General features: G+C 58.9%; 83 protein-coding genes and 3 pseudogenes. 38 read left to right on the top strand and 48 right to left on the bottom strand.

Annotation, left to right across the window (positions count from 1 at the left end):
• Nucleotides 1-674, top strand: a 674-nt coding sequence (locus tag HA46_RS13115) for a methyl-accepting chemotaxis protein (RefSeq protein ID WP_244277523.1), incomplete at its 5' end; no start/stop codon positions are given.
• 185 nt (nucleotides 675-859) lie between these two features.
• Nucleotides 860-1,396: a DUF2058 domain-containing protein gene (locus HA46_RS13110; protein ID WP_033790155.1), complete on the top strand. Its 537-nt coding sequence runs from the start codon at nucleotides 860-862 to the stop codon at nucleotides 1,394-1,396.
• 48 nt (nucleotides 1,397-1,444) lie between these two features.
• Here HA46_RS13110 and HA46_RS13105 read toward each other — a convergent pair whose 3' ends face one another.
• Nucleotides 1,445-2,143 (bottom strand): RluA family pseudouridine synthase, encoded by a 699-nt coding sequence (locus HA46_RS13105; protein WP_084884740.1) that lies wholly within the window; start codon nucleotides 2,141-2,143, stop codon nucleotides 1,445-1,447.
• 152 nt (nucleotides 2,144-2,295) lie between these two features.
• Nucleotides 2,296-3,627, bottom strand: a complete 1,332-nt coding sequence (locus HA46_RS13100) for an MFS transporter (protein WP_084884738.1) — start codon at nucleotides 3,625-3,627, stop codon at nucleotides 2,296-2,298.
• 387 nt (nucleotides 3,628-4,014) lie between these two features.
• Between HA46_RS13100 and gcvA the strand changes: the two genes are divergently transcribed.
• The 3 genes from gcvA to HA46_RS13085 all read left to right on the top strand — a co-directional run bounded on the left by gcvA (nucleotide 4,015) and on the right by HA46_RS13085 (nucleotide 6,733).
• Entirely contained in the window at nucleotides 4,015-4,920 is a 906-nt protein-coding gene (gene gcvA, locus HA46_RS13095) for a transcriptional regulator GcvA (protein WP_033790162.1), read from the top strand.
• 74 nt (nucleotides 4,921-4,994) lie between these two features.
• Nucleotides 4,995-5,822 carry an EamA family transporter gene (locus tag HA46_RS13090; protein WP_084884735.1) on the top strand — a complete coding sequence of 276 codons (828 nt, stop codon included), beginning with the start codon at nucleotides 4,995-4,997 and terminating at the stop codon, nucleotides 5,820-5,822.
• Between the two features lie 20 nt (nucleotides 5,823-5,842).
• Nucleotides 5,843-6,733 (top strand): oxidoreductase, encoded by an 891-nt coding sequence (locus HA46_RS13085; protein WP_084884733.1) that lies wholly within the window; start codon nucleotides 5,843-5,845, stop codon nucleotides 6,731-6,733.
• 863 nt (nucleotides 6,734-7,596) lie between these two features.
• Here the strand turns inward: HA46_RS13085 and HA46_RS13080 are convergent.
• From HA46_RS13080 to HA46_RS13070, 3 genes are all read right to left on the bottom strand, one after another.
• Nucleotides 7,597-8,577 carry a LacI family DNA-binding transcriptional regulator gene (locus tag HA46_RS13080; protein ID WP_084884731.1) on the bottom strand — a complete coding sequence of 327 codons (981 nt, stop codon included), beginning with the start codon at nucleotides 8,575-8,577 and terminating at the stop codon, nucleotides 7,597-7,599.
• 158 nt (nucleotides 8,578-8,735) lie between these two features.
• Nucleotides 8,736-9,791 (bottom strand): sugar phosphate isomerase/epimerase family protein, encoded by a 1,056-nt coding sequence (locus tag HA46_RS13075; RefSeq protein WP_033790168.1) that lies wholly within the window; start codon nucleotides 9,789-9,791, stop codon nucleotides 8,736-8,738.
• 21 nt (nucleotides 9,792-9,812) lie between these two features.
• Entirely contained in the window at nucleotides 9,813-11,042 is a 1,230-nt protein-coding gene (locus HA46_RS13070) for an MFS transporter (RefSeq protein WP_084884729.1), read from the bottom strand.
• Between the two features lie 289 nt (nucleotides 11,043-11,331).
• Between HA46_RS13070 and dgoR the strand changes: the two genes are divergently transcribed.
• From dgoR to HA46_RS13045, 5 genes and pseudogenes are all read left to right on the top strand, one after another.
• Entirely contained in the window at nucleotides 11,332-12,021 is a 690-nt protein-coding gene (gene dgoR, locus HA46_RS13065) for a D-galactonate utilization transcriptional regulator DgoR (RefSeq protein WP_033790172.1), read from the top strand.
• Nucleotides 12,018-12,893: a 2-dehydro-3-deoxygalactonokinase gene (locus HA46_RS13060; protein ID WP_084884726.1), complete on the top strand. Its 876-nt coding sequence runs from the start codon at nucleotides 12,018-12,020 to the stop codon at nucleotides 12,891-12,893. The genes dgoR and HA46_RS13060 overlap by 4 nt, the downstream gene beginning before the upstream one ends.
• On the top strand, nucleotides 12,877-13,494 hold the full coding sequence (locus HA46_RS13055; RefSeq protein ID WP_033790176.1) for a 2-dehydro-3-deoxy-6-phosphogalactonate aldolase: 618 nt from the start codon (nucleotides 12,877-12,879) through the stop codon (nucleotides 13,492-13,494). The genes HA46_RS13060 and HA46_RS13055 overlap by 17 nt, the downstream gene beginning before the upstream one ends.
• A complete protein-coding gene (gene dgoD / locus HA46_RS13050; protein ID WP_033790177.1) occupies nucleotides 13,491-14,639 on the top strand; it encodes a galactonate dehydratase in 1,149 nt (382 codons plus the stop codon). The genes HA46_RS13055 and dgoD overlap by 4 nt, the downstream gene beginning before the upstream one ends.
• Before the next feature lie 85 nt (nucleotides 14,640-14,724).
• Nucleotides 14,725-16,115, top strand: a pseudogene (locus HA46_RS13045) (MFS transporter).
• Here the strand turns inward: HA46_RS13045 and HA46_RS13040 are convergent.
• Nucleotides 16,103-16,273, bottom strand: a pseudogene (locus HA46_RS13040) (LysR family transcriptional regulator); the annotation flags it as partial. The pseudogenes HA46_RS13045 and HA46_RS13040 overlap by 13 nt on opposite strands.
• Between HA46_RS13040 and HA46_RS13035 the strand changes: the two are divergent.
• A complete protein-coding gene (locus HA46_RS13035; protein ID WP_033790181.1) occupies nucleotides 16,272-16,565 on the top strand; it encodes a DUF1330 domain-containing protein in 294 nt (97 codons plus the stop codon). The pseudogene HA46_RS13040 and the gene HA46_RS13035 sit on opposite strands and share 2 nt — an antisense overlap.
• A 13-nt stretch (nucleotides 16,566-16,578) precedes the next feature.
• Here HA46_RS13035 and HA46_RS13030 read toward each other — a convergent pair whose 3' ends face one another.
• The 3 genes from HA46_RS13030 to HA46_RS13020 all read right to left on the bottom strand — a co-directional run bounded on the left by HA46_RS13030 (nucleotide 16,579) and on the right by HA46_RS13020 (nucleotide 19,166).
• A complete protein-coding gene (locus tag HA46_RS13030) occupies nucleotides 16,579-18,003 on the bottom strand; it encodes an alpha,alpha-trehalose-phosphate synthase (UDP-forming) (RefSeq protein ID WP_084884721.1) in 1,425 nt (474 codons plus the stop codon).
• Nucleotides 18,004-18,115: 112 nt separating this feature from the next.
• On the bottom strand, nucleotides 18,116-18,658 hold the full coding sequence (locus HA46_RS13025; RefSeq protein WP_084884718.1) for a GNAT family N-acetyltransferase: 543 nt from the start codon (nucleotides 18,656-18,658) through the stop codon (nucleotides 18,116-18,118).
• Between the two features lie 112 nt (nucleotides 18,659-18,770).
• Entirely contained in the window at nucleotides 18,771-19,166 is a 396-nt protein-coding gene (locus HA46_RS13020) for a RidA family protein (RefSeq protein WP_033790185.1), read from the bottom strand.
• A 139-nt stretch (nucleotides 19,167-19,305) separates the two neighbouring features.
• Here HA46_RS13020 and HA46_RS13015 point away from each other — a divergent pair, with 139 nt between their 5' ends.
• Nucleotides 19,306-19,899 carry a TetR/AcrR family transcriptional regulator gene (locus HA46_RS13015; protein ID WP_084884716.1) on the top strand — a complete coding sequence of 198 codons (594 nt, stop codon included), beginning with the start codon at nucleotides 19,306-19,308 and terminating at the stop codon, nucleotides 19,897-19,899.
• Here HA46_RS13015 and HA46_RS13010 read toward each other — a convergent pair.
• The 4 genes from HA46_RS13010 to HA46_RS12995 form a co-directional block, all read right to left on the bottom strand.
• Nucleotides 19,896-20,816, bottom strand: a complete 921-nt coding sequence (locus tag HA46_RS13010) for a nickel/cobalt transporter (protein ID WP_084884753.1) — start codon at nucleotides 20,814-20,816, stop codon at nucleotides 19,896-19,898. The genes HA46_RS13015 and HA46_RS13010 overlap by 4 nt on opposite strands.
• A 105-nt stretch (nucleotides 20,817-20,921) precedes the next feature.
• Nucleotides 20,922-21,101, bottom strand: a complete 180-nt coding sequence (locus HA46_RS13005; protein WP_084884713.1) for a hypothetical protein — start codon at nucleotides 21,099-21,101, stop codon at nucleotides 20,922-20,924.
• A gap of 115 nt (nucleotides 21,102-21,216) precedes the next feature.
• Nucleotides 21,217-21,498 carry a hypothetical protein gene (locus tag HA46_RS13000; RefSeq protein ID WP_033790253.1) on the bottom strand — a complete coding sequence of 94 codons (282 nt, stop codon included), beginning with the start codon at nucleotides 21,496-21,498 and terminating at the stop codon, nucleotides 21,217-21,219.
• A gap of 157 nt (nucleotides 21,499-21,655) precedes the next feature.
• Entirely contained in the window at nucleotides 21,656-22,603 is a 948-nt protein-coding gene (locus tag HA46_RS12995) for a zinc-dependent alcohol dehydrogenase family protein (RefSeq protein ID WP_084884711.1), read from the bottom strand.
• A gap of 262 nt (nucleotides 22,604-22,865) precedes the next feature.
• On the opposite strand from HA46_RS12995, the gene HA46_RS12990 reads away from it, so the two are divergent.
• The 3 genes from HA46_RS12990 to HA46_RS12980 all read left to right on the top strand — a co-directional run bounded on the left by HA46_RS12990 (nucleotide 22,866) and on the right by HA46_RS12980 (nucleotide 25,494).
• Entirely contained in the window at nucleotides 22,866-23,639 is a 774-nt protein-coding gene (locus HA46_RS12990; protein ID WP_084884709.1) for a COG4705 family protein, read from the top strand.
• 171 nt (nucleotides 23,640-23,810) lie between these two features.
• A complete protein-coding gene (locus HA46_RS12985) occupies nucleotides 23,811-24,002 on the top strand; it encodes a hypothetical protein (protein WP_033790197.1) in 192 nt (63 codons plus the stop codon).
• 283 nt (nucleotides 24,003-24,285) lie between these two features.
• The gene (locus tag HA46_RS12980) at nucleotides 24,286-25,494 is read left to right on the top strand and encodes an MFS transporter (protein WP_208857415.1); all 1,209 of its coding nucleotides are present in this window, start codon (nucleotides 24,286-24,288) and stop codon (nucleotides 25,492-25,494) included.
• Nucleotides 25,495-26,039: 545 nt separating this feature from the next.
• Here the strand turns inward: HA46_RS12980 and HA46_RS12975 are convergent.
• Nucleotides 26,040-26,222, bottom strand: a complete 183-nt coding sequence (locus tag HA46_RS12975) for a con-10 family general stress protein (protein ID WP_071997398.1) — start codon at nucleotides 26,220-26,222, stop codon at nucleotides 26,040-26,042.
• 754 nt (nucleotides 26,223-26,976) lie between these two features.
• On the opposite strand from HA46_RS12975, the gene HA46_RS21210 reads away from it, so the two are divergent.
• Nucleotides 26,977-27,318, top strand: coding sequence for a hypothetical protein (locus HA46_RS21210; protein ID WP_208857414.1), 342 nt, complete (start codon nucleotides 26,977-26,979; stop codon nucleotides 27,316-27,318).
• Between the two features lie 719 nt (nucleotides 27,319-28,037).
• On the opposite strand, the gene HA46_RS12960 is transcribed toward HA46_RS21210, so the two are convergent.
• A complete protein-coding gene (locus HA46_RS12960; RefSeq protein ID WP_071997399.1) occupies nucleotides 28,038-28,217 on the bottom strand; it encodes a con-10 family general stress protein in 180 nt (59 codons plus the stop codon).
• Between the two features lie 461 nt (nucleotides 28,218-28,678).
• On the opposite strand from HA46_RS12960, the pseudogene HA46_RS21560 reads away from it, so the two are divergent.
• Together HA46_RS21560 and ttcA are read left to right on the top strand one after the other, a co-directional pair.
• Nucleotides 28,679-28,759, top strand: a pseudogene (locus HA46_RS21560) (site-specific integrase); the annotation flags it as partial.
• A gap of 73 nt (nucleotides 28,760-28,832) precedes the next feature.
• Nucleotides 28,833-29,762, top strand: coding sequence for a tRNA 2-thiocytidine(32) synthetase TtcA (gene ttcA / locus HA46_RS12955; RefSeq protein ID WP_084884702.1), 930 nt, complete (start codon nucleotides 28,833-28,835; stop codon nucleotides 29,760-29,762).
• A 48-nt stretch (nucleotides 29,763-29,810) separates the two neighbouring features.
• On the opposite strand, the gene HA46_RS21155 is transcribed toward ttcA, so the two are convergent.
• The 3 genes from HA46_RS21155 to HA46_RS12945 all read right to left on the bottom strand — a co-directional run bounded on the left by HA46_RS21155 (nucleotide 29,811) and on the right by HA46_RS12945 (nucleotide 32,987).
• Complete coding sequence (locus HA46_RS21155; RefSeq protein WP_167626706.1) at nucleotides 29,811-29,957, bottom strand: hypothetical protein; 147 nt, start codon at nucleotides 29,955-29,957, stop codon at nucleotides 29,811-29,813.
• Between the two features lie 307 nt (nucleotides 29,958-30,264).
• Complete coding sequence (gene zntB / locus HA46_RS12950) at nucleotides 30,265-31,248, bottom strand: zinc transporter ZntB (RefSeq protein WP_033790202.1); 984 nt, start codon at nucleotides 31,246-31,248, stop codon at nucleotides 30,265-30,267.
• A gap of 119 nt (nucleotides 31,249-31,367) precedes the next feature.
• On the bottom strand, nucleotides 31,368-32,987 hold the full coding sequence (locus HA46_RS12945) for a peptide ABC transporter substrate-binding protein (protein ID WP_084884700.1): 1,620 nt from the start codon (nucleotides 32,985-32,987) through the stop codon (nucleotides 31,368-31,370).
• 156 nt (nucleotides 32,988-33,143) lie between these two features.
• Between HA46_RS12945 and mpaA the strand changes: the two genes are divergently transcribed.
• Nucleotides 33,144-33,851: a murein tripeptide amidase MpaA gene (mpaA, locus tag HA46_RS12940; RefSeq protein ID WP_033790206.1), complete on the top strand. Its 708-nt coding sequence runs from the start codon at nucleotides 33,144-33,146 to the stop codon at nucleotides 33,849-33,851.
• On the opposite strand, the gene ycjG is transcribed toward mpaA, so the two are convergent.
• Entirely contained in the window at nucleotides 33,826-34,809 is a 984-nt protein-coding gene (gene ycjG / locus HA46_RS12935) for an L-Ala-D/L-Glu epimerase (RefSeq protein WP_033790208.1), read from the bottom strand. The two genes, mpaA and ycjG, sit on opposite strands and share 26 nt — an antisense overlap.
• Before the next feature lie 151 nt (nucleotides 34,810-34,960).
• On the opposite strand from ycjG, the gene tpx reads away from it, so the two are divergent.
• Nucleotides 34,961-35,464, top strand: a complete 504-nt coding sequence (gene tpx, locus HA46_RS12930) for a thiol peroxidase (RefSeq protein ID WP_033790209.1) — start codon at nucleotides 34,961-34,963, stop codon at nucleotides 35,462-35,464.
• 18 nt (nucleotides 35,465-35,482) lie between these two features.
• On the opposite strand, the gene tyrR is transcribed toward tpx, so the two are convergent.
• From tyrR to pspA, 7 genes are all read right to left on the bottom strand, one after another.
• On the bottom strand, nucleotides 35,483-37,063 hold the full coding sequence (gene tyrR / locus HA46_RS12925) for a transcriptional regulator TyrR (protein ID WP_033790210.1): 1,581 nt from the start codon (nucleotides 37,061-37,063) through the stop codon (nucleotides 35,483-35,485).
• A 146-nt stretch (nucleotides 37,064-37,209) separates the two neighbouring features.
• Entirely contained in the window at nucleotides 37,210-38,277 is a 1,068-nt protein-coding gene (locus HA46_RS12920) for a TIGR01620 family protein (RefSeq protein ID WP_084884698.1), read from the bottom strand.
• Nucleotides 38,274-39,668 carry a YcjX family GTP-binding protein gene (locus HA46_RS12915; RefSeq protein WP_084884696.1) on the bottom strand — a complete coding sequence of 465 codons (1,395 nt, stop codon included), beginning with the start codon at nucleotides 39,666-39,668 and terminating at the stop codon, nucleotides 38,274-38,276. The genes HA46_RS12920 and HA46_RS12915 overlap by 4 nt, the downstream gene beginning before the upstream one ends.
• Nucleotides 39,652-39,897 (bottom strand): phage shock protein PspD, encoded by a 246-nt coding sequence (gene pspD, locus HA46_RS12910; protein WP_048786259.1) that lies wholly within the window; start codon nucleotides 39,895-39,897, stop codon nucleotides 39,652-39,654. The genes HA46_RS12915 and pspD overlap by 17 nt, the downstream gene beginning before the upstream one ends.
• 55 nt (nucleotides 39,898-39,952) lie before the next feature.
• Entirely contained in the window at nucleotides 39,953-40,300 is a 348-nt protein-coding gene (pspC, locus tag HA46_RS12905; protein ID WP_084884693.1) for an envelope stress response membrane protein PspC, read from the bottom strand.
• Complete coding sequence (gene pspB, locus HA46_RS12900) at nucleotides 40,297-40,521, bottom strand: envelope stress response membrane protein PspB (RefSeq protein WP_033790214.1); 225 nt, start codon at nucleotides 40,519-40,521, stop codon at nucleotides 40,297-40,299. The genes pspC and pspB overlap by 4 nt, the downstream gene beginning before the upstream one ends.
• A 36-nt stretch (nucleotides 40,522-40,557) precedes the next feature.
• On the bottom strand, nucleotides 40,558-41,223 hold the full coding sequence (gene pspA, locus HA46_RS12895) for a phage shock protein PspA (RefSeq protein WP_033790216.1): 666 nt from the start codon (nucleotides 41,221-41,223) through the stop codon (nucleotides 40,558-40,560).
• A 162-nt stretch (nucleotides 41,224-41,385) separates the two neighbouring features.
• On the opposite strand from pspA, the gene pspF reads away from it, so the two are divergent.
• From pspF to sapB, 4 genes are all read left to right on the top strand, one after another.
• Complete coding sequence (gene pspF, locus HA46_RS12890) at nucleotides 41,386-42,375, top strand: phage shock protein operon transcriptional activator (RefSeq protein ID WP_084884751.1); 990 nt, start codon at nucleotides 41,386-41,388, stop codon at nucleotides 42,373-42,375.
• A gap of 134 nt (nucleotides 42,376-42,509) precedes the next feature.
• Nucleotides 42,510-42,743, top strand: coding sequence for a putative hemolysin (locus tag HA46_RS12885; protein ID WP_033790218.1), 234 nt, complete (start codon nucleotides 42,510-42,512; stop codon nucleotides 42,741-42,743).
• Between the two features lie 300 nt (nucleotides 42,744-43,043).
• Nucleotides 43,044-44,666 (top strand): ABC transporter substrate-binding protein SapA, encoded by a 1,623-nt coding sequence (gene sapA, locus HA46_RS12880; protein ID WP_084884690.1) that lies wholly within the window; start codon nucleotides 43,044-43,046, stop codon nucleotides 44,664-44,666.
• Nucleotides 44,667-45,632 carry a putrescine export ABC transporter permease SapB gene (gene sapB, locus HA46_RS12875; RefSeq protein WP_033746932.1) on the top strand — a complete coding sequence of 322 codons (966 nt, stop codon included), beginning with the start codon at nucleotides 44,667-44,669 and terminating at the stop codon, nucleotides 45,630-45,632.
• A gap of 58 nt (nucleotides 45,633-45,690) precedes the next feature.
• On the opposite strand, the gene HA46_RS12870 is transcribed toward sapB, so the two are convergent.
• Entirely contained in the window at nucleotides 45,691-46,578 is an 888-nt protein-coding gene (locus HA46_RS12870) for a LysR family transcriptional regulator (RefSeq protein ID WP_084884688.1), read from the bottom strand.
• Between the two features lie 105 nt (nucleotides 46,579-46,683).
• Here HA46_RS12870 and HA46_RS12865 point away from each other — a divergent pair, with 105 nt between their 5' ends.
• Complete coding sequence (locus tag HA46_RS12865; protein WP_033790268.1) at nucleotides 46,684-47,772, top strand: oxidoreductase; 1,089 nt, start codon at nucleotides 46,684-46,686, stop codon at nucleotides 47,770-47,772.
• Nucleotides 47,773-47,851: 79 nt separating this feature from the next.
• Here HA46_RS12865 and HA46_RS12860 read toward each other — a convergent pair whose 3' ends face one another.
• Both HA46_RS12860 and HA46_RS12855 read right to left on the bottom strand, forming a co-directional pair.
• Nucleotides 47,852-48,322, bottom strand: coding sequence for a GNAT family N-acetyltransferase (locus tag HA46_RS12860; RefSeq protein WP_033790270.1), 471 nt, complete (start codon nucleotides 48,320-48,322; stop codon nucleotides 47,852-47,854).
• 51 nt (nucleotides 48,323-48,373) lie between these two features.
• Nucleotides 48,374-48,769 (bottom strand): VOC family protein, encoded by a 396-nt coding sequence (locus tag HA46_RS12855; protein WP_084884686.1) that lies wholly within the window; start codon nucleotides 48,767-48,769, stop codon nucleotides 48,374-48,376.
• Between the two features lie 81 nt (nucleotides 48,770-48,850).
• On the opposite strand from HA46_RS12855, the gene HA46_RS12850 reads away from it, so the two are divergent.
• From HA46_RS12850 to HA46_RS12815, 7 genes are all read left to right on the top strand, one after another.
• Complete coding sequence (locus tag HA46_RS12850) at nucleotides 48,851-49,705, top strand: alpha/beta fold hydrolase (RefSeq protein WP_084884684.1); 855 nt, start codon at nucleotides 48,851-48,853, stop codon at nucleotides 49,703-49,705.
• An 802-nt stretch (nucleotides 49,706-50,507) separates the two neighbouring features.
• The gene (locus HA46_RS12840; RefSeq protein WP_084884682.1) at nucleotides 50,508-51,359 is read left to right on the top strand and encodes a transporter substrate-binding domain-containing protein; all 852 of its coding nucleotides are present in this window, start codon (nucleotides 50,508-50,510) and stop codon (nucleotides 51,357-51,359) included.
• A gap of 12 nt (nucleotides 51,360-51,371) precedes the next feature.
• On the top strand, nucleotides 51,372-52,091 hold the full coding sequence (locus HA46_RS12835) for an ABC transporter permease (protein WP_084884679.1): 720 nt from the start codon (nucleotides 51,372-51,374) through the stop codon (nucleotides 52,089-52,091).
• An 11-nt stretch (nucleotides 52,092-52,102) separates the two neighbouring features.
• Nucleotides 52,103-52,831: an ABC transporter permease gene (locus HA46_RS12830; protein WP_084884677.1), complete on the top strand. Its 729-nt coding sequence runs from the start codon at nucleotides 52,103-52,105 to the stop codon at nucleotides 52,829-52,831.
• Between the two features lies 1 nt (nucleotide 52,832).
• Nucleotides 52,833-53,627, top strand: a complete 795-nt coding sequence (locus HA46_RS12825) for an ABC transporter ATP-binding protein (protein ID WP_033790279.1) — start codon at nucleotides 52,833-52,835, stop codon at nucleotides 53,625-53,627.
• Nucleotides 53,624-55,120 carry an HAL/PAL/TAL family ammonia-lyase gene (locus HA46_RS12820; RefSeq protein ID WP_084884674.1) on the top strand — a complete coding sequence of 499 codons (1,497 nt, stop codon included), beginning with the start codon at nucleotides 53,624-53,626 and terminating at the stop codon, nucleotides 55,118-55,120. Before HA46_RS12825 ends, HA46_RS12820 begins: the two co-directional genes overlap by 4 nt.
• Nucleotides 55,121-55,310: 190 nt before the next feature.
• Nucleotides 55,311-56,798 (top strand): sensor domain-containing diguanylate cyclase, encoded by a 1,488-nt coding sequence (locus HA46_RS12815; RefSeq protein WP_084884672.1) that lies wholly within the window; start codon nucleotides 55,311-55,313, stop codon nucleotides 56,796-56,798.
• Here the strand turns inward: HA46_RS12815 and arnF are convergent.
• The 9 genes from arnF to HA46_RS12770 all read right to left on the bottom strand — a co-directional run bounded on the left by arnF (nucleotide 56,793) and on the right by HA46_RS12770 (nucleotide 65,673).
• On the bottom strand, nucleotides 56,793-57,176 hold the full coding sequence (gene arnF / locus HA46_RS12810) for a 4-amino-4-deoxy-L-arabinose-phosphoundecaprenol flippase subunit ArnF (RefSeq protein WP_084884669.1): 384 nt from the start codon (nucleotides 57,174-57,176) through the stop codon (nucleotides 56,793-56,795). The genes HA46_RS12815 and arnF overlap by 6 nt on opposite strands.
• Complete coding sequence (gene arnE / locus HA46_RS12805; protein WP_084884666.1) at nucleotides 57,173-57,505, bottom strand: 4-amino-4-deoxy-L-arabinose-phosphoundecaprenol flippase subunit ArnE; 333 nt, start codon at nucleotides 57,503-57,505, stop codon at nucleotides 57,173-57,175. The genes arnF and arnE overlap by 4 nt, the downstream gene beginning before the upstream one ends.
• Nucleotides 57,502-59,163 carry a lipid IV(A) 4-amino-4-deoxy-L-arabinosyltransferase gene (arnT, locus tag HA46_RS12800; RefSeq protein ID WP_084884664.1) on the bottom strand — a complete coding sequence of 554 codons (1,662 nt, stop codon included), beginning with the start codon at nucleotides 59,161-59,163 and terminating at the stop codon, nucleotides 57,502-57,504. Before arnT ends, arnE begins: the two co-directional genes overlap by 4 nt.
• A 33-nt stretch (nucleotides 59,164-59,196) precedes the next feature.
• Entirely contained in the window at nucleotides 59,197-60,081 is an 885-nt protein-coding gene (gene arnD, locus HA46_RS12795; protein WP_084884661.1) for a 4-deoxy-4-formamido-L-arabinose-phosphoundecaprenol deformylase, read from the bottom strand.
• Nucleotides 60,078-62,057 carry a bifunctional UDP-4-amino-4-deoxy-L-arabinose formyltransferase/UDP-glucuronic acid oxidase ArnA gene (gene arnA, locus HA46_RS12790; protein WP_084884659.1) on the bottom strand — a complete coding sequence of 660 codons (1,980 nt, stop codon included), beginning with the start codon at nucleotides 62,055-62,057 and terminating at the stop codon, nucleotides 60,078-60,080. The genes arnD and arnA overlap by 4 nt, the downstream gene beginning before the upstream one ends.
• A complete protein-coding gene (arnC, locus tag HA46_RS12785) occupies nucleotides 62,054-63,040 on the bottom strand; it encodes an undecaprenyl-phosphate 4-deoxy-4-formamido-L-arabinose transferase (protein ID WP_084884656.1) in 987 nt (328 codons plus the stop codon). The genes arnA and arnC overlap by 4 nt, the downstream gene beginning before the upstream one ends.
• A gap of 1 nt (nucleotide 63,041) precedes the next feature.
• Entirely contained in the window at nucleotides 63,042-64,181 is a 1,140-nt protein-coding gene (arnB, locus tag HA46_RS12780; RefSeq protein WP_143807636.1) for a UDP-4-amino-4-deoxy-L-arabinose aminotransferase, read from the bottom strand.
• 774 nt (nucleotides 64,182-64,955) lie between these two features.
• Nucleotides 64,956-65,357, bottom strand: a complete 402-nt coding sequence (locus HA46_RS12775) for a cupin domain-containing protein (RefSeq protein ID WP_084884748.1) — start codon at nucleotides 65,355-65,357, stop codon at nucleotides 64,956-64,958.
• 106 nt (nucleotides 65,358-65,463) lie between these two features.
• On the bottom strand, nucleotides 65,464-65,673 hold the full coding sequence (locus HA46_RS12770) for a DUF1471 domain-containing protein (protein WP_084884650.1): 210 nt from the start codon (nucleotides 65,671-65,673) through the stop codon (nucleotides 65,464-65,466).
• A gap of 397 nt (nucleotides 65,674-66,070) precedes the next feature.
• Between HA46_RS12770 and sapC the strand changes: the two genes are divergently transcribed.
• The 5 genes from sapC to HA46_RS12745 all read left to right on the top strand — a co-directional run bounded on the left by sapC (nucleotide 66,071) and on the right by HA46_RS12745 (nucleotide 70,990).
• A complete protein-coding gene (sapC, locus tag HA46_RS12765) occupies nucleotides 66,071-66,961 on the top strand; it encodes a putrescine export ABC transporter permease SapC (protein WP_033790299.1) in 891 nt (296 codons plus the stop codon).
• The gene (gene sapD, locus HA46_RS12760) at nucleotides 66,961-67,956 is read left to right on the top strand and encodes a putrescine export ABC transporter ATP-binding protein SapD (protein ID WP_033790300.1); all 996 of its coding nucleotides are present in this window, start codon (nucleotides 66,961-66,963) and stop codon (nucleotides 67,954-67,956) included. Before sapC ends, sapD begins: the two co-directional genes overlap by 1 nt.
• A complete protein-coding gene (gene sapF / locus HA46_RS12755; RefSeq protein ID WP_033790301.1) occupies nucleotides 67,957-68,760 on the top strand; it encodes a putrescine export ABC transporter ATP-binding protein SapF in 804 nt (267 codons plus the stop codon).
• 118 nt (nucleotides 68,761-68,878) lie between these two features.
• On the top strand, nucleotides 68,879-69,667 hold the full coding sequence (fabI, locus tag HA46_RS12750; protein WP_033746867.1) for an enoyl-ACP reductase FabI: 789 nt from the start codon (nucleotides 68,879-68,881) through the stop codon (nucleotides 69,665-69,667).
• Nucleotides 69,668-69,862: 195 nt separating this feature from the next.
• Nucleotides 69,863-70,990, top strand: a complete 1,128-nt coding sequence (locus HA46_RS12745; protein ID WP_084884647.1) for a CMD domain-containing protein — start codon at nucleotides 69,863-69,865, stop codon at nucleotides 70,988-70,990.
• Here HA46_RS12745 and HA46_RS12740 read toward each other — a convergent pair.
• Nucleotides 70,966-71,883 (bottom strand): LysR family transcriptional regulator, encoded by a 918-nt coding sequence (locus tag HA46_RS12740; RefSeq protein ID WP_084884645.1) that lies wholly within the window; start codon nucleotides 71,881-71,883, stop codon nucleotides 70,966-70,968. The genes HA46_RS12745 and HA46_RS12740 overlap by 25 nt on opposite strands.
• Nucleotides 71,884-72,049: 166 nt before the next feature.
• Complete coding sequence (locus HA46_RS12735; protein WP_143807635.1) at nucleotides 72,050-72,319, bottom strand: phage repressor protein; 270 nt, start codon at nucleotides 72,317-72,319, stop codon at nucleotides 72,050-72,052.
• A 226-nt stretch (nucleotides 72,320-72,545) separates the two neighbouring features.
• Here HA46_RS12735 and HA46_RS12730 point away from each other — a divergent pair, with 226 nt between their 5' ends.
• Nucleotides 72,546-73,247 carry a BRO-N domain-containing protein gene (locus tag HA46_RS12730; RefSeq protein WP_084884641.1) on the top strand — a complete coding sequence of 234 codons (702 nt, stop codon included), beginning with the start codon at nucleotides 72,546-72,548 and terminating at the stop codon, nucleotides 73,245-73,247.
• Nucleotides 73,248-73,390: 143 nt separating this feature from the next.
• Here the strand turns inward: HA46_RS12730 and HA46_RS12725 are convergent, their stop codons facing one another.
• From HA46_RS12725 to HA46_RS12695, 8 genes are all read right to left on the bottom strand, one after another.
• Nucleotides 73,391-74,608 carry a tail fiber domain-containing protein gene (locus HA46_RS12725; RefSeq protein WP_084884639.1) on the bottom strand — a complete coding sequence of 406 codons (1,218 nt, stop codon included), beginning with the start codon at nucleotides 74,606-74,608 and terminating at the stop codon, nucleotides 73,391-73,393.
• A gap of 60 nt (nucleotides 74,609-74,668) precedes the next feature.
• Entirely contained in the window at nucleotides 74,669-74,953 is a 285-nt protein-coding gene (locus HA46_RS12720) for a TonB family protein (protein ID WP_084884636.1), read from the bottom strand.
• 81 nt (nucleotides 74,954-75,034) lie between these two features.
• Nucleotides 75,035-75,685, bottom strand: a complete 651-nt coding sequence (locus HA46_RS12715; RefSeq protein ID WP_084884746.1) for a hypothetical protein — start codon at nucleotides 75,683-75,685, stop codon at nucleotides 75,035-75,037.
• On the bottom strand, nucleotides 75,682-75,981 hold the full coding sequence (locus tag HA46_RS20875) for a hypothetical protein (RefSeq protein WP_143807634.1): 300 nt from the start codon (nucleotides 75,979-75,981) through the stop codon (nucleotides 75,682-75,684). Before HA46_RS20875 ends, HA46_RS12715 begins: the two co-directional genes overlap by 4 nt.
• A 9-nt stretch (nucleotides 75,982-75,990) precedes the next feature.
• Nucleotides 75,991-79,179, bottom strand: coding sequence for a TipJ family phage tail tip protein (locus HA46_RS12710; protein ID WP_084884634.1), 3,189 nt, complete (start codon nucleotides 79,177-79,179; stop codon nucleotides 75,991-75,993).
• Nucleotides 79,180-79,226: 47 nt separating this feature from the next.
• Nucleotides 79,227-79,841 (bottom strand): tail assembly protein, encoded by a 615-nt coding sequence (locus HA46_RS12705; RefSeq protein WP_084884632.1) that lies wholly within the window; start codon nucleotides 79,839-79,841, stop codon nucleotides 79,227-79,229.
• On the bottom strand, nucleotides 79,834-80,553 hold the full coding sequence (locus HA46_RS12700; protein ID WP_084884629.1) for a C40 family peptidase: 720 nt from the start codon (nucleotides 80,551-80,553) through the stop codon (nucleotides 79,834-79,836). The genes HA46_RS12705 and HA46_RS12700 overlap by 8 nt, the downstream gene beginning before the upstream one ends.
• A 2-nt stretch (nucleotides 80,554-80,555) precedes the next feature.
• Entirely contained in the window at nucleotides 80,556-81,293 is a 738-nt protein-coding gene (locus tag HA46_RS12695) for a phage minor tail protein L (RefSeq protein WP_084884743.1), read from the bottom strand.
• Between the last annotated feature and the right edge of the window lie 15 nt (nucleotides 81,294-81,308).

Genomic DNA, 81,308 nt, shown 5'->3' with positions numbered 1-81,308 from the left:
CTGAGCAGCAGGCCGCCTCGCTGGAAGAGACCTCAGCGAGCATGGAGCAGCTGACCGCCACCGTCCGACAAAACGCCTCTAACGCGCAAAACGCCAGCAGCCTGGCGTCCGACGCTTCACAGGTCGCGCAGCAGGGCGGCGAAGTGGTGGATAAAGTCGTTACGACCATGGCCGCTATTTTCGATAGCTCGAAGAGCGTGGTCGATATTATCGGCACCATTGAAAGCATCGCCTTCCAGACCAATATCCTGGCGCTCAACGCCGCGGTGGAAGCGGCTCGCGCCGGTGAACAGGGTCGCGGTTTCGCCGTGGTGGCCAGCGAAGTGCGCGCCCTCGCCCAGCGCAGCGCGACGGCGGCGAAAGAGATTAAATCGCTGATCGAAGCCTCGAATCATCGCATATCGGAAGGCACCGACCTGGCGGCGCAGGCGGGCAAAACCATGACCGGCATCGTGACGGCGATCGGCGACGTCTCGACGCTGATGTCGGAAATTTACACCGCCTCCGGCGAGCAGGTTAACGGCATCGAGCATGTCGGCATCGCCATCACGCAAATGGATGAGGTGACCCAGCAAAACGCCGCGCTGGTGGAACAGGCCGCCGCCGCCGCCGCGTCGCTGGAAGATCAGGCGGCACAGCTCAGCCGCTCGACCGCGATTTTCAAACTCGCCTGATAAAACGGCATCTCCTCAAAAACCTCGCGATGGCGAGGTTTTTTTATGCGCGGCGAAGCGCAAGGTAACCTGGGCATGCTCTTGCCGAAGCGATCCAGGAAGGCCGGGATCGGGCAGGCGGCCTCGGCGTCTACCCGATTTACAGGTATAATCAGAAAAATTTTTCAACGGGCTTAGAAACAACGATGACGAAACTTACCTTACAAGAGCAGATGCTCAAAGCTGGCCTGGTCAGCAGCAAGAAAATGGACAAGGTGCAGAGAACCGCCAAAAAATCGCGCGTTCAGGCGCGCGAGGCAAGACAGGCGGTGGAAGAGAATAAAAAGGCGCAGCTGGAGCGCGATAAGCTGCTTAACGAACAGCAAAAACAGGCGGCGTTGTCGCGCGAGTATAAGGCGCAGATCAAGCAGTTGATTGAGATGAACCGCATCGACATTTCACGCGGCAATATTGGCTTCAACTTCACCGATAATAATTTGATCAAAAAGATCGAGGTAGACAAGGCGACCCAGGCGCAGCTGATTAGCGGCCGGCTCGCCATTGCGCGCCTGGCGGCGGAGAACGGCGAAAGCGAGTACGCCATTATCCCCGCCAGCGTCGCCGATAAGATCGCGCAGCGCGACGCCAACAGCATCGTATTACACAGCGCGCTCAGTCAGGAAGAGCAGGATGAAGACGATCCCTACGCCGACTTTAAGGTGCCTGACGATCTGATGTGGTGATGCCGGCCCCAACGCGCGCTGTGGAGGCCTACGCCCACTGAAACGCGGTTAAAACGGGCTGGCATGGCGCGCCTCAATCCGCTCGCCGCTCACCGGATGGGTAAAATGCAGCTCGCTGGCGTGCAGCATCAGCCGCGGCGCGCGGTCTGCGCCCGGCAGCAGACGCCCGCCATAAAGATCGCAGCCTAAAATAGCATGACCCAGCAGCTGGCAGTGAATGCGCAGCTGATGGGTGCGTCCGGTTTCCGGCGTCAGCGCGACGCGCGTCAACGGCAGCGCCACGCCGCCTTCCCCCGCCTGGTACAAGCGCTCAACGACACGATAGCGAGATCGCGCGGGCTTGCCGCTCGCGGCGCATATCGCCATTAGCGGGAAGCGCGCCGGATCTTTGGCGATCGCCGCCTCGATCATCCCCTCATCCTCCGTCACGTGTCCGCACAGCAGCGCGCTATAGCCTTTGCTCACCGTGCGCTGGCTGAACTGCTGGCAGAGCGCGGCGTTAACAGCTTTGTTGCGCGCTATCACCATGAGCCCCGAGGTACCGAAATCCAGTCGATGCACCAGGGTGCAGCCGGGGAAACGCGCCGCCAGCCGGTAGTGCACCGAATCCAGGTTGAGCGGATTTTTTCCAGAGAGGCTAAGCAGGCCGGCGGGTTTGTTGATCAGCACCAGATGGTCATCCTGATAGAGCGTCTCTATCTGTTCCAGGCACGGCGGGGCGATAAAGGTATCGACAATAGGTGACATCAGGCGGTCCGTTGAAAGATGAGCGCGGATAGTAGCGAATTTTGTCCGCGCTGGCGACGCTGTCGCGCCTGAAAGCGCCGTTCGCGATCGACGGCCCGTCTCCTGACGGGCGGTCGGGACGTCAATCATCCAGCTGGCGCGCCGTGGTGGGTTCAGTGCTTCTGCGCCTGAACCTGCGCCGGGTTAAGAGCTGCCGTCTCGCGCTTAACCCGGCTGGCGCAGAAAATCGCCACCAGAGAAATAGCGACGGTTACCATCAAATAACAGGCAACCGGCATCCAGTCGCCGTCATATTTCGCCAGCAGCCCGGTGGCGATAAGCGGCGCCGTACCGCCTGCCAGCGCTGCGCCCAGCTGATAGCCCAGCGTAATGCCGGTATAGCGCACGTTGGCGCTGAAAATTTCAGAACAAAGCGTGCCGAGCACGGCGGTAATCGGCGCCCAGAGAATGCCAAAGGCGATCAGCGTGGCCAGTACGATGCCCCATGTCGCGCCGGTATCGAGCAGCCAAAACCAGGGCAAAATAAACAGGCCCAGCGCGACAACGCCGATCGCATAGATTCGCTGGCGACCAATCTTGTCGGAGAGCAGCCCCATCAGGGGGATCATAATAGTGGCAACCAGCGCCGCCAGCGTGACCGCTTCCAGCGCCTGCGATTTTTGATAGCTAAGCGTGGTAGTGGCATAGCTGACGACAAAAGTAGAGAAAATATAAAACGGCGCGGTTTCTACCACTTTCAACCCGGCCGCGATCAAGACTTCCCGCCAGTGGTGCGTCAGGGTGTCGCGCAGCGGCGTTTTAGCCAACTGCCCTGCCTGTTTAACCTTATTAAACTCTGGCGTTTCATCGATACCCTTACGTATCCATAATCCCAGCAGCACCAGCACGGCGCTCAGCAGAAACGGAATACGCCAGCCCCAGGAGAGAAACGCCTCATCGCTCAGCATCGTCATCAGCGACACGGTAAAGGTCGCCATCAGCATGCCGATGGTTACGCCCGCCTGAGGAATGCTGCCGAAAAAGCCTTTGCGCTTTTCTGGCGCATATTCATAGGCGAGCAGCAGCGCCCCGCCCCATTCGCCGCCGATGCCGATACCCTGGATCACGCGCATCAGGATCAGCAGCGCCGGCGCCCAGAGGCCGATCATTTCATAGGTAGGCAACAGCCCGATAAGCACCGTTGCGCCGCCCATTAGCGACAGAGTCAGCACCAGCGTTTTCTTGCGTCCAATACGGTCGCCGATTTGGGCGAAGATAACGCCTCCAATGGGACGAATGAAAAAGGTCAGCGAGAAAGAGAGATAGGCGAGTATCAGGCCGATAACCGGATCGACCATCGGAAAGAAGACTTTGTTAAACACCAGCGCGGCGGCGGTGCCGTAAAGAAAATAGTCGAACCATTCGATGGCGCTACCCGTCAGACTTGCAATGAGCACCCGCTTATTCTTTCGTAATACCGCCATGCTGCTGTCTTGTTGCGTCATAACCTTTAACCTCGTCGGATGGATGATAGCGCAGGTGTAACCCGGCCAGACCCAGGCGCAACCCGCATGTTAAAAAGGTTGTTAATATGTAAAGGAACTTATGTTATAGCGTTAATCAAGACAAGGCTGAGCCAGCGGCAACTGGTCAGATCTCGCCGATTTTATCAACATATATTGCTTATTAAACGGCACGCTGCGGAGAAAAATAGCGCTAACATCGCTTTCGATGGTGTGAGCCAGAGGTGCAACCCGGGGATTTCTGGATGTTTCTGGTTATTTCAGTTTAATGACGAAAAGCCGTTTACTGCGACAGGGCCGTCACGCTGTCTTTTGAGCAGCATTCGCCTTAATGTGTCATGAGTCATAGCTCATAAACAGGAACAGATGATGCGTGATTTGCCCCCTACCGCGACGCTTCGCGCGTTTGAAGTCGCGACGCGCCACGCCACTTTTACCTCGGCCGCCGCAGAGCTGTGCGTAACGCAAAGCGCGGTCAGCCACCAGCTGAAGCACCTGGAAGCCGTCTGGGGCGTGCAGCTCTTTCAGCGTGGTAAAACGCTGAGCCTGACGCCCGAAGGCGCCGCCCTCGCCCCTCTGGTGCGCGAGTTCTTCAGCAAGCTGGATACCACGCTTGCCGATCTGCGCGAGCAAAAGGGGCGCGTGCGGCTGCGCGTCAGCACCACCTACTCATTCGCCCTTAAGTGGCTGCTGCCGCGCCTGCCCGATTTAGCGCGCCTGCACCCGGAGATTCTGGTGACGCTGGAAAGCACCGACAGCGCCATCAACTTCGCCAGCACCGACCCAGACGTGGCCATCCGATTCGGCCAGGGAAACTACCCGGCGCTGCACACGGAGTTTATGTTCCGCGAGCAGCTCTTTCCGGTCGCCAGCCCGGCGCTGCTGCAGCGCTTCGGCGTCCCGGAAGAGCCGGCCGAGCTGCTGCGCTACCCGCTGCTGACGCGCGACGGCGCCGGTCTGGTGCCGAAATGGGACGTCTGGTTCAGACTGAACGGCATTCCGATCGATGTGCTGCACGAGAGCGTGCGCTTCGCCGACACCAATATGACACTTGAGGCCGCGCTGCTGGGCCAGGGCATCGCGCTGGCGCGCAGCGGACACGTTGAAAAAGAGCTGGCGGAAGGCTCGCTGGTGCGGCTGTTCGCCATTCCTTCTCCCTCACCGGCCGCCTATTACTTCGTCTGCCCGAAGGGGATTGAAGCCGAGCCGCCTGTCCTGACCTTTCGCCGCTGGCTGCTGGAGCAATCTCGCAAGGCGCAACGCAGCTATGCCTGACGTATGAGCCATTGCTCATACGGCAATGACGAGACTTCGCTTTTCATTGGGGCACGGGCTGATAGCATCACCCCATGTCCAGCTATCTTATTTTACTGACCTTATTTGCCGCCCTGCTGCATGCGGGCTGGAATGCCCTGTTGCGCGGCGGCGGCGATCGGCTCTGGTCGATGAGCATCATGTGCCTGACCATCGCCGCGGTTTGCGCCCTTATCGCGCCCTTCATGCCGATGCCGGCGCGCGCCAGCTGGCCCTGGGCGCTGCTATCGGCGCTGCTGCATGTCGGCTACAACCTCTGCCTGGTGCGCAGTTACCGCAGCGGCGATCTGGGGCAGAGCTATCCGATTGCGCGCGGTTCGTCGCCGCTGATGGTGACCTGCGCAGCGGCGATCGTCGCCGGAGAGAAGATAGAATTGCACTCTCTGTTCGGCATTGCGCTGATTTCCGGCGGCATCCTGCTGCTGGCGATAAGCGGCGGCAAAGCGCGAATGCCTGATCTGCGCTATCCGCTGGCGACCGGCGCGTTTATCGCCGCCTACAGCGTGGTGGACGGTATCGGAGCGCGCCTCTCCGGCAGCGCGCTCTCCTATACGCTGTGGATGAGCGCGTGCTGGGGCGTGCTGATGCCGGCTCTCTATATCGCGCTGCGCGATGCGAAAAGCCTGCTGCGCTGGCGCCCGGGCCTGCCGGCCGCGGCCGCGGGCGGGCTGGTCTCGCTGTTGGCCTACGGCATTATTATTGAGGTAATGGCCTCTGCGCCGATGGGCGCGGTTTCCGCGCTGCGCGAGACCAGCGTGCTGTTTGCCGCCGTGCTGGGCTATCTGTTCCTCGGCGAAACCTTAACGATCGGGAAAACGCTGGCGTGCGCGGTGATTGCCGCGGGCGCCTTTATGATGAGTTAATCCAGTCAGGAGAGCTTACCATGTCAGATCGCTTCACCACTGCGCTGCTGGGTCCGGGCGCGATTGGCACCACCATCGCCGCCGCGCTGCATGAAGCGGGCCGCACGCCGCTTTTGTGCGGGCGCACCGCGCACCCGCAGCTTTTACTGCGCCACGATCGGGGTGAAACCGTGGTGCCCGGTCCCGTCGTGACCGATCCGGCCGCTATCGAGCGCCCTTTCGATCTGGTCTTCGTGGCGGTGAAAACGACCCAGATCGCCGACTGCGCCGACTGGCTGGCGAGGCTGTGCGGCAAAAACAGCGTGGTGTGCGCGCTGCAAAACGGCGTCGAGCAGCAGGCTCTGCTGCAACCCTGGGTGAATGGCGCCGTCGTGCTCCCTGCGGTGGTGTGGTTTCCGGCGCAGCGCGAGCCGGATGCCTCGGTCTGGCTGCGCGCTGTGCCGCGCCTGACCCTGCCGGATCGGCCGCAGGCCCAGCCAGTGGTGGAGGCGCTGAGCGGCACGCGCTGCGCGGTGGCGCTCTCATCGGACTTTGTCTCGATCGCCTGGCGCAAACTGTTGCAGAACGCGGTGGCGGGCCTGATGGTGCTGGCTAATCGCCGCGCCGGCATGTTTGCGCGCGCCGATATCACCGCGCTGGCGCTGGACTATCTGCGCGAGTGCCTGAGCGTCGCGCGGGCGCAGGGCGCGGCCCTGAGCGATAAGGTGCCGCAGGAGATCCTTGACGTTTTTCATCAGGCGCCAGCGGATTTAGGCACCTCGATACTCGCCGACCGGCAGGCGAATCGCCCGCTGGAGTGGGAGATCCGCAATGGCGTGATACAGCGTTACGGCCGCGCGCACGGTATCGCGACGCCCATCAGCGATGTGCTGGTGCCGCTGCTGGCGGCGGGCAGCGAGGGGCCGGGCTAAGCAGAAAGCAACGGCCCGCGCGAGCGGGCCCGGATGTTGAGAAGCGCTGTCCGGCGCGGGCGGCACCCCATAGGGTATGAAGCGCCGGATGCGCGATGATGATGCGCGTTCGAGGATGGCGCATAGCGGTGAAGCCCTCCTCCCTCAGCCATTACGCAGCCCGACGCTGCGGTAGATCCCAGCAATATTGTGGGAGCCGCGATCAATTGCTTAAACATTTTATTTTCTCTGGCTTTTGATCATAAGCGACATTTTAATATAGGTCCGTCTGATCGAACGGGCGATAATATTGACAACCGGACGTGAAAAATAAGTAGCACCTTAAATAAACAGCATTACTTGTGGAAACCACCCGGGTTAGGATTTGATTTAGATCAACGCCAATAGTTATCGCAACGTAATTATTTAGCGGAATAAAATTATTGGATTAAAATAGCAGGCGTATGGGTTATGCATTTCCCTGGTGTCAGCCATTATGGCTATCCCGCTTCAGCCTACCGGTCGCCAACGACTCACGAAGCGGGATTTTTTTTGCCCGGAACTTGCCGGCCTGACAGGCTTTTAGCACCTGCCCGTCAGCATTTCGCTGCCGCGGCCAGGCACCTTTCACCAGGCCCCTTTACAGAGCGAAAGCCGCTCCAGCTGAATACCTTTGCACATTAGCTGATGTTCGTGGCCATCAAACAGAAACAGGCGAAATTTATAATTAAACCCATTATGAAAAACGCGCGCTGATATTTTCACATCCGACTTATGGCTGACTTTTATTAATGAAAAAGTTCACTTGGGGAATTTCGCCCGATTAATGTATAAGGCATGAATACGCCATTAATAAGTTAACCTGACCGGCGCAGGGTTTTTCCTCAGGCGCTGGCGCGCAAAATCAGCCGCCACGCCATCATCACCCGTTCCGTGGGGGCCAGCGGATCGGCGATTTTTTTCAGCAGCAGGTCAAAGGCGGTGCGGCCAATCTCGCGCGACGGCTGAGCAACGGTGGTGAGCGCCGGCGTAACGATTTCAGCGAGTTCGCTGCCGTCAAAACCGGCCACGGCGATATCCTGCGGAATGCGCAGACCCGCGGACTCAATGGCGGACATCGCGCCAGCCGCCAGCGTATCCGATACGGCAAATACCGCGTCGGGCCGGGTGTCGCGCCTCAGTAGCGCCTGCATCGCCTGTTTACCGGCGCTAAAGCTCAGATCGCTGGCGTAGCCGATCGCCTGCCAGCGCAAATCACGGCTCTCCAGCTCCTGCTGATAGCCCTGCTGGCGCAGCTGGGCATACTTGTAGCTGAGATCGTGGTTGATCAGGGCGATATGACGACGGCCGCCGTCGGCCAGATGGGCCACCAGCTGGCGCGCCGCGTCGGTATCGTTGATCCCCACGCAGGAGATATCGCCGGCATCAGCATATTCCGCGCACTGCACCCAGGGCATATCGCCGATAAGCTGCGTCAGCTCCGGCAGTCGGGTGAAGGCGTCCATGGTAATCACGCCCTCCACCATTTTCCCCGCCAGCAGCTGTAGGCTGGAGCGTGAACGATTGATATCGGCGCCGGAGTTGCACAGCAGAATGCGATAGCCGTTCTGCTCCGCCTGCTCCTCGATCCCCTTGACGATTTCCGCGCAAAACGGGTTGGAGATATCGGAAACCAGCACCAGCACCATCGAGCTGCGCGCGGTGCGAAGCTGCCGCGCCAGCAGATTAGGTTGATAGTTGCTGGCTTCTATCGCCTTCAGCACCTTATCCCGGTTGACTTCCTTGACGCTGTCGCTGTTGTTGATGACGCGAGAGACCGTGGCAACGGAGACGCCGGCCAGCTTCGCGATTTTTTGAATGGACATGGTGGGATGACTTCCTGGGTCAGTTTCTGGTCTGCAGGGTATCATAATCCTCTGCGAGACAAGACGTTAGTCCAAATCGGCCGCTGTCGCGCAGCGACAAGGCGCGCCTGGGCACGCCCGGATGGCAGAGCGCCACCTCGCTGCCGGTCAGGCCAGCATCACTCCGGTAGCCCAAGCGCGGCGCGCACGCTGGCGCTGCTCTGCCGGGCGGCGAAGTCGTCGAAGGCGTGATCCGCCACCGGAATAATATGGCGGCGAATAAACGCCGCGCCTTCGCGCGCGCCGGTCTCCGCCTCTTTCAGGCAGCACTCCCACTCCAGCACCGCCCAGCCATCATAGTCGTACTGCGCCAGCCTGCTGAAGATGCCCTTGAAGTCGATCTGGCCGTCGCCCGGCGAGCGAAAGCGTCCGGCGCGGTCGATCCATTTCTGGTAGCCGCCGTAGACGCCGCTGCGGCCGTTCGGCAAATACTCGGCATCTTTAACGTGAAAGGCCTTGATGCGCGCGTGGTAGATATCAATAAACTGCAGGTAATCGATGTGCTGGAGGTGCAGATGGCTGGGGTCAAAGAGAATATTGCAGCGCGGATGATGATGAACTTTCTCCAGGAAACGCTCGAAGGTCACGCCGTCATGCAGATCTTCGCCGGGATGCAGCTCATAGCAGAGGTCGACGCCGTGGCGATCGTAGACGTCGAGCAGCGGCTGCCAGCGGCGCGCCAGCTCGGCGAACGCCTCCTCGAACAGCTGCGGATTGTGCGGCGGCCAGGGATAAAGATAGGGCCAGGCGAGCGAACCGGAAAAGGTCGCATGGGCGCGCAGCCCGAGGTTTTGCGAAGCGGCGGCCGCCAGCGTTACCTGCTCTGTCGCCCAGGCGGTGCGCGCCTCGCGCTTGCCGCGCACGCTTGCCGGCGCGAAGTTGTCGAAGGCGGCATCGTGCGCCGGATGCACCGCTACCAGCTGTCCCTCCAGGTGGGTGGAGAGTTCGCTGATGCATAGCCCGTTCTCCTGCAGCAATCCGCGCACCTCGTCGCAGTAGGTCTGGCTGCTGGCGGCCCGCTGCAGATCGAATATCGCAGGATGGTTGCAGGGGATCTGCAGGGCTTTATAGCCGAGCGACGCCGCCCACTGCGCCAGCCCCTCCAGCGAATCAAACGGCGCCTGCCGCCCGATAAACTGCGAAAGAAAAATGCCCGGACCTTTCAACGTCTTCAAAAACCACCTCCCGTAAACCGCTTAGTCGCGATACTTAAACGTGAACAGAAACAGCACGGCGATCGCCGCGGCGGCAATCGCCGGGATCCACCAGAACAGCGCCCAGCTGGCGGCGGAAACCTGACCGGCTACCAGATGGTTATAGAGCGCGCCGGAGATTTGCGACCCCAGCAGCATGCCGATGCCGTAGGTAAACATCACGATCATGCTCTGCGCCTGACCCTTTACTTTCTCGCCCGCGATGCGATCGGTATAGATAAAGCCGACCACAAAGAAAAAGTCGTAGCAGACGCCGTGCAGCAAGATGCCCAGCCAGATCAGGGTGCGCCCCTCTTCGCCCATGCCCATGGCGAACAGCGCATAGCGTACAAACCAGGCGGCCATGCCCACCAGCAGCATGATTTTCACGCCGAGGCGGCGGAACAGCAGCGGGATCACCAGCATAAAAAAGATTTCCGACATCTGGCCAAACGACATCAGCGTACTGACGTTGTTCACGCCGGCGTCGGCCAGCCAGGAGGCGGTAAAGGCATAATAGGTGCCGAGCGGGATAGAGATCAGGGTGGCGCAGAGCGAAAAGATAAAGAAGTGCCGAATTTTCAGCAGCGCGAAGGCGTCGGCGCAGAAGAGATCGCGCAGGTGGAAAGGCGCGCCTTTCGCCGGCGCGGGCGTGTGCGGCAGCGTCAGGCTATAGATCGCCAGCGCGACCGAGCTGATTGCCGCCAGCGTAAAGATGGCGACGCTGGAGGCGATGCCGACAACGCCGATAAAAATCCCCGCCACGATCCAGCCGAGGGTACCGAATACCCGCACCACCGGGAAACTCTTCTCGCTGCTCGCCAGGCTGTGAAAGGCGATATTGTTGGTAAGCGCCAGCGTAGGCATGTAGCACAGGGTGTAGCCGAACAGTAAGGCGATCAGCAGGCCGCCGTTTTCCGCCACCACCGCCTGCGGCACAAACCACAGAATCACCGCGCCGGCCAGATGCATCACCGCCAGCACCTTCTGCGACGGGAAGAAGCGATCCACCAGCATGCCCAGCACGAAGGGCGACACGATTGACGCAATCGGCCCGGCGGAGAAGGCGTCGCCAATCAGCAGCGACATATTGTGCTGCGTCATCACCAGCCCGAGCGTTACCGACCAGCTGCCCCAGATAAAGAACTGCAGAAACATCATCAGCGACAGCCGCGGCACTAGCATGCGCTGCGCCGCTACGGCGTGATCGTTACCTTGCGTATAAGAAACCATAGCCGCCTCGCAGAATGAAGTAATCGATTACAGTTAATGTCCGCTAAAAAAGTAATCGATTACAAAATATCTTTCTCTTCTGCTGATCACATTTTGCACACTTCGCTGATGACAAACCACGCCATCAATTTGGCGGTTTTGTGATCCACATTGTAGTACAACTATAAATTATCGTACTACAATACCGCCATACTGATAGCGGCTTACCTCTGCTTTGTACTTCAAACATGAGGCGAAACTGAGCGCTCAGGGTAAAGTAGAAGCAAACAAGCAGGCACAAGGAGCTTCTATGACCCTCAACAAAACCGACCGTATCGTTATTACGCTGGGCCAGCAGATCGTCAGCGGCAAATATCTGCCCGGCGCCCCGCTGCCGGCCGAGACGGAGCTATGCGACGAGTTCGCCACCTCGCGCAATATCATCCGCGAGGTGTTCCGTTCGCTGACGGCGAAGCGGCTTATTGAAATAAAGCGTTATTACGGCGCCTTCGTTACGCCGCGCAACCAGTGGAACTACCTGGACTCGGACGTACTGCAGTGGGTGCTGGAAAACGACGACGATCCGCGCCTGATCGCGGCCATGAGCGAAGTGCGCAATCTGGTAGAGCCAGCTATCGCTCGCTGGGCGGCAGAGCGCGCGACGTCGCAGGATCTGGCGCAGATCGAATCCGCGCTCAACGACATGATCGCCAACAACCAGGACCGGGACGCCTTTAACGAAGCGGACATTCGCTATCACGAAGCGGTGCTGCGCGCGGTACACAACCCGGTGCTGGAACAGCTTAGCGTAGCGATCAGCTCTCTCCAGCGCGCCGTCTTCGAGCGCACCTGGCAGGGCGACGAGGCCAATATGCCGAAAACGCTAAGCGAACATAAAGCGCTGTTCGACGCCATACGGTTGCAGAACGGCGATGCGGCAGAGCAGGCGGCGTACACCATGATCGCCAGCTCGACACACAGGTTAAAGGACATCACATGAGATCTCGCTATATCGCCGTTGACTGGGGCTCCACCAATTTGCGCGCCTGGCTTTTCGACAACGAACGCTGTCAGGAAAGCAGAGAGTCAGAAGCGGGCGTCACCCGGCTGAACGGAAAGCGCCCGCAGGCGGTATTAGACGAGGTCACGCAGGGATGGCGCGACGGCGAGACGCCGGTAGTGATGGCCGGAATGGTGGGCAGTAACGTGGGCTGGAAAAGCGTGCCCTATCTGCCGCTGCCTGCCCGCTTATCAGCGATCGGCGAGCAGCTGACGCCGGTCGACCACAACGTCTGGATCGTGCCCGGCTTGTGCGTCAGCCGCGAGGCTCACCATAACGTGATGCGCGGCGAAGAGACGCAGCTGCTCGGCGCGCACGCGCTGGCGCCCTCGCCCGTTTACGTGATGCCGGGCACCCACTGCAAATGGGTGCAGATCGACAACGAACGCATCTGCGACTTTCACACCGTTATGACCGGCGAACTTCACGCGCTGCTGCTGCGTCACTCGCTAATCGGCGCCGGTTTGCCTGAGCAGCAGCCGTCGCAGGCGGCATTTGACGCCGGGCTGGCGCGCGGCCTTGCGACGCCGGCGCTGCTGGCGCAGCTCTTCGAGATCCGCGCCGCGCATATCCTCGGCAGCCTGGCCCCTGAAGAGGTCAGCGAGTTTTTATCCGGTCTGCTGATTGGTGCGGAGGTCGCCACTATGCGCGAACGCTTTGGCCATCAGCCGATCGCCCTCGTCGGCGGAGAGTCGCTGACACGCCGTTACCACCAGGCGCTGGCCGCCGCTGGCCAGCAGGCCAGCGTAATAGCCGGCGATACCGCCTTTCAGGCAGGCATAAGGAGCATCGTTAATGCAATGGCAAACTGAACTTCCCCTTATCGCGATTCTGCGCGGGGTTACGCCCGACGAGGCCGTCGCACACGTCGGCGCGGTTATCGACGCTGGTTTCGATGCGGTGGAAATTCCGCTCAATTCGCCGCAGTGGGAGCTTAGCATCCCGCTGATCCTCGAGGCTTACGGTGACAGGGCGTTGATAGGCGCCGGAACGGTGTTGAAAACCGAGCAGGTGGACAGGCTGGCGGAGATGGGCAGCAAGCTTATCGTGACGCCGAATATTCAGCCGGCACTGATCCGCCACGCCGTGAGCCTCGGCATGCTCGTCTGTCCCGGCTGCGCGACGGCCAGCGAAGCCTTTAGCGCGCTGGATGCCGGCGCGCAGGCGTTGAAAATATTCCCCTCCTCCGCGTTCGGCCCGGGCTACATCAAGGCGCTAAAAGCGGTGCTGCCCGACGACGTGCCGGTGCTGGCCGTAGGCGGCGTTACGCCGGAAAACCTGGCGCAGTGGCTTGAAGCGGGCTGCGCAGGCGCCGGGCTCGGCAGCGATCTCTATCGCGCCGGTCAGCCCGTAGAGCGAACCGCGCAGCAGGCGGCCGCATTTGTTCAGGCATACAGAGAGGCAGTGAAATGAAAATAACCCGGCTCACCACATACCGTTTACCCCCGCGCTGGATGTTTCTTAAAATCGAAACCGACGAAGGCGTCGTCGGCTGGGGAGAACCCGTTATCGAGGGGCGCGCGCGCACCGTCGAAGCCGCCGTGCATGAACTGAGCGACTACCTGATAGGTCAGGATCCCGCGCGCATCAACGATCTGTGGCAGGTGATGTACCGCGCCGGCTTTTACCGCGGCGGCCCGATCATGATGAGCGCCATCGCCGGTATCGATCAGGCGCTGTGGGATATCAAGGGCAAGGTGCTGGGCGCGCCGGTATGGCAGCTGATGGGCGGACTGGTGCGGGATAAAATCAAAGCCTATAGCTGGGTGGGCGGCGATCGGCCGGCGGATGTTATCGCCGGCATCCATACGCTACGCGAAATCGGCTTCGACACCTTCAAACTTAACGGCTGCGAAGAGCTGGGCATTATCGACGACTCGCGCAAAGTCGACGCCGCGGTGAATACCGTCGCGCAAATTCGCGATGCGTTCGGCGATAAGATTGAGTTCGGCCTCGACTTTCACGGCCGCGTGAGCGCGCCGATGGCGAAAGTGTTGATCAAAGAGCTTGAGCCCTACCGCCCGCTGTTTATCGAGGAGCCGGTACTGGCGGAGCAGGCGGAATATTACCCCAGGCTGGCGGCGCAAACCGCTATCCCTATCGCGGCGGGCGAACGCATGTTCTCGCGCTTTGAGTTCAAACGCGTGCTCGAGGCGGGCGGACTGGCGATACTGCAGCCCGATCTCTCCCACGCCGGCGGCATCACCGAGTGCGTTAAAATCGCCGCCATGGCGGAAGCCTACGACGTCGCCCTCGCGCCGCACTGCCCGCTCGGTCCGATCGCCCTCGCCGCCTGTCTGCACGTCGATTTCGTCTCGCGCAACGCGGTTTTCCAGGAGCAGAGCATGGGCATTCATTACAACCAGGGCGCGGAGCTGCTCGACTTTGTGAAAAACAAAGCGGACTTCAGCATGGAGGGCGGCTTCTTTAAACCGTTGATGAAACCAGGACTCGGCGTGGAAATTGACGAGGAGCAGGTGATCGAGCGCAGCAAAAACGCGCCAGACTGGCGCAATCCGCTGTGGCGCCATGCGGACGGGTCCGTCGCGGAGTGGTAAAGCGGATTATTTAGCCCGGCTCCGCTCGTCGCGGATTATCTGACAATAAATAAATAGAAAACACACCCTCTGTAAATAACAGGGCATGGTGAATGGCTTCGCCATGCCCAAATCTGGAGACAGATTGCGATGGATATTTCCGTAAATAATGCAAAACCAGGGCGACGTCGTTATCTCACGCTGTTGATGATCTTTATTACCGTGGTGATCTGTTACGTCGACCGGGCTAATCTGGCCGTGGCTTCCGCGCATATTCAGCAGGAGTTCGGCATCACTAAAGCGGAGATGGGCTATGTCTTTTCCGCGTTCGCCTGGCTTTATACGCTGTGCCAGATCCCCGGCGGCTGGTTTCTCGATCGCATCGGTTCGCGGCTGACCTATTTTATCGCCATCCTGGGCTGGTCGGTGGCGACCCTGCTGCAGGGCTTCGCCGCCGGGCTGATATCGCTGATCGCCCTGCGCGCCGTGACCGGCATCTTCGAAGCCCCCGCCTTTCCCACCAACAACCGCATGGTCACCAGCTGGTTCCCGGAGCAGGAGCGCGCCTCCGCAGTGGGTTTCTTCACCTCCGGGCAGTTTGTCGGCCTCGCTTTTCTGACGCCGCTGTTGATCTGGATTCAGGAGCTGCTGAGCTGGCACTGGGTCTTTATCGTCACCGGCGGCATCGGCATTATCTGGTCGCTGGTCTGGTTCAGGGTTTACCAGCCGCCGCGTCTTACCAAAGGCATCGGCAAAGCGGAGCTCGATTATATTCAGCGCGGCGGCGGCCTGGTTGACGGCGATGCGCCCGCCACCCGCGAAGCGCGTCAGCCGCTGAGTAAAGCTGACTGGAAGCTGGTGTTTCATCGCAAGCTGCTGGGCGTCTATCTGGGGCAGTTCGCCGTGACCTCGACGCTGTGGTTTTTCCTGACCTGGTTCCCAAATTACCTGACGCAGGAAAAAGGCATCGCCGCGCTGAAAGCGGGCTTTATGACCACGGTGCCCTTTCTCGCCGCTTTTGTTGGCGTGCTGCTCTCCGGCTGGCTGGCAGACAGACTGGTGAAGAAAGGCTATTCGCTCGGCGCGGCGCGTAAAACGCCGATTATCTGCGGGCTGCTGATCTCCACCTGTATTATGGGCGCTAACTACACCGACGATCCCGTCTGGATCATGGCGCTGATGGCGGTGGCCTTTTTCGGCAACGGCTTCGCGTCGATCACCTGGTCGCTGGTGTCGTCGCTGGCGCCGATGCGTCTGATTGGCCTGACCGGCGGCGTGTTTAATTTCGTCGGCGGGCTGGGCGGCATTACCGTTCCGCTGGTGATCGGCTATCTGGCGCAGGATTACGGCTTTGGCCCGGCCCTGATCTATATCGCGGCGGTAGCCTTGATCGGCGCGCTCTCCTATATCCTGCTGGTGGGCGAGGTAAAACGCATCGCCGAGCCTGAAGAAAGCCGGAGCGGCCTGCGTCCGCTGGAGACCCCTCAGTCGAAATAGGGTTTGAGCAGCGCCTCCGTCCAGTGCATAAAGGCCCTGACGCGTTGCGACAGGCTCCGGCGGTGCGCCACCACGAAAAAGGCGTTAAGCGGCGCAGGGCGCAGATCGGGCAGTATCTCCACCAGCGTGCCGGCGGCGAGATGCGGCGCCAGCGCGGTGACGGCAAAAGGTTATTTAATCGCTCACGTCACCGTATCAGACGCCGCGGCCTACGCGGAATACGCCAGCGCGGCCGGCGAGGCGATGCGGGAATTTGGCCCGGAGATCGTCGCCTGGTCCGGGCAATATGAAAATCTGGAAGGCGAGGCGCATCAGCGGCACGTGATTTTCGCGTTCGCCTCTTTTGCCGAGGCGAAGCGCTTCTACGAGAGTCCGGCCTATCAGGCCGCACGAAAGCTGCGCGCGGGCGCCGCCGCCGGCACCTTTGTGCTGGTCGAAGGCTGCGCCTGACGCCTTTACATGGCTAGTAGCGGAGACGTCCGTAGCGCCCGGCGAACAACAGGCTGCGCGCTTGCGGCTCAGGGTTTCCGTCTTCCGCCTCGCTCAGGCTGGCGAGCAGGCTGTCGGCCCACCAGTGGCAGTCGAGGCGCCGGATGCCTTTCATCAGTCTGGCGTGCCGGTTCTGACGCTCTTTTAGCGGCAGCCGCAGCGCGGTATGGATAGCGTCGGCAATGGCGTCGGGATCGTAGGGATTGACGACAATGGCGCCGTCCATGTGCTCCGAGGCGCCCGCGAACTGCGACAGAATCAGCACGCCGGGATTGGCCCGGTCCTGCAGCGCCACATACATTTTCGCCATCAGGCTCATGCCGGCCATCAGCGGCGTCACCAGCGCGACGCGCGACGCGCGGTAGATGCCCGCCTGCTCTTCCCGGCTGTAGGCGTGCGTCAGGCAGCTCACCGGATACCAGCCCAGCATGCCGTGCGCGCCGTTCATTTCGCCGCACAGGCTTTCCAGATCCTGCGCGACCTCACTGGCGTGGGGAAGATGCCCGGCGGCCTTTGAGGCGAGCTGCAGCAGGCGAATCGATCCTTCATGTTCAGGATGGGCGCGCAGCAGCACCTCCATGGCGCTGAGACGATACGGCAGCCCGGCGCTGCTATCCAGATGGCCGCCGCTAAGCACGGTATGTTCCGGCAGCGTCTCGCGGCACTGCTGCTCCATCAGGCGACAGCTGTTGCTCTCTTTCAGGTACTCCACATCCTCCAGGTCGATCCCCATCGGAAAGACGCCGGTGGTAATGAGGTGTCCATGGACGCGGACGCTGGTGGCGCTGAGACGCTCGGTGCGGTATTCGCTTTCGATCCACAGCAGGAAGTTATTCATGTCCTGAAGAGTCTGAAAGCCGATCAGATCGCTGCACAGCAGCGACTCGGCCAGCCACTGCCAGTCTGGAATCGCCTCGAACCCCTGCCCCGAAGGAAAAGGCTGGTGAAAGAAAAATGCGGTGCGGTTGAGCAGCCCCGCCTCGCGCAGCAGTTTTATGCAGGGAATAAGATGGTAGTCCTGGATCAGGAGCCGATCGTCCGGCATCGCATACTCCGCGATCGCCCGGGCGTAGGCCTCGTTGATTTTCTGATAGTGGCGGCGGCTGTGGCTGGTAAAGCGCGCCAGATCGGGACGCTGATGAAAAACGGGCCACAGCCCCTGATGCACATAGCCGTGATAGCCCGCCTCCGACTCTTCCTGCGTCAGCGGAAACGTCAGGGTGTCGAACTTATTTCCGTGGCGGAATGAGAGCGTGCGCAGCGTGTCGGGCGCGATCGCTTCGCATTTCCCGTTCCAGCTCACCCATAGTCCGCCGCGGCGCGACAGGATAGCGTCGTACAGCGCCGAGAGCGTGGCGTGCTGAGAGTAGTTATGTGAAACCAGAATTAAGCCTGACATGGAAGGATCCTGTAGTGCCCCCGGCTTATTGCCGGACGGGGAGCGTGAATCGGGCAGATTAAAGGGCTGACGCAGTAACAGCTGGATAAGGCCGCTCATGATCCTGCGGCCGCTAGTGCAGCGCGCAGGGTTCGGCGTGCGCCTCGCCGACTGCGTTCAGGAGGCGAAAAATATGCAGCCCTGGAACGGTCGGCACGGCGCTAAAGCCGTTCTTGATCAGGAACGGAGACGCCTCGCTGCTCCAGCAGAGAACGGCGCAGCAGCTTTGCGTGGCGGGATGGCTCAGAGTGCAGCTCAGCATCCAGGAGCCCAGTCCGATAAAGCGATACTCCGGCGCGACGATCAGGTCGCGCAGCACCACCGTGCCGGCCAGGTCGGTGACCATGCGCGCGAAGCCAATCTGCCTCGCTTTGCGATAGAGGCCGAAGCAGAGGCTGCCGTGCAGCGCCAGCGCCAGATGTCGCCGTCCGGCGGGATGATGCAGCGAGCGGCAGATAAAACCGGCGTCCAGCGCGGCATTATCGGTGCTGAGGTAAAAGTCGTTTTTATACCATTTGCGGGGCGAGAGGATTTTACGCCGCTGCTGCGCGGCCAGATCCGCCGCCGCCGTCTCGCTGCTGAAAACGCGAGGAAAGGTTTCATTGAGGCATTTCATCAGGTTGATTCTCCTTAGGCAGGTGCTGCAGAAGATTCAACCACGGGCCGTATAAAAATTTTGTATTAATGAAATGCGCGCAAATAAAAATTGAGTAAAGGCGTCGCCCTGTTTACTGCGCGGGGATCCTGGCAATCACCTTGATTTCAAAATCGAAGCCAGCCAGCCAGTTGACGCCAACGGCCGTCCAGTTCGGGTAAGGCGGCTGGGGGAATACGGCGTGTTTGACCTGCATAATGGTCGGGAACTGCTTTTCCGGATCGGTATGAAAGGTCGTGACGTCAATCAGATCGTTAAAAGTACATCCGGCGGCGGCCAGCGTCGCCCGGAGGTTGTCGAAAGCAAGCTGCACCTGCGCGGCGAAATCGGGCTCCGGCGTGCCGTCGGCGCGGCTGCCGACCTGGCCTGAGACAAACAGCAAATCGCCGGAGCGGATGGCGGCGGAATAGCCATGCTCTTCATAGAGCGCGTGGCGGTTAGCCGGGAAAACGGGTTGAGGCTGGTTCATGGTATTTCCTTCTGTCAGGTCATGAAGCGGGATGCGCAGCCGGTATAAATCATTTAATATACGCCGCGTATGTAAAATTAATCACACATACGCCCCGTATGTCAATTCAGATACGCTGCGTATGTGACAAGGAGTGCTTATGGCTGTGAAACGCCGCGCCGAAACCATGGAGGCAAACCGCGCCAGGCTGATTGCCGCCGCGCGAAAAGCCTTTGCCGAGAAAGGCTTTGCCGCCGCCTCGATGGATGAGCTGACCGCCAGCGTCAATCTGACGCGCGGCGCGCTGTACCATAACTTCGGCGATAAAAAGGGGCTGCTTGCCGCCGTCGTCACCCAGATAGATGGCGAGATGGCGCAGCGCGCCAGGGAAGCCGCCGCTGATGCTGGCGATGAGTGGGAAAAGCTGCTGGCGGAAGGGATCGCCTATATCAGGATGGCGCTGGATGAGGAAGTGCGGCGCATCGTGCTGCTGGATGGCCCCGCTTTCCTGGGCAATCCGGCCCAGTGGCCAAGCCAGAACAGCTGCCTTGAATCCACCCGCCAGCGCATTGCCGAAATGCTTGAACGCGGCGTCATCAAAACGGTAGACCCGGACGCGACCGCCTGCCTGCTGAATAGCGCCGCGCTCAATGCCGCCCAGTGGATTGCCGCCAGCGACGATCCGCAGCGGGCGCTGCCGAAAGTCGTTCAGGTGTTCACGCTGCTGGTGAAGGGTTTGCGCCAGACGGCCTAGCAGCCTGCGGTGATGAAATCGCCGTTCGCACTGACCGGTATCACGGTGGAAAACAGCACCGCCGCAAAAAGGATAAGCGCTATTCCGCCCGCGGCTATCGCCACTCTGCCCAGCGTGGCGGCGTAGCGCATTAACACGGGCCGGTTTGAGGCAAACATCCACTCTCTGAGGTGATGCACCCAGGTAGCCAGCATCATAATGGAGGCCGCCGTGCCCAGCGACATCGCCATTACCGCCGCGACGCCCCAGCTGAACATGCCTACAGCGTTGGCAAAGACCAGGATCATCAGCGCCCCGCTACAGGGACGGATGCCGATGCCGGCAATAACCCAGGCCGCATTACGCCAGCCGCCGGTCAGATCTGCGGCGTTCGGCTGATGCTTATGTCCGCAGCCGCAGGCCGCATCATGCTGATGGCGTGACGCGCTGGCGCCGAACAGTCGCAGGCGATCGCGGCCGATCGCCCGTCCGATAAGCGCGATACCAAAGCCCGCGATAAGCAATGCGCTCGCTTTTTCCATCCAGAAGCGGCTTACGCTGAGATCGCCCATCGAGAGATTCAGCGAGATGGCGAGAATAAGGACAAACAGAACCGCGACGACGCCCTGCATCAGGCTGCCTGCCAGCGTAATCAGGCGGCTGGCGTTGAGTTTTTCCCGGTGCGTGGCCAGCCAGGCGGTAATGACAAACTTGCCGTGGCCGGGACCGACTGAATGCAGAAATCCGTAGGTGAAGCTGCCTGCTATCAGCATCAGTCCGCCTTTGATGTGATGGTCGCGCTGCAGAAGCAGGTACTGCACCAGATAGCGATGCAGTGAAATTTGCAGGGTAAGACAGTACTGCACAAACTCGCCCCAGTGCCGGGCGAAAAGAGAGAGCAGCGCCACGCCCACTACCGCGCTAAAGCTCAGTAGCATTATCAGTGAGGCGGCGCTGCGGCGATCGTTTTTCAATAGACTATCCTGCCAGATTTATCGCACGGCGCAGCGCCGGGTACCTGCTCCCTGCGAGTGCAGGTTCGGTCAGGCACTATGACTGTGGCGCCACTCATCGACCCTTTCCTGGGTTACTGCTTTTGAACCTTTGATCATCAGCTGACGGACCTGATCGTCGGTGTGCTGCGGCGGCTGCGCCGCTGAAGCCCGGATCCAGAGCAAACTGATGGCCATAACAAGCGAAACAGCAATGGTGCGTGTATCCATAATTTCCCCCTTGAGATAAGAGGGACAGACTACGCCAGCACGGCAGCGGGCAATGGTGCGAAAAAAACCCAGTTTATGCGCTTTTTTTACGCTGAGAGAGAGGGCGCTATGCCGGTCAGCTTTTACTCAGCGTGTAATTGAACACGCGGCCATTTTTGGTTTGCACGGTGAGCGTTTTGCCTGCCGTCGTGTCGAGCGTTCTCGCTTCGCTGTAGTTCCACATCAGCAGCTGCTGCCCGTTGGGATAAGGCGTTTCCGTATCCGGCGGGCCGAACATCGCGATAAGCTCGGCGCGGGTGGTCGCTCCCGCGCGTATTTTCTGAATGCTCGCCGTATCAAAATTTCGCCCCGTGGAGCTGGAGCAGGCTGTCAGCGTCAGCATTAAAACGGCGGCCATGAAAGCTTTCACTTTTTTTTCCTGCTGTTAAAGGAAACAGTATTGTAGCGGAACGCGCTGGCCTCGGGTTGCTTTATGTTCAAAGACGCTGTCTGGCCCCTGGCGTGCAGGTTGCGTTATGGCTGACGCAGAGCGCAACCTGCGGGAGAAATCCCGTTTAAGGGGCCAGCTTAATAAGCGGTTTAGCCGATCTTCCGGCTTTGCGGTAAGCCCCTATGGCGGCTTTCCACTCCTCCAGAGCGAATATCTGCACGTCGCGAGTATGACTTTCAGCGAGCAGCGGCCACAGCTCTCTGAACATCTGCTGCCAGCCCTCTGTGCCCGCCGCCGCAAGATAATGCCGCACATGAAACCAGTGGATCTTCGGCAGGTGATGTTGAGCGCGGAACGCCTCGCCGGAGAGAAGACCATAGCTGACGAACAGCGCGGTCAGCGGCATCAGCTCAAGGAGCGTTTCTGCCAGCCTGCCGCCGGTGGCATCGTAAACGACACCGGCGCGTGCAGCATAATAGCTGATGGCTTCGCTCTCCTGCTCCTGAACCGGCGTAATGCCGCACTGTTCAAGCTTCAGCGCATGCACTGGCGAGCGATGTATGCCCGTCACGGAGCGCGCGCCGGCGCGGAGCGCCCACTGGCCCAGCAGCATGGCGCACTCGCTCCCGGCGCCCGTGAGCAGGATATCTTTACCTGCCGGCGAAAAGTGCTTAAGCATCAGCGTCGCGGCAACAGGGTTGATATACCCTCGCGCAGCCAGCCTGTCGTCAATATTATCGGGGACGGGAATGGCAAGCGCGGCGGGAATATCGACCTGACTCTGCCAGGTGCCTTCGCCGCGCAGAGCAAGCACCCGTTGACCCGTTAAGTGACGGTATGGCGCCGGCGCGTCTGTGACAACGCCCATACCCTCGTAGCCGGCAACCTGCGGTAGCGCGATACGGTGCTGATAGGCGCCCGTAATCGGGATGAGGTCAGAAGCGTTAACCGGTGAGTAGCGCATCGTTACCCTGATCGCGTCGGCAGCAAGCTCGCCTTTCTCTCCCGTCTCCAGATGCAATACCTCTTCCGGCTGGCCGAAACGTCGGTAAGCCAGGGCCCGGTTTGCCATCTTTCCCCCTTGTCGTTCAGAACGTCCATTTGCACACACAGGAGAGGCATAGTGATGCTGAGCGACTACGTTATCAACCCCTGGACGCATCGAGGCTCGTGGAAAGTGCAGCCGTTAAGGGTTCGCTGCCCGCCCTTAAAACAATTTCTGCATGCCTCATCATTTCGCTCAAACATTCATAGCGCTTAATCTTCGCTTAAGAATAATCCTATAGACTGGGTGCTGTATTAGCCCAATTCGGGCTTTTCCGGAGCCTACCCTCATGCAAAATAAGATCGCAGATTCTCAATCCCTCAGCAAAGTACCTGCCGTTACTCTGGCGTTCTGGTTAACTAAAATCGCTGCAACCACGCTGGGTGAAACCGGCGGCGATGCGGTGACCATGTCGATGAATCTGGGCTACCTTACCGGTACGCTGATTTTCGCCATTATCTTTTTAGTTGCTGTCGTGGTGCAGATTAAACGCCACAGCTTTAATAAGTGGATCTACTGGTTTACCGTGGTTGCCACCACCACCGTCGGCACCACGCTGGCGGACTTTGCCGATCGCTCGCTGGGGATAGGCTATCTGGGCGGCACGCTGCTGCTGAGCACCCTGCTGGTTCTCTCGCTGTTTATCTGGCGCATTACCTGCGGCACTATCGCCGTGCATTCCGTCAACAACGGCGTGTCCGAGTGTTTTTACTGGGTCACCATTATGTTCTCGCAAACCCTGGGCACGGCGTTAGGCGACTGGACCGCTGACAGCGAAGGACTGGGGTACGACGGCGGGATCCTGCTGTTTGTCGGCGCGCTGGCCATTATCTGGGCTGCCAGCCGCTTTACCTCGCTTTCACGCACCGCGCTGTTTTGGGCGGCCTTTATCCTGACCCGACCGCTGGGCGCTGTGGTGGGCGATTTCCTGGATAAGCCTGTCGCATCGGGCGGTCTTGCGCTGAGCCGCTATAGCGCCTCGCTGACGCTGGCGCTGATTATCGTCGCGTTTCTCTGGCTGTTGCCGCAGCGTGCGGCGATGAAGACCGTGACGGCGAATTAACAGAGCAGCATCAAGGGCAGCCTGACTGTGGGCGCTTATCACGATGAAACTATTTTGAAGCCGCCAGCGATGGCGGCTTTAGTATTATCTGGCGGGATGAAAACGTCGCGCGGCTCAAGAGTGACGCTTTCCTGCCGATATTCTGCCCTGAACATTTAAGGAGCATACTCAATGGAAAAGCCTAATCCTCTCGCGTCACTGTCACTGGTAATTTGGTTACTGACGTTCATTCCATGCTATCGGATGGCGCAAAAAGCGGGCTTCGGCTGGAAGATGGCGCTTATTCTCTCGATGCCTGGCCTGCACTTCATCATGCTTTACGTCTTCGCTTATATTAAGTGGCCTAACGCGCCCTATCGCTGATGATTTATCTACACTAACCTACAGCCTTAAAATCCCTGCCTGACTTCTTTGCGGCCCGATAACGCTGGCAACGAGGTCAGGCGCGTATGCTTGAATATGCCCCAGGAGAGATTGGAACCAACGTTATCCGTCCGGACGCGACTCTTACACCTGTGGTGCAGCAGGCTATTATTGATCCTCCGGAACACGGGGATAACGCCACAGCGTGCATCACCTGGAGTACCAACAGCATTTGAGCCATAAGCGGTGGGAATCAGCCCGTAACGGATGAAGTGGAGGTTGAGTGAAGATCAATAGCCCTGAGAATATAGACGCGTCAGAAAAGCCAGCTTTAAACCGCATGCTCATCCGGCTGTTTGCCATCACTGGCGGGGTGGCGGTCGGTAATCTCTACACGGCACAGCCGCTGCTGAATGATATCGCCCTGTCGTTCGGCGCTCCGCCAGACTCAGCAAGTATGCTCATCACCTTCACCCAGCTGGGTTATGCAACCGGCATTCTGCTGCTGGTGCCGCTGGGTGACATCCGGAATCGCCGCAGGCTTATTCCTGCCATCCTCTTTCTCTCAGCGCTTTCTCTTTGCCTGACAGCGGTCGCCCCCTCCATGCCGTTACTGATGGCGGCAATGGCGCTGACAGGGCTGACAACCGTCGCTGGCCAACTTTTGACGCCGTTTGCCGGCGATCTGGCGAGCCCGTCCCAGTTAGGGAAAGTGTTGGGCACTATCATTTCAGGAATGCTTATCGGCATTCTCTTGTCCAGAACCGTCAGCGGAGTGATTGCCGATTTTCTCGGCTGGCGTGCGGTCTATTTTATCGCAGCGGGCGGCGCTTTGATTCTGGCTTTCCTGATGCTGCGTATGCTTCCGGCCGATGTTCCTCGCCAGCATCTCAGCTACAGAGAATTAATGCGCTCGCTGCTGTCGACGATCGCAGAAAGCGCAGCGGTGCGTATTACCCTGCTTATCGCTGCCTGCGGCTTTCTTGTTTTCACCCTGTTCTGGACCAGCCTGACGTTCCTGTTAAGTTCGGCGCCCTACTCTTATACAGTCAGCCAGATCGGCCTGACGGGGCTGGCAGGACTGGCCGGCGCGCTGATGGCCAGACGGGCAGGCATTCTGCATGACCGGGGTCACTCGGTGATGGCCACAGGCCTGGCGCTGTTACTGGCGCTGGTGGCTATCGGCGTGGCCGCCTGGGGCCGCAACAGTCTCTATTTGATCATCCTGGCGATTATCCTGATCGATATCGCGGTACAGACGTTAAACGTTTTGCATCAGACACGCATCATTTCAATCAATCCGGCGATGCGCAGTCGCCTGAGCACCATCTTTGTCGTCTCTAACTTTATCGGCGCGGCGGTTGGCTCGGCGCTGGCGGGCATACTGTGGCACGCTGGAGGCTGGAGCGCGGTCATGACCGGCGCGGCGGGGTTTCTGGCGCTGGCGCTGGCGATCTGGTTCATGAATCGAGATGCCCTTAAGCTCAAATAACGGCTATCAGGTCTGGTCCCGGTAATAACAAAAAAAAGCCCGTTCCTGACGGGCTAAATGCGAGTTACTGCAAACGGGTTTCAATCACAGACAATTTCCATCACGCCTTCTTTCCACAGAAGAACTCAACCTGAATTTATCTTGCCGCCAGCTTAATGGCGACCAAAAAGCGATCGAATCATACGGAAATATAAATGCTCCTCCTCCGGGCTTTCACAGTGTTCCAGTCTTGCCAGCAATTTACAGCAGACAGATTTTCGGCTTATCACTTTACCTGAATCTATCAGCTCATAAACAACAGTACCCATAATGAAAGCACGAGCTTCATCCTCATCGCTGATATAATGATTTCTGAAACGGATTGCCGGTTTTCTGTTGCCACTATTATGCATGATCACCCCGGCTTAATAAGCAGCTGCCATTTAAAACTGGTTAGCACCCGGACAAAAATAAGAATGCTCGCTAATCTCATGGCACCAACAGAGTAAATGCAGGGAAGAGTAAATACAGAATGTAACCCAGCCGATGATATCAATCAGAAAAATTTACTCAGCACTATTCCTTGACGTTCTCTTGCTTAATTTTCCGCCGATCCGCCCAGCTTCGACAGCACGCTCTCTGTCATATTTGAAATTACCGCGGCTAATTTGACCGCCTTTACGACCCGCATCACGGGCTCGCTCAGGGTTTTCTGCAAAATTACCTGCACCACCACGTCGCTTTTCCATATCATCACCTCAGGTTTAAAAATTTATTTACTCAGGATGAGTGAAATATGGTTTTGATACGTAAAAAATTCAACCAAAAAAAAATACAGTGCCTAAGCCGGTTAGCCGCTACGCTAATAACAGGACTTTCTTTTTCTTTTAATATAAACAACTCATGCAACACAATATTTTCTGTCTTTTTGTACAACTTAATTTTAGTTGTACAATTTTGCAAAATGTGACGAAACGTGATCTTGATCACGATTAAAATCGTTATAAAAAAGAGTTTATCGCACACTTTTTTTCCAGATCGTTACTGAAATTTAACCCAATCAATTGATTTTAATATAAAAATATTAAGAAACATTTTTCATGTATATTTTGTAGCCATGAAACCTGAAAGATAAACATACATTCATTTGCGCATTTATAACCAGATGTACCATTTATTATTATGATACTGGATGTATGGCTGTAATTTAACAGGGAGAAATGCCGATTTCACTCCAGTTACGATGGCTCTGACTTCCTGTCGGATCAGCCACAGAAATACGAATCAGACCCTTTGATACAAGCTGGATAAGGGTTTATATTCTGTTCATTTCAAACGGCGTTAAGCTGCTCGCAAAAAGAGTGAGCTAATACAGGGATGGCCTGATTAACAGGAGGCATCAAATTACTGGCATGTCAGAACAGGCTATTAACCTGCAAAACGGGCGAACTCAAACAGACTGGCAGCGTTATGTTCAGAAATCTAAACTCACAGGATACCTGTATGAACCCTCTGGATCCGCAAATGTTTCTGTTACTCTATTTTGTCTTACCCGTATGGCTTATCGCCGGGTTTGCTGACTGGATTTGTCACAGAGCAACAGATATTGAAACGACAACAGGCTTAAAGGAAACTTATATTCATATCCTTATGTTTCTGGAAATGAGTATTCCGTTGCTTTCGGCACTTTTCCTGGATGTTAATGCGCTGGTTATATTAAGTATGATTGTCTTTTTTTCTGCCATGAGGCTACAGCTCTGTGGGATGTCAGTTATGCGGTTACAGCCAGGAAAGTCTCTCCTGTCGAGCAACACATACACAGCTTCCTTGAAATGGTTCCGCTAATGGCTCTGTTGCTGGTCATTTCAAGGCACTGGGGGCAGTTTCAGGCATTGTTTGGATTGGGTAACGAGCCCGCAAGGTATGAGCTAACGCTAAGATCGGATCCGCTACCAACGGGCTATATTGTGTTTGTTTTTATATCGATTTTTTTTCTGGAGATGCTCCCCTACTTCGAAGAATACAGACGGGGCAAAAAAGCCCAGGAGAAAAAAACGTGAATATGCTGCTATCTGCGCTGGAAAACTTTCTTTCGGCAGATTGAACGGTTTCAGGTTCAGGTGACGAGCCAGCGTTTTGGGGCAAGTATTAAAAGTGCGCTATCTTTTTGCTGAGGGCTGCTGGTATGAGGAATGTACCGGCAAAGAGAGCCATTTCCCTGCTGCCCGAAACGGCTGGAAAAGCGGACAGATCGGCTGAGTTTTCTTAAGCAGCTTAACCCATAGCGCCACATCGCTTTGCCCTGAAAATAATTCTGACGCTCATATTAGGCGGTCGGCCATGAACTTAAATAACCCGAGGCAGAGGAATAGCCCTATTCATTTTCCGTTAACAGCCTGTAGAATAACGGCTCGCTTGCTAAAGCTATTAATATTTTTAGCCGCAATGCTATCCAGCACGAATATAACCCCTGGCAATCTATGGAGTAAGTTCAAATCAAAGAAAAATCAAAGCCCCGGCACGAATGCCGGGGCCTGCGGTTTAATCAGTTCTTATCTTTCTGATTAATCAGACTTACGCCCGCCGCCGTGGCTGTTTTGGCCACCTTTTTTACCCGCTTCGGAAGCTTTCTCACGGTCATTAGCGAAATTACCCCCGCTGTTCTGCCCGCCTTTTTTGCCTGCTTCTGATGCTTTTTCAGGATTTTCTGCAAAGTTACCTGAACCACCACGATGTTCGGCCATATTATCCTCCTGGATATATAGTGCTATTAAAAATGGCAACCAGCATAAATCAGTTATGCCAGCCGTTTTCGTGTTACGATTTTTATTCTAGAAGAGACGCCGCCATTTTCAAGCGAGACCAGACACCCTGGTGAATAAATTTAAATAAGCGAGTCGGATAAGGGGGAATATTAAGCCAGACGCCAAGCCGGTAAATTTAAATGGAAAACAGTCTTTTATAGCGCGCGCGAAAAAAATCCGTCTGCAGGCCAGATTAATAAAATTTTACGCTTGTTAAAAATTTATCAAAAAAAGCCAGGCTGATATCCCGCTATATGCCTTCGCCTTTCCTTCAATGTCACGCAGGCGGTGCTTCCTGTAGTCTCGCTCCTGCAGTTGGCTCAATCGCGGCGTCTGGAGATCGACCTCTGCCCCTTCTACTCGCTTTCCAGTATCTGTCCACGCTGGCACGCATCGATTCACGCTGGGACGCCGCGATAAAACGTGCTGGCATTCGCCGCCGTAATCCGTACCATACGCGGCATACTTTTGCCTGCTGGCTATGCTGAATAGCAGGATGGCGCGCCGAAGCGCTGCGCGTTATCTGCCCTCTTTTGATTGCTGAGATATAACTTAATGCAAGAAAATCAAACGGTTGACAAGAAAGAACAGTACAACCTTAACAAACTCCAGAAGCGCCTGCGTCGCAACGTCGGCGCCGCTATCGCCGATTACAACATGATTGAAGAGGGCGACCGCATTATGGTCTGCCTGTCAGGCGGCAAAGACAGCTATACGCTGCTGGAAATCCTGCGCAATCTGCAGCAGAGCGCGCCGGTTAACTTCTCGCTGGTGGCGGTCAACCTCGACCAGAAACAGCCGGGCTTTCCGGGGCATATCCTGCCGGAATATCTGGAGACGCTGGGCGTCGAGTACAAGATTGTCGAGGAAGACACCTACTCCATCGTTAAAGAGAAGATCCCGGAAGGCAAAACGACCTGCTCGCTCTGTTCGCGCCTGCGCCGCGGCATTCTCTATCGTACCGCCACCGAGCTGGGCTGCACGAAAATCGCGCTGGGCCACCATCGCGACGACATTATGCAGACGCTGTTTTTGAACATGTTCTATGGCGGCAAAATGAAAGGCATGCCGCCGAAGCTGATGAGCGACGACGGCAGGCATATCGTGATCCGTCCGCTGGCCTACTGCCGCGAAAAAGATATCGTACGCTTCTCTGAGGCGCGCAAGTTCCCGATCATTCCCTGCAACCTTTGCGGTTCGCAGCCGAACCTGCAGCGTCAGGTGATCGGCGATATGCTGCGCGACTGGGATAAGCGCTATCCGGGACGGCTCGAGACGATGTTCAGCGCGATGCAAAACGTTGTGCCATCGCACCTGGCGGATACCGCGCTGTTCGATTTCAAAGGCATCCAGCACGGCGATGCGGTCGTGGACGGCGGCGATCTCGCCTTTGACCGCGAAACGCTGCCCGTGCAGCCTGTCGGCTGGCAGGAAGAGGACGATGCCGTGCCGGCGGTGCGCCTCGACGTGCTGCAGCTGCCCTAATCCGCAGCTGATGCAAAAAGGGCGCGCTGTGCAAGCGCGCCCTTTTTTTTACCTGTGCGGCAGCGGATCGAGGATCGGCGGATAACCCGGTTCTGGCGGCGGATCCGGTTGCGGATTCGGCGGCGGTTGCGGTATTGGATCGGGGATCGGGACGGGATCGGTCGGAATCGGATCGCTGGCGAAAATAGATGTCATACCCTGCTCCTCTCTGGTCGTTGTCCTTCAAGCATAGGTATAACTCAGCCGCAGGGGCAAAAAAAAAGCCGGCGGATAAGGCCGGCGTATCGAATTAATATGTGCTATGCAGTAATTCTAAAAAAAGGAAGTAAGACAATATGGAGCGCAACGCCCATCGCTTGACGTTGCATTCACCTGCGGAACTGAGTTTGCCGCTATTGTCCTGGAGGGGTATTGACCTCGATCAGCTTTTTTCCCTTTTTTCCGTGTTGCCGCGCATTATTGTCCTGATGTGAACCTTAGGAACACGTTGATTACATTATTGTCACAGCCAGCGCCGCCGTTTCAGCCACCAGGCGACGCCGATAATCATGATCAGCAGCAGCAGGCAGAACATGCTGAAGCCAAGATGCCAGTTGGCGCCCGGAATGCCGCCGAGGTTAACGCCAAACAGCCCGGTCAGAAAAGTGGTCGGCAGAAAGATCATCGCCAGCAGCGACATGGTATAGGTGCGGCGGTTCATCGCCTCCGCCATCTGCGAGGCGACCTCATCGGCCAGCACCGCGGTACGCGCCACGCCGGCGTCGAGATCGTCCAGCCCGCGCCCTAGCCTGTCAGAGACCTCCTGCATACGGCGGCGGTCGCTGTCATCCATCCAGGGCAGTTTCTCGCTGGCGAGACGCGAATAGACGTCGCGCTGCGGCGTCATATAGCGCCGCATCACGATCAGCTGCTTGCGCAACAGCGACAGCTCGCCGCGCGCCGGCACGCGCTGGTCCAGCAACGCATCCTCCAGCACGATAATTTTGTCATGCAGTTCTTCGATAAATTCGCTGGCGTGATCGGTCAGCGCGTCGCAGATGTCCACCAGCCAGCTGCCGCCATCTTCCGGACCGTTACCGTTCTGCAGATCGGTCAGCACCGCGTCCACCGCATACACCTTGCGACGGCGCGTCGAAACGATCAGCTTGTCGTTGATAAAAACCCGCATCGCCACCAGCTGTTCCGGCCGGGAGTCGGCGTTGTGGTTGACGCTGCGCAGCACGATCATAAAGCCGTCGCCAAGGCGGCTGACGCGCGGCCGCATGCTGTCTCCCGCCAGCGCGTCGCGCACCGTGTCGGGGATAAGCGGCGTAGACTGCAGCCAGTCGGCACTCTGTCGATGGGTATAGTTAAGATGCAGCCAGCAGGGACGCTCGCAGTGGATGACGTCCTTATCTTCGATGGGGATCAGGCCGCCCTTGCCATCAAGCTGGCAGGCGATTATGGCGTCCGATACCTGCAGCGCTTTGCCTTCAATGACGTTCACTCACTTGCCTCGCTACCAAAATCAATACGATACAGTCTAGCGCGACGCGGTTGAGTTGCAATCCTCAGGCTGTGAGCAAAGGTGTCTGGGGGCGGCCTGCCAGGCAGGCCGCGCAGGGCTTAATGTTTTTCGATCCACAGCTCGCGGCTGTAGGCGACATCTTCGGGGTTGTTGATGGGGTAGCCTTTCACCCACGGCTTGATCAGGCGGCCGTTGGTGTACTGATAGATCGGCGCGATCGGCGCCTGGTCCGCCAGAATCTGCTCCGCCTTGTTGTAGTCGCTGTTGCGCGCCTCGGCCTGGGTTTCGCCCCTCGCTCTGGCGAGCACCGCATCGTAGTCGGCGTTGCTGAAGCGCGCGATATTGCTGCTGTTGCCGCTGGTCAGCAGGCTGAGGAAGGTAGAGGGTTCATTGTAGTCGCCGACCCAGGAGGCGCGGATCACGTCGAAATTGCCGCTGTTGCGACTGTCGATATAGGTCTTCCACTCCTGATTCTGCAGCGTGACCTGAACGCCGAGGTTCTTCTTCCACATCGACGCGACGGCGATAGCGATTTTCTGATGGCTTTCCGAGGTGTTGTAGAGCAGCGTCAGGTGCAGCGGCCGCCCAGGGCCGTAACCCGCGGAGGCCAGCAGCGCCTTCGCCTGAGCGTTAAGCTCCCGCTGGCTGTGCTGCTCGATATAGGACTGCGCCGGTTTAAAGCCTGCGGTCACGTCGGGCGTAAAGCGCCAGGCAGGTTTCTCGCCGGTACCCAGCACTTTTTCCGCGATAATGCGGCGGTCAATGCTCCACGACAGCGCCTTGCGCACGCGCGCATCCGCCGTGGCGCCCTTTTGGGTGTTGAAGGCGTAGTAGTAGGTGCCGAGCTGGTCAGGCGTATACACCTCGCCCGGCAGCGTTTTTTTCAGCTGCGCGTAAAGGTTTTTCGGGAACGATTCGGTGATATCGATATCGCCCGCGCGGTAGCGCCTGGTGGCGCTGGACTCTTCGTTGATGGGAATAAAGGTCACTTTGGTCAGCACCGAATGCGCGTCGTCCCAGTAGGCTGGATTGCGCGTCAGCACAATTTTCTCATTCACCACGCGCGATTCCAGCTGATAGGCGCCGTTGCCCACCAGCTTGCCCGGCGCGGTCCAGACGTCGCCCGCGCTGGCGATAACGCGCTGCGGCACCGGGAAAAGCGCCACGTTGGCCGCCAGCGCCGGAAACCAGGGCACCGGACGGTCGAGCGTCACTTTGAGGTGCTGCGCGTCGACGGCGCTGACGCCGAGCCGATCCGCCGGCATCTCACCTTTGGTTATCGCGCCCGCGTTGCTGATGCCCGCCAGCCCGGCGAACAAGGCAAAAGGCGAACTGTTTTTCGGCTCAACCAGACGCTGCCAGCTGTAGACGAAATCCTGCGCCGTCACCGGCTCGCCGTTGGACCATTTCGCATTGCCGCGCAGCGTAAAGATCCAGGTTTTATTGTCGCTGCTGCTCCAGCTTTCAGCCACGCCCGGCACGATGTTGCCCTGCGCATCCTGGTTGGTCAGTCCTTCGAAGAGATCGCGGATCACCTGAATTTCCGGCAGGCCGACCGCTTTCATCGGATCGAGCGAGGCGGGCTCGTCTTTGATATGGCGGACAATCTCCTGCTGGGCGGCCAGCTGCGCGCCAGCCGGCGGCTGCGCCGCCAGCGTCGGCGTCGCGATGGCGGCGAGGATCAGCGCCGTCAGCGTCTTGCGAAATGTGCTTTTCATCTTCACTCCCTTACCCTAATGAAGCGCTGCGCAACGCACTGCAGGGCGCAGCATGACCCGGGCACTGTAGCGTAAATGCCTGAAGGATAAATAGCGATTTTCCACGCGCGGCTTTTCCGCTACTTTGTCTGAAGAGGGCAATAAAGGAGAAAGCCGATGACGGTGTTACACCCGCGTCCACGACGCGGCAAACTTGAGATTCCGTATCAGCGCTACGGCGACAGCGTGCTGGGCGCGCCCCTGCTCTGGTTTCCCGCGCCGGCTGCCGATAGCGACAGCGGGCTGATACTGGCAGGCACTCATGGAGATGAAAACGCCGCCGTCGCTACCCTGTCCGCCGCGATGCGCACGCTGCCGGACCGGCTGCGCCGTCATCACGTGGTGCTAGCGGTCAATCCGGATGGCTGTCAGCTGGGCCTGCGCGCCAACGCGCACGGCGTCGATCTCAACCGCAACTTTCCGGCGGCCAACTGGCAGAGCGGCGAGACGGTCTATCGCTGGAACAGCGCCGCCGAGGCGCGCGACGTGCTGCTCTCGACCGGGGAGCGGCCCGGCTCCGAGCCGGAAACCCAGGCGCTGTGCGAGCTGATCCACGGGCTGAAGCCGCGCTGGGTGGTCTCCTGGCATGAGCCGCTCGCCTGCATCGACGATCCGCGCGGCAGCGAACTCGGCCACTGGCTGGCGCAGCAGACCGCGCTGCCGCTGGTGAGCAGCGTCGGTTACGACACGCCCGGCTCGTTCGGAAGCTGGTGCAACGACCTCGGCCTGCCCTGCATCACCGCCGAGATGCCGGCGATTTCAGTGGATGAAGCGACGGAGCGCTATCTGGCGCCGATGATCAGCCTGCTTCGCTGGCAGCGATAACCACTTTACCCGCGCTGACCTGAATGGCGGGCTCGACATCCACCGCCAGCCAGGTCGGCCCATCGAGATCGGCGAAGCGCGCCGTCGGCGCCAGCGGCAGCGCGGCATGAATCGCGCGCGAGGTGCAGATCATGCAGCCGAGCATCACCTCCAGCCCGAGCCTCTTCGCCTCTGCGGCCAGCGCCAGCGCTTCGGTCAGCCCGCCCGCTTTATCCAGCTTGATATTGACCATCTCATAGCGTCCCCGCAGCGCGGGCAGACTGTCGCGGGTATGGCAGCTTTCGTCAGCGCAGATCGGCAGCGGATGGATAAAGTTCGCCAGCGCCGCATCCTGTCCGGCGGGCAGCGGCTGCTCCAGCATCGCCACCTCCAGATCCGCCAGCAGCTGGCAACGCGCAGCCAGCCCTTCGGCCTGCCAGGACTCATTGGCGTCGACAATCAGCGTCGCCTGCGGCACCGCCGTGCGGATCGCCACCAGCCGCTCGGTGATAAAGGAGTCGTCCAGCTTGATTTTCAGCAGCCTCGCGCCGTGCTGCCAGAGCGCCCGGGCGCTGCTCGCCATCGCTTCGGGGGTATCAATGCTGACGGTCTGCGCCGTCACCACCTCTGCGGGCGCCGCAACGCCGTTCAGCGCCCAGAGATCCTGGCGCTGCTGGCGGCTCTGCAGATCCCACAGCGCGCTGTCGATAGCGTTGCGCGCCGCGCCGGCCGGCATCGCCCGCTGGAGAGCGTCGCGCGTCATGCCCTGCTGCAGTGCCGGCAGAATCTCCGCGATCTGCGCCAGCACCGAGGCTTCCGTTTCGCCATAGCGCGCATAGGGGGTCGCCTCGCCTGTGCCTTTGACGCCGTTCTCTTCAATCTCCACCACCACCACTTTCGCTTCGGTGCGGCTACCGCGGGCGATGACGAAAGGGGTATGCAGCGGCCAGGACTCGGGATAGCTTTTTACCGTTCTCATACTCTCTCCATGTCATTCGATAACTGCGCGTCGTCCTGGATAATCTGCGTTTTCCGCTCGTAAGTGTTTTATAGATATGTCATAAACCTTTTTTCAAACCATACTTACCTGTATTACCTGTATCCAGTTATCTGACGTTTAAGGAATCGCTATGTCTCACACTGTTCATTTTCAGGGCAACCCGGTTGAGGTTGCTGGTCACTTTCCCCAGGCGGGCGAGCAGGCTAAAGCCTTTTCGCTGGTGGCGAAAAATCTCTCCGACGTGTCGCTCTCTGAGTATGCAGGAAAACGCAAAGTTCTGAATATTTTTCCCAGCGTCGACACCGGCGTCTGCGCCGCCTCGGTACGCCGCTTTAACCAGCTGGCCAGCGAGCTGACCAACACGGTGGTGCTCTGCGTCTCCGCCGATCTGCCGTTTGCGCAGTCGCGTTTTTGCGGCGCCGATAACCTGAATAACGTCGTGACGCTCTCGACGCTGCGCGGCGCGGAATTCAAGCAGGATTATGGCGTGGCGATTTCTGCTGGCGCGCTGGCGGGCCTGACGGCGCGCGCGGTGGTGGTGCTGGATGAGCATGACAAGGTGCTGTACAGCCAGCTGGTCGACGAGATCACCACGGAACCCGATTACGACGCGGCGCTGGCCGTACTAAAGTAGTTTTAACCCCGGCGGCTGTTAGCCGCCGTTTTTCTCTTCCTGCTCGCCGCGCCTCTGTCCTAATCCATACTCACGCAGCTTGTTGGCGATAGCCGTATGCGAGACGCCAAGGCGTTTCGCCAGCTTCCGGGTGCTGGGATAGGAGAGATAAAGGCGGGTGAGCACGGAACGCTCGAAGCGGCTGGTGATTTCGTCGAGCGTGCCCTCCATCGCCTCTTCCCCCAGCGAGGCGTCCAGCGCCTGTTCAGGCAGCACGATATCCTGGGGACGCAGCTCATGCCCCTCCAGCTGCGTCAGCGCGCGATAGAGCGCGTTCTTCAGCTGGCGCACGTTGCCCGGCCAGTTGTAGCGCGTCAGCAGGCCGTTAAGCTGCGGCGAGAGGCGTGGACGCGGAATGCCCTGTTCGTCGGCAAAGCGCGCCACAAACATCTCGGTAAGCGGCAGAATATCGAGCGGGCGCTCGCGCAGCGGCGGCAGATGCAGCGTCAGCACGTTCAGACGATAAAAGAGATCTTCGCGGAACTCCCCGCGCTGCACCAGCTCGATCAGGTTTTTCTGCGTGGCGCAGATGACGCGCACGTCGACATGCACTTCATGCTCTTCCCCGACGCGGCGGAAAGTGCCGTCGTTGAGAAAGCGCAGCAGCTTGGTCTGCATGCGCGGCGACATTTCGCCGATCTCATCGAGCAGCACCGAGCCGCCGTTGGCCTGCTCGAAGAATCCCTTTTTCCCCTCTAAAGCGTTGGGATAGGCGCCGGCGGCATGGCCGAAAAGTTCGCTCTCCGCCACGTCGTCCGGCAGCGAGGCGCAGTTAAGCGCCAGGAACGGCTTCTTGCCGCGCGCGCTGCGCAGGTGGCAGGCGCGCGCCAGCATATCTTTGCCGGTGCCGGTATCGCCGACGATCAGCAGCGGCGCATCGTGCATCGCCAGCTTGCGCGCCTGATCGATTACCTGACGCATTTTTGGCGTGACGGCGATGATATGGTCGAACTCCGACTCGTCGGTCACCACCAGGTTTTGCAGCTGGCGCCCCATGCGAGCGGTGGATTTCAGCATCACCATCGCGCCGACCGGCTGGTCGCCTGCGCCTTCGTCGGCGGTCAGGTAAATGGGGCGCGCCTCCATCAGAAAGTCGCGGCCGTCGATCACCACATGCTGCGCCTGCGCCTCGACGCGGTCGCTCTCCAGCCAGCGCTGGAAGTTAAAGCCGCTAATCAGGTTGCCCGCGCTGTGGTTGCGGATTTTTTGCTCGTCGAGGTCGAACAGATTTTGCGCCGCCGGGTTGGCCAGCTCGACCTTGCTTTTGAGATCGATGGAAAAAACCGGCTCCGGCATCGCGACCAGCAGCGCGCTCAGGGCGCGGTGCTCCCGCTCCGACGGCATATAGGCGACTGTGCGCACGTCGGTCACGCCCGGCGTGCGGCGAATCTCCGCCATCAGGCTGCTGAACTGGTCGAATTCAAGCGCAGAGAAGTTGAGGTAAATACGGCCGAGCGCCGCGATTTCAATGCCGCGTAAATCGATGTTACGGGCGACTAACAGATCGAGCAGCTCGCGCGCCAGACCGATACGGTCCTGGCAGAAGACTTCAAGACGCATTGCGATGGCCTTAGTCAGGTGAAGAATCTGGAGATAATACGCTAACTTGCGGCAGGTCTGAAGAGGCGTGGAAGCAAAAGTTGACAGCACTGTTCAGTCTGCGGTGCGCGCCGCGCGAGCAGCGGCGCACCGGCAGAGGAAAGCGCCTAGCCTTCGCGCTTCGCGCCGCTTTTCGGCAGCGTCTCTTTAAGCTGGCTGATTAGATCGCGGCGGAAATCGCCCAGCCGCGGCTTATCGTCCTCCAGCCAGGGCAGCGGGCGGCACAGCTCCATCGCCTTGATGCCGAGCCGCGCGGTGAGCAGACCGGCGCCGATGCCCTGCGCGGCGCGCGCGGAGAGCCGGGCGGCGATATCCTGCGACATCCAGTCCATGCCGACTTCGCGCACCAGCTCCGACGCGCCGGCGAACGCCATATTCAGCAGCACCAGCCGGAACAGCCGCAGCCGGCTGAAATAGCCCAGCTCTATGCCGTAAATAGCGGCGATGCGGTTCACCAGCCGCAGGTTGCGCCAGGCGATAAACGCCATATCCACCAGCGCCAGCGGGCTGACGGCGATCATCAGCGTCGACTCCGCGGCGTGGCGGCCAATTTCACGTCGCGCCTGGCGATCCTGCACCGGCTGCACCAGCTGCGCATAGAGCGTGACGGTTTCACGGTCGTTCTGCGTTTCATGCAGCGAAGCGTGCCAGCGCTGCAGCGCCGGATGCGCCTGATCGAGACCCGCCTGCTGCGCCAGTTTTTCGCAGAAGGCGCGCCCTTTGCCGACGCTATGGCTGTGCAGCAGCTCGCGTCCGACGTCGCGCGTTTCGGCCCTTGCACGCAGCTTGTAGAGGCGGCGCCACTCGCTGGTCAGCGCGCCGACGCCGGCAACCACGATCAAGGCGCCCGCCGCGCCGCTGCCGAGGGCAAACCAGTCGCGCGTCAGCCAGGCGTCATGCATCCACTGCACGCTCTGCGCCGCGACGCTGGCGGCGAACAGCGCCACGCCCGCGCCGACCAGCCGGCGCCACAGGCTGCGCTTCGGCCGCAGCGCCTGATCCACCGCCCGCTCTCCCGCACCCTCTTCCACCACCTCGTCGGCCTGCTCGTCGACGGCGAGAAACGCCTGGCGCGCCTCGCCGTCGAACGCCTGCGCCGGGCGCAGCGCAGGCTCGCGCGGGGCGTCCAGCGGACGGGCGAAATCGATACGCGGCTTGAGTTGTTCATCGTTCATCGCAGCTTGTCTCCTAATAAAAATTCCAGCGCGGCGTCCATGCGGATATGGGGCAGCGGTCGATCGATGTCGAGCGGCTGCGGCCGGAACTGTTCAAACTGAAATCCCTGCTGCTGCCAGAAGGCGTGGCCCGGCAGGCGCGGCGGCACTTCGCCTGGATAGAAGGTCAGGGCCTCGCCGTCCGCCAGCCGCTCGCCGCGCAGCGCCGGGATCTTTTCCCCGCGGTGATCCACCAGCCCGCTCTGGGTGGCCTGCACCGACGCCAGGCCGACACAGTCCATGCTGATGCCCTCGAAGGCGGCGTTTTGCCACGCGTCCTGCACCAGCTGCTGCAGCAGCGACACCATATTGCCGTGCTGATCGGCGGTGATATGGTCCGCTTTGGTGGCGGCGAACAGCAGCTTGTCGATCACCGGCGAAAACAGCCGGCGGAACAGGGTACGCTGCCCGTAGTGGAAACTCTGCATCAGCTGAGTCAGCGCCAGCCGCATATCGTTAAACGCCTGCGGGCCGCTGTTTAGCGGCTGAAGGCAGTCTACCAGCACGATCTGGCGGTCGAAGCGCAGGAAGTGATTGCGGTAAAAATCCTTTACCACATGCTGACAGTAGTAGCGAAAGCGCTGCTGCAGCATGGCGAAATTGCTGCCTTTGTCAGCCTGCGCCAGTTTGCCGCGCGCCGCTTCGTCCATCAGCGGCCAGGGAAAGAACTGCAGCGCGGGCGCGCCCGCCATCTCGCCCGGCAGCACAAAGCGCCCCGGCTGGATAAAGTGCAGCCCTTCGGCCTTGCAGCGGTGCAGATAATCGGTCCAGGCGGCGGCGATGGCGGCCAGCCGGTTTTCGTCGGCGGGCGCAAAGGGATCGAGCGAGGCGCACAGCTCGCGCCACGGCTGCGCCCACCGGGCGCGATCGCCCTGCAACAGCCCGACCATCTGCCGCGACCAGTCGAAATAGTCCTGTGCCAGCATCGGCAGATCGAGCAGCCATTCGCCGGGATAGTCGACGATTTCCAGATAGAGCGTGGCGCTCTCTTTGAAGTGGCGCAGCAGCGAATCCTGCGAGCGGTAGCGCAGCGCCAGCCGCATTTCGCTGACGCCGCGCGTCGGGGTCGGCCAGGCGGGCGGCGTGCCGTAGAGCTGCGCCAGCCCTTCGTCGTAGGTGAAGCGCGCCGTGCCCATATCGCGCTGCGGAATGCGCTTGACGCCCAGCAGGCGTTCGTCGCGAACCACGGAAAAGAGCGGCAGCCGCGCGCCGCTGTGCACGTTAAGCAGCTGGTTAACGAGTGAGGTGATAAAGGCGGTTTTACCGCTGCGGCTCAGGCCGGTTACCGCCAGGCGCAGATGACGATCCGCGCCGCGGTTGAGGAGTGACAGTATTTCAGACTTGTTTATCATCTTTTTCCCTGATGAAGCGCGCCGCCGCCCGCTTCATGACGCGCTGCAGCAACGGCTCCAGCGCCAGGGAAAGCAGCATGCGCAGCGGGCGACGCGCAACCGATTTTACCGCCCAGCCGGTCAGCCCGGCCGGTCCATAGCTCACGGCATTGATAATGATGAATTTCCCGACCGACTTCAACGCGGGGGTCGCGCGGCGGCGAAATGAGGACGTGCGTGAATATAACAAAGTATACCTCCGGTTGACGGTATAACGGGGCCGAAGCGGCCCCGTTCAGGGAAAGTCAGAGCTGGCGAAAGCGGCTACGCACGCTGAAGGTTTCAGAGGTGACGTAGCGTTCGATCTCGCGCACGCTGTGCTCATCGCGCCGCAGCGCGCTTTCCAGTCGGTCGAGCAGTTCGCCGGCGTTGGGCTTGGTCGCGCCCTCTTCGGCATCCGCCGGTTTCACGTCCAGCACGAACCCCAGAATGAAGTAGGCGCAGATAGTAATCGCGAACAGGCCGAAGAACAGCGACAGCACCACGATAACGCGCAGCAGCCGCACCGGAATATCCAGGTACTCCGCCACGCCGGCGCAGACGCCCATCAGCTTCCCTTCGTCCGGCTTGCGCCACAGCTTGCGTTTAATCATGGCTGCCTCCAGTTAGGATGCTCGGCGTCCAGAATAGACTCCAGCGCCTGGATGCGGTCGCGCATACGTTCCGCATCCTGCGTCAGCTGCTGCAGGCGCTGAAGATCGCCTGCCGACAGTTCGTTGCCGCTGCGGCGATTGCTGTAGTGCAGCCATAACCAGATCGGCGCGACAAACAGCACGAAAATGGTCAGCGGTATAGCGAGAAAAAGTGCGCTCATTGACTCTCCTTAATCACTCTCGCAGATCAAATAGCGTTATTCGCTACGGTTCATTTTGGCTTTCAGCGCTTCCAGCTGCTGGCTGATTTCGTCATCGGCCTGCAGATCGGCGAACTGCGCGTCCAGCGATTTCGACTTGCCGAAACGCTGGCTTTCCGCTTCCGCTTCCATATGGTCGATGCGGCGCTCGAAAGATTCAAAGCGCGCCATGGCTTCATCCAGCTTGCCGCTGTCGAGCTGACGACGGGCGTCGCGCGAGGTAGAGGCGGCCTGATGACGCAGCGTCAGCGCCTGCTGACGGGCGCGGGTTTCGCTCAGCTTTTTCTCCAGCTCGCCGATTTCGCCTTTCATGCGTTCCAGCGTCTCTTCAACGTGAGCCACTTCCTGCTGCAGCGAGGCGATCAGGTCGGTCAGCTTCTGTTTTTCGATCAGCGCCGCACGCGCCAGGTCATCTTTGTCTTTGCGCAGCGCCAGCTCCGCTTTTTCCTGCCATTCGGCCTGCTGGACTTCCGCCTGTTCGATGCGGCGGTTCAGCTGTTTTTTCTCCGCCAGCGCGCGCGCCGAGGTGGAACGTACTTCAATCAGCGTGTCTTCCATTTCCTGAATCATCAGGCGTACCAGTTTCTGCGGATCTTCCGCACGCTCCAGCAGCGAATTGATGTTGGCGTTAACGATGTCGGCGAAACGAGAAAAAATACCCATAATGATGTTCCTCTTGATTATGTTGGTGCGCCATGCGCTGATTGTTATATTCAAAAGGCGTGCCAGTTTTTACATGCTTGATTTGTATTAATATTTTTATTTTACAGCGTCGCACTGGTCGCGTAAGGTAGTTAAATTGATTAAAAGGTGGTGAATTTCATCATGGCTGACGGCAACGATAACCTGTTAGGCGAATCCAACAACTTTCTCGAAGTCCTTGAGCAGGTATCCATGCTGGCGCCGCTGGAGAAGCCGGTGCTGGTGGTCGGCGAGCGCGGCACCGGCAAAGAGCTGATCGCCAGCCGCCTGCACTACCTCTCGGACCGCTGGCAGGGCCCCTTTATTTCGCTTAACTGCGCCGCGCTGAACGAAAATCTGCTCGACTCCGAGCTGTTCGGCCATGAGGCGGGCGCCTTTACCGGCGCGCAGAAGCGTCATCTGGGCCGCTTCGAGCGGGCGGACGGCGGCACGCTGTTTCTCGACGAGCTGGCGACGGCGCCGATGCTGGTGCAGGAGAAGCTGCTGCGCGTTATCGAGTATGGACAGCTGGAGCGCGTCGGCGGCAATCACGCGTTGCAGGTTAACGTGCGGCTGGTGTGCGCCACTAACGAAGATCTGCCCGCGCTGGCGGCGGCGGGGAAATTCCGCGCCGACCTGCTTGACCGCCTCGCCTTCGACGTGGTGCAGCTGCCCCCTTTGCGCGAGCGGCGCAGCGACATTCTGGTGATGGCGGAGCATTTCGCTATTCAGATGTGCCGCGAGCTGGGCCTGCCGCTGTTTCCGGGCTTTACCCCCGAGGCGCAGGAGACGCTGCTGGGGTATCAGTGGCCTGGCAACGTGCGCGAGCTAAAAAACGTGGTGGAGCGTTCGGTGTACCGTCATCACAGCAGCGACGAGCCGCTGGACCGGATTATTATCAATCCCTTTGCGCCGCGCGAACTGCCGACGGCCGCCGCGCCGGATGACTCTTCAGGCTCCCTGCCCGCTTTGCCGCTTGATCTGCGCCTGTGGCAGAACCAGCAGGAGCGCGCGCTGGTGGAGGCCGGCCTGCAGCAGGCGAAATATAACCAGCGCCGCGCCGCGGAGCTACTGGGGGTGACCTATCATCAGCTACGGGCAATGATGAAAAAGCACGGGATTGAAAGAGACTGAGTTGACTGCCCCTTTTAATACGGCATCCCATCCTGATCGCGATCAGCCCTGAACGCGCCTTAACCGGGTAGGATCCTACCTGAACCGGTCAAGGCTACACGCTATCTCCCAAGCGCTTTTAGCTAAGGATAATGATGAAAAAGATGGTATTAGTCGCAGCAACGACACTCCTGGCAGCATGCTCTACTCACGTTGAGCGTCCGCGTGAGACAGGCATGGCAAATCCTGCCTCCGTTTACTGTAAAAAAATCGGCGGCAAGCTCGATATTGTTAAAGAGCCCGGTGGCGAGGTGGGATACTGCACGCTACCAGAGGGTGAGCGCATTGAAGAATGGACGTTATTCAAGAGAGATAACGCTAAACAGTAGGCATGTTTCAGCTAAGCGCAGCAGAAAAAAAAAAGCCCGCTTGCGCGGGCAACAATACTGGAAGCAATGTGAGCAATGTCGTGCTCTTCACCGGTAGAGCCACCGCTGAAGCGCAATGAAATAATAATCATTCTTGTTCTCACTTGTAAAGCTCTAATTGAGAATTTTTCTCATTACCACAGCAAGGGTGTGTCTATTTTCTGCTCTCTGGCGAAAATCCCCCCAGCCGCGTCACCATATTTTGGGACATCGCCGCCTTTGCGATACACTCGGCCTATTGCCCGAACACCGTTGAGTTCTATGTCAAAACTAATCTCGTCGCTGATGCTTATTCTCAGCGTATTCAGCGCGTCTGCCTGGTCGGCAGAGAGCCGCGATATTCGCCACAGCGGCTTCGTCTACTGCGTCAACGGCACGCTGAATACCTTCAATCCGCAGATGGCGAGCAGCGGCCTTGCTGTCGATACCCTCGCCGCGCAGCTTTACGATCGTTTGCTGGATGTCGATCCCTACACCTATCGTCTGGTGCCCGATCTCGCCTCTTCCTGGGAAGTGCGCGATAACGGCGCGACCTACCGCTTCCACCTGCGCAGCAAGGTTTCTTTTCAGCGCACGTCCTGGTTTACGCCGACGCGCGCAATGAACGCCGACGACGTGGTATTCAGCTTTGCCCGCATGTTCGATCGCCACCATCCGTGGCACAACGTTAATGGCGGCAACTACCCCTACTTCGACAGCCTGCAGTTCGCCGATTCGGTGCAGAGCGTTAAAAAGATAGACGGCAATACGGTGGAGATCCGGCTCAACAGCCCGGACGCCTCGTTTCTCTGGCATCTGGCGACCCACTACGCGCCGGTGCTGTCGGCGGAATATGCCGACCAGCTGACCCGCAGCGGCCGCCAGGAAGAGCTTGATCGCCAGCCGGTGGGTACCGGTCCTTACCAGCTCAGCGAATATCGAGCCGGACAGTATATTCGCCTGGCGCGCAATCCCGCCTACTGGAAAGGCGTGCCGCGCCTGCAGCAGGCGGTGATCGATATGGGCGCAGGCGGAACGGGCCGCCTTTCTAAGCTGCTGACGGGAGAGTGCGACGTGCTCGCCTATCCCGCCGCCAGTCAGATTTCTATCCTGCGCGACGATCCCCGCCTGCGCATGACGCTGCGCCCCGGCATGAATATCGCCTATCTGGCGTTCAATACCCGCAAAGCGCCGCTGGACCGTCCGGAAGTGCGCCACGCGCTGGCGCTGGCGATCAATAACGAACGGCTGATGGAGTCGATCTACTACGGTACGGCGGAAACCGCCGCGTCGGTGCTGCCGCGCGCCTCCTGGGCCTACGATAGCGAAGCGCGCGTCACCGAGTATGACCCGAAAAAAGCGCGCGCGATGCTGGAGGCGCTGGGCATTACCGATCTCCATCTGCGCCTGGTGGTGCCGTCCGCCTCGCAGGCATGGAACCCCAGCCCGCTGAAAACGGCGGAGCTGCTGCAGGCCGATCTGGCGCAGGTTGGCGTTAAGGTGAGCATCGCGCCGGTAGAGGGCCGCTTTCAGGAAGCGCAGCTGATGGCGATGAACCACGACCTCACCCTCACCGGCTGGGCGACCGATAGTAACGATCCCGACAGTTTTTTCCGTCCGCTGCTGAGCTGCGCGGCGATTCGCTCGCAGACCAACTATGCGCACTGGTGCTCGCCCGGCTTCGATGAAGCTCTGCAGAAGGCGCTGCTGTCGCAGCAGCTGGCGGGCCGCATTGAGAACTATCACCTGGCGCAGCAGATGCTAGCACGCGATCTGCCGGTGTTGCCGCTCGCCTCTTCGCTGCGGTTGCAGGCCTACCGCCACGATATTAAAGGCCTGGTGTTAAGTCCGTTCGGCAACGCCTCTTTTGCCGGAGTCTACCGTGATGAGCGCGAGGAGCCGTAAGTGATCATCTATATGTTGCGTCGCCTGTTATTGCTGGTGATTACCCTGTTTCTGCTGTCGCTGGTGGGCTTTAGCCTGAGCTACTTCACCCCCAACGCGCCGCTGGAAGGCGCTTCGCTGTTCGACGCCTGGTGGTTCTGGTTCAGCGGCATGCTGCAGTTTGATTTCGGCGTCTCCAGCACCAACGGTCAGGAGATCGGCCTGCAGCTGCGCGAGGTGTTCCCCGCCACGCTGGAGCTGTGCGTGCTGGCGTTCGTGCTGGCGCTGCTGACCGGGATTCCGCTCGGCATCTGCGCCGGCGTGACGCGGAATAAGTGGCAGGATAAGGTGATTAGCGCGCTGGCTCTGCTCGGCTTTTCGATGCCGGTATTCTGGCTGGCGCTGCTGTTTACGCTGTTTTTCTCGCTGACGCTCGGCTGGCTGCCGGTGTCCGGCCGGTTTGATCTGCTCTATCCGGTGCAAAATATTACCGGTCTTGCGCTGGTTGACGCCTGGCTGAGCCCGTCACCGTGGCGTCATGAGATGCTGGTCAGCGTAATGACGCATATGATCCTGCCGGTGATTGTGCTGGCGGTCGCCCCCGCTACCGAAGTGATCCGCCTGCTGCGCGCCAGCACCAGCGAGGTGATGGATAAGAACTACGTGAAAGCGGCCGCCACGCGCGGGCTGTCGCGTTTTACCGTAATCCGCCGCCACGTGCTGCATAATGCGCTGCCGCCGGTGATCCCGCGTCTGGGCCTGCAGTTTTCGACGATGCTGACGCTGGCGATGATCACCGAGATGGTGTTCAACTGGCCGGGTCTGGGCCGGTGGCTCATTAACGCGATTCGTCAGCAGGATTATGCGGCGATTTCCGCCGGCGTGATGGTGGTTGGCGGTCTGGTGATTCTGGTGAACGTGGTTTCCGATATTATTGGCGCGGCGATGAATCCGTTGAAGCACAAAGAGTGGTATGCGTTGCGGTAGGGGGAAGATTAAGCGATAGACTTGTGCATAAATTCACTGGTGTTTATTGAGAATGTTTTCAGCATGTTTCAACGTCCTGCAGGGCCGCCTTCAGCGCCTTCAGCAGCAGCGTCGTGCGATAAGGCATGTACTGTCGGGTCGGCAGCAGCGCCCAGACCGCCAGCGCGTGTCGACTGGCGTCCGACAGCGCAATCTCCACCAGCTCTCCCCGGCGCAGCTCGTCGCGAATATCGAGAAAGGTCAGCTGCGCGATGCCGATCCCCGCTACGCACATCTCCCGTACGCCCTCGACGCTGCTGCAGCTGAAGCGCGCGGCAATCGGGCAGTTCACCACCTGTCCGTGCTGCTCGAACATCCAGTGCGCCACCCCGGAAATTTTCAGGCAGCGATGCTGCTGCAGATCGCTGAGGCTGGTCGGCTGGCCATAGCGCGCCAGATAGCCGGGCGCGGCGCAGAGTATGCGCGGATTATCGGCGAGCCGATGGGCGACCAGCGTCGAATCTTTCAGGGGCGCCAGCCGCAGCGCCATGTCATAGCCCTGCCCGACGATATCGACCACGCTGTCGCTCAGGTTGAGATCGACCCGCAGCGCAGGGTTCGCCTCCATCAGCGCAGGCAGCAGCGGCAGCAGATGGCGCTTGCCGAATTCCGACGCCGCCGTCACGCGCAGCAGCCCGCTGGCGCCCTGCGATGCTGAATTAAACAGGCTTTTGGCGGTTTCCCCTGCCTCCAGCATCAGGCGCGCATAGGGCAGAAATTCTTCGCCTTCGCTGGTTAACGATACCGCGCGCGTTGTGCGCTGAAACAGACGCACGCCCAGTTCGCTCTCCAGCTGCGCTAACCGTCGCGAAATGGTCATGGCCGTTGCGTTAACCCGTCTGGCCGTCTCGGTAAGGTTGCCGGTGTCGGCGATGCTGCAGAAAATCTCAACGTTTTTTAAATCCATTGTAACGCTTTCCGTTATACAGCTTGTCGGTTTTGGCGATTATTCGCCGCCTGCCGCGGCATTACAATAGCTTCAGTAGATAATCACTCAGGAGATTCTGCCGATATGGCTAAAAAACTTTTTACGGCCGGCGTTATCAACGCCACGCCCTTTAACAACCGCGCCATGGTGGCGCCGATGACCCGCATCTCCGCTTCGGAAACCGGCGTGCCGGGCGAGATCGTGCAGCGCTACTACGCCAGCTTTGCGCGCGGCGGTTTCGGCGGCGTGATTTCAGAGGGGCTTTATGTCGACCAGGCCTGGTCGCAGACCTACGCTTTCCAGCCCGGGATTGTAACCGACGAGCAGGTTGAGGGCTGGCGCAAGGTAGTTGACGCCGTGAAAAGCCAGGGCGCCGTCTTTATCGCGCAGCTTATCCATGGCGGCGCGCTTTCGCAGGCCAATATCTATCGCCGCTCTACCGTTGGCCCTTCGGCTGTGCAGCCGGTCGGCCAGCAGCTCGGCTTTTACCACGGTCAGGGCGACTATGCGCTGCCGGAGGCGATGAGCGAGGAGCAGATCCAGCAGGCGATTAGCGCCTTTGCCGCCAGCGCGGCGCGCGCGGTCAACGCGGCGGGTTTTGACGGCGTCGAGATCCACTCCGCCAATGGCTATCTGCTCGATCAGTTCCTGACCGACTACACCAATCAGCGCACCGACCGCTGGGGCGGCGACATCGAAGCGCGCCTGGGCCTGACGCTGGCGGTAATCAAGGCGGTGCGGGCGCAAATCGGGCCTGATGCTATCCTGGGCGTGCGCATCTCGCAGGGCAAGGTCAACGATTTCCATCACAAATGGAAAGAAGGCAAAGCGGGCGCCGCGAAAGTGTTCGCACTGCTGCAGGCCGCGGGCGTGGATTATATCCACGTGACGGAATATCAGGCGTGGAAACCCGCCTTTAGCGACGGCGAACAGACTTTTGCCGCTATCGCCCGCGAGGCGGCGCCGGATACCGTTCTTGTCGTTAACGGCGGCCTGGATACCGGCGACCTGGCAGAAGAGCAGCTTGAACAAGGCGCCGACTTTGTGGCGATCGGCAAGGCGGCGCTGGCTAACCACGACTGGCCGACGCGCGTGGCGGAAAAGGCGCCGCTGCGCGCCCTGCCGGAAAACGTGCTGTCGCCGGTGGCGAATATCAAACCAGACGAAGTTTAATTTTCGCCAGCATGCCGGGCCGTTGTCATGAAGCGAGCCCGGCGGTGAAGCGCGGCTTGCCAGTGCGACGCGATCGAGCTTAAAGCGCGATAGCCATATCAATGCAGCGCAGTTCAGCCTGGGCGAGTCTGGAAGGATAGACATTTTCCTGCACAAAGCTAAAGCCGTGCCGCTCATAGAAGGTTTGCGCATTAGGGGTCGAGGCGAGAGTGAGTCGGGTAAACCCCCGCTGGCGCGCCTCGCCTTTTATCGCCTTGATAATCTTGCCAGCTAACCCTTTTCCAGCGTGTTCGGGCAGGGTAAAAATTGCCTCGACACTGCCGGAAGAGAGGTCGAGAAAACCCGTTGCCACCGGGCGGCTATCCGGCCCTTCAATCACGAAGAAGGGGTTCGCTCTGATTACCTCGCGATAACTTTCAGGCATCCCATCTGGCGTCCAGGCCTGAAGGATCTCGGGCTTATAGCTGTTGCGGCACCCGTCGCGGATAGCCAAATTTCTGACAAGCCAGCATTGTTCCGCTTCGTCAGGTCGCGCGCGTCTCACCCTCATCGCTTTTCCTTATTCTTTTCTCTGTCGGTTGATTATCTCGCCAGTGGCGCATCAGCGCTCGCCCCAGCGCATCTGCTGAATCACAACGCGATAGCCATCGACATCCTGGAATGTCGCGCCCCTTCTCTCCCAGTAGGGATTGAACGATTTCACCCTGACAAAGCCAGCCTGATCCATCTTCGCGCAGCGTGTCGCCCAGCCGTCCTGGTCAGGCACATAGAGAACCAGCAGATCTTCGGCGGACGGAGATGGCGTGACCGGATGAAAATAGCATTGCGTAAATTCAAGATGCCAGGGCAAATCGTCGCGGCCTAACATACAGCCGCTAAAACCCTCATGATCGCGAAATTCGCCGATGATCTGCAGATCCAGCCCGCTGGCGTACATCTCACCGCTTTTGCTCAGCAGGCTCACCGGCCTGGCGATACGCATATGCTGAAATTCCATTGCCGCCTCTCTTTATGCTCCAGATGGATAGCGGCCGACCGTGACTATAATCTGTACAATCCGCCTGCCAGGAAAATAACTATGTTTGAAGGATTTATTCATACAGAAATAGCGCTTTCCGACGCGACAATCAGCGTACGCTATGGCGGAAGCGGTCCGCCGCTTATGCTGCTGCATGGCCATCCCCGCACCCACGTCACCTGGTCAAAAGTCGCGCCGCGGCTGGCTAAGTTCTTTACCGTGGTCTGCCCAGACCTGCGCGGCTTCGGCAGCTCGTCAAAACCTGCCGATTTACCGGATCACGCAGGCTCTGCCAAACGAGCGAAAGCGAAAGACTGCATTGAGCTGATGCGCCATCTTGGCTTTGCGCGCTTTGCGCTGGTCGGCCATGACAGAGGGAGTTATACGGCCTATCGCGCCGCGCTCGATTATCCCGACAGCATCACTCGCCTTGCGGTTCTTGATTCTGTTCCAATCCTGGAAGCCCTGGAACGCTGTAACGAGAGGTTTGCGCGTCAGTGGTATCACTGGTTTTTCTTTGCCCAGCCTGAAAAGCCTGAACGGGCGATTCTGGCCGATCCGGACCAATGGTACGGTCCGCAGCCGAAAACGATGGGAGATGAGGAGTATCAGGCGTTCAGGCAAGCCATTCACGATCCCGCCACCGTGCACGGGATGCTTGAGGATTATCGCGCAGGCCTGTCGATAGACAGAGAGCATGAGGCGCAGGATCGCCAGGCCGGACGTCTTATCACCTGCCCAACCTTATGTTTATGGTCGAAGCAGGACGATCTGGAAGATTTGTACGGCGATATCCTCGCTATCTGGCGGCGCTGGGCGCCGGATGTGCGCGGCCACGCGATTAACAGCGGCCATCATATGGCGGAAGAGGCGCCTGAAGAGCTGAGCGCCGCGCTGCTGCGCTTTTTTCAGTAGCGACGCGGCGGCTCTGATCAGGTTGAGGCCAGCGCCGCCTTTAGCGACAAATATCCTTCAGGCATTCGCGGCAGGGTTTTGTATTCACCTTTCTGTTTTTTGCGGTCAGCAGCGCGTCGCGTGGATGATAAAACGTGCCGATAAACACCCTTAGCGCCGCGTCGGGAAGCCGGGTACAGGCTTTCGTATGCAGAACAAAACAGCCAGAGGGATCGCATTCCTGGGTAAGGTAGTAAAAGCTGCTCATCATGGTAACTGATTAAAAGTTGTATCGTGAATAAACTATTAAATATCCTGAAATAAATTGATACATCAGTAAAAACTATCGCTGGGAAAGGTTTTAAGTATTAAAAAAAGTTAGCGTTTCCTGCTGCAAGTCTGGCTTAAATCGACATAACACCGTCAGCGCGCTCGCCAAAACGCCTGAAATCTCCAGATTCATCCCTATGATTAACCTGACCTTAAGATGAAAATAAATAAGCGGCTCGTATTAACTACCGACTTACCTCTTTTGCACCTTTGTCATGCAGCAGCGCGCCTTTTTCGTGCAGAAACGCGGCGCGCCCCTCGATTTAGCGCCTGTTTTACCGGTTTCGCCTGCTCTTTTGCTGGCACAACTTTTGCAGCTTGTATGTACAAGTTAATTCTGTTCGGCATTTAACAAAATTTTATCAAGTGATGCTCACAAAGTGGACACATCCACGATGTGTCAGAACAAATTTGCTTGTATATACATGAAATGTCATTTGCACTGATCTCGCTACGAGATCGCCTGAATCGATCGCTCACCAGGAGAAGCCGCATGACGCAACGCGCACCTATTCGTCGTTTTTGCCTCACCACCCTTTTCGCCTCGCTGCTGCTGAGCGGCGCGGCGGCGCAGGCCAAAGAGTGGAAATCGATTACCATAGCGACCGAAGGCAGCTATGAGCCCTGGAACCTGACGCTGCCGGGCGGCAAGCTGGGCGGCTTTGAACCAGAACTGATGGAAGACCTATGCAAGCGCATGGGCGTCCAGTGCAAGCTGGTGGTACAGAACTGGGACGGCATGATCGCCGGACTCAATGCCGGCAAATATGATGTGATCATGGACGCGATCGTGATTACGCCAGATCGTAAAAAAGTGGTCAACTTCACCACGCCGTACGCCTCTACGCCCGCCACCTTTATTACCAGCAAAGATAATCCGCTGCTGCCGGCCGATAGCCACATCATTAAGCTGCATGATGACGAGGCCGCGATCAACGCGGCGATCGCCCCGCTTAAAGCGGCGCTAAAAGGCAAAACCATTGGCATCGCCTCCGGCACCGTCTACACCCCCTTTATCGATAAATACTTCAAAGGCGACGCCGAGGTGCGGGAATACACCGCGTCGGCGGACGCCATTCTCGATCTGCAATCGGGCCGCATCGACGCGGTGTTCGATGATGTCACCTTCGCCCAGTCGATGCTGGCGCGCAAAGAGAACGCCAACCTGAGCTTTAGCGGTCCGCAGCTGGGCGGCCCGATCTGGGGCGAAGGCGAAGCGATGGGCGTGCGCATGGCCGACAGCGATCTCAAAGCCAAACTCGACGAAGCGATTCATGCCGCGCTGGCCGACGGCACGGTGAAAAAGCTGAGTGAAAAATGGTTTAAAACCGACGTCACCCCGTAGGAGAGGTAAAAGATGATGAGCCTGCTGAGTTTTGGCCCGGACGGCTGGGGCCGACTGATTCTGAGCGCCGCCTGCACCACGCTGCTGCTGTCGCTGGCGGCGCTAATCATCGGCGCCGTAGTCGGCTCCGGCGTGGCGGCCGCCAAGCTCTCCGCCCACCGCTGGCTGCGCTGGCTGGGCGAGGGCTATTCGGTAGTGTTTCGCGGCATTCCGGAACTGCTGGTGATCTACCTGTTCTATTTCGGCGGATCCGGGTTGATTACGCTGGTAGGCCAGCTTTTCGGCGCGGACGGCTTTATCGAGGCGCCGCCGTTTCTGATCGGCGCGCTGGCGATCGGGCTCATCTCCGGCTCCTATCAGGGCGAAGTCTATCGTGCGGCGCGCCTGGCGCTGGCCAAAGGCGAAGTAGAGGCGGCGGTGGCGATCGGCATGCCGCGCTGGCGCATCGCGCATCGCATTCTGCTGCCGCAGGTGGTGCGCTACGCCCTGCCCGGCATGTCGAACGTCTGGCAGATGAGCCTGAAAGATTCGGCGCTGGTCTCGGTGACCGGCATCGTCGAACTGATGCGCGCCAGCCAGGTCGCGGCCGGCTCCACCCGCGATTATTTCACCTTTTACCTGGTCGGCGGCGCCTGCTATCTGGTGCTGACGCTGCTGTCTAATCAGGCGTTTCGTCGGGCGGAGTCGCGCCTCGGACGCGCGTGGCAGAGCCGCACCGCGGCGCAGCATTAAGGAGCAGCAGCATGATTGACTTCGCGTTTCTCTCTGACACCTTTCTTAAGCTGAGCGCCGCCCTGCCGGTCACCCTCGGCCTGTTTATCAGCGCCTTCCTGTGCGGCGGCGTGCTGGCGATCGGCATTCTGGCGCTGCGCATGAGCCGCTGGCGGCTGCTGAGCGGCTTCGCGCGCGGCTACATTCTGGTGTTTCGCGGCTCGCCGCTGATGATCCAGCTCTTCCTTATCTACTACGGGCTTGGGCAGTTCGGCGTGATCCGCCACAGTTTCGTCTGGCCGTTCCTGCGCGAGCCGTTTATTTGCGCGGTGCTGGCGCTGTCGCTCTGTACCGCGGCCTATACGGCGGAAATCCTGCGCGGCGCGCTGCTCGCCGTGCCCGCCGGCCAGGTCGAGGCCGGCCTCGCCTGCGGCATGTCGCGCTGGCTGCTGCTGCGCCGCATTATCGCGCCGGTGATGCTGCGCTACGCGCTGCCCGCCTACTCCACCGAGGCGATTCTGCTGGTGAAGTCCACCGCGCTGGCCAGCCTCGTCACCGTCTGGGACGTGACGGGCGTGGCGCAGCAAATCATCCAGCGCACCTACCGCACCATGGAGGTGTTTCTCTGCGCCGCGGTTATCTACCTGCTGCTGAACTTTATTATCGTCCAGCTCTACGCGCTGCTGGAGCGTCGCCTGACCCCGGTGCATCGCACGGCAAAAAAGCCGTTGTCCGCCGTTAAACCGCTTGTCGGAGAGTAATATGCATTCCACATCCCCCGTTACCCTGTCCGCCACGGATATTCATAAATCCTTCGGCGCCATGGACGTTCTGAAAGGCATTTCCCTGCAGGCGCACCAGGGCGATGTAATTTCGATTCTCGGCGCCAGCGGCTCGGGAAAAAGCACCCTGCTGCGCTGCATTAACCTGCTGGAGACGCCCGACGCCGGCGTGGTCAGCGTCGGCGGCGAAACCATCGAGATGAAGCGCCATGCGCGCGGCCACCAGCTGGCGGCCAATCCGCGGCAGATCGAGCGCCTGCGCTCCCGCCTCGGCATGGTGTTTCAGAGCTTTAATCTCTGGTCGCACATGACGGTGCTGCAAAACGTCATCGAAGGGCCGCACTACGTGCTGAAGCGCGACAAAAAAAGCTGCATCGCCCAGGCGGAGCAGCTGCTTGATCGCGTCGGCCTGCTCAACCGCAAAGATTTCTATCCGGCGCAGCTCTCCGGCGGTCAGCAGCAGCGCGTGGCGATCGCCCGCGCGCTGGCGATGGATCCCGAGGTGATGCTGTTCGACGAGCCGACCTCCGCGCTCGACCCCGAGCTGGTGGGCGAAGTGCTGAAAGTGATGCGCAGCCTGGCCGAAGAGGGGCGAACCATGCTGGTGGTGACGCACGAAATGGGCTTCGCGCGCAACGTCTCCAACCGCGTGGTGTTTATGCATCAGGGCACCATCGACTGTCAGGGCGAACCCGAGGCAATGTTCGGCCAGCAGGGGTCGCAGCGCTTTAAGCAGTTTATCTCCAGCCATCACGGCGCGGGGCAGCCGTCATGACCCTGGTCTGGGGCGACGGGCCGCTAAAGTGGCAGGATCTGGTCGCGGTGGCGCGGCACGACGCGGAGTTAAGCTTAAGCGCCAGCGCCTGGCAGCGTATCGCCCAGGGGCGCGCCATTGTCGATGAGATCGTCGCCAGCGGGCAGATCGCCTACGGCGTCAACACCGGCCTCGGCGCGTTGTGCAATATCACGCTGGCGGACGAGCAGCTTAGCCAGCTGTCGCGCAATACCCTGCTGAGCCACGCCTGCGGCGTCGGCCCGCTGCTGACGCGCGAGCAGGCGCGCGCCATTCTGTGCGCGGCGATCGCCAACTACAGCCACGGCAAATCGGGCGTATCAGCCGGGCTGGTGCAGCATATGCTGGCGCTGCTGAATCATCAGATTACGCCGCAGGTGCCGTCGCAGGGATCGGTCGGCTACCTGAGCCATATGGCGCATATCGGTCTGGCGCTCATCGGCGTCGGCGAGGTGGAGTATCGAAACCAGCAGATGCCCGCCGCGCAGGCGCTCGCGCTGGCTGGCCTGGCGCCCTGGCGCCCCGGCGCCAAAGAGGGGCTGAGCCTGGTGAACGGTACGCCCTGCATGACGGGGCTCGCCTGCCTGGCGCTGGACGATGCCGCGCGCCTGCTGAACCGGGCGGACGTCACCGGCGCGATGAGCTTCGAGGCGCTCCGCGGCCAGCTGGCGGCGTTCGACCCCGAGGTGCTGGCGCTTAAGGCGAGTCCCGGCATGCAGATCAGCGGCCAGCGGCTGCGTCAGCTGCTGGGCGACAGTCCGCTGCTGGCGGCCAGCGTTGGCGTCCGCACGCAGGACGCGCTCAGCCTGCGATCGATGCCGCAGGTGCACGGCGCCAGCCGCGATCAGTTCGCGCACGCCGCGCGCCAGATCGAGACCGAGCTCAACGCCTGTACCGACAACCCCCTGGTGCTCGGCACGCCGGGAAGCTGGCGCGTGGTGTCGCAGGCCAACCCGCACGGCGAGTCGGTGGCGATGGCGGCGGATCTGCTGGCGATCGCCATGGCGGAGATCGGCAGCATCGCCGAGCGGCGGCTCGACCGGCTGGTCAATCCGCTGGTGAGCGGCCTGCCGCCCTTTCTGGTGGCGCAGCCGGGCGTTAACTCCGGTATGATGATCGCGCAGTATGTGGCGGCGTCGCTCTGTGCGGAGAATCGCCAGCTGGCGCAGCCCGCGGTGCTGGATAACTATGTCACCTCAGGCTTGCAGGAGGATCATCTCAGCCTGGGCACCGGCGCGGCGCTCAAGCTGCTGAAGCTGCTGGAAAACGTCTGGCATATTCTGGCTATCGAGTACCTTCTCGCCGCCCAGGCGCTCGATTTTCACGGCGACGCGGCGCTCGCCTCGGGCACGCGGCGGGCGCTGCACCGTCTGCGGGCGGTGGTGGCGAACTGGCAGCAGGATCGCTGGCTGGCGCCCGATATCGCCCAGGCGGTCAGGGTCCTGAAAAGCACGCCGGATTTGAACCAGCCGTAATGCCCTGTCGCGGGCTCTCTACGCCCGGCGGGTGCCATCTCGCCGTTGCGCTTCTCCCCGACCCGCCAGCGCCCCTCTCGCTTCCCGCTCCCGCCAGGTCCGCTTTTTACTGCTACCTTTTACAGATAACCCGTTGTTTTACCGGAGAGAGACTTTGCCCTTGCCCCGCTCCAGGAAAACAGAGCGCTTTGTGCTGCTGTTTCTGCTATTCATCAGCGTTTTTATCGTGACGGCCTGCAGCTGGGCGCTCTGGCAGTCGTGGCAGAACCGGCTGCAGGATGTCTCGGTGCAGGCGCGCAACCAGTCGCTCTCGCTCTCCCGCCAGGCGCAGGACACCTTTTTACAGGTCAATATCGCGCTGGATGAGATCGCCCGCCAGGGAGACGAGGTGTTTAGCCGTCCTGCGGCCTACAGCGGCAGAAACGGCATTCTGGCCGGACTCTCGCTGCCGCTGCCGCAGCTGGCCGGACTCTTTGTTTATGATAAAGAGGGCAACTGGCTGGCCACCTCGCGCGACATGCAGTTTAAGCAGATGAACAACGCCGACCGCGAGTCCTTTATCTGGCACCGCGACCATGCCGATCCGGGCGCGCACATCGGCCACGTCATTCGCAGCCGCAGCGCCGACGAGCTGGTGATCCCGGTTTCTCTGCGGCTTAACGACGCGGCGGGCAATTTCCGCGGCGTGGCGCTCGGTTCGGTAAAAGTCGCTTTTTTCCGCCAGTTTTACGGCTGGTATGAACAGAGCCCGGGCGATCTGCTGGCCCTGATGAACACCGACGGCGTCTTGCTTTACGCCCGCCCTTTTCCCGACAGCATGCTCAACCGCAGCCTCTCTTCCAGCCCGCTGTTTACCCGCCTGCTGAGCCAGTCGCGCATTGGCAGCGCCACCTGGGACAGTCGCCTCGACGGCGAGGAGCGCCTTTTCGGCTACGCCCGGCTGGAGCGCTATCCGCTGGTGGTGGCGGTCGGCTATGAAACCCGGGCGATCCGGCACGCCTGGTGGAAGAGCAATATCACCGGCATCAGCGTGAATATCTTTACCTGGCTGCTGGTGCTGCTGTTCGGCTATCTGGTGCTGCGTCAGCTGCGCGCCAACCAGCGCAGCCAGCAGGCGCTGATGCGCTCGCAGGATGAGCTGACGCGGCTCAACGGCACGCTGAGCGATCTGGCGATGCTGGATGGCCTGACCGGCCTGGGCAACCGGCGGCAGTTCGATTTTTATCTGGAGAAGAGCCTGCGGGGCGCCGCCTCGCCCGTCTCGCTGATTATGTTCGATGTGGACTTTTTCAAGCGCTACAACGATGAGTATGGCCATATCGCCGGCGATCGCTGCCTGCAGGAAGTGGCGGCGGTGCTCAAACACCTGCCGCTGCGCGGAACCGACCGGGTTACGCGCTACGGCGGCGAAGAGTTCGCCATTATTCTGCCGGGCACCCACGCCCGCGACGCTGAGAATGTCGCTCACCGGGCGCTGGAGGCGATTCGCCGCGCGGCGCTGCCCCATGAGGCGAGCGATCTGCCGGATAAAATCGTCACCCTGAGCGCGGGTATCAGCGCCGCGCCGCCCGGCGACTCGCCTGATTCGCTCAAGCTGGCCGCCGACGAGGCGCTTTATGTGGCGAAAAAAGCGGGACGCAACTGCATTGCGGGGACGGACGGCATCTGCCTGTTATAGCTTTTTCCGGCGCGGCGGGATGGCAACCGCCAGCAGGCCCAGCACGATCAGCAGCACCCCCGCCAGGCCGCTCCAGCGAAAGGGCTCGCCGAAAGCCGGGAGCAGCACGGCGGCCGCCCATACCAGCACGTAGCTCAGGCTCAGCAGCGGATAGAGCCGGTTGAGCGGCAGATGGCGGAGCGCCATCATCCAGCAGAGCATGGACAGCGCATAGGCTCCCAGCCCGGCAGCGAGCGGCAGCAGCGTGGCGGCATGGCGCATCCCGTCGAGACTCAGCCACTCTTCGACGGGCGGGAAATCGCGCATCGCCAGGCGCAGCGTCAGCTGCGCCAGCGTCACCAGCAGCACCGAACCGATCGCCAGCATCACGCCTTTCACAGATGACTCCCGATCAGCGCCACGCCCGCCACGATCGCCAGCGTGCCGAGCCATTGCCGCCGCGTGTAGCTTTCCCGCCAGATCAGCCGCGCGGCGAGCGCCACCAGCACAAAGTTAATGCTGAGCATCGGATAGGCGACGCTGACCGGCACCCGTCGCAGCACCCACAGCCAGAGCAGCATCGCGACGCCCAGCAGCAGCAGGCTTAAGCCAATCCACAGCATCATACGGCGTTTACCGCCGCGCGCGCCGAGGGTCGCCGCCTGCTTCTGGCAGAGCTGCGCGAGGCAGCTCAGCAGGCTTACCAGCACCATCAGCAGCAGGCTCATGGTTTTTCGTCATAGCCGAAGTAAACCAGCCGTCCCTGCCGATACCTCTCGTCCGGCGTCGGCATAGCTGCGTCCGGCGCGCTCTCGCCCGCGTTGAGCATCATGATCACCGCCACGTGCCCGTGACGACGGTGCGCCTGCAGCCAGTCGGCGAAGGCCGCGCCATCGACGTAGCGCGCCTGCGCATCGGGATAGCTCAGGCCATACTCCACCTCGCCTTTGGCGTCGTAGAGCGTGATGTCGCTGCGGCGCAGCGTCCAGGCGATCGCCGAGGCGACGCCGGGATTGTCCGCCAGCAGATAGCGGCTGCCCGCCAGCCGCTCGCGCACCGCGCTGACGAAGCTCAGCGGCAGCTTCGAATCGCGCACCTTCTGCGGAATGGCGTACCCCACCAGCAGCGCCAGCGCCAGCGGACAGAGCGCCGCCAGCTGCCAGCGGTTGTCGCCCGGCCGCAGGCTCAGCCAGCCCGCGATGCCCCAGCCGGCAAAGGCCGCCGCCGCCGCCGCCGCACGCAGCGTCTCGTCGCGAGCGTAGAGCGGATGGCGCGCCAGCCCCCAGGGCGCGAGAAACAGGACGACCGCCGCGGCAGCGATCAGGCCGAACAGCAAATTGATCCTGCCGTTGATGCGGAACACGCTGCCGAGCCGTGCGCCGCCGCTATGGGCGTAGCGTGCCATCAGCAGCGCCAGCGGCGCGAAGCACGGCAGGATGTAGGTGGGCAGTTTGCCTTTGGCGATGCTGAAAAACAGCAGCGGCAGCAGCACCCAGCTTAACAGGTAGGCGGCGTCGGCCTGCTCTCCGCGCCGCCGCCATGCCGAGGCCAGCGCGCCGGGCAGCAGCGCCAGCCAGGGCAGCGAACCCGCCAGCATCACCGGCAGGTAGTACCAGAATGGCGCCTTATGCTGGGCATCGGCATCGGCGAAACGCTGGATATGCTCGACCCAGAAGAAGTAGTGCCAGAAATCCCCTTCCTGCCGCGCGATCGCCAGCGCCCAGGGCGCGCTAATCGCCAGCGCCGTCGCGACGGTCAGCATCCCCCAGCGCAGCAGTTCGCCGAAGCGACGCTGCCAGAGGGCCCAGGGCGCAATCGCCAGCACCGGCACCGCCAGCGCCAGAAAGCCCTTGGTCATAAAGCCCATGGCGCAGGCGACGCCGAGCAGCGGATAGCCCCACAGCCGCTGCCGCGTGCCGCTCGCGTGGGCCGCCAGCCAGTAGCTGCACATCGCCGCCACCAGCCACAGCAGCAGAATGGGATCGAGCACCGCGTAGGTGCCGATACCGTATACCAGCAGCGAGGTAAGAAAAATCACGCTGCCGCTGAGCGCGACGGCGCGGCTGGCGAACATCCGCGCGCCGAGCCAGTAGATGAGCAGCGCGCTCAGCGCCGTGCTGAAAATGGCGCCCGCGCGCACGCCGAACAGGGTGTGGCCGAACAGCAGCTGGCCGATGTTATTGACCCAGTAGCCGGCAATCGGTTTTTCAAAGTAGCGCAGGCCGAAAAAATGCGGCACCACCCAGCTGCCGCCCGCCACCATTTCGCGGCTGATCTCGGCGTAGCGGGTCTCATCCGGCTGCCACAGGCTGCGGAACTCAATTGGGATCAGGTAATAGAGGACGAAAAGCGCCAGCAGCAGCGCCGTTTTCGTCCCTGCGCGCATCGGTGTCCACATAGAGAAAGGTCCTGTCTTGAGTTAACGCTGGCAGCCCAGCCAGCCTTCGCGCCCGGCGATTTCGCCGCGCACCACCTTGCCCTGCGGCAGCGTCGCCAGATCCTCAGGCAGCAGCTCGCTGAGCGGACAGAAGCGAATGCCCATCCGTTCGGCGCGCGTCAGCAGCTCGCGGAAGGCGGGCAGCCCCACGATGCCCTCGACCTCGGCATGAATGGTGTAAACCGGCGAGCCGCTGGCGGCCTGCATTTGTTCGAGGATGTAGTCGTTGAACGCCGCTGCGCTCACCTGCTGCCCGACCACCTCATCCCAGGTGGGCAGAGTCACCGGGATTTGCACCGTCGCCGGACTGCCGTCGGCCAGCAGCGGGATAAAGGGGCCGCTGCCGCGGCAGTCGCTGTTAAAGCGAAAGCCGAATCCCTCTTTAGCGGCGATCACGCGCGTATCGGCGCGCCATCCCGCCACGGCGGAGCATGTGACAACGTCACCTGTTATCGCCTCCAGCGCATGCTTGCCGCGCGCAATCTGCTCGCTCAGCGTTCCCTGCGGCCAGACGCCCGCCCAGGTTTGCCAGGCAAAATGATCCCAGGCGTGCAATCCGATTTCATGGTGCTCCGCCGCCGCGCGCATAATGTCGGCCAGCCCGCGCCCGATATCCCGTCCCGGCCAGGCGGTGCCCGCCAGCAGGATGTCCCAGCCGTAGAGCGATGCCGCGCGCGAGCGCAGCATCTTCCACAGAAAGCGCGGCTTCATCAGACGCCACAGGTGGCGTCCCATGTTGTCCGGCCCGACGCTAAAAAAGAAGCTCGCCTGCAGCTGATGCAGGCTGAACTGATCCAGCAGCGCCGGCACCCCCAGCTTCGTGCCCCGCCAGGTGTCGACGTCGACGCGCAGCCCGACTTTCCTCATGGCTTCTCCTGCAGCTCGACGGTGCGCAGGAAGAAATCGAGCGTGTTATCGATAGTGGTGTCCATCTCCACCGTCGGCGTCCAGTTCAGCAGACGACGCGCGTTTTTGATCGAGGGCTTGCGGTGCTCGACGTCCTGATAGCCCTTGCCGTAGTAGCTGCTGCTCTCCACCTCGCGGAAACCGGCAAACGGCGGAAAGCGGTCGCGCAGCGGATGGCGCTCGAAGCTGGCCAGCAGATGCTCCGCCAGCTCTTTGATGCTGGCCTCGTTGTCGGGATTGCCGATGTTGACGATCTGGCCGTCGCAGTTGCCGTTTTTGTTTTCAATGATGCGGAACAGCGCTTCGATGCCGTCGCGAATATCGGTGAAGCAGCGCTTTTGCGCGCCGCCGTCGATCAGCTTGATCGGCGAACCTTCCACCAGGTTAAGGATGAGCTGGGTAATGGCGCGCGAGCTGCCGATACGGGCGGCATTCAGGTTATCGAGACGCGGCCCCATCCAGTTAAACGGGCGGAACAGCGTGAAGCGCAGCCCCTCTTTTTCGCTGTAGGCCCAGATGACGCGGTCCAGCAGCTGTTTCGACACCGAGTAGATCCAGCGCTGCTTGTTGATCGGACCGACCACCAGATTAGAGTGATCCTCGTCGAAGTGGCTGTCGGTACACATGCCGTAGACTTCGGAGGTAGAGGGGAAGATGATGCGCTTTTTATACTTCACGCAGTCGCGAATAATCTTCAGGTTCTCTTCGAAGTCGAGCTCGAACACGCGCAGCGGGTTACGGGTGTACTCAATCGGCGTGGCGATCGCCACCAGCGGCAGCACCACGTCGCACTTCTTGATGTGGTACTCAATCCATTCGGAGTGAATGCTGATATCGCCTTCGACAAAGTGGAAACGCGGCTGGTCGAGGAAACGGCTGATGGCGTCAGAGCCGATATCGAGCCCGTAAACCTCGAAGTTGTCATCCTGCAGCAGACGTTCGGTCAGGTGGTTGCCGATAAAACCGTTGACGCCGAGGATCAACACGCGGGTACGCCGCTTCACCGCGGCAACCGGCTGCGAATAGAGCAGCGCGCCCGGCACCATGCCCAGGCTTTGCGCCAGCTGGCTGCCGTTCATATAGACGCCGTTGTCGCTCTGGCCGGTCAGCACCTCCAGCGCGCCGTCGCCGCAGGCGATGAGAAAGGGATCCACCGACAGCACCGTGCCGGGCTTCGCCGGCGGCGCGTCTGCGTGCACGCGCCCTTTCCACACCACGAATTTCAGCGTGCCGGCAAAGGCGAAGGCCCCCGGCCAGGGATCGGTGACGGCGCGCACCAGGTTATTCACCCGCTGCGCCGGCCACCCCCAGTTGATGCGCCCGTCGTCCGGCGTGCGGCGGCCGACCAGGGTCGCCTCGCTGTGGTTCTGCGGGCGCGCGGCGATCTCGCCGCGCTTCATTGCCGGCAGCGCCCCCTCCAGCAGTTCGGAAGCACAGGCGACCAGCTTGCGGTGCAGCGTCAGGGCGTTGTCCTGCGCATCGATCGCCACGCGCTGCTGCGCCACGATATCCCCCGCGTCGGCGCGCTTCACCATATGGTGCAGCGTCACGCCGGTTTCCGTTTCGCCGTTGACCAGCACCCAGTTGAGCGGCGCGCGGCCGCGGTATTTCGGCAGCAGCGAACCGTGCAGGTTAAAGGCGCCCACGCGGGCGGTGCGGAGAATGCTGTCGCTCAGCAGCGCGCGGTAGTAGAACGAGAAGATAAAGTCAGGCTGCATCGCTTTAATGCGGTCGACCCACAGCGGATGGCTGGCATCTTCCGGCGCGTAAACCGGAATGCCCTGCTCTGCCGCCAGGCGCGCCACGGAGGGAAAGGCGTGGCTTTCCGGCGAGGTGTCGGCATGGGTAAAGATGGCGCTGATTTCATATCCGGCGTTCAGCAACGCGCTGATGCCCGCACAGCCCATTTCGGCGTAGGCGAAGACGATAGTTTTCATTGCTCGATTTCCTGTACAGAAGAAGCTGTTTGCTGGGGGTGAATAACACGCTGGATAAAGTAGCGAGGCCGCGCGCGCACGTCGTTGTAGATGCGCCCGATATATTCGCCGAGCAGCCCCATGCCGATAAACTGCGCGCCGACAAAGATAAACAGGATGGCGAACAGCACAAAGACGCCGTCGCCCGCCCAGCTGGCGCCGAGAAACAGGCGCAGCACGATCAACACCAGCGAGAAGGCGAAACCGGCCAGCGCGATCAGGCTGCCGACGATGCTCAGCAGACGCAGCGGCGTGGTGGTCAGGCAGGTCACCAGGTCGTACATCAGGTTAATCAGCTTCATAAAGCTGTATTTGGAGTCGCCGAATTCGCGCTCGGCGTGGGTCACCGGCAGTTCGATGGTGCGCCGCGCGAAGGTGTTGGCGAGGATGGGAATAAAAGTGCTGCGCTCATGGCAGTTGAGCATCGCATCGACGATATGTCGGCGATAGGCGCGCAGCATGCAGCCGTAATCCCCCATCGCTTTTCCGGTGACGCGCTGGATCAGGTGGTTGATGGCGCGCGAGGCGCGGCGGCGAAACCAGCTGTCCTGCCGGTTCTGGCGCACGGTGCCGACCACGTCATAGCCCTGCTGCGCGGCGCGCACCAGGTTCGGTATCTCCTCCGGCGGGTTTTGCAGATCGGCGTCCAGCGTGATGATCAGATCGCCGGAGACATGGCTGAAGCCGGCCATAATCGCCGAGTGCTGGCCGTAGTTGCGGTTCAGCAAGACGCCGACCACGTGGCTGCCGGGCATGTCTGCGGCATCGGCGATCATCTGGGCGGAGCGGTCAGCGCTGCCGTCGTCCACCAGCAGAATTTCATACTCCAGCTCCAGCGTGGCGCAGGCGGCGTCGGTGCGGCGCACCAGCTCCGCCAGGCTCTCCTCTTCGTTGTAGACAGGTATCACCACGGAAACGCGGCGAATCGCTTTTTCTTCCTGCATCTCAGACTCCTGCCAGCTGACGCAACACGCTGACGACCCGGGCGACGTCGTCGTCGCGCATGTCCGGGAACAGCGGCAGAGAACAGATGCGCTCGCTGTTCCATTCGGTGTTGGGCAGCGAGAGCTGCGGATAGCGTTCGCGGTAATATTTATGGGTGTGCGCAGCGCGGAAATGCAGGCCGGTGCCGATATCCCGCGCCTTCAGCGCCTCCATTAGCGCATCGCGGCTGATGCCGCAGGCGGCTTCGTCGACGCGAATAATAAACAGATGCCAGGCGTGCTGATGCGGCCAGGCCGGCTGCGTCAGCGGCAGAAACGGCGTATCGGTCAGTTCGCGCAGATAGCGCCGGGCGATGGCGGCGCGGCGCGCATTAAAATCGGCGAGCTTTTTCAGCTGCGTCAGCGCAATGGCCGCGCTGATATCGGGCAGGTTGTACTTGAAGCCGGGCATCACCACTTCCGCCTGCGGCTTGCGGCCGTGGGTATGGCGATCGTAGGCGTCGACGCCCAGCCCGTGGAACTTCAGGCTGCGCATGCGATCCGCCAGCTGCGCGTCGTCGGTGACAATCAGGCCGCCTTCGGCGCAGGTCATATTTTTAATAGCGTGGAAAGAGAAGATCGCGGTGCCTGCGCTGCCGACATGGCGTCCCTGGTAATAGCAGCCCGCCGCATGGGCGGCATCTTCAATCACCGGAATGCCGTAGCGGGCGCCGAGGGCGTGAATCGCGCCCACATCCGCTGGCGCCCCGGCGTAGTGCACCGGAATGATGGCGCGGGTGCGCGGCGTAATAGCCGCTTCTATCTGCTCGGGCGTCACCATTAGCGTATCGCGATCGATGTCGATCATCACCGGCGTCGCGCCCAGCAGCGTGATGATGTTAAGAGTGGAGACCCAGGTCAGCGACGGCGTGATGACCTCATCGCCAGGCTGAATACCGAGCGCCAGCAGCGTAACGTGCATTCCAGCGGTTGCCGAGCTGACGGCGATGGCATGCTGATTGCCGGTAAGCTGGCAAAACGCCAGTTCCAGCGCGGCATTTTGCGGGCCGGTGGTAATCCATCCGGATTCAAACACCGCTTTGACCGCCGCCAGCTCCTCTTCACCCAATGAAGGCCGCGAAAAAGGAAGAAATGACATAATAAATTCCCATTCGTTTCAGATGATCGAAATAAATAAATGCGTCAGCGCCGCCTGAAGAAATAAATTTTACAAATATGAAGAAATTGTTTCCTTCTGATGTACACGTGATGAATCTCCCCGACACTTTCCATGGCGGGACGGGAAAATAATGCTGGCGAAACCTTAAGGCAGCCTTAATCAGGCTGGCGCTTCTTTTCATCTGGGGCGAGGGGAAGTGTAAGGGCAACAAAGAGGGGTAACGCAAATAATCTGGGCGCAGCGGATCTTATTATTTTAGCGCAGTCGATGCGATTTAATTTTATATCCGCCCTTATCGAAACAAACAGCGCGGTCTGAAAAAGGTTAAGAATGTTATCGACATTTACTATTACCATCCTGACACTTGACGCAAAAAAAGTATATTTAAAATCAATAGTTTAATTTATTGTAGTACTGTATTTTTATCTCCCCCCAACATCAAGCCCATCTCGAAGAAAATTTCTTTCAGATGTATCAAAACCAGCTGCATTAATAAATAAACAGAGAGGCTAAACAGGCTTGTCGAACCCCCGCAGCTTATTTCCGCCCATGAGAATTCAGGCGTCAGTTTATGCTGCAGGTATAGATTCGTAACGGACTGGCACCAAAGATAACGCGCTTTTATGCGCCATTTTATCGCCGGAGGACAACAATGGTTTATCTTTTGTTTAAGATAAAACCATTGTTAGCGCCCTTGCCGGCAGCGCAAGGGATTATATCGTCCTCGCTGCGCTACCGGCCAGGCAGACTTTACGACTAATACTCCGCTTCCTCTCCCGGCAGCGGTTGCGAAAGTTCCTGCCCTTCGACGCCTGCATAGAAAATTACTAGCTCGGTCGGCTCATCGGTGGTGTAGCCACGGTGCGCGCTATTGATCGTTTCGTTCAGCGCCTCTCCCGCGCCTGCGTGAAAGCGTTCGCCGCTCTGCTTGTCTTCGATGGTCAGGCGTCCAGAAAGAACATAGGCGGTATTAGGCATGGGATGGGTATGCCAGGGGAGTTCGCTGTGGGCAGGCAACGACATGCGCATCACGGATATCTGCGGTTTGCCCGCTGGATAAGCCTCATAGGGCTGGCCATTCCAGGCGCTGCCGCTCTGTAACAGCTGTTGATGCGCGATCTCTGCCGGGTGCTGATCTGAGTGGTTTTTTTTCTCCATCATGGTCTCTCCTGTTCGTTAATCTGAATAGAGTGTAGCGGACAGGGCGCACCAGACATGCCAAAGGCCGCACTAAGCGGCCCCTGAAACAGGTATTGCGACAGCGTTATTTAGTCAGTTCAGCGGAAACATAGGCGCCGTTATCAAAGCGAGCCCCGGTAATTTTGTAGGATGCGCCAGCCTGATGCGCCTGCGCGGCGATTTGCGCTTCCGCCGCGTCGAGCGTGGCGGCTGAAGCGGTAATGCTCTGAGCAAAGCTGCCGAATGATACGAAAGAGAGCGCGGCAGCTACAACGAAAGTTTTGATGGTTTTCATGGTCAATTCCTTAAAGTTTATTTCAGTTGGTGAGGCGTTTTGCCTCGATGAAGAGATGATGCGCCTGACGGAGAGAGTTTAAAAGCTGACATATTTGCTTTTAAACGACAAAAATATTGAAAGACTTTTCCGCCTTCTTTTTACCCGCCAGGCCGACTGCCGACGCCCCGCTTGACGGTGCAAATTCTGACCTTCCATAAACCCGGCACGAAATTGCTACCGCCCTTTCCTTGCCTGCAAGCGGGTTATCGACGGATAATCCCTACAGACTTCGTCATGCTGACGCGACGCCGCCGCAGCCCGACGCCCTAACGCTGAAAATTTAGGCAACGCATTGATATGAGTAAAAAATGTAAAGCGCTGCAAACCACGCTGATTCCTCTTCAGGCGACTGCGCATGCCCTACGATAACGTCTATGCCGAAAAACGGCTGCCCGGCGCGTTCCGCCGCAGCTGGCACCATTTCTATCGCAACACCACTGCCATGATTGGGCTATACGGCTTTGGCGCCCTGCTGTTTCTCTGCCTGTTCGGCGGGCTGCTGGCGCCCTACGGTATCGATCAGCAGTTTCTCGGCTATCAGCTGCTGCCGCCCTCCTGGTCGCGCTACGGCGACGTCTCGTTTTTCCTCGGCACCGACGATTTGGGACGCGACGTGCTAAGCCGCCTGCTGAGCGGCGTGGCGCCGACCGTGGGTTCCGCGATTCTGGTCACGATCTTCGCCACGCTGTGCGGGCTGGCGCTCGGCGTGCTGGCGGGCATTACGCACGGTTTGCGCTCGGCCGTTATGAATCACGTGCTGGATACCCTGCTGTCGATCCCCACGCTGCTGCTGGCGATTATCGTGGTGGCCTTTCTCGGCCCGCGCCTCGAGCACGCGCTGCTGGCGATCTGGCTGGCGCTGTTGCCGCGTCTGGTGCGCGCCACCTATAGCGCGGTGCACGACGAGCTGGAAAAAGAGTATGTCGTGGCGGCGCGCCTCGACGGCGCCAGCAACGTCGATATCCTGCGCCATGCGATTTTGCCCAACGTGCTGCCAATGCTGATCAGCGAAGTGACGCGTTCGCTGTCGCTGGCGATTCTGGATATCGCCGCGCTCGGCTTTCTCGATCTCGGCGCGCAGCTGCCCTCGCCCGAATGGGGCGCGATGCTTGGCGATTCGCTGGAGCTGGTTTACGTCGCCCCCTGGACGGTGATGCTGCCGGGCGCCGCGCTGATGATCAGCGTATTAATCGTTAACCTGCTGGGCGACGGTATCCGCCGCGCCGTAGAGGCGGGAGTGGAATAATGCCGTTACTCGATATTCGTAATCTCACCATTGAATTTATGACCGCCGACGGTCCCGTCAAGGCGGTGGACCGCATCAACCTGACGCTGATGGAAGGCGAAGTCCGTGGGTTAGTGGGCGAATCGGGCTCGGGCAAAAGCCTGGTGGCAAAGGCGATTTGCGGCGTGACCAAAGATAACTGGCGCGTGACCGCCGATCGCATGGTATTCGACGATATCGACCTGCTGCGCCTGTCGCCGCGCGAGCGTCGCCGCATCGTCGGCCACAACGTCTCGATGATTTTTCAGGAGCCGCAGTCCTGTCTCGATCCTTCGGAGCGTATCGGCCGCCAGCTGATGCAGGCGATTCCGCGCTGGACCTATAAAGGTGCGTGGATGGGACGCTTCTGGTTCTGGCGCAAAACCCGCGCCATCGAGCTGCTGCACCGCGTCGGCATCAAAGATCATAAAGATATCATGCGCAGCTTTCCCTACGAGCTGACCGAAGGCGAGTGCCAGAAGGTGATGATCGCCATCGCGCTGGCCAACCAGCCGCGGCTGCTGATCGCCGACGAACCCACCAACGCCATGGAGCCCACCACCCAGGCGCAAATTTTTCGCCTGCTGAGCCGCCTCAACCAGAACAACAACACCACTATTCTGCTGATTAGCCACGATCTGCGCACCATGAGCCAGTGGGCGGACCGCATTAACGTGATGTACTGCGGGCAGACCGTCGAAACGGCGGGCAGCGACGATCTGATCCTTACGCCGCACCATCCTTATACGCAGGCGCTGATCCGCGCGATGCCCGATTTCGGCCGCGCGCTGCCGCACAAAAGCCGCCTGAACACGCTCTCCGGGGCGATCCCGTCGCTGGAGAGCCTGCCGATCGGCTGTCGGCTCGGCCCGCGCTGCCCCTACGCGCAGCGCAAATGTGTGGAAACGCCGCGCCTGAGCGGCAGCAAGACGCACCTTTTCGCCTGTCACTTTCCGCTGAATATGGAGGAGCAGTAGATGGAGACGCTGCTTGAAGTGCGCAATCTGAGCAAAACCTTCCGCTATCGCACCGGCCTCTTTCGCCGCCAGCACGTCGAGGCGGTGAAATCGGTCAGCTTTATTCTGCGCGAGAAGCAGACGCTGGCGATCATCGGCGAGAACGGCTCGGGCAAATCGACGCTGGCGAAAATGCTGAGCGGCATGGTGGCGCCGAGCAGCGGCGAAATCCTGATTAACGATCATCCGCTGGCGTTCGGCGACTACGGCTACCGCAGCCAGCGCATCCGCATGATTTTTCAGGATCCCTCTACCTCGCTCAACCCGCGCCAGCGCGTCAGCCAGATCCTCGATCTGCCGCTGCGCCTTAACAGCGATCTGACGCCGGAGGCGCGCGAGAAGCGCATTATCGCTACGCTGCGCCAGGTGGGGTTACTGCGCGACCATGCCGGCTACTATCCCCATATGCTGGCGCCGGGCCAGAAGCAGCGCCTCGGCCTGGCGCGCGCGCTGATCCTGCAGCCGAAAGTGATTATCGCCGACGAAGCCCTCGCCTCGCTCGATATGACGATGCGCTCCCAGCTGGTTAATCTGATGCTGGAGCTTCAGGAGCAGCACGGCATCACCTATATTTATGTGACGCAGCATCTCGGGATGATGAAGCACATCAGCGATCAGGTGCTGGTGATGCACCAGGGGGAAGTGGTGGAGCGCGGCGGCACCGCCGACGTGCTGGCTTCGCCGCTGCACGACCTGACTAAACGGCTGATTTCGAGCCACTTCGGCGAAGCGCTGACGGCGGAAGCCTGGCGCCGCGAGGCCTGAATCAGGTTGGTTTACCCCATTTGCCTGAGACGTGCTAGAATCCGCACGTCGATTAACGCGGTCGCCTGTTTTTTAACCAACGCGACCGCCAACAACAATGACCATAAGGATTACAGCTATGGGTTTTCTTTCCGGTAAGCGCATTCTGATTACTGGCGTTGCCAGTAAACTCTCTATTGCCTACGGAATTGCGCAGGCGATGCACAAGCAGGGCGCAGAACTGGCTTTCACCTACCAGAACGACAAACTGAAAGGTCGTGTGGAAGAGTTCGCTAAAGATCTGGGTTCAGATATTGTGCTGCCGTGCGATGTGGCCGAAGACGAGAGCATCAAATCGCTGTTTACTGAACTGGCAAAAACCTGGCCGAAATTTGACGGTTTCGTTCACTCCATCGGCTTCGCCCCGGGCGACCAGCTGGATGGCGACTATGTGAACGCCGTTACCCGCGAAGGCTTTAAGATTGCTCACGACATCAGCGCCTACAGCTTTGTAGCGATGGCGAAAGAGTGCCGCGAGATGCTGAACCCCAACTCCGCTCTGCTGACGCTCTCCTACCTGGGCGCAGAGCGCGCGATCCCGAACTACAACGTGATGGGTCTGGCGAAAGCGTCGCTGGAAGCCAACGTGCGCTATATGGCGAACGCGATGGGTCCGGAAGGGGTGCGCGTGAACGCCGTTTCCGCCGGTCCGATCCGTACCCTGGCGGCATCAGGCATCAAGGATTTCCGCAAGATGCTGGCGCACTGCGAAGCGGTTACCCCGATTCGCCGCACCGTCACCATCGAAGACGTCGGCAACTCGGCGGCGTTCCTCTGTTCTGACCTGGCCGGCGGCATCACCGGCGAGATCGTTCACGTTGACGGCGGCTTCAGCATCGCCGCGATGAACGAACTGGAACTGAAATAAGTTTTGAGGGCGAGCCTGGCTCGCCCTTTTTTTTGCTCACTTTCCCCGCCTTATAGCTTCACGCTATTAATTATCACCGATCGGTCTTTTGCCCTTCCCCGCCGTTAAGCGACGATAAGCCAGCCCCCGGGCGCGCGTCACGGTTTCGGATTCACGCCATGCGCGACGTGCCAGTTATTTGCAAAAGGAATAACCATGGAACAACGCCGCTATCCTGGCCACAACCACTGGTTTTACGAGAGCCAGACTAGCCCGCACGCCATCCAGGCTGAGCCGCTGGTTCCCGAAGCAGCCCTGATTAACGACCGTTTCCTGCTCGGCCTGCAGCAGGAGGCGAGCGCGCTTCAGCCGCTGTTGCAGGCCAGCCAGCCGATGCTGCTGGCCTCCCGCGATCTCTGCCAGCTGCTGTTTCCCGATCGCGTCGCGGCGACGCTGACCCATACGCTTACCCTTTACGATCGCCTCAGCACCGCGCTGACCGTGGCGCAGGTCGCGGGCGTGCAGCGGCTGTGCAACCACTATTCTGCGCGCCTTAATCCGCTGCCCGGCCCCGACTCGTCGCGGGAGAGCAATAACCGCCTGACTCAGCTGACGCAGTATGCGCGCCAGCTGGCGATGCAGCCGGAGCTGATCAACGCGGCGGCGCTCAGAGCGCTCGACGCCGTGGGCCTGACCGAGCCGGATATCGTTACGCTGAATCAGATCGTCGGCTTCGTCAGCTATCAGGCGCGCGTGGCGGCAGGTTTGCAGGCGCTGCTGGCGCTGCCGGTGCGCTGGCTGCCTGGCGTGACGCCGCCGCCCGACGCCGACCGCGACGGGTTTGCGGAAAAGCCAGTCTGGAAACCGGGCGTGAAGCCGCTGGAGCTGCGCTACGCCAGCGCTGAACAGCTGGCCGCCGTCACCTTCTGTCAGCCGCGCTCCGATCTCGCCGATGCGGTCTGGCTGCTGGCGCACGACGCCGCCGCGCTCTACGGCTGGCAAACCCTGCGCCAGCGCATCACCCCGACTGCGTTTACCCCGCTGGCGGAGGCAACCTGCGCGCGCGCGCTCGGCAGCCGCTGGGCGTTTCAGTTTTTCCCGGATGAGGTGCGCGAGGCGCTGCTGGCGTCGGTGGATGACGCCGCCGATCAGACAACGACGCAGGGCCGCGTCGTGGCGCTGGCAGCGCAGCTGACCCGCTCGCCTGAGCGCTTCAGCGCGGCGCATCTGCAGCCGCTGGTCACCGAAGGCTGGCAGCCGGACGCGCTGTTCGCCCTGATTCAGGCAGTGGCGATTGGCAACTGGAACAGCCGGCTGTTTTACGCTATGGGCGAAGCGGCGTAGCCTTCAAGGTGGCTGCGCGCCTCGTCGAAGAAGTGTTGCGACAGCGGCGACGCGCGGCCCGGTTCGGCAATCACCAGCGCCGCCTGGCGCGCCATATGGGTAATGGCAATCGGCCGCTGCGCCATCCCCTGTAGCATAGACGGCAGCAGGTGACCGACAGGCGACACCAGCACCCCCAGCCCTACCTGCGCGCTCTGCACCAGTTCGAAAATCGCGGCGCTCTCTACCATCACCTGCGGCGTCAGCCCCGCCTCGCGGAAGGCCATATCGAGATAGCGGCGAAAATAGCGCGTCGGTTCGGAGAGGCAGAGCGGCAAGGCGGCCAGCGTGGCAAGCGAGAGCGGCTCGTCGCCCACCAGATCGGGAAACTGCAGCGGATCGAATATCGCTTCGACGCCGCGCTCGGGCAGAAACGCCGTTTGAAAATGCAGTTCCCGCAGCGTCGCCAGCTCGAAAAAGCCGATGCCGACGTCGACGGTGTGACTGTTGAGCGCCTCCAGCAGCTGATCGGCGCTTAGCGCGGCGATACGGTAGTTAAGCTGAGGATAGCGGCTCTGCACCCTTTTCAGCAGCGCCGGCAGCGCCACGCTGCACTGCGGCATCACGCCGATGCGCAGCGTGCCGTTGACGCCGTGCTTCAGCGACTCTACCTCCAGCTTCAGTCCCTGATAGACCGACACGATCTCCCGCGCCCACGCCAGCACGCGATCCCCCTCCGGCGTAAAGCCGACGAAGTTATTGCTGCGGTTGATCAGCGACAGGCCGAGTTCGCGTTCGAGGTTTTTCAGGCGCATGGAGAGCGTCGGCTGGCTAACGAAGCTGGCTTCGGCCGCGCGGCCGAAATGGCGTTCGCGCTCAAGGTTGCAGAGGTAAATTAATTGCTTGATGTCTATTTTTCTTACCTATCAATAACTTAAGAAAATTTCACGTGTGCACGATTAAAATTATGTACTACCGGATGTACTAAATAAAAAAATGCCTGCCATTAAGGATGAATCTTCAGACAGCGTTACCAGCTTGTCAACGTGAAGCCCAAAATGAGAGCGGAAGTTGCTGCGCTCAGATCGTCGGCCGGTACTCATCATTATCATCGACAATCGTGGCAGTAACTTTACCCAGCACGATGATGCCCTCTAGCCCTTCCCCATCGATAGTTTCGCCGTCTTGCGTTATCAGTCCGGAAGCGAACAGCTTACCCACCATCGGATAGCCATCGTACTGAAACGCCACCTCATCGCCAGGCTTCATCTTTACGCCGCTGTCGACGATGACAAAACCTTCAGGCGTCTCAATGCGGAATGCGTTGGCTGTCTCATGTTCACTTTGCATAAAACTACCCTGTAAAATTACTGTATACATAAACAGCAATATCAATCGGTAAATTTGTTCAAGGAGAATTGTTTTGGAGATTTGCAAAGCGCATGGCGAAAAGGAAGATTTCTTTGAAGATAAGATTATTCCTATTGTGTATGATACTTAATCAAACCGCATCAGGCTGAGATCTGAGCGGATATTCATTACAGGGAAAGATGCCTTAAGGCTAAATGGAGAAAAAATGAGTAAAGCTATGGCGATAAATGAATTTGATTTCAATGGTAATGCCGTCAGAACGATAACCGACGAAGACTCAGAAGTATGGTTTGTCGCTAAGGATGTGGCCGACATCCTTGGATATGCAGAAACAAGCAATATGACTGAGAGGCTTGATGATGATGAGAAAAGAAAGCATACCCTGCAAAATGGACGAAACTATACTAATCAGACACTTATCAATGAATCTGGATTGTACAATGCAGTAATGGGATCGCAGAAGGTCGAGGCCAAACACTTCAAGAAGTGGGTTACATCCGAGGTGCTTCCATCTATCCGTAAAACAGGCGGATATAACATGGTTCCACAAACCTATGCCGATGCACTTCGCCAACTTGCCGACCAGGCAGAAGCGACGGAACGCGCGCAAGCGATGCTGGAAAAGAAAGACGAACAATTCAAATCTGTACGTGGATCTTTCGGCAACCACGTCATGCAACATAACAAATATGTTCACAGCAAAGGCGAAGGCTTTAGACATGCAACTATTGCGCATGTCAAAAGTTCAATACCCGGAAAGTACAGTTGGCAAAGCCTAGCAAACTACTGCAGCTACCATAAGCTTCCTGTTGAAATACTGACCCCTCATTATCAAACAGTTCCTTTAAACTCATATCCGGCAGAGGCATGGATGGCTATCTATAACATTGACATCTCAGACCTATAACTGCTTTCAGCAAAAAAATGAGCGACCCGGCCAAAGCGCCGGGTTTTTGTGCCTTCTAGTCGCTACGGCTATTCTTAACGAACCCCACCCCGTAGCCTGCTTAGATCGGCGCGGTATACCTCTGCCCCGTCGCCGGGGCTTTTTTAGCCATCAAGACCATCAAGGTCTTTAAGTCTGACGCCCATAGCCTTGATGATCTCTGACTGTTCGTTGATAATTTTTTGCTGGGCCTGAATTGCTTGTGTAAGTTTGGCAATCATAGGCACCTGATTTAGTGAGTATGCGTCCGGGTTATTAGGATCAGCCTCAATATCATAATCTTCTGGCAATCCTTTTCCGCTGACACACTCTGGAGAAACCTCAAACATATCATTTGCGATGAAACCAAGCTGATCCGGGCTTTCAGGCATAATGCCGCGCTCCTTCATCTTAAAATCAGCTGGCCGCCATTGCAAAACCTCCGCAAGCGCCTGATCGGTGTCTTCTCTGTAGCGTATATCCTTCTTAAGCCCTTTATCGGATACTGACGACAGTGTTATAGCGCCTACTCTGGATGCGTCTACCCATACCTCCATCTGTGAGCTAGTATTCCAGTAATAGTTAAAAGAGTTGCTACCGAAAGAACCTGCAGTGCCGTTCCTGCATCGATATCCACCGTACACTCTTAAACCCGCATTCCCGCTTGCTGCCACTACGTCCAGGTACCCTGATACCTGGTTGATGAGTCTTGTATCGTAGTCTGCTGAGGATGAACCAACATGAAAATCAATATAAGGCTTATCTGAGGACAGCTCGATAGCCCCAAATGTCGGGGAAGATGTTGAGCCAAGCCCCAGATTAGTTAACGCATCCGCAGCGTTTTTTGCTCCTGTTCCTCCCTGTCCAATACTGAGTGCAGTAGTAAGTCCTGACAGAGCCGTTATATCGCTGTTAGCACCTTTTGCCGCTTTACCTGATAATGTAGTGGTGATGCTATTCCATGCCGGCCCTGTCCAGCTGGTTCCGTCTGGCAAGGTTACAGTTGCGTTACCGGTTCCGCTGAAAACCTGCTGCCAGTTGGCTTTGTCGAAAATCATGCCGCGAAGAATTTTGCCCATATCATTCATGGTTTGCTGAGTCACCGCATACATCAAGCTAGCGGGAACGGCATACCATGCAAGCCCGCTAGCTGTCGGGCCAGTAAAAGCTGCGCCAATAGTTAGCTGGGTGTTAGATGCAATCGCCGCGACAATCAACGTGTAAGGGGTTCCACCAGCAATAACGCCGATGAAATCACCGACCTTCAGCTCTGTCGTAAAACTTGTTCCAGTGCCACTGACCGTAGCTGAGTTGTTGTTTAGAGCAATAGTGCCTGCTGACATGCTTTTCTCCGGACAATAAAAAACCCGGCTGAATGGCCGGGTTAGTTGATTTATTTTGGCTTAATTAGCTTTGAAAAGGATTCTTAGCTGCTCATCTTTTCTGGCATTGCCAGGTGAAAACTTCCAGTACGAAATTTGCTTGCGTACGCTTCGATCGAAAACATCAGGCGGCTCCGCACTGATGAGGCGGATGTTCTCAACTCTCCCGATTTTGTTAACATCGTAAAGCACATTAACTTCGCCACCGATACGAAGGTTTTCAGCGCGAACGGGGTATTTGATAACATTGGCTTTCGCAGTAACGGTAGCCAGCATAAACACGACAGGATACAGAAATTTATACATGAGCACCTCACAAGTTATAAGCGCATAGAATACCCTTATCTTTAAAAGTGCAATTCAATTATTTGATCGTCACGATCATCGTCAGCTTAAATTAGGGATAATGGCATAAGGTATGCGCAAACCATACGGCTTTAAGCTGTTAGCCCAACTTTGCTGGAGTTTATTTACCCATTGACATTGCAGTGTCCCATTTGAAAATCTAAAAAACAATCCTGAATAGCCTGTGCTAGTTCCGTCGTCAGAAATATTCCCGCTTGGGCAAGAACTCATAAGAACCCAGGTGTTATTTCCAATCCCCTGAGAGTAGACCGCGTTATCGAGATCGTAATTCGGTGGGATATCAAAGAAACCAACAATTCGTGGAATTTTTGCAGCCATAACGGCTGACCAAATAAGCTCGCCAGATGCATTGAAAACATCCTTATAACCGCTTTCAACCGGCATGCCGCTATGTGTTCTTGCCATCCTTCCAGCATTTGCTGTCACCCAGGCTGGGTTAGATGCGAAAAATTTTGCATTGTTATTAGGTTTGAACCATCGCAGGTTATCGTCATCGGGCACTCCTCCGCTGACAAAGCCCATATCCGTAGAGTTCCCTAGCTGACAAGTAATATTGTAATAGCCAACATCGGTAATCCCTCCGTATTGCACATTATCGCGGTAATAGCTTCCCTTATAGTTTGAATCTATAACCAATGCGCCTGAAGAATTGAAAATTTGATAACCGCTCATATGAATGCGTATAAATCTAAAGTTAATGTTACAGCGGTGGTGCTCTGGAATAATCTCCAAACGCGATAGCCGCCATCATATGTTCTGGTTGCAAAGTTATTGTTGTTAAAATTACTGGATACTGATACAACAACGGCAAATGAGCCTGCCGCCGTGAGTCCGCCAAAAGAGCCAGAAACCATATTAACGTTTGCAGGTATCGTTACCGACGTCCGCCCCAAATATCTGGTGTTGTAGTCGCCGATATCGACGACTAATTTCCCTGTGGCATCCCAGCACTGCAGACCACATGGCATTTTTTCTCCTTACCAGAGCCCTTCTCTGATTCGTAAAGTTCCATTAGCGTCGTAGGTCAGTTTGAGAACCCCTGTGTCAATAACTCTGCCTGAACCATTCGCCGCGTTTCGCTCGAACGTCCCCGACTTATCAAGCCGCCAGCCTACCGAGCCAGCCACGAAATTATTCGACTGAATGTAATCGCCGATCATGGCGTTATTGATCCAGCCTTGGCCAATAAATCCCTGGCTGATAAGTACCTGGCCATCTTTAATGACAAAAGGCGAATAGAGGCTGTTGCCGACACCACTCATTACGACGAATTGGTTGGCATTGACCGCAACACGAGTATCTACGCCGCCGCTGCCATTGACAGTCGCGGCCACTGACAATCCCGCATCGTAATTGACGCCGTTATAGCGAATGCCTGTTTTAAGCGTGTAAATTGCTGAAGGGTTATCTGCATCTGCATAGGCAGTAAACTTCTGCTGAATAGCTGCCTGCTGTTGAGCAAACTGGGCTACAACGTCCGTCTCAAGCTGAGCAACAGCGCTTTCAGCATCCGCGGCCACTTTCTGAGCCTGAAGAATGCCAGCTCGATTATCGCCATAGTTTGCCCACTGCTGATTTACTGAATCGTAATCAGCCAGCATGTTCTGCAGCAGCGCCTGCGGGTCAGTGATTAGCGGGTCAAGAAGCGCTTTACCATCGGGAGACGTCAGGAACTCTTCTACCACACTGCCGATCAGGTCATCCGCATTAACGTTTGACATGCCGGCGGCAAAAGCCGTCCAGTCACCTGTGTTGCCGATCTTGTCCACCAGACGCGCGCGATACCAGCGGCGAACGCCAGCGGGCATAGGACCGTGCTGATAGCTGACGCCGGGGTAAGGAACGTATGCGAGGAACTGCGGGTTCTGCCCGTCTGCCGTTGTTGCCACCTGAATTTCTGTATAGGCGGTATCTCCCGATCCTTCTGGAAATCCCCAGGTGATATCGATATTCCATACCACGTTATCCGTAGCCATCAAATTAACGGGTGTGCCGGGCTTTCCAACTTTCCCGTTTAATGATGTTGATTCTGCATATCCCCACGGAGAAGACACGTCTACCGCATTGACTGCGCGTACGCGCACATCATAAACCCCCGAGTAAATCCCCTGAATTGTGAAGCCCTGCGAACTGACCTGACCTACGTTAACCCAGTCACCGTTATCCTTGCGCCATTGGGCCGTATATCTGATGGCATTCGGCACTTTGTCCCATGTTACCTGCATTGAGGCGACTGTAAGCCCCTGCGCAATATAATCCACCTCGCTGATGACGATATTCGCTGGTGCCTGCATCACTCCGGGGGGTGTGACGGTAATCGGTGCCGGGTCAATATTCACGCCGTCATCAATGTAACGGTACTTATTCGGATCGTGCTGCACGCCAGATATCGTGAACGTACCGTCGTCATTTGAAGCGATGGAGGTGACGCGAAAGTACTGGATAGCCAGATTATCACTGTCGATAGCCCACACTGCGCCTGCAACCGGGGTCCGCGAGTATGAGGTACTCACCCTGACCGTTTTCTTGTCTGCGCTGACGCTTGAGATGGTGCGAGTCTGTGCTGTACCGTCTGGCAAGTTAAGCACCAGCCTGTCGCCAGCAGCATAATCAGCAGCGCGGTCAAGCGTAAAGCTCAGGCCGTTAACGGCGCTAAGGCGGCCGCCATTCTGCTTGCCTGCGCGGAACGGGTCTGCCACGCCGATAACTTCTGCAGGCAGCGGGATATAACCATCAAGTCCGACACTGAATGAAATAGTGCCGTCTTTTGAATTGGACAGAATAGCCCAGCGTCCGCGGCGGTGAGCCTCGCTTTGTGTGGTGCAGCCGATAGCAGTAAGTTGCGTTTCATTTACGCCGTAACGTTGCACAAGGTCTGTGTCGTAAACGCCCTCGATGGTGTCTGAATAATGGTTCTGTGGGTCAGACCATGACACCTGACACGAGGTATAGCGGTTCTTGTATGAGCCGCCCGCGTACGTAAACAGCCCGTCGATTACGTTAGAGGCGTGATAAACGAAATCCACGTCATCCTGCGGTACGTCGGCCTTCACATAAATCTGGTCGTTACCCCAAAAGGTGATCCCGCGGAAGATAGCGGCAATGTCCTTCAGAACGTTATAGGCGTCCTGCTGATTCTGTATATAGACGTTGCAGGTAAAGCGAGGCTCTAGGCCGCCTGCACCATTGCTGACCATCTGATCGCAATACTGCGCAATCGCATAAAGCTCCCATTTATCAATCATGGAAGCATCTACGCGCGTTCCCATGCCGTAGATTTCATCCAGCACCAGGTCATAGAAGACCCATGCAGGGTTATTCGTGTAAGCCAGCTTGAAATCGCCCGCCCATGTGCCGCTATAGGTTCGAGAGGCCGGATCGTAAGTGGTAGGGACTTTGACGACCTTACCCTTTGGCTTGCAGGTCGTTTTCGGTACGCTGCCGTTAAACTGGCTTGAGTCGAGCTCTATATAAAGAAGTGCTGTGTTGGGATAACGCAGCTTGCTGTCGATTACTTCAGCATACGAAAACACGCTGAATGCGTTAACGAGCTTTGTTGAGCTTGAGTCTGCGGTAATTCTACGCACCCGCACCGACCAGCCCGAGGTTGCAGGTGGAAGGTCCAAGCGGTGATCGCGCTGATACTCTGACGTGGTTTTCCCGTCAAACTTGCCATTCACTACCGTTTGCCATGCGCCGCCATCCGTTGACAGGTCGATAGCGTACTGCGTAACCGTGCCAATCATGTCGCCGTTATCTTTATAGGCATACTGCGCGGGCAGGCTCAGCTTGATGCGCACAGCATCCAGCGTCAAGTCAGTGAACTGGCGGACCCATGGCGATGAAGTGGTTACTTTGATGCCGGCTGAGGTTTCGTTGTCGATTTCCGGCAACCCCTGAATGTAGGTCTGATCCTGCGTGCCAGAGCGGTATTCCCATTTCACTCCGGTGAAATTGTATGTGCCGTCATCGTTAGCCAGCGCCGTGTCATTAAGAAAGATTTGCTGAGCAGTCAGATCTCCCTGAATTTCTCCCTCTGCGATAGCCAGAAGCATCTTCAGCTTCGCTACGGACAACAGGTCATCTGGCTGCTCTACCGGTGTATGAGCGCTTCCGCCGCCGCCTTTTTGTCCGTGAATAACGGTCGCCCCTTCAAGAAGTCGCATATTCCACCCATAAAAAAAGCCACCTTGAGGTGGCTGTAAGCTGTTGGTTATTGCTGGTCACTGGAGAAGATGCCGGCGCTTATGATGGCCCCGCCTATCTCCCTGCCGCCGTACAAGACCGGAACGGGATAACCCATTGCAACGGTATTTACCGGAGCGCCAAAGGCATAGTTTGGTTTGTTGTCTGCACTGGAGGAGGCGCCGACACTGTATTTAGGCTGAGGCGTTAACAGGCTGACTACCCCGCCCAGCGCCATCGATAAGCCCAGTCCGGTTAACGCTGTGGTTACGCCCGATGCCGCCGCAGCACTCAGGCCGAAAGCAGTGAGCGCTGCGCCCGCGGTAAAATACGCTGCAACGAGAGCCACTGCGCCTATAACAACCTGCAGGATGCCACCGCTCTTGCGGCCCTCGATAACTGGCGTCATACGGTATTCTTCTGCGCCGCGCGACATATCGAATTCCTGCACGCCAATATTGTCTTTGCCGCTGAAGAAAGCGAATCGCAACCCGCTCAGGTGAGCGTTAGAAACGTATTTTTTGAACCCCGGCACAGTAGCGCACATTGCGCGCAGCATCTCTCTCAGGTCAGCAACATGATACTGATGCGTCTTGCCAAACTTTTTTGCCAGAGCGCCGCTGAGTGTCATTGTTTTAAGCATCGATAAGCTCCTTTCTTCGTACAACGCGCACCGTTCTGTCGCGATAATACTTACCGTACGGCACTCGAGCGGAGAGGCTGCCGAATCCGTGATGCAGCATGATGTTGTCGCCGAGATATATCGCAGCGTGATTGGTAACAGGAGCCTGAAGCTGCATCATGATCATGTCCCCATCGCGCATCTCTGCTGCCGGTACTTCGATAAAGCCTTCTTCCTTCCAGTTATCGTCGTAGCGGTTCTCTTTGCCGTCTTTCCACCACTCGTAATCGACAGACCAGTTATTCAGCTCTATGCCGTGCTCCTGCCGGTAATAGTCCATGATGAGCGTCCAGCAGTCGGCATGCCCCAGCACCCACTGCCGACCTGCATAATCGCGATCGCCTCGAGGGGAGATGGTGCAGAAATCACCATCCGGCCACGACATGATCCCCCACTCCACGCCCGAGTGGTCGCACTGGATGCGGTCCATCTCAGAAGGAACCAGCTGAACCACATCGGGGTGCGAATGGATAATCATCAAAATGTCGCCCTGCTTCTCTGCCGCGGCAAAATCCTCCGGAGATAGCGTGAAGCTGTCAGTCGGAGTAGCGGAGATGTTTCGGCAAGAAATGTACTCTTGCGCCCTCCCAATCTGCACTACCACCCCGCACGCCTCTTTCGGATACTCAGCTTCAACATGCGACTGAATTGCATTCATTATCTTTTTACGCATGATTATTTGCCCTGCAGGTTAGCGGCCGGGAACCCACCAAATGACAGAGGCTGGTCTTCGCCGAACCGCAGCTTGCAGTCGCTCAGTCGTCCGCCGCATACATCCAGCGCAGGGTTGTCCGTAGGCGTTCCGTCTTTGAGGAAATAGCGATTTCCGTTGTAGTCGCAGCCTGTCCCGGTCCGATACCAGCCACGCATGCACCATGTACAAACGGGAGTGATTTGCCTGGTGGGCAGCTGCAGGCTCTGCACGTCAAACGGGGAGCACAGCTCGAAATCAACCTGAGAACGGGTTTCCGTGGTCTTTGCATTCACATAAAAGAGCTGCACGCGCTCTTCAGTAGGTTGCGCACTGGCATTCCCTGCCACCCAGTTCGCCGCGTCCAGATATTTAGCGAGCGTGGTATGGACCTTTACTTTCGCCTTAACGAGGTCGTCATACTGCAGGCAGAGCGCGGTGACGTAGTTTCCTACGTTGCCGACAGAAAGTGTTGGCGTCGGTTGAGATCCGGTGCTGGAAAGCTCGAGACCCTTCAGCTGATACGGATAAGGCTCGTACTTATTTCCTTGCCAGATAATCGCCGGCAGGTTTTCAGCAGCGTATGCCGCCCACCCTTCTGAAGGGATGTTATAGGAGTGAAAGCGCAGGATTGTATCGAGGCCAAATGCGGTGCCATCCACTTCCAGAAGCTGGATAAGCTGACCTGGCTCCAGTTGCTGTATGTCTTGTGTGAAGCTCATATTCAGCCCATAAAA

This window comes from Pantoea septica (assembly GCF_002095575.1).
Classification (GTDB): Bacteria; Pseudomonadota; Gammaproteobacteria; order Enterobacterales; family Enterobacteriaceae; genus Pantoea; species Pantoea septica.
The sequence above is the reverse complement of the archived record's forward strand: the minus strand, read 5'-3'. Positions and strand labels throughout refer to the sequence as shown.

Bases quoted from the DNA above. Each gene is read 5' to 3' on its own strand.
- HA46_RS13110 (WP_033790155.1), top strand. From the start codon at position 860: ATGACGAAACTTACCTTACAAGAGCAGATGCTCAAAGCTGGCCTGGTC.
- HA46_RS13105 (WP_084884740.1), bottom strand. From the start codon at position 2,143: ATGTCACCTATTGTCGATACCTTTATCGCCCCGCCGTGCCTGGAACAG.
- HA46_RS13100 (WP_084884738.1), bottom strand. From the start codon at position 3,627: ATGACGCAACAAGACAGCAGCATGGCGGTATTACGAAAGAATAAGCGG.
- gcvA (WP_033790162.1), top strand. From the start codon at position 4,015: ATGCGTGATTTGCCCCCTACCGCGACGCTTCGCGCGTTTGAAGTCGCG.
- HA46_RS13090 (WP_084884735.1), top strand. From the start codon at position 4,995: ATGTCCAGCTATCTTATTTTACTGACCTTATTTGCCGCCCTGCTGCAT.
- HA46_RS13085 (WP_084884733.1), top strand. From the start codon at position 5,843: ATGTCAGATCGCTTCACCACTGCGCTGCTGGGTCCGGGCGCGATTGGC.
- HA46_RS13080 (WP_084884731.1), bottom strand. From the start codon at position 8,577: ATGTCCATTCAAAAAATCGCGAAGCTGGCCGGCGTCTCCGTTGCCACG.
- HA46_RS13070 (WP_084884729.1), bottom strand. From the start codon at position 11,042: ATGGTTTCTTATACGCAAGGTAACGATCACGCCGTAGCGGCGCAGCGC.
- dgoR (WP_033790172.1), top strand. From the start codon at position 11,332: ATGACCCTCAACAAAACCGACCGTATCGTTATTACGCTGGGCCAGCAG.
- HA46_RS13060 (WP_084884726.1), top strand. From the start codon at position 12,018: ATGAGATCTCGCTATATCGCCGTTGACTGGGGCTCCACCAATTTGCGC.
- HA46_RS13055 (WP_033790176.1), top strand. From the start codon at position 12,877: ATGCAATGGCAAACTGAACTTCCCCTTATCGCGATTCTGCGCGGGGTT.
- dgoD (WP_033790177.1), top strand. From the start codon at position 13,491: ATGAAAATAACCCGGCTCACCACATACCGTTTACCCCCGCGCTGGATG.
- HA46_RS13030 (WP_084884721.1), bottom strand. From the start codon at position 18,003: ATGTCAGGCTTAATTCTGGTTTCACATAACTACTCTCAGCACGCCACG.
- HA46_RS13025 (WP_084884718.1), bottom strand. From the start codon at position 18,658: ATGAAATGCCTCAATGAAACCTTTCCTCGCGTTTTCAGCAGCGAGACG.
- HA46_RS13020 (WP_033790185.1), bottom strand. From the start codon at position 19,166: ATGAACCAGCCTCAACCCGTTTTCCCGGCTAACCGCCACGCGCTCTAT.
- HA46_RS13015 (WP_084884716.1), top strand. From the start codon at position 19,306: ATGGCTGTGAAACGCCGCGCCGAAACCATGGAGGCAAACCGCGCCAGG.
- HA46_RS13010 (WP_084884753.1), bottom strand. From the start codon at position 20,816: ATGCTACTGAGCTTTAGCGCGGTAGTGGGCGTGGCGCTGCTCTCTCTT.
- HA46_RS13005 (WP_084884713.1), bottom strand. From the start codon at position 21,101: ATGGATACACGCACCATTGCTGTTTCGCTTGTTATGGCCATCAGTTTG.
- HA46_RS13000 (WP_033790253.1), bottom strand. From the start codon at position 21,498: ATGGCCGCCGTTTTAATGCTGACGCTGACAGCCTGCTCCAGCTCCACG.
- HA46_RS12995 (WP_084884711.1), bottom strand. From the start codon at position 22,603: ATGGCAAACCGGGCCCTGGCTTACCGACGTTTCGGCCAGCCGGAAGAG.
- HA46_RS12990 (WP_084884709.1), top strand. From the start codon at position 22,866: ATGCAAAATAAGATCGCAGATTCTCAATCCCTCAGCAAAGTACCTGCC.
- HA46_RS12985 (WP_033790197.1), top strand. From the start codon at position 23,811: ATGGAAAAGCCTAATCCTCTCGCGTCACTGTCACTGGTAATTTGGTTA.
- HA46_RS12975 (WP_071997398.1), bottom strand. From the start codon at position 26,222: ATGGAAAAGCGACGTGGTGGTGCAGGTAATTTTGCAGAAAACCCTGAG.
- HA46_RS21210 (WP_208857414.1), top strand. From the start codon at position 26,977: ATGAACCCTCTGGATCCGCAAATGTTTCTGTTACTCTATTTTGTCTTA.
- HA46_RS12960 (WP_071997399.1), bottom strand. From the start codon at position 28,217: ATGGCCGAACATCGTGGTGGTTCAGGTAACTTTGCAGAAAATCCTGAA.
- ttcA (WP_084884702.1), top strand. From the start codon at position 28,833: ATGCAAGAAAATCAAACGGTTGACAAGAAAGAACAGTACAACCTTAAC.
- HA46_RS21155 (WP_167626706.1), bottom strand. From the start codon at position 29,957: ATGACATCTATTTTCGCCAGCGATCCGATTCCGACCGATCCCGTCCCG.
- HA46_RS12945 (WP_084884700.1), bottom strand. From the start codon at position 32,987: ATGAAAAGCACATTTCGCAAGACGCTGACGGCGCTGATCCTCGCCGCC.
- mpaA (WP_033790206.1), top strand. From the start codon at position 33,144: ATGACGGTGTTACACCCGCGTCCACGACGCGGCAAACTTGAGATTCCG.
- ycjG (WP_033790208.1), bottom strand. From the start codon at position 34,809: ATGAGAACGGTAAAAAGCTATCCCGAGTCCTGGCCGCTGCATACCCCT.
- tpx (WP_033790209.1), top strand. From the start codon at position 34,961: ATGTCTCACACTGTTCATTTTCAGGGCAACCCGGTTGAGGTTGCTGGT.
- tyrR (WP_033790210.1), bottom strand. From the start codon at position 37,063: ATGCGTCTTGAAGTCTTCTGCCAGGACCGTATCGGTCTGGCGCGCGAG.
- HA46_RS12920 (WP_084884698.1), bottom strand. From the start codon at position 38,277: ATGAACGATGAACAACTCAAGCCGCGTATCGATTTCGCCCGTCCGCTG.
- HA46_RS12915 (WP_084884696.1), bottom strand. From the start codon at position 39,668: ATGATAAACAAGTCTGAAATACTGTCACTCCTCAACCGCGGCGCGGAT.
- pspC (WP_084884693.1), bottom strand. From the start codon at position 40,300: ATGATTAAACGCAAGCTGTGGCGCAAGCCGGACGAAGGGAAGCTGATG.
- pspB (WP_033790214.1), bottom strand. From the start codon at position 40,521: ATGAGCGCACTTTTTCTCGCTATACCGCTGACCATTTTCGTGCTGTTT.
- pspA (WP_033790216.1), bottom strand. From the start codon at position 41,223: ATGGGTATTTTTTCTCGTTTCGCCGACATCGTTAACGCCAACATCAAT.
- pspF (WP_084884751.1), top strand. From the start codon at position 41,386: ATGGCTGACGGCAACGATAACCTGTTAGGCGAATCCAACAACTTTCTC.
- HA46_RS12885 (WP_033790218.1), top strand. From the start codon at position 42,510: ATGAAAAAGATGGTATTAGTCGCAGCAACGACACTCCTGGCAGCATGC.
- sapA (WP_084884690.1), top strand. From the start codon at position 43,044: ATGTCAAAACTAATCTCGTCGCTGATGCTTATTCTCAGCGTATTCAGC.
- HA46_RS12870 (WP_084884688.1), bottom strand. From the start codon at position 46,578: ATGGATTTAAAAAACGTTGAGATTTTCTGCAGCATCGCCGACACCGGC.
- HA46_RS12865 (WP_033790268.1), top strand. From the start codon at position 46,684: ATGGCTAAAAAACTTTTTACGGCCGGCGTTATCAACGCCACGCCCTTT.
- HA46_RS12860 (WP_033790270.1), bottom strand. From the start codon at position 48,322: ATGAGGGTGAGACGCGCGCGACCTGACGAAGCGGAACAATGCTGGCTT.
- HA46_RS12855 (WP_084884686.1), bottom strand. From the start codon at position 48,769: ATGGAATTTCAGCATATGCGTATCGCCAGGCCGGTGAGCCTGCTGAGC.
- HA46_RS12850 (WP_084884684.1), top strand. From the start codon at position 48,851: ATGTTTGAAGGATTTATTCATACAGAAATAGCGCTTTCCGACGCGACA.
- HA46_RS12840 (WP_084884682.1), top strand. From the start codon at position 50,508: ATGACGCAACGCGCACCTATTCGTCGTTTTTGCCTCACCACCCTTTTC.
- HA46_RS12835 (WP_084884679.1), top strand. From the start codon at position 51,372: ATGATGAGCCTGCTGAGTTTTGGCCCGGACGGCTGGGGCCGACTGATT.
- HA46_RS12830 (WP_084884677.1), top strand. From the start codon at position 52,103: ATGATTGACTTCGCGTTTCTCTCTGACACCTTTCTTAAGCTGAGCGCC.
- HA46_RS12825 (WP_033790279.1), top strand. From the start codon at position 52,833: ATGCATTCCACATCCCCCGTTACCCTGTCCGCCACGGATATTCATAAA.
- HA46_RS12820 (WP_084884674.1), top strand. From the start codon at position 53,624: ATGACCCTGGTCTGGGGCGACGGGCCGCTAAAGTGGCAGGATCTGGTC.
- arnE (WP_084884666.1), bottom strand. From the start codon at position 57,505: ATGAGCCTGCTGCTGATGGTGCTGGTAAGCCTGCTGAGCTGCCTCGCG.
- arnT (WP_084884664.1), bottom strand. From the start codon at position 59,163: ATGCGCGCAGGGACGAAAACGGCGCTGCTGCTGGCGCTTTTCGTCCTC.
- arnD (WP_084884661.1), bottom strand. From the start codon at position 60,081: ATGAGGAAAGTCGGGCTGCGCGTCGACGTCGACACCTGGCGGGGCACG.
- arnA (WP_084884659.1), bottom strand. From the start codon at position 62,057: ATGAAAACTATCGTCTTCGCCTACGCCGAAATGGGCTGTGCGGGCATC.
- arnC (WP_084884656.1), bottom strand. From the start codon at position 63,040: ATGCAGGAAGAAAAAGCGATTCGCCGCGTTTCCGTGGTGATACCTGTC.
- HA46_RS12775 (WP_084884748.1), bottom strand. From the start codon at position 65,357: ATGGAGAAAAAAAACCACTCAGATCAGCACCCGGCAGAGATCGCGCAT.
- HA46_RS12770 (WP_084884650.1), bottom strand. From the start codon at position 65,673: ATGAAAACCATCAAAACTTTCGTTGTAGCTGCCGCGCTCTCTTTCGTA.
- sapC (WP_033790299.1), top strand. From the start codon at position 66,071: ATGCCCTACGATAACGTCTATGCCGAAAAACGGCTGCCCGGCGCGTTC.
- sapD (WP_033790300.1), top strand. From the start codon at position 66,961: ATGCCGTTACTCGATATTCGTAATCTCACCATTGAATTTATGACCGCC.
- sapF (WP_033790301.1), top strand. From the start codon at position 67,957: ATGGAGACGCTGCTTGAAGTGCGCAATCTGAGCAAAACCTTCCGCTAT.
- fabI (WP_033746867.1), top strand. From the start codon at position 68,879: ATGGGTTTTCTTTCCGGTAAGCGCATTCTGATTACTGGCGTTGCCAGT.
- HA46_RS12745 (WP_084884647.1), top strand. From the start codon at position 69,863: ATGGAACAACGCCGCTATCCTGGCCACAACCACTGGTTTTACGAGAGC.
- HA46_RS12735 (WP_143807635.1), bottom strand. From the start codon at position 72,319: ATGCAAAGTGAACATGAGACAGCCAACGCATTCCGCATTGAGACGCCT.
- HA46_RS12730 (WP_084884641.1), top strand. From the start codon at position 72,546: ATGAGTAAAGCTATGGCGATAAATGAATTTGATTTCAATGGTAATGCC.
- HA46_RS12725 (WP_084884639.1), bottom strand. From the start codon at position 74,608: ATGTCAGCAGGCACTATTGCTCTAAACAACAACTCAGCTACGGTCAGT.
- HA46_RS12720 (WP_084884636.1), bottom strand. From the start codon at position 74,953: ATGTATAAATTTCTGTATCCTGTCGTGTTTATGCTGGCTACCGTTACT.
- HA46_RS12715 (WP_084884746.1), bottom strand. From the start codon at position 75,685: ATGAGCGGTTATCAAATTTTCAATTCTTCAGGCGCATTGGTTATAGAT.
- HA46_RS20875 (WP_143807634.1), bottom strand. From the start codon at position 75,981: ATGCCATGTGGTCTGCAGTGCTGGGATGCCACAGGGAAATTAGTCGTC.
- HA46_RS12710 (WP_084884634.1), bottom strand. From the start codon at position 79,179: ATGCGACTTCTTGAAGGGGCGACCGTTATTCACGGACAAAAAGGCGGC.
- HA46_RS12705 (WP_084884632.1), bottom strand. From the start codon at position 79,841: ATGCTTAAAACAATGACACTCAGCGGCGCTCTGGCAAAAAAGTTTGGC.
- HA46_RS12700 (WP_084884629.1), bottom strand. From the start codon at position 80,553: ATGCGTAAAAAGATAATGAATGCAATTCAGTCGCATGTTGAAGCTGAG.
- HA46_RS12695 (WP_084884743.1), bottom strand. From the start codon at position 81,293: ATGAGCTTCACACAAGACATACAGCAACTGGAGCCAGGTCAGCTTATC.